This is a genomic window from Pseudomonas sp. H1_G08 (assembly GCF_054681355.1).
Genome location: NZ_CP162822.1, coordinates 5,435,110 through 5,550,452 on the forward strand (window position 1 = coordinate 5,435,110; position 115,343 = coordinate 5,550,452).

Sequence of the window (115,343 nt, forward strand, 5' to 3'; positions counted from 1 at the left end):
CATGTGCCTGCGTTAGTCTGACCGTTCCCTGCTGTCTGCCGAGCTTTCCATGCCTGACCTGCTAGACCGCTACCCGCTGACCGCGGGCACCTATCACGAACTGCTCGACGGCAGCGGCGCGGTGCGCTCGCATTGGCAGCGCCTGTTCGATCAGTTGCAGCGCAGCAGTCCGGCGCAACTGGTGCAGCGCCAAGCCTTGCTGGCGCGGCAGATTCAGGAAAACGGCGTCACCTACAACGTCTATGCCGATCCCAAGGGCGCTGACCGGCCGTGGGAGCTGGATCTGCTGCCCCATGTGATCGCGGCAGATGAATGGCAGCAATTGTCCGCCGGCATCGCTCAGCGTGCGCGCTTGCTCAATGCAGTGCTGGCGGATCTGTACGGTCCGCAGCGGTTGATCAGCGAAGGCCTGCTGCCCGCCGAGCTGGTATTCGGACACAACAATTTTCTCTGGCCCTGTCAGGGCATTGCCCCGCCCGAATCAGCCTTTTTGCATTTGTATGCCGTGGATCTGGCGCGCACACCGGATGGTCGCTGGTGGGTCACTGCCGATCGCACCCAGGCGCCATCCGGGGCCGGCTATGCGCTGGAAAACCGCACCATCGTCTCCCGCGCCTTTCCCGATTTGTACCGGGATCTTAAGGTCCAGCATCTGGCCGGTTTCTTCCGCACCTTGCAGGAAACTTTGGCCCGTCAGGCACCGGAGGGCGATGACGCACCGCTGGTGGTGCTGCTGACACCGGGGCGGTTCAATGAAAGTTATTTCGAACATCTGTACCTGGCGCGCCAGCTCGGCTATCCGCTGGTCGAGGGCGGCGATCTGACGGTGCGCAATGCCACCGTTTACCTGAAAACCCTCAGTGGCCTGCGCCGGGTGCACGCGATCATGCGTCGCCTCGACGATGATTTCTGCGACCCGCTGGAACTGCGTACCGACTCGGCGCTTGGCGTCCCCGGTCTGCTTGAGGCGGTGCGGCAGGGGCGGGTGCTGGTGGCCAATGCGCTCGGCAGCGGCGTGCTGGAATCGCCGGGCCTGCTGGGTTTTTTGCCGAAGATCAATCAGTTCCTGTTCGGCGAGGAACTGATCCTGCCGTCGATCGCCACCTGGTGGTGCGGTGAAGCGCCGGTGCTGGCGCAGGCGCTGGAAAAACTTCCGGAGCTGTTGATCAAACCGGCGTTCCCGTCGCAGAGCTTCGCGCCTGTTTTCGGCCGTGATTTGAGTGAAAGCCAGCGCCTCGAGCTGGCGCAGCGTATGCAGGCACGGCCTTATGCCTACGTCGCGCAAGAGCTTGCGCAACTGTCGCAGGCGCCGGTGTGGCAAGCCGAAGACGGTCATCTGCAACCCCGCGCGATCGGCATGCGCATGTATGCGGTGGCCAGCCACGACGGCTACCGCGTGTTGCCGGGCGGTCTGACCCGAGTGGCGGCCGAGGCTGATGCCGAAGTGGTGTCGATGCAGCGCGGCGGGGCGAGCAAGGACACCTGGGTGCTCAGCGACCGTGCGCCGAGTGGCGAGCAGTGGAAGGCGCAGCGCAATGTCGGCGTGCACGATCTGGTGCGGCGCGATCCTTACCTGCCATCGCGGGTAGTGGAGAATCTGTTCTGGTTCGGCCGCTACTGCGAACGCTGCGACGACAGCGCGCGGCTGCTGCGCATCATGCTCACGCGTTACGTCGATGGCGATGATCCGCAGGCGTTGCAGGCGGCGGTCGATCTCGGCGAGCGGCTGGCGCTGTTGCCCGATGAAGGCGAACTGCCGGAGCGCCTGCTCGCTGCGCTGCTGGGCGAGGACTGGTCGTTCAGCCTGCGTTCCAACTTGCAGCGCTTGCAGTGGGCTGCGTCGCAAGTGCGCGGCAAGCTGTCCCGGGAAAACTGGCAGGCGCTGGTCGAGTTGCAGCGCGAGGCGCTGGAGCTGGAAGTCGATGAACCGGACTTCGGCGAACTGCTGGATTTCCTCAACCGTCTGGTGATGTCGCTGGCAGCGCTGTCGGGGTTTGCGCTGGATGACATGACCCGTGACGAAGGCTGGCGCTTTCTGATGATTGGCCGGCGCATCGAACGCCTGCAATTTCTCAGCAGCAGCCTCGCCGCGTTTCTGCGCGGTGCGGGTGCGTTCGATCAGGCGGGGCTTGAGTGGTTGCTGGAGTTGGGTAACAGCAGCATCACCTACCGCTCGCGCTATCTGGCAGTGGCGCAACTGATTCCGGTGCTCGATCTGCTGTTGCTGGATGAGCAGAACCCCCACGCGGTGCTGTTTCAGCTGAAACTGGTCACCCGCACGCTGAAACGCTTGAACGACGACTTCGGCGCACCTCGCGAAACCGCGCTGCCGCAGCTGGTCGAACGCCTCTCGCGGTTTGATCTCGGTTGTCTGGAGAACCCGCTGTTCGGCAAATCCAGCGTACGTGCCGCGCTGGATGGTCTGGCCGATCTGTTGCAGGAAATCGCCGAAGCCAGCGGCCAGGTATCGGATCGTCTGGCCCTGCGCCATTTCGCCCATGTCGATGATGTCAGCCAGCGAACGGTGTCCGTGTGATGAGCGCTCAGTACCAGATCTTTCACGACACCTGTTATCACTACGACAGCCCGGTCTCCCTCGCGCAGCAACTGGCGCACCTGTGGCCGCGCGAATGCAGCTGGCAGCGCTGCACCGAGCAGCAGTTGCTGATCAGCCCCGAACCGACCATGCGCCGGGATGAGCTGGATGTTTTCGGCAATCCGCTGACGCGGTTGGCCTTTGAGCGGCCCCATGACCAATTGCAGGTCAACGCCCGGCTGACGGTCGAAGTGCTGGCGCGGCCGGCGCTGGATTTCAACCAGTCGCCAGCGTGGGAGCAGACCCGCGATGCGCTGACCTACAGCAGTCAGCCGTTGTCCGCCGACTTGCTCGAAGCCTGTCGCTACCGGTTCCAGTCACCTTATGTGCATTTGAAGCGCAGCTTCGTCGAGTTCTCGCAAAGCTGTTTTCCGCCAGGGCGACCGTTGCTGCTCGGCGTGCAGGCGCTGATGCAGAAGATCTTCAGCGAATTCACCTTCGATGCCGAAGCCACCCAGGTGGCGACACCGCTGGTGGAAGTGCTGGAGCGTCGACGCGGCGTGTGTCAGGACTTCGCTCATCTGATGCTGGCCTGTGTGCGCTCGCGCGGTCTGGCGGCGCGTTATGTCAGCGGCTACCTGCTGACCCAGCCGCCGCCGGGACAGCCACGCCTGATCGGCGCCGACGCCTCGCATGCGTGGGTATCGGTGTTCTGTCCGGTATCGGGCTGGGTGGATTTCGATCCGACCAACAATGTGCGGCCGGCGCTGGAACACATCACGTTGGCGTGGGGAAGGGATTTCTCCGATGTGTCGCCGTTGCGCGGAGTGATTCTCGGTGGCGGTAATCACGACCCGGAAGTGCGAGTTACGGTGATGCCTCAGAATTGATGAGTCTTCAAATGTGGGAGCGAGCCTGCTCGCGAAAGCGTCAGGTCAGCCAATAGATTTGTAACAGATATATCGCATTCGCGAGCAGGCTCGCTCCCACAGGGGATTTTGGTGTTTCAGGGAAAGCAGGGCTGTGAGGGCCGGCAGCAGAACTGCCAGCCCCGTCACAAATCCGCAGGGTCTGATTCGATCATCAAACCCGGTGGGGCTCAGGCGTCGGGCGTCTGATCTTTCGGTGCATCGGATGCATCAACATCATCATCGGTCGCCACTTCACCGTCAGGGTTCAGTGCCGCTTCTTCAGCGGTTTGCTTCTTGCGCTGAAGCTTTTCCTCTTTCTTCTGTTCCTTTGCCAGGTCTCGTTGACGTTTGGCGAAGGAGTAATTGGGTTTGGCCATGGGCGATCCTCTGGGGTCGAAGGTGAGGTTGAGCGGCGCGTATTCTGCCCTGTATCGGTGTCCGGGGGTTAACCGGGTTTTTGGTCGACCCACTTGGGTGTGACGGTCGGCTGCCACTGATCGAGGGCGTCGAGCAGGGAATCTGGCGATTCGCTCACTTGCAGCATGTCACGGTGTGGCGCGCGAACGAAGCCTTCGCCGACGATATGATCGAGAAAAGCCGTGAGTTTGCTGTAGAAACCGTTCACTTCCAGCAGCCCCAAAGGCTTGCCGTGGTAGCCGAGCTGGCCCCAGGTCCAGACTTCGAACAGCTCCTCCAGCGTGCCGAGGCCGCCGGGCAGGGCAATGAATGCATCGCTGAGTTCGGCCATCCGCGCCTTGCGCGCATGCATGCCGTCGACCACTTCCAGGCGCGTCAGGCTCTTGTGGCCGATCTCTTTGTCCATCAGGCTTTGCGGAATGATGCCGATCACTTCGCCGCCAGCGGCCAGCGCGGCATCAGCCACAATGCCCATCAAGCCGACCGCGCCGCCGCCGTAGACCAGCGTCAGATTTCGCTCGGCCAATGCCCGGCCAAGGGCCACGGCAGCTTCGGTGTAAGCCGGCACGGTACCGGCGTTGGCACCGCAAAACACACAAACGGATTTCAGCGACATGCGTTACTCCTGAGTCGATCAGGCGCACAGGGTAACGGCTGGCACGCTGCGCTCCAAGGACTAGACTTCGCGTTCAGGTGATTCAAAAGTACCGCTGGCGCCACAGGCGTAGGCGGCGAGCAAGCTGCACAACAGACCGTTAAAGAACATGACTTGCACTCCGTTTCAGTAGGTGGGCCGATCATAGGGCTGGCCGTACGAAATGGCCGTTAGATTGTGTCGATGAGTGTCATAGCCTGAAAGTTGTATACAATTTTTGACTCAAGTCATATGAACTTGCGATGATTTCAGGCAGTCTTTCCACCACTAGTGTTTTTGTTAACCCTGCCTTGGAGATTCACCATGTTTTCCAAAGTTGTTGCGGTATCCCTGCTGGCGCTGGCCAGCAGCCAATTGATGGCTGCCGAGTGCAAAACCACCGTTGATTCCACCGATCAGATGACCTTCAACACCAAGGAAATCGTGATCGACAAGAGCTGCAAGACCTTCACCGTCGAACTGACCCACTCCGGCAGCCTGCCGAAGAACGTCATGGGCCATAACCTGGTGATCAGCAAAAAAGCTGACATGCAGCCAATCGCTACCGACGGCCTGGCAGCCGGTATCGACAAGAACTACCTGAAGGATGGCGACGCCCGCATCATCGCGCACACCAAGATCATCGGCGCCAAGGAAACCGATTCGGTGACCTTCGATGTGGCCAAGGTAGCTGACGGTGACTACGGCTTCTTCTGCTCGTTCCCTGGGCACATCTCGATGATGAAAGGCACTATCGTCGTCAAGTAATCAGGGCCAATGTGGGAGCGAGCCTGCTCGCGAAGAGGCCATCTGCTTCACCGAAAGACTGATGGCCAAAGAAAAAGCCCGCTTAGGATCACTCCTCAGCGGGCTTTTTCATGCCTTTGAAAAATCAAGGCGCAAACGGCATGACCCGCTTGTGATGAGTCTTGTTGTACGTGTCGACAATGATCTTCGCCGCCTCGTCCCGCACCGCTTCACCGTGCAGAAACGCATCGATCTCGGCATAGGTCACGCCGTGCGCCGCTTCGTCCGGCTTGCCCGGCGACAAGTCTTCGAGGTCAGCCGTCGGCACTTTCTCGACCAGCGATTCCGGCGCACCAAAGCTGCGGGCAATCGCACGCACCTGATTTTTCACCAGGCCGCTGAGCGGGGCGAGGTCGCAGGCGCCGTCGCCGAATTTGGTGAAGAAGCCCATCACCGCTTCTGCCGCATGGTCGGTGCCAATCACCAGACCGCCCGCCACTCCGGCAATCGTGTACTGCGCCACCATGCGCATCCGCGCCTTGGTATTACCCAGCACGAAGTCCACCGACGCCGCCGGTTTGCCTTCGAACGCCGACACCTGAGCCGCCAGCGCCTTGACCGCCGGGCCGATGTTCACGGTGTGGATTTCGTCAGGGGCGATGCAGTCGAGCGAAGCCTTGGCGTCGTGCTCGTCGAACTGGGTTTCATACGGCAGGCGCACGGCGATGAATTTGTAGCGGTCGTCGCCGGTTTTTTCGCGCAGTTCACGTACCGCGCGCTGGGCCAGGAGGCCGGCGGTCAGTGAGTCGACGCCGCCGCTGATGCCCAGCACCAGGGTCTTGAGCCCGGAATTGACCAGACATTCCTGGATGAACGTCAGGCGCCGGGCGATTTCCGCCTGCAGGGCCTGATCGTCGGCGAACGGTGGTTGCACCTTGAGCTGCTCAGCAATCTCACGCTGTACGGCTTGCATGAATTCACTCCTTGCTAGATAGACTGGATTCGGCAGGAACCTTGAACACATGTCGCAAATAGGCGACGAAATTCGGATCTTTGCAGTGGGTCTTGCCAGGCTCGTCGGAGATCTTCGCCACCGGCTGGCCGTTGCAGGCGGTCATTTTAAGCACGATGCTCATCGGTTCGACACCCGGGATATCACAAGTGAGGTTGGTACCGATGCCGAAGCTCACATTGATGCGACCGTGCAGCGCGCGGAAAATCTCCAGCGATTTGGGCAGGGTCAGACTGTCGGAAAACACCAGGGTCTTGCTCATCGGGTCGATGCCGAGCTTGTGATAGTGCGCGATGCACTTTTCACCCCACGCCACCGGGTCCCCGGAATCGTGGCGCAGACCGTCGAAGAGCTTGGCGAAGAACAGATCGAAATCGCCAAGAAACGCATCGGTGGTAATGCAGTCGGTGAGGGCGATACCGAGCAGGCCACGGTATTCGCGAACCCAGCAATCGAGCGCGGCGATCTGGCTGTCGATCAGGCGCGGGCCGAGTTGCTGATGGGCCATGATCCACTCGTGAGCCATGGTGCCCAGCGGTTTCATGTCCAGCTCGCGGGACAGGTGCACATTGCTGGTACCGACGAAACGCCCGGGGAAATCATGCTTGAGCACGTTGACCACTTCGGCCTGCACGCCAAAGGAAAAGCGCCGACGCGTGCCGAAATCGGCGACCTGCAATTGCGACAGCTCATCGGCCGAAGCATTGGCGGTCAGCCAGTCGAACTTGCGATACAGCTGTTCGCGTGCCTGCTCCAGCGAAGTCTCCCGGTAGCGATAGCGATTGCGCACTTCGCTGACGATCGCCAGCAGCGGCACTTCGTAGAGGATCACATGCAGCCATGGCCCGCGCAGACGGATGAACAACTCTCCGTTCTCGATGCCGGTGTGCAGGTAACGCAGGTTAAAGCGGAACAGACCGAGGAAACGCAGGAAGTCCGGTTTCAGGAAGGTGATGCGCTCGAGAAAACTCAACTGATCGGCACTCAGGCTCAGCTCGGCCAGTCGCTCGATCTGGTGGCGGATCTCGGCCAGATACGGGCGCAGATCCTCGGCGTTGCGGCAGCGGAACTCCCATTCGACTTCGACGTTGGGGTAGTTGTGCAGCACCGCCTGCATCATCGTCAGCTTGTAGAAGTCGGTGTCGAGCAGGTTCTGCACGATGCGATCGGCAAACACACTCTCGCTCATAAACGGGTCTCCAGTTGCGCCGCGCCTGGCGCGGTCTATATCGATGGCGCTAGTGGCGCATATCGGCGGTGGGGATTGCCAGCATTTTTTCAGAGCGCCGCAGATCCACTTTGGGAGCGAGCCTGCTCGCGAATGCGGTGTGTCAGTTAAAGATGATGTGGCTGACCCGACGCTTTCGCGAGCAGGCTCGCTCCCACAGGGATCCCGGTTGACCTCACACCGGGCTATCGATTTGTTCAAGCATCCATTTCACAAAATCCCGCACCTTCGGCACTTCCGCCGCGTGCTCCGGGTAGGCCAGGTAATAGGCATCGCTGCTGGGCATCGCATGCTGCCAGGGTATGACCAGTTTGCCTTCGGCCAATTCCTCTTCCACCAGAAACCGTGGCAGCAGCGCCACGCCACATCCGACCTGGGCGGCGCGGATGCACATATAAAAGGTTTCGAAACGCGGCCCGTGGTAGCTGTGTTCGGTGTGGTAGCCCTGACTGTCGAACCAGTCGTGCCAGGCCTGCGGTCGCGAGGCATTTTGCAGCAGTACCAGGTCGGTGAGTTGCGTCGGGTCAGTGAATGGCGTGTCCGGCAGGCTGCCCGGGGCGCAGACCGGCACCAGTTGTTCGCCGAACAATTTCAGGCATTCGGTACCCGGTCGCGAAGCCTGGCCGAAATAGAAGGCCAGATCGCTGCGCCCCTGCAACAGATCATCGGCTTCCTGCTCGTTGCACAGATCCAGATGAATCGACGGATGGCGCAGGCGCCAGCCTTTCAGGCGCGGCACCAGCCAACGGGCGCCGAAGGTGGAAGGGGTAGAGACTCGCAGGACTTCGGTCTCGCCGCCGTAGGAACGCAGGTAATGCGTCGACATCTCCACTTGGCTGAGGATTTTTCTGACCTCGACCAGATACAAATCCCCGGCCGGCGTCATCTGCAAGCGCCGACGCACGCGGCGGAACAGCAAGTGCTGCAACAGTTCTTCAAGCTGTGCGACCTGTTTGCTCACCGCACTCTGGGTCAGGTTCAGCTCTTCGGCGGCGCGGGTAAAACTCAGGTGCCGGGTCACGGCCTCGAAGCATTGCAGCGCGGTGATCGAGGGCAAGTGGCGTCTGTTCAGCATGGCCAGTCCTTTTTCTTGTCTTTCGCTAGGCAGCATGAATAAACGGAATGATATCTGGCGTAAAGGTCGTTTGTTGCATCGCCGCAGTGAGGCTACAACTAAAGGCCTGCCCGGCCATGCAAAGGATGGCCGCACACATTCTGTTTTTGCTTGAGGAGAGACCGATGGTAGCCGCATTGCTTGATCGTCTGGGAGTCAACCCGGCCCTGTACCAGAACGGCAAGGTGCCGGTGCATTCGCCCATCGATGGCGGTGAAATTGCCTCGGTGAACTGGGAGGGCGCTGCCGAAGTCGAGCAACACATCAGTCGCGCAGATCATGCATTCGAGCACTGGCGCAAGGTGCCGGCGCCGCGTCGCGGCGAACTGGTGCGCCAGTTCGGCGAAGTGTTGCGCGAGTACAAGGCCGACCTCGGCGAGCTGGTGTCGTGGGAGGCTGGCAAGATCACTCAGGAAGGTCTGGGTGAAGTGCAGGAGATGATCGACATCTGCGACTTCGCCGTCGGCCTGTCGCGCCAGTTGTACGGTCTGACCATCGCCTCCGAGCGCCCGGGCCACCATATGCGTGAAACCTGGCATCCGCTCGGCGTGGTCGGCGTCATCAGCGCGTTCAACTTCCCGGTCGCAGTGTGGGCGTGGAACACCACCCTGGCGCTGGTCTGCGGCAACCCGGTGGTGTGGAAGCCATCAGAGAAAACCCCGCTGACCGCGCTGGCCTGTCAGGCGCTGTTTGATCGCGTAGTGAAGAATTTCAGCGATGCCCCGGCGAGCCTGTGCCAGGTGGTGATCGGCGGTCGCGATGCCGGCGAAGCGCTGGTCGATGATCCGCGTGTTGCGCTGATCAGCGCCACCGGCAGCACGCGCATGGGCCGCGAAGTGGCGCCGAAAGTCGCCGCGCGTTTCGCCCGCAGCATTCTTGAACTGGGTGGCAACAACGCGATGATCCTCGGCCCGAGCGCCGATCTGGACATGGCAGTGCGCGCGATTCTGTTCAGCGCCGTCGGCACCGCTGGGCAACGCTGCACGACTTTGCGCCGTCTGATTGCCCATGAGTCGGTCAAGGAAGAAATCGTCACCCGCCTCAAGGCTGCCTATTCGAAAGTACGCATCGGCCATCCGCTGCAAGGCAATCTGGTCGGCCCGCTGATCGACAAGCACAGCTTCGAAAACATGCAGGATGCGCTGGAACAGGCGCTGAGCGAAGGCGGCCGGGTGTTCGGTGGCAAGCGCCAACTGGAAGAGCAATTCCCCAATGCTTATTACGTGTCGCCGGCCATCGTGGAAATGCCCGAGCAGAGCGATGTGGTCTGCAGCGAAACCTTCGCGCCGATTCTCTACGTGGTCGGCTACAGCGATTTCGAGGAAGCGCTGCGCCTGAACAATGCCGTGCCGCAAGGCCTGTCATCGTGCATTTTCACCACCGATGTGCGTGAGGCCGAGCGGTTCATGTCGGCGGTCGGCAGTGACTGCGGCATCGCCAACGTCAACATCGGCCCGAGCGGCGCGGAAATCGGCGGCGCCTTTGGTGGCGAGAAAGAAACCGGCGGCGGCCGTGAGTCCGGCTCCGATGCCTGGCGCGCGTACATGCGGCGGCAGACCAATACCGTCAACTACTCGCTGGAATTGCCGTTGGCGCAGGGCATTACATTCGACTGACAGGTGGAGATCCTCTGTAGGAGTGAGCACTGTGGCGAGGGGATTTATCCCCGTTCGGCTGCGAAGCAGTCGTCGCTTTTGAAATTTTGGGGCCGCTCCGCGACCCAGCGGGGCGGTGCGACGTTTCGCTAAATCCCCTCGCCACAGGGGGCTCACTCAGGTTTGTGTGTTTGTTGGGTTTCTGTTGGAGTCTGGCAATGCCGTTACGCGAAGAATGTCTGTGGGAAACGCTCACGCCACAACGCCCGGATAACACCGCGCTCAAGGGCGAGGTCAAGGTCGATGTCTGTGTGATCGGCGCCGGGTTCACCGGGTTGTCAGCGGCGCTGCATCTGTTGGAAAAAGGCAAAAGCGTCTGCGTGCTGGAAGCGCATCGCGCAGGGCACGGTGGCTCCGGGCGCAATGTCGGGCTGGTCAACGCCGGCATGTGGATTCCTCCGGACGAGATCGAAGCGGGGTTCGGCGAGGCGGTCGGCAGTCAGCTCAACCGCATGCTCGGTGCGGCGCCGGCGCTGGTGTTCAGCCTTGTGGATAAATACGCTATCGATTGCCAATTGCGCCGCGAAGGCACTTTGCACATGGCGCATAACGCCAAGGGCGAGGCGGATCTGCGCAGTCGCGAGCAGCAATGGAAACGTCGTGGCGCGCCGGTCGAACTGCTCACCGGCAAGGCCTGCGAGCAAGCCACCGGCACGCAGAAAATCGCCGCCGCGTTGCTTGACCGCCGCGCCGGCACGCTCAATCCGATGGCCTATGTCACCGGGCTGGCCAATGCCGTGCGCGGGCTCGGCGGGCAGATGTTCGATCATTCGCCGGTGACTCGCCTCGAGCGCATCGGGCAGAACTGGTCGGTGCAAACCGCCCAGGGTTCGGTACTCGCTGAACAAGTGGTCATCGCCTCCAATGCCTATACCGAAGGCGACTGGACCGAACTCAAGCGCAATTTCTTTCCCGGTTATTACTACCAGGTCGCCTCGGTGCCACTTACCGAAGACGCTGCGCAAGAAATTCTCCCGGGCGGGCAGGGCTCGTGGGACACCCGTCAGGTATTGAGCAGCATCCGCCGTGACAAGGACGGGCGCCTGTTGCTCGGCAGCCTCGGCAATGGCAATCAGAAACCGACTTGGTTTCTCAAGGCCTGGGCCGATCGGGTGCAGCGGCATTATTTCCCCAATCTGAAGCCGGTCGAGTGGCAATGCACCTGGACCGGGCGCATCGCGTTTACCCCTGATCACCTGATGCGCCTGTTCGAACCGGCGCCGGGACTGGTGGCCGTCACCGGTTATAACGGTCGCGGCGTGACCACCGGCACGGTGGTCGGCAAAGCTTTCGCCGATTACCTGTGCAACGGCGATCCGCAGGCACTGCCGATTCCCTTCGCACCCATGCAGCCCCTGGCCGGTGTGGGCTTGCGCAGTTGCCTGTACGAGGCCGGGTTTTCCCTGTATCACGCGGGCCAGTGCCTGCGCATCGTTATTTGAGTGTTGAAATTTGTTGCCGCAAGCGGCGCTTTTGCATCCAGCGACTAGCCTGTAATGGTGCGGGTTGTAGCAGTCCCGCACCAGCAGTGTGCAGTTCGGTGACGCGGGCTGTTACAGGCTGGTTGCACGTCGTTTGTCGCTGCGGTTGCAATGATGGCGCGTGCGGGTTGCGCCTGAAAAAACAAATGGTTTCACCTTCCGCGGTTTAGACGGTTGCACGCCCAATGAAAATGGGACCGAAACAGTCGAAATAACAACAATGCAGCGACTTTTTGAAGAATAAAAAACCGATGGCACGGGCCTTGCTCTGAGCTTTGAGTGAAGTGAAGTCGCAGTGCCAACTAAAAAAAACCTTGGAGCACCACCTCATGTCCCAGACGTTTTACAAGAAAGGCTTTCTGGCCCTCGCAGTCGCTACTGCGCTGGGTGTTTCTGCGTTTGCTCAAGCTGATATCAAGATCGGTGTAGCGGGTCCTATGACCGGTGCCAACGCGGCATTCGGCGAGCAGTACATGAAGGGTGCACAGGCGGCGGCCGATGCGGTCAACGCGGCGGGTGGCGTCAACGGGGAAAAAATCGTCCTGGTCAAAGGCGACGACGCCTGCGAACCGAAGCAGGCAGTGACGGTCGCCAAGGACCTCACCAACCAGAAAGTCGCCGGCGTGGTCGGTCACTTCTGCTCCTCTTCGACCATTCCAGCGTCGGAAATCTACGACGAAGCCGGGATCATCGCGATCACTCCGGGCTCGACCAACCCGCAAGTGACCGAACGCGGCCTCAGCGCCATGTTCCGTATGTGCGGACGTGACGACCAGCAAGGCATCGTTGCCGGCGACTACATCGTCGACATGCTCAAGGGCAAGAAAGTCGTTGTGCTGCACGACAAGGACACCTACGGCCAAGGCCTGGCTGACGCCACCAAGGCTCAGCTGGAAAAACGCGGCGTCAAGCCTGTGCTGTACGAAGGCCTGACCCGTGGCGAGAAAGACTTCAGCACCATCGTCACCAAGATCCGTGGCGCCGGCGCCGATGTCGTCTATTTCGGCGGCCTGCACCCGGAAGCCGGTCCGCTGGTTCGTCAGCTGCGTGAACAAGGTCTGAAAGACGTCAAGTTCATGTCCGACGACGGCATCGTGACCGACGAACTGGTGACCACCGCTGGCGGCCCGCAATTCACCGATGGCGTGCTGATGACTTTCGGCGCCGACCCGCGCCTGTTGCCGGAAAGCAAGACCGTAGTAGACGCGTTCCGCAAGGCCGGCACCGAGCCTGAAGGCTACACCCTGTACGCTTACGCCTCGGTTCAGACCCTGGCGGCAGCGTTCAATGGCGCGAAGAAAAACGACGGCGAAGCCGCTGCCAAGTGGCTGAAGGCCAACCCGGTGAAAACCGTGATGGGCGAGAAGACCTGGGACGCCAAAGGCGACCTGAAAGTCTCCGACTACGTGGTTTACCAGTGGGACAAGGACGGCAAATACCACCAGCTGGAAAAGCAGAAGTAAGGGCTGAAGCGATCACTCGGCTCACTTGAAACCCTGTGGGAGCGGGCTTGCCCGCGATGGCGTCAGGTCAATCGACACACAAGTTGGCTGATCCACCGCTATCGCTGGCAAGCCAGCTCCCACAGGATTCAGTGGCGATCGGGCTGATCACGCTCCGACATTGCTCCGACGTACATCTGTATTTTTCCTAGAAGAACCGCGCGTCATGGGCGCGCAGGTTCTCACTGCGTGAGATTGCGTTATGGATGGTATTTTCCTGCAGCAACTGGTCAATGGCCTGACCCTCGGGTCGGTCTATGGCCTGATCGCCATCGGCTACACAATGGTCTACGGCATCATCGGCATGATCAACTTCGCCCACGGCGAGGTTTACATGATTTCCGCTTACCTGGCGGCAATCAGTCTGGCTCTGCTGGCTTACTTCGGTATCGAATCCTTCCCGCTGCTGATGCTCGGTACGCTGATCTTCACCATCGTCGTCACGGCGGTATATGGCTGGGTCATCGAGCGTGTTGCCTACAAACCCCTGCGTAACTCGACCCGCCTGGCGCCGTTGATCAGCGCTATCGGTATTTCGCTGATTCTGCAGAACTACGCACAGATCGCCCAGGGCGCCAAACAACAGGGCGTGCCTACGCTGCTGACCGGTGCCTGGCGTGTTGAAGTCGGCACCGGCTTCGTGCAACTGACCTACACCAAAGTCTTCATCCTGATCGCCGCGTTTGTCGGCATGGGGCTGCTGACCTACATCATCAAATACACCAAGCTCGGCCGCATGTGCCGTGCGACCCAGCAAGACCGCAAGATGGCCTCGATCCTGGGGATCAACACCGACCGGGTGATTTCGTACGTGTTCATCATCGGTGCAGCCATGGCGGCACTGGCCGGTGTGCTGATCACCATGAACTACGGCACGTTCGACTTCTATGCCGGCTTCATCATCGGCATCAAGGCGTTCACCGCAGCGGTTCTGGGCGGCATCGGTTCACTACCCGGCGCGATGCTCGGCGGGATCATCCTCGGCATCTCCGAGTCGCTGTTCTCCGGTCTGGTCAACTCCGACTACAAAGACGTGTTCAGTTTCTCGCTGCTCGTCCTCGTACTGGTCTTCCGGCCGCAGGGCCTGTTGGGCCGTCCTCTTGTGTCGAAGGTGTAAGCGATGTCTGCAACCACTGAAAAATCCATCGATATCAAAAAAAGTCTGGTCGAGGCGATTCTTGCCGGCCTGATTGCGCTGATCGTGTTCGGGCCGATTGTCGGCGTGGTCCTCGACGGCTACAGCTTCAACCTCGAAGCAACCCGTGTGGCGTGGATCATTGCCATCGTCATGGCCGGTCGCTTTGCCCTCAGCCTGTTCCTGCAAACCCCCAAGGGCCTGAAGATCCTCGACGGGTTCGAGAGCAGCGGTTCCGGTGTGCACGTGCTGCCGGCGGACTACAAATCGCGGCTGCGCTGGATCATTCCGCTGATCATTGTGCTGGCGATCATCGTGCCGTTTGTCTCCAACTCCTATCTGCTGGGGGTGGTCATCCTTGGTTTGATCTACGTGCTGCTGGGGCTGGGGCTGAACATTGTGGTCGGTCTGGCCGGGCTGCTCGATCTCGGTTACGTGGCGTTCTACGCCATCGGCGCCTACGGTCTGGCATTGGGTTACCAGTATCTCGGTCTGGGTTTCTGGACCGTGCTGCCGCTGGCGGCAATCACCGCAGGCCTGGCTGGCTGCATTCTCGGTTTCCCGGTGTTGCGTCTGCACGGTGACTATCTGGCGATCGTGACCCTGGGTTTTGGTGAAATCATTCGTCTGGTGCTGAACAACTGGCTGTCCCTGACCGGCGGCCCGAACGGCATGCCGGCGCCATTGCCGACGTTCTTCGGTCTGGAGTTCGGCAAGCGGGCGAAGGATGGCGGGGTGCCGTTTCATGAGTTCTTCGGCCTGACCTACAACCCCGACGTGAAGTATTACTTCATCTACGCGGTGCTGTTCCTGGTGGTGCTGGCGGTGTTGTACGTCAAGCATCGGCTGGTGAAGATGCCGGTCGGTCGCGCCTGGGAAGCCCTGCGTGAAGATGAAATCGCCTGCCGCTCGATGGGCCTCAACCACGTACTGGTCAAGCTCTCGGCGTTCACCATCGGTGCGTCGACGGCGGGTCTGGCCGGGGTGTTCTTCGCCACCTATCAAGGCTTCGTCAACCCGACCTCGTTCACCTTCTTCGAATCGGCGCTGATCCTCGCCATCGTCGTGCTCGGCGGCATGGGTTCGACCATCGGCGTGGTCATCGCCGCATTCGTGCTCACCGTCGCCCCGGAACTGCTGCGTGGCTTCGCTGAATACCGCGTGCTGCTGTTCGGCATCCTGATGGTGTTGATGATGATCTGGCGACCACGCGGGCTGATCCGCATCAGCCGCACCGGGGTCAAACCACGCAAAGGTGCCATTCACTACGAGAGGACTGCGCCATGAGTGAAGTCGTACTCTCTGTTGAAAAACTGATGATGCATTTCGGTGGCATCAAGGCTTTGAGCGATGTCAGCCTGAAGGTCAAACGCAATTCGATCTTCGCCCTGATCGGCCCCAATGGCGCCGGCAAGACCACGGTGTTCAACTGCCTGACCGGTTTCTACAAGGCCACGGGCGGCAAGGTCGAACTCAATGTGCGCGGCCAGCAGACCAACGTCATCCAGTTGCTGGGCGAGTCGTTCAAACCGACCGATTTCGTTTCGCCGAAATCCTTCCTCAGCCGCATGTACTACAAAATGTTCGGCGGTACTCACCTGGTGAACCGTGCCGGTCTCGCCCGTACGTTCCAGAACATTCGCCTGTTCAAGGAAATGTCGGTGCTGGAAAACCTGCTGGTGGCGCAGCACATGTGGGTCAACCGCAACATGCTCGCCGGCATCCTCAACACCAAGGGCTATCGCAAGGCCGAGAGCGATGCGCTGGATGTCGCGTTCTACTGGCTCGAAGTGGTCGATCTGGTGGACTGCGCCAACCGTCTGGCCGGTGAGCTGTCCTACGGCCAACAACGGCGTCTGGAAATTGCCCGGGCCATGTGCACGCGGCCGCAGATCATCTGCCTCGACGAACCGGCCGCCGGCCTCAATCCTCAGGAAACCGAAGCGCTCAGCGCGATGATCCGGCTGCTGCGCGACGAGCACGATCTGACCGTGGTGCTGATCGAACACGACATGGGCATGGTTATGAGCATTTCCGACCACATCGTGGTGCTGGACCACGGCATCGTCATCGCTGAGGGCGGGCCTGAAGCGATCCGTAACGATCCAAAAGTGATCGCGGCCTACCTGGGCGCCGATGAAGAGGAGCTGGTATGAGCCAACCGATCCTCGAACTGCGCAATCTGGACGTGTTCTACGGCCCGATTCAGGCGCTCAAAGGCGTTTCTCTGCAAATCAACGAAGGCGAGACCGTCAGCCTGATCGGCTCAAACGGCGCCGGCAAGTCGACCTTGCTGATGTCGATCTTCGGCCAGCCGAGAGCGGCGGGTGGGCAGATTCTTTATCAGGGCGTCGACATCACGCAGAAGTCTTCGCACTACATCGCCTCCAACGGTATCGCGCAGTCGCCGGAAGGGCGGCGGGTTTTCCCCGACATGACCGTCGAGGAAAACCTGCTGATGGGCACCATCCCGATTGGCGACAAGTACGCCAAAGAGGACATGCAGCGCATGTTCGAGCTGTTTCCACGGCTTGAGGAGCGGCGCAATCAGCGGGCGATGACCATGTCTGGCGGTGAACAGCAGATGCTCGCCATCGCCCGTGCGCTGATGAGCCGGCCGAAGCTGTTGCTGCTCGATGAACCGAGCCTGGGTCTGGCGCCGATCGTGGTGAAGCAGATCTTCGCCACGCTGCGTGAGTTGGCAAAAACCGGGATGACGATTTTCCTCGTCGAGCAGAACGCCAACCATGCGCTGAAGCTGTCGGACCGGGCATATGTGATGGTCAACGGCGAAATCCGTCTGACCGGCACCGGCAAAGAGCTTTTGGTGAATGAGGAGGTGCGTAACGCCTATCTGGGCGGGCACTGATTTTCTCGCGGTTGCACACAGCCCCGGCGACGAGAGTCCCGGGGCTTTTTTATTTTTTGGAATCCACCACAGGTAAATTGGGTAATTCCCAAAATTGTGGAAAACAAATTCCCCAAGCTGCCAAAGCGCGACATATAGACGCTGCAAATGGCTGTTTTTCCACAGTTTTGACTTGTCCCCGGTTACTGTGGAGCTGGCTGTGAATAACGTGGGTGTATCTGGCTGCAAGCCTTATGAAACGTGGCTTGCAGGGATGTGTTTGTTTTTTGATCAGGCATTTTTGCTGGAGCGCGCGGCGTCGTTGTCAACCTTTTTCTGGGGGGCAGAGACATGGCAATTCCCTGTGCGCAAGCCTGTGGATAAGTCTGTGACTAAACTCTGGAAAGACCTCGCGGAGCGCCGTAATTGCTGGCCTCGCGCAATCACCCGGTGACACCGCCCGTCGTGCAAAATGCCCTGTCCCGCACATCCCCCGCATCACGGTCAAGCAAAAAACTTTCCATTTCGCCCGCAAAGCCTTGTGTGGCGCGGCTTTGCGCGTTTGCACTTGCCCCCGGAAACTGTGGAGCAGACTGTGGATAACATGCGTGCACATGGCTACAGGCCACGCTGGCTGTGGTCTTGGCAGGTCTGGTTGTTTTTTGTACAGCTGGCAAGTGTTGCCCGTATTCGCGAGGGCGGGCATGCTGCCTGCTGATTTTCTATTCCAAGGGCTGCCGTGGCGGCCGAAGCAAGGAGAACACGATGTCCGACACCCTGTTTATCACCGGCGCGACGTCCGGTTTTGGTGAAGCCTGTGCCCGGCGTTTTGCCGAGGCTGGCTGGAAGCTGGTCCTGACCGGCCGTCGTGAAGAACGCCTCAATGCCCTGTGCGCCGAACTGTCGAAGCAGACCGAAGTGCATGGTCTGGTTCTCGATGTGCGCGATCGCAAAGCGATGGAGGAGGCTATCGCCAACCTGCCGCCGTCGTTCGCCAAACTCCGTGGCCTGATCAACAACGCCGGCCTGGCGCTCGGCGTCGATCCGGCGCCCAAGTGCGATCTGGATGACTGGGACACCATGGTCGACACCAACGTCAAAGGCCTGATGTACGCCACTCGCCTGCTGCTGCCACGGCTGATTGCCCACGGCCGTGGCGCCGGTATCGTCAACCTCGGTTCCATCGCCGGTAACTACCCGTACCCGGGCAGCCACGTGTACGGCGCGAGCAAAGCCTTCGTCAAACAGTTCTCGCTGAACCTGCGTTGCGACCTGCAGGGTACTGGCGTGCGGGTCAGCAACATCGAACCCGGCCTGTGCGAAAGCGAGTTCTCGCTGGTACGTTTTGCCGGTGACCAGGAACGCTACAACGCCACTTACGCCGGCGCCGAGCCGATCCAGCCGCAGGACATCGCCGAGACGATTTTCTGGGTGATGAACACCCCGGCTCATATCAACATCAATAGCCTGGAGCTGATGCCGGTGAGCCAGACCTGGGCCGGGTTTGCCATCGAGCGTAACAAGGCTTGATACCGCGCTGAGGCCATTCGCGAGCAGGCTCGCTCCCACAGGAGAATGCATTCCAAGATGTGGGAGCGAGCCTGCTCGCGATAGCAATTGTTCGGTCAGCGAAGATACGCAGCCAAACCGTGGTAGCAAGTCGCCAAATGATAAGGCGTGGTCGAAGGCATGTCCTTGCGGCTGACCTCTCCATTCTCATCGCGACACTCATGCCAGCCGCCGGCATGCAGAAACCGCTGCTGCAACGCCTGCAACTGGCGCAGCACCACCGCTTCGCTGTCCGCCCGCAAGGTCAGCGCGCGCAGGTATTCGGCTTGAGCCCAGATCCGTTGGGTCGAATCCCTTGGCCGTCCATTGTTTTCCAGATCAAGCATCGCCCGCACCGCGCCGCAGGACTCCAGCACGCCGTACTGCTCGGTAAAAACAAACGCCCGATCCAGCGCCCGGTGCAGTTTCGAATCGCGCAACAGTGCCGACGATTCGAGCAGGAAATACCATTCGAACTGGTGCCCCGGCTCGTACCAGTTATCCACAGCGCCCAGCGGCTTCTCCATCAACACGCCATATTGCGGATCGACGAATTGCTTGTGCATGGCTGTGCATAACTCAAGCAGGGCCTTCTGCGTTTGCGGGTCTTCACGCACGGCGAGGGTGGCCAGAAAAGCTTCGGCCAAGTGCATCAGCGGATTTTGCAGTGGCCCGGTTTGCAGGGTGAGCCAGTCACGCTCCAGGCAGGCTTCGTATAAACCGTCGCCGGTGGCGAATCGGCGGCCGATGATTTCCAGCGCGGCGTTCAATGTCGACTCGGCCAGCGAATCCCGGGACTTGTCCCAGTAATGCGCGCAGGCGAACAGGATGAAGGCGTGGGTGTAGAGATCCTTGCGCTGGTCCAGCGGCTTGCCTTGCGCATCGATGCTGTAGAACCAGCCGCCGTGCTCGGCATCATGGAAATGGCGTTGCAGCGAACGGAACAACGCGGCGGCGCGGACTTCGGCGTTATCCACAATCCCGATCAGGCTGGAGAACAGATACAGCTGCCGTGCGCAGGCCATCGCCCGATAGCGCTGCACTGGCAGCGGTTGATGCGCGGCGTCCAGCGCCTCGTACGGCAACGCCATGTCGGCATTCCAGCCCGGGCCTTGCCACAGCGGCACGATCACGTCGAGGAAGTGCTGCTGCACTTGGCCAAACAGGGCGGTCAATTCGGGCAGGGCGGTGGAGCGGGAAGCGTGGGGCATGGGCGGGCGTCGTCACGGGCTGGGGCGATTGCGCGACATGGTAGCAGAGAGGCAGCCTTTAAAGGTTTGGTGTCTGATCGGCCGTCATCGCTGGCAAGCCAGCTCCCACAAGGAAATTGAGTGTTCACACAATTGTGGACTTACCCAATAACCTGTGGGAGCTGGCTTGCCAGCGATGAGGCCGGCTCAGGCGATAGAGATTAGCCTGCGAGCAACCACACCCCAGTCGCCGCCGAAGCCGCACCCGCCAACCGCACCAGCGGCGCCGCTGCCTGCGGAAGAACTCGCACCACGCCATAACCGAGCGCATGCAAAACTGCTGTCGCCGCGACAAACCCGGCCGCATACGCCCACGGGCTGCTCATTTCCGGCAGCTCCAGCCCATGCGCCACGCCATGGAACAGCGCAAACAGCGCCGTCGCTGCCACCGCCATCACCAGCGGCGGACGCACGGCCAGTGCCACGGCCAGGCCCAGCGCCAATACCGAAGCAGCAATCCCGCTTTCCAGCGCCGGCAACTCCAGCCCTTCAAAACCGAGCAGGCCGCCCAGCAGCATGGTGCCGACAAACGTGCACGGCAGCGCCCAGCGCGCCGCGCCTTGTTGCTGCGCCGCCCACAAACCGACGGCGAGCATTGCCAGCAAGTGGTCGAGCCCGCCGATCGGGTGGCTGATGCCCGCGACGAGGCCGCTGTCGCCATGCCCAGGGTGCGCGAAGGCCAGTGCCGGTGTCAGCAGCAGCGCCACGGCGCCAAGAATGCGTTTGAGTGTCATGGATAAGCTTCCTTGTTGATAAGTGGTTCAGGCGGCGGTCAGCAGGCCCTGGCGTTCGATGAAGGCGATGATTTCTTCAAGGCCCTGACCGGTTTTCTGGTTGCTGAAAACGAACGGCTTGCCGTTGCGCATGCGTTTGGTGTCGCTGTCCATCATTTCCAGCGAGGCGCCCACCAGTGGCGCGAGGTCGATCTTGTTGATCACCAGCAGGTCGGACTTGCAGATCCCCGGGCCGCCCTTGCGCGGCAGCTTGTCGCCGGCGGAGACGTCGATCACGTAGATGGTCAGGTCCGACAGCTCCGGGCTGAAGGTCGCCGAGAGGTTGTCGCCGCCGGACTCCACCAGAATCAGATCCAGCCCGGGAAAGCGCCGGTTCAGTTGATCGACCGCTTCGAGGTTGATCGAGGCGTCTTCGCGGATCGCCGTGTGCGGGCAGCCGCCGGTTTCCACGCCGATGATCCGCTCCGGCGCGAGGGCTTCGTTGCGCACCAGGAAATCGGCGTCTTCGCGGGTGTAGATGTCGTTGGTGACCACGGCGAGGTTGTAGCGCTCGCGCAGGGCCAGGCACAGGGCCAGGGTCAGCGCGGTCTTGCCGGAACCGACCGGGCCGCCGATGCCGACGCGCAGAGGTTGTGTATCCATTTCATTCTCCAAAATAAACAGCCCTAAGAGCGGAAGAGACGGCTGTACTGGCGCTCGTGGGCCATGCACGCCAGAGACAGGCCAAACGCGGCGCTGCCGATGTGTTCGGGGTTGAGGTGGGTCGCGTCGTGCTGCGCCTGTTGCAGCAGCGGCAGCAGTTCGCTGGTCAGGCGCTGCGCGGCTTGCTGGCCCAGCGGCAGGGTTTTCATCAATACGGCGAGCTGGTTTTCCAGCCAGCTCCACAGCCACGCGGCAAGAGCATCCTGCGGGCTGATGCCCCAGGCGCGTGCCGCCAGTGCCCAGCACAGGGCCAGATGCGGTTCTGTGGTCTGGTCAAGAAAGTCGCGGGCGGGCGCGTCGAGTTCCGGCAAACCGTTCAACAACTGCTGCAAGGAGTAACCCATCTGCCGGCTCTCCAGATGCAACTCGCGGGTTTCGCGACTGGCGCGGTGGCTCTCGCACAGTTGTCGTAATTCGGCCCAGTTTTCATCTGCTGCGGCTTGGCAATGCGCCAACAGCAGCGGCGCTTCGAAGCGCGCGAGGTTGAGCAGCAGTTGATCGCTGATCCAGCGGCGGGCGGCGTCAGGGTTGTGGACCCGGCCGTTATCCACCGCCATTTCCAGGCCCTGGGAATAGCTGTAGCCGCCAATCGGCAATTGCGGACTGGCCAGACGCAGCAGCGCCCAGGCAGGATTCACAGGCGCACGCCGAACTGATGAAGTTTTGGCGCGTAGTTGAAGTCTTCGTCACCGTGCCGGGAATGATGATGGCCGCCGCCGTAAGCGCCGTGTTCCGGCTGGAACGGCGCTTCGATAGCCTCGACCTGCGCGCCGAGCTGTTCGAGCATCGCCTTGAGCACGTAATCGTCGAGCAGGCGCAGCCAGCCACCGCCGACTTGCAGGGCGACATGGCGGTTGCCGAGGTGATAGGCCGCGCGGGTCAGTTCGAACGCATTGGCGCAAGTGACATGGAGCAGTTGTTCAGGGCGGGCGCAGACGCGCACGACACGGCCGTCTTCAGCCTGCAGGCATTCGCCGTCATACAGCGGTGGCTGGCCGCGCTCCAAAAACAACCCGACGTCTTCGCCTTCGGCACTGAAACAGCGCAAACGGCTTTTGCTGCGCGCTTCGAAGGTCAGGTGCAGCTCGGCGGCCCAGACGGGTTGAGGGTCGATTCTGCGATGAATCACCAGCATCGGAAAGCTTCCAGCAATGAACGTTGAATGGGCTAGAGCAAGCGCCGCGCCAATCGGGTGATCTGTAGGAAATAGCTGTCGGCGCTTGCCTGATCTTTCAACAGGCGCGGCGATTCTGGAAGGTTTTGGTGCATGAAGGATTTGTCATGCACCAATTCGATGCCGTGACGGATGTTCAATGTGGGAGCGAGCCTGCTTGCGAATGCGCCGTGTCAGACAGATGTATTCAGCTGACCCAGCGCTTTCGCGAGCAGGCTCGCTCCCACAGAGGCTTTGCGCTGTGTCAGATAGAGAAGGGGATTACTCGGTACTGCCCAGCCCTTGCCAGTGCTTGAGGCCGATAAAGATGAAGCGCAGTTGCTGGGTGATCTTCGCCTGCGGCGTCAGATGCTCCGGCAAGGCCTCGGCGGGCGGGTCGATGATGTCGGGGAGGGTGGCGAACACCGATTTGACGATCAGGTCGGCGATCACGCTCAGACCGGCGATGTCCAGATGTTGCAGCTTGGGCATCAGCGCCAGGTCCGCCGCGAGGTCGGCGCTGATGTTCTCCCGCAGGCGTCCGATCGCCTGGCGTACCGGCAGCGAGCCGCCGTATTGTTCGCGGGCGAGAAACAGGAATTGCGAGCGGTTGGCGTTGACCACATCAAGGAAGATGCGCACCGAAGCGTCGATGATGCCGCCCATGACGAATTCATTGTGCCGCACCAGGCGGATGGTCTCGCGGAAGGTCTGGCCGACTTCGCTGACCAGCACCAGCCCCAACTCGTCCATATCGGCGAAGTGCCGGTAGAAACCGGTGGGCACGATGCCGGCGGTCTTGCTCACTTCGCGCAGGCTCAGGCTGCCGAATCCTCGGCCGCTTTCCATCAGGTGGCGGGCAGCGTCCATCAAGGCGTTGCGGGTCTGTTGTTTCTGTTCGGCGCGGGGCAGCATCGCAGGGTGTGTTCTTCGGCAGGACAAGCGCCGCACTCTAGCAAATCGGCTTTGTCGGCGTCGAACGGGGAGTCATGCAGCGAGGGATTCACAGAAGCTGAAAAGTCAAAAGCCCAATCCGCTGATTGGGCTTTTTCGCTGGGCCGTCATAGGCTCAGCTCACGGCGCTGTTGCGTTCGATTACACGATCACCACCACCTTCGGCGAGGGCTTGACCTTGGGGAGTCTTGTCGTAGCCGTCTTCCACCAGACCTTTTTCTTCGAGACGATTGCGGCCGTTTTCAGCCAGGGTCTGGCCCTGTGGGGTTTTGTCATAGCCGTCTTCAGCCAGAGTCTGACCTTGAGGGGTCTTGTCATAGCCGTCTTCAGCCAGAGTCTGGCCTTGTGGGGTTTTGTCGTAGCCGTCTTCAGCGAGCGTCTGGCTGAACACCGAGTGGCTGTCTTTGACTTGCGGAGTGGCCTGATCGGCAGCGGGCAGGGCAAAAGCAGTGCTGGCTAGCATCGACAGGGTAAGGCTGAGCAGTAATTGGCGTTTCATGATAGTGGCTCCTTGGGAGGGCGATAAAGTGGGTACGAGGGCAATGCTACTCTCGATATGTCGATATAAAAGTTCATAAACGCAATGGTAATAATCAACAGAATTGATTGTTCGGCGCGAAGGCTCTAGATCGGGCCTTTGCGGGCGACGGTTTTGCACCGTCGTGGGTATTTTCGACTCACTCGTGCCTCGCAAAAGTGCGGGTCGCGGTAACACTGCTCGACCGATCGGTCAGTTTTGCTGCGCTTTTTATGGCTTAAACTGCCTTTCGATTAAACCTGCGGGCCTTTCGCCAGTCACAGACTGCATAGGGGCCGCTTAGGTCTGCCGTTTCAGCTGTGCGTCGGGTAATCGGCGTGCGGTCGTGATCAGGAGCTTTGTGCATGACGCGCACTGGAAAAATCTTCAGCTGGATCTTCGCCATTCTCGTGCTGCTGCTGGCAGCCTTGATTCTGATCATCGTGTTCTTCGACTGGAACCGGATCAAACCGACCATCAATGCCAAAGTCTCGGAAGAACTGCACCGGGCGTTTGCCATCAATGGCAACCTCGCGGTGATCTGGCAGCGCGAGCCGGAAGAGGGCGGCTGGCGCTCTTGGGTGCCTTGGCCGCACGTGGTCGCCGAGGATCTGAGCCTGGGTAATCCTGACTGGTCGAAGCAGCCGCAGATGGTCACGCTCAAACGCGTTGAACTGCGCATTTCGCCGCTGGCCCTGCTGGCCCAGCGCGTGGTGATTCCGCGCATCGACCTGACCGAGCCGAATGCCGAGCTGCAACGTCTGGCCGATGGCCGCGCCAACTGGACGTTCAAATTCGATCCCAAGGACCCGAACGCCGAGCCTTCGAGCTGGGTGGTCGACATCGGCGCGATCGGTTTCGACAAGGGCCACGTGACCCTCGACGATCAGACCCTGAAAACCAATCTCGATGTGTTGATCGACCCGCTCGGCAAGCCGATTCCATTCAGCGAGATCGTCGGCGACAAAGCGGCGAAAACTGCTCAGGACAAGGGCGGCGCACCGCAGGATTACGCCTTTGCGCTCAAGGTCAAAGGCCAGTACCACGGGCAGAACCTCACCGGGCAGGGCAAGATCGGCGGGTTGCTGGCGTTGCAGGACGCGAGCAAGCCGTTCCCGTTGCAGGCCCAGGCGAAGATCGGCGACACCCGTATCGAACTGGCCGGCACCTTGACTGACCCGCTGAATCTCGGCGCCCTTGATCTGCGCCTGAAGCTCGCTGGCGACAGCCTCGGCAATCTTTACCCGCTGACCGGCGTGACCCTGCCGGACACGCCACCGTATTCCACCGACGGCCACCTGATCGCCAGGCTGCATGACGAAGCCGGGGCGAAATTCACTTATGAAAAATTCAACGGCAAGATCGGCGACAGCGACATTCACGGCGACCTGACCTATGTTGCCAGCCAGCCACGGCCGAAACTCAGCGGTGCGCTGCTCTCCAATCAATTGCTGTTTGCCGATCTCGCGCCACTGATCGGCGCCGACTCCAACACCGAGCAAAAGGCCCGTGGCGGCGCGAGCAAGCAACCGGCGGACAAAGTCCTGCCGGTCGAAGAATTCAAAACCGATCGCTGGCGGGCCATGGACGCCGATGTCGAGTTCACCGGCAAACGCATCGTCCACAGCGAGAAGCTGCCGTTCAACGACCTCTATACCCATCTGAAACTCAACGATGGCGAGCTCAGCCTGGAGCCGCTGCGCTTTGGCGTTGCCGGCGGCACGCTGGATGCGCTGATTCGCCTGAATGGCCGCACCGAGCCGCTGGAAGGCCGGGCGCGTTTGACCGCACGCAAATTCAAACTCAAAGAGCTGTTCCCGACCTTCGAACCGATGAAAACCAGTTTCGGTGAGCTCAATGGCGACGCCGACATCAGTGGCCGGGGCAACTCCGTGGCCAAGCTGCTCGGTGGTGCCAACGGTAATCTGAAGATGCTGATCAACGACGGTGCAATCAGCCGTGAGTTGATGGAGCTGGCCGGGCTCAACGTCGGTAACTACGTGGTCGGCAAGATCTTTGGCGACAAGGAAGTGAAGATCAACTGCGCGGCGGCGGACTTCGACATCAAGACCGGCCTGGCCACGACACGGCTGTTTGTCTTCGATACCGAGAACGCAATCATCTACATCGATGGCACGGCGAACATGGCCACCGAACAACTCGATCTGACCGTGACCCCGGAATCCAAGGGCTGGCGTCTGATCTCGCTGCGCTCGCCGCTGTATGTGCGCGGCAAGTTCATCAAACCGGATGCCGGCGTCAAAGCCGTACCGTTGATGCTGCGCGGGGCGGGGATGGTTGCGCTGGGCGTGATCGCCGCACCGGCGGCGGGGTTGCTGGCACTGGTGGCGCCGAGCGGTGGCGAGCCGAATCAATGTGCACCGTTGCTGGAGCAGATGAAGCAGGGCAAGGCGCCGGTAACCGTTAAACCCAGCAAGTAATGCGGCGTCTCTGAAGGCGCCTTCGCGAGCAGGCTCGCTCCCACATTCGAACGCATTCCTTCAATTGAAATGCGATCCGGTGGGAGCGAGCCTGCTCGCGAATGCGGCCTGACTGTGATTACAGGTCGTTGAGGATATCCGCCATGTCGTCGGCGTGTTCTTCTTCCTGGGCGAGGATGTCTTCGAAGATGCGGCGGGTGGTCGGGTCTTTGTCACCGATGTACTGGATGATTTCGCGATAGCTGTCGATAGCAATGCGCTCGGCCACCAGATCTTCGTAAACCATTTCCTTGAGCGTGTTGCCGGCCACGTATTGCGCGTGGGACATCTTGCTCAGCAGGTCAGGGTTGAACTCAGGCTCACCGCCCAGTTGCACGATCCGCTCGGCGAGGCGATCGGCGTGCTCGGCTTCCTGGTTGGCGTGTTCGAGGAATTCGTCGGCGGCGACGTTGGCTTTCAGGCCGCTGGCCATGAAGTAGTGGCGCTTGTAGCGCAAGGTGCACACCAGTTCGGTGGCCAGCGACTCGTTGAGCAAACGCAGTATTTCTTCACGGTTGGCGTTGTAGCCCTCGGTGACCGCGCCGTTTTCCACGTGTTGCCGCGCGCGTTCGCGCAGGGTTTGAACATCAGACAAATGCACGTCACTCATTTCATTCTCCTGGAGGCTAATCCGATAGGCGCCACGTTCTGAAGACGCGGTCGCTACCCAGGTTGTGAGTCTTGAGCGAAGCGAAAAGTTTTATGCGATTTACGCCGGACGCGCTGCAGGAACTGCTGAAGACTGCTATGTCGGGAGGGCCTGACGCTGGTCAATCCGGTTTCGGTGGAGCGGATCGTGGCGGGCTGAAGTAGGCTCATCGTTCAGTTGTCATCGTCACGTTGGATGCTTGGCGGGCGTCTTGCAGGTCCGGCATCCACTCACCGCGCACAAGGATGTAATCCATGTCGACACGTTATCCACTGGTGCTGGTGCCGGGCATGCTCGGCTTTATCCGGCTGGTGCTTTACCCGTATTGGTTCGGCATCATCAAGGCCTTGCGCCGTGGTGGTGCGACGGTGGTCGCGGTGCAGGTCTCGCCGCTCAACTCTACTGAAGTGCGCGGCGAGCAGTTGCTGGCGCGGATCGAGGAAATACTGCGCGATAGCGGGGCGCAAAAGGTCAATCTGTTCGGCCACAGCCAAGGCGCGTTGACCGCACGATATGCGGCAGCGAAGCGTCCGGATCTGGTCGCCTCGGTGACTTCGGTGGCCGGGCCGAATCATGGTTCCGAGCTGGCTGATTATCTGGAAAAGCACTATCCCGGTAGCAGTGCCAAGGGCCGCTTGCTCGAAGCGTTGCTGCGCTTGATCGGCTGGGTCATGGCATTGCTCGACACGGGTTATCACGGTCCGAAACTGCCGGTGGATATCCACGCTTCCCACCAATCGCTAACGACGGCGGGCGTTGCATTATTCAATCAGCGTTATCCACAAGGGCTGCCGGAAGTCTGGGGCGGCCAGGGGCCGGAAGAGGTCAACGGTGTGCGCTATTACTCTTGGTCAGGGACGCTGCAACCGGGCAAAACCGATCGTGGCGGCAATCTTTTTGACGGCACCAACCGAAGTTGTCGCTTGTTTGCCAAGACCTTCGTCCGTGAGCCGGGGCAGTGCGATGGCATGGTCGGCCGTTACAGCTCGCATCTGGGCACGGTGATCGGTGATGACTATCCGCTGGATCATTTCGACATCGTCAATCAGTCACTGGGACTGGTGGGCAAGGGCGCGGATCCGGTAAGGCTGTTTGTCGAGCATGCGGCGCGGCTGGAGGCTGCAGGGTTATAGCCAAACAGACCGCGTCATCGTTCTTCGCGAGCAGGCTCGCTCCCACAGGTGTCTGCATTTCAATGTGGGAGCGAGCCTGCTCGCGAAGGGGCCTTATCAGGCAACGCTGACCCGGCGGCCCAACACGGTGGTCCAGCGCTCCGACAAAACCACCCCGCCCAAGGTCAGCAATCCGCCCACCAGGTGATACATCGCCAACTGTTCCTTCAACACCAGCGCCGCAATCAACGCAGTAATCAATGGCAGCAGATTGAAGAACAACGTCGTCCGGCTCGGCCCCAGTCGCTGCACCGCCTGCATCCACGCCAGCGGCGCGACCATCGAAGCCAGCAGGCATGCATAGAGCACCAGCGGCACGTTCTGCAGATTCAAACCGGTCTTCGGCGAAACAGCGAACAGCGGAAACAACACCACAATCGCCACCAGCACCTGCAAGTACAGCAGGACCAGCGGCGGCAGGCGCAGTTGCCACTTTTTCAGCAGCGTGCTGTAAACCGCGTAGGCCAGCGTGGCGATCAGCATCATCGCATCGCCCAGATTGACCCCGTGTTGCAGCAGCGCTCCGAGGCTGCCGGATGACACCACCACCAGCACGCCAGCGAACGACAGCACCGCACCGACCAGCGCACCAGCGGTCAGGCGCTGGCCGAGGCTGATGATCGCCATGGCCAGCGACATCAATGGCATCAGCGACAGGATGATGCCCATGTTGGTCGCGGTGGTCAGTGTTGCGGCGAAATAGGCGAGGCTCTGATACACCGCCATGCCGAGCACGCCGAGGACGAAAATCCGCCTCAGGTTCGGCCGAATCTGCGGCCAGTGTGCGATCACTTTCGAGAGCATGAATGGCGTGAACAGCACGCCGGCCAGCAGCCAGCGATAGAAACCGATCTCGGCGGGGAAGATCGCGCCGACCGCCAGTTTGTTGATCACGGTGTTGCCGGCCCAGATGAAAATCGCCAGCAGGGGAAACGCGTATTGCATGGGACAAAACCAGAACGTTGATGAAGCGCGATTATCGCCTGTCTGGATGCAGGCCTATACTGCGATCCAGACAACCTGCCTCTGCATCCGGACAGCATGAACAGCAAACACATCGATCTGCTCGATTTCAGCGAACTGCCGTCAGCGGTGTATTTCCGCTACGCCGATTTCAATGCCCACGAATATGCCGCGCCACACCGGCATCCTTGGGGCACGCTGGAATACGCGGCCCATGGCGTGCTGCACATGGATGTCGACGGCAGCCGCTTCATGTCGCCGCCACAGTACGCGGTGTGGGTGCCGCCCGAGGTCGAGCACAGTTTCTACAGCCATCAACCGGTCAACTACCGCGCGGTGTGTCTTGATCCCGACGTCTGCGCGCGATTGCCGGCGCGGGCCTGCACGCTGGCAATCAGCGACATTCTCAAGGCCATCCTCAAAGACTTCGCCGCCCGCGATGTGAAGATCCCCGAGCAGGAGGCCGATCAGCGTCTGGCTCAGGTATTGGTTGACCAACTGCAACAGGCACCGGTGCAGGAATGTTATCTGCCGTACGCGAGCAGCCCGGGCTTGCTGACGATTCTCGACGCCTTGCAGGCCGCGCCGGGCGACAACCAACCGTTGGCGCATTGGGCCGCGCAAGTGCATGTCAGCGAGCGCACGCTGGCGCGGCAGTTTGTCCGCGAGCTGGGCATGAGCTTTGGCGAGTGGCGTCAGCGCTTGCGTTATCTGGCGGCGATCGAGGCGCTGGAAACCTCGCGTTCGGTGCAGGAAATCGCTTTCGACCTCGGCTACAGCAGCGGCTCGGCATTCATCGCCATGTTCGCCCGCCAGGCCGGGTGCACGCCGGAGCAGTATCGGCGCAGCCACCTCGAGGGCAGGAAGGTGTAACAAGCTTTGACTACACTGCGACAGAGGCCGCATCCATCGGTGCGGCAACAAGGAGAAAACTCCATGAAGATGTTGCGTGTGCCGTTGTTGATGATCGGGCTGCTTGTGTGTTCCCAGGGTTTCGCCGCCACGGCGCAACAGAACAAGATGACCACCTGCAATGCCGATGCGACCGCCAAGAGTTTGAAGGGCGATGAGCGCAAGGCGTTCATGAGCACCTGCCTGAAAGCGGCGCCAGCGGCCAACGATGGCAAGGAGCTGACCCCGCAGCAGCAGAAGATGACCACCTGTAATGCCGATGCGAAAACCAAGGCACTGACCGGCGATGCGCGCAAGGCGTTCATGAGTGAGTGTCTGAAGAAAAAATAAGGGGGCGCCATGGGTGTCCGATTGACTCGGTCGGCTTGAGATTTTCCCTCACCCTAACCCTCTCCCGGAGGGAGAGGGGACCGACCGCATTGATGCCGACAGGAACTGGGGTCTGAAATACCGGGTCGATTGCGGATTCGGCACTGCACGTTCAGGTCGGAAAATTTTTCGAGCAACCCCCAATCGGTCCCCTCTCCCTCTGGGAGAGGGCTAGGGTGAGGGGGAAATTCGCAAGCCTTGCACGAAAATCCGAAACCCCGCATATCCCTAGTGCTAACCCAGGATCGCTGGCAGACTGCCCATCCTTTCACGCCGTTCGTTTTGAGGCTGTATGCCAACGTTTTCTCAGCGTCATGTTGTGTTCTGGGTCAGTTGCATCATCATTTTTGGCGGTCTGCTGCTGGTGCTGCCGCTGCGCTTGTTGCCCAGTCTTTTGGCCGGGTTGCTGGTGTTCGAGCTGGTCAACATGCTCACCCCGCAACTGCAACGGCTGATCGAAGGGCGGCGTGCCCGCTGGTTGGCGGTGGCGCTGCTCGGCACGCTGGTAGTAAGTGCGCTGGCGCTGATTTTCGCCGGGGCTATCAGTTTCCTCCTGCATGAAGCGGAAAACCCCGGCGCTTCACTCGACAAATTCATGGGCGTAGTCGATCGCGCGCGCGGGCAGTTGCCGCCGTTCATCGATGCCTATCTGCCGGCGAGTGCGGCGGAATTTCGCGTGGCGATCGGCGAGTGGGCGAGCAAGCATCTGGCCGACCTGCAACTGGTCGGCAAGGACGCCGCGCACATGTTCGTCACCCTGCTGATCGGCATGGTGCTCGGCGCGATCATCGCCCTGCAGCGCATCCCCGACGTGACCAAGCGCAAGCCGCTGGCCGCCGCTTTGTTCGACCGTTTGCATCTGCTGGTGCAGGCGTTCCGCAATATCGTCTTCGCGCAGATCAAGATTTCCCTGCTCAACACCGTGTTCACCGGGATCTTCCTCGCGGTGATCCTGCCGATGTTCGGCATCAAGCTGCCGCTGACCAAAACCCTGATCGTGCTGACCTTCCTGCTCGGCCTGCTGCCGGTGATCGGCAACCTGATGTCGAACACGCTGATCACCATCGTCGGTCTGTCGCTGTCGATCTGGGTGGCGATCGCCGCGCTGGGCTATCTGATCGTTATTCACAAGCTCGAATACTTCCTCAACGCGCGCATCGTTGGTGGGCAGATCAGTGCCAAGTCGTGGGAGTTGCTCCTGGCGATGCTGGTGTTCGAAGCCGCGTTCGGTTTGCCGGGGGTGGTGGCGGGGCCGATTTATTACGCGTATCTAAAGAGTGAGCTGAAGCTGGGCGGGATGGTCTAAGGCCAAGCAACTGAATTGAATGCATCTGTGGCGAGGGGATTTATCCCCGTTGGCCTGCGCAGCAGGCCCCTGCTTTCAAGCTCAGGAGCGGGGCCGCTTCGCGGCCCAACGGGGATAAATCCCCTCGCCACAGGATAAATCCCCTCTCCACAAAGGCTCTTCGCCACAGATTGTGATCAGGCCATCGAACCGTAACGCTTCATCGCTTCAATCGCCAAACCGCTACCAATGCTGCCAAAGATGTTGCCTTCGACATGCCGGGCGTTCGGCAGCATTGCCGAGACGCTGTTGCGCAGGGCCGGGATGCCGCTCGAACCACCAGTGAAGAACACCGTGTCGACCTGATCGACCGCCACGCCGGCATCATTGAGCAATTGCGTAACGCTGCCGCGCACGCGCTCGAGCAAGGCTTCGATCGCCGATTCGAACAGCGCGCGGCTCAGCTCTACGCTCAGCCCGGCTTCGATGCGGTCCAGCGGCACGTGGCGGCTGTCGGCGTGGGTCAGCTGGATCTTGGTTTCTTCCACTTCCATCGCCAGCCAGTGCCCGGCGCGCTGTTCGATCAGCTTGAACAGGCGATCGATGCCGCCGGTGTCTTCGATGTCGTAGCGCATGCTGCCCAGCGCCAGCGTGGATTTCTGCGAGTACACCGAGTTGATCGTGTGCCAGGTCGCCAGGTTCATGTGGTGGCTGGTCGGCATGTAGGCGCCGCTCTTCATGCGGCTGCCGTAGCCGAACAGCGGCATCAGGCCTTGCAGACTCAGCTGTTTGTCGAAGTCGGTACCACCGATGTGCACACCGCCGGTGGCGAGGATGTCATCGTGACGGTTGTCGACACCGCGACGCTCGGGCGACAGGCGCACCAGCGAGAAGTCGGAGGTACCACCGCCGATGTCGACGATCAGTACCAGCTCTTCTTTCTCGATGGTCGACTCGTAGTCGAACGCTGCCGCGATCGGCTCGTACTGGAACGACACGTCCTTGAAGCCGATTTTGCGCGCCACTTCGACCAGGGTGTCTTCGGCCTCCTGGTCAGCCAGCGGATCGTCGTCGACGAAGAACACCGGGCGACCCAGCACCACTTGCTCGAATTCCCGACCGGCGGCGGTTTCGGCGCGGCTCTTGAGCTGGCCGATGAACAGCCCGAGCAGATCCTTGAACGGCATCGCCGTGCCGAGGACGCTGGTGTCGTGCTTGATCAGCTTGGAGCCGAGCAGGCTTTTCAACGAGCGCATCAGCCGGCCTTCGTAGCCTTCCAGATACTCGTGCAGGGCCAGGCGACCGTAGACCGGGCGACGTTCCTCGATGTTGAAGAAGACCACCGACGGCAGGGTGATCTTGTCGTCTTCCAGCGCAATCATGGTGTCCATGCCGGGGCGCAGCCAGCCGACGGTGGAGTTGGACGTGCCGAAGTCGATGCCGCAGGCACGGGCTGGAGAGGCGTCTTTCATGTCTTTCGGTTTCCGGTCAAAAAAACGGCCGCGCAGTGTATGTCAGTGCGCGGCAGATTCGAAGGCCGGTCATCCGCTATTTCGCCCCCAGACAGTTGAAAACCACCGCATCGCCCCAAACTTGCTGGCATGGGCCGGCAGACACACCGGCGGTCGCAAGAACCGTCGTCCACTGCCGATAAACTTCTGCGGCGCCACCCGGTCACAAACTTGAGATCGGTCAACCCGGCACGTGCCAATCGGCGCATGCTGGTCTCGGCGCGAAATCGATAACGGATGGTGATCCTTCCATGGACTTCAAAGACTATTACAAGATACTCGGCGTGGAGCCGACAGCTGACGACAAGGCCATCAAGGCGGCCTATCGCAAGCTGGCGCGCAAATACCACCCCGATGTCAGCAAGGAAAAAGACGCCGAGGCCAAGTTCAAGGATGCCTCGGAAGCCTATGAAGCGCTGAAAAGCGCCGACAAGCGCGCCGAATACGACGAACTGCGCCGTTATGGCCAGCACGGTCAGCCGTTTCAGGGCCCACCGGGCTGGCAGAGCCGTGGCGGCTTCGGTGGCGGCGGTGGCGACACGGGCGACTTCTCGGACTTCTTCAGTTCGATCTTCGGTAATCGCGGCCCCGGTTTCGGTGGCGCCGAGAGCCGCCAATCACGCGGACGCCGAGGGCAAGACGTGGAAATGGAACTGCCGGTCTTCCTCGAAGAAACCCTGTCGAACGAATCGAAGAAAGTCACCTTTCAGGTGCCGCAATACAACGCGCACGGCCAGCATGTCAGCAACACCAGCAAGAGCCTGAACGTGAAGATTCCGGCCGGCGTGACCGATGGCGAGCGAATTCGCCTGAAGGGCCAGGGCGCACCGGGCATCGGTGGCGGGGCGAATGGCGACCTGTACCTGACCATTCGTTTTGCGCCGCACCCGAAATTCGATGTCGAAGGCGAAAACCTGATCATCACCTTGCCCCTGGCTCCGTGGGAATTGGCATTGGGCACTGAAGTGGCCGTGCCGACCCTGACCGGCAAGATCAACCTCAAGGTGCCGGCCGGCAGCCAGAATGGCCAGCGCATGCGCGCCAAGGGCCATGGCCTGCTGAACAAGGCCGGCGAACGCGGTTATCTGTTCGTGCAGCTCAAGGCCGTGATGCCCAAAGCCTCCGACGATGAGGTCAAGGCGCTGTGGCAGGAACTGGCGAAGAAAGCCGCCTTCAATCCGCGAGAGAACTTCTGAACCCGACGACGGAGTAGCCCATCATGAGCAGCCCCCTGATCGTTCAACTGGACCTGGCAGAATTCTGTGAGGCGGCCGATTTGTCGGACGTCTACGTGATCGAAATCGTCGAGCACGGCATCCTCGAACCTCAGGGCGCACAGCCCCGGGAATGGCGCTTCACCGATTACGAATTGGCCTTGGCCAAGCGTGCGGCGAAGCTGCGCCGTGATCTGGAACTGGAGTGGGAAGGCGTGGCGCTGGCGCTGGATCTGCTGGACGAGGTGAAGCAGTTGCGTGCCGAGAACCGCATGTTGCGCCAGCGTTTGGGGCGGTTGGTGGTCGAATAAATTGTTTGAGGCCGTGAGGTCCTAGCTGGCCTCATCGCGTGCCGGCCCGCTCCCGCCTGATTAATGTTTGCGGGTGTTTCGTCCGGTATGAACCGGCAGGATGGTCTGATAGTTTTCCGGGCACATGTTGGCAATGGATGCCGACGGTCGTAGCGCCAGCCAGACTGGCCAGCGCTGCGCAATCTTTGCAAGGAAGCCTGTCAATGCCAGTCAGACCCAAGCCGCCCAAGCCGCCCAAGCCGGGCGCAGTCGATATCACCACCCCTGGGCGCACATCCCGGGATCCCGCCGCGCACGGGATCGAGTCGTCGCACCTGACCCCCGGTCCGTTCATTCGCAAGACCCCGCCCGATGCCAGTGAGCCCGGCAGCAACACGCAGCAAATGGAAACTGCAGTTGCCCCGCACAGCGTGCACGTCGACCCGACGCCGTCTACATCTGGTCCCGTCCCGAAGCTTAAAACCTCGGCTCTGGAGCGTTACCTGATTGCCTCGACAGCCCCTCTACCGCAAGCGGACGTTGACGGGTTTCGCGTATTCAAAGGACGCCAATACGCGGACCTGCAGGGCGGTGGTACGGTGCTGATCGGCGTCGATGCCGAGACCGGTCTGCATCGGGCCAGATTGTCCAGCGAGCTGCAGCCGTCCGGCCCTGTGCTTGCCTACGATCCGTTGACCAAGCACTGGTACGCGCTTGAAGAGTCCGGCGCGTCGCCGGACGCTGCCGCTGTCCCGGGTAAAAGCCGCAGGGTGGCGCGCCAGAGCGATGAAGACTATGAGTCTGCCGTTGAGGAGCTGCCCGACGATGGCGGTGCAACGCAGGAACATTTTTATCTGGCGTCCGAGTCGATGCCCGTCAAACCCTTCACCGCTGACGAATTGCGTGCGATGCGCAGCGAAACGCGGTTTTCGTTCCTTGCCAATCGGCCCGGGATCTACGACCGTGCTAATAACGGCAAATACCCTTTCCGGGACATGGCCGGCCGGCCTGTCAGGATAAAGAAGCTCCAGACCCTGGCGCGTTTCGAAGACGGCAGCCGTTATACCTCCGAGCAGATCAAGCCCTACATCAAGTTTGGCGCCTACGAGCATGTCGCGCGGTTGTATGAAGAAAAGCTGCAATGGCGATTGTTCACCGAGGCCGACATGACGGTGCCCGGAGAGCAGGCCCTGGTCGGCCAGTCAATGGTGGTCGCCAACCGGCGCATCACCCGAGGCGAGGTGGTCGGTGTCTATGCTGGCGCGATCATGCCGGGACGTCTTGTGCCGCTGCCCCAGCAGTCATACACCATGAAGGTCGGCGTCCGTTATCAACCAGGGCCTGGATATTTGATCCCCTACGAATTCGCGCTGGTCGGTGACACGATCATTTCCCGGATCAACACGCGCTTTTGGTATGACGCCACGGGCAAACCAGTTCGTCAGGCTACGGAGGGTTACAACGTCGAGTTCGTCCCGTTCGATGTCGAAGCGCAACAGTGGATAGGCAAGGAACTGGTCACCCGAGACTTCATTCTCAACGCCATCTTCGCTACCGAAGACATTCCGGCGGGAACCGAGTTACGCATCGATTACAACTACAGCGATGCGGACATCGCGAAACTGTTCCCGTGATTGCCTGAGCGATCGCGACTGAATACGGACCTGCGCGTCCGTATTCAGCGCACGCCTTCATCAGAACAGAAAATAGCGCTGCGCCATCGGCAGCGTTTCCGCCGGTTCGCACCACAGCAACACGCCATCGGCCTTGACCTGATAGGTCTGTGGATCGACATCGATGTTCGGCAGATAGTCGTTGTGGATCAGGTCGGTTTTCTGCACGTCTCGGCAGCCCTTCACCACAGCGATCTGCTTCTTCAATCCCAAGGCTTCTGGCAATCCGGCCTCCTGCGCCGCCTGGCTGATAAAGGTCAGGCTGGTGGCGTGCAGCGAGCCGCCGTAGCTGGCAAACATCGGGCGGTAATGCACCGGTTGCGGTGTTGGAATCGAAGCGTTGGCGTCGCCCATCAGGCTGGCGGCAATCGCGCCGCCCTTGAGGATCAGCGTCGGCTTCACACCAAAGAACGCCGGGCGCCAGAGCACCAGATCGGCCCACTTGCCGACTTCGATCGAGCCGACTTCATGGCTGATGCCATGAGTGATTGCCGGGTTGATCGTGTACTTGGCGATGTAACGCTTGGCGCGGAAGTTGTCGTTGCCTGCGCCGTCCTGTGGCAGCGGGCCGCGCTGTTTTTTCATCTTGTCGGCGGTCTGCCAGGTGCGCGTGATGACTTCACCGACGCGGCCCATGGCCTGACTGTCGGAGCTGATCATCGAGAACGCGCCGAGGTCGTGGAGGATGTCTTCGGCGGCAATGGTTTCGCGGCGGATGCGGCTTTCGGCGAAGGCGACGTCTTCGGCAATGCTCGGGTCGAGGTGATGGCAGACCATCAGCATGTCGAGGTGTTCGTCGATGGTGTTGCGGGTGAACGGCCGGGTCGGGTTGGTCGAGCTTGGCAGCACGTTGGCAAAGCCGCAGGCCTTGATGATGTCTGGCGCGTGGCCGCCACCGGCACCTTCGGTGTGATAGGTGTGGATGGTGCGGCCCTTGAACGCGCCAAGGGTGGTTTCGACGAAGCCGGATTCGTTGAGGGTATCGGTGTGGATCGCCACCTGCACATCGTACTGGTCGGCGACGTTGAGGCAGTTGTCGATGCTCGCCGGAGTGGTGCCCCAGTCCTCGTGCAGCTTGAGACCGATGGCACCGGCCTTGACCTGTTCGATCAACGGCTCCGGCAGGCTGGCGTTGCCCTTGCCGGTCAGACCGATGTTCATCGGGAAAGCATCGGCGGCCTGGAGCATGCGCGCCAGATGCCACGGGCCGGAGGTGCAGGTGGTGGCGTTGGTGCCGGTGGCAGGCCCGGTGCCGCCGCCGATCATGGTGGTGACGCCGCTCATCAGCGCTTCTTCGATCTGCTGCGGGCAGATGAAGTGGATATGCGTGTCGATGCCGCCAGCGGTGAGGATCATGCCTTCGCCGGCAATCACTTCGGTGCCGGCGCCGATGGCAATGGTCACGTTGGGCTGCACGTCGGGGTTGCCGGCCTTGCCGATTGCGGCGATGCGCCCGTCCTTGAGGCCGACGTCGGCCTTGACGATGCCCCAGTGGTCGATGATCAGCGCGTTGGTGATCAGCGTGTCGACCACTTCGGCGGCGAGCAATTGGCTCTGGCCCTGGCCATCGCGGATGACTTTGCCGCCACCGAATTTCACTTCCTCGCCGTAGGTGGTGAAGTCCTTTTCGACTTCGATCCACAGCTCGGTGTCGGCCAGGCGCACCTTGTCGCCGACGGTGGGGCCGAACATGTCGGCGTAGGCTTGTCTGGAGATTTTCATGGGCATGCCTTGAGATTCAATTGGGTCTGAAATCGCTCGCATTACTCGCTTTCGCGAGCAGGCTCGCTCCCACATTTGATCGCGTTCTCATGTGGGAGCGAGCCTGCTCGCGAAGGGGCCAGAGCGGGCACCGTGTTGTTTAGAGATCACCCATGATGCGGCCGGCAAAGCCGAACACCCGGCGATGCCCGGCGTAATCCACCAGCTCGACTTCACGACTCTGGCCCGGCTCGAAGCGCACCGCCGTGCCGGCGGGAATATTCAGGCGCATGCCGCGACTGGCGGCGCGATCGAAGGTCAGCGCGTCGTTGGTTTCAAAAAAGTGGAAATGCGAGCCGACCTGAATCGGCCGGTCGCCGCTGTTGGCGACTTTCAGGCTGAGGGTGCGACGGCCGACGTTGAGTTCGATGTCGCCGGGCTGGATCTGGTATTGGCCAGGAATCATCGCTGGGCTCCTTGCAGGACTTTGTAATAGAGCGCGGTCGGGCGATAGGTGCCGTTGGGGTCGCAGGCGTAATCAGGGATTTCGCCGGCGCGCACGTAGCCCAGCGCCTTGTAGAAATCTTCCGCCGGCGAGCCGGCCTCGGTGTCGAGATAGAGCATGCCGCGCTTGTGCTTGGGCGCCTCGAGTTCCAGCGCCTGCATCAGTTGCTGACCGAGGCCGCGCCGCCGGGCGTCTTCGCGTACCAGCAGCTTCTGCACTTCGGCGCGGTTCAGACCGTTGGCCTTTTGGCACAGACCCAATTGCACACTGGCCAGCACCTGCTCGTCCTTGACCACCACCCAGAGCAGCGTGCTGCCCTTGTTGATGTTGTCCTGCACCTCATCGAAATATGCGCGCGCCTGCACCTCATCGAGGTCGGCCATGAAACCGACGCTGGCGCCGTAACCGACGGCGTCGAGCAGCAGATCGATCAGGCCCTGGCGATAGTGGGCAAAGCTTTCAGCGTTGACGCGGCGCAACTGGGCGGCGTTCATCGACATCACTCCTTGTGAGTATCCGGCGGCTGTGCGCCGGGATTGAGGGTCAACTGCATGAAGGTCAGATCGAGCCAGCGGCCGAACTTGGTGCCCACTTGCGGCATCTGCCCGGTGACGCTGAAACCGGCGCGCTGGTGCAGGCGAATCGACGCGGCGTTGCCACTCTCGATGGCAGCGACCATGACGTGTTTACCGCAGGCGCGGGCGCGTTCGATCAACGCGGTCATCAGTTGCGGGCCGAGGCCGTTGCCGCGTTGATCGCTGCGCACGTACACCGAGTGTTCGACGGTGTGGCGGAAACCGTCGAACGGCCGCCAATCGCCGAACGAGGCGTAACCCAGCACCGCGTTGTGGCTGTCGACGATCACCAGAATCGGGTACGCCTGCAACTGACGCGCGTCGAACCATGCCTGGCGATTGCCGAGGTCGACCGCTTGTTCATTCCAGATCGCCGTGGTGTTGAGCACGGCGTCGTTGTAGATGTCGCGGATCGCCGGCAGGTCGGCCCGGCTTGCATCGCGAATGGCGTAAGTCATGGCGCGGCCTCAGACGATCGGCTGGTGAACGGTGACCAGTTTGGTGCCGTCGGGGAACGTCGCCTCGACCTGGATTTCCGGGATCATTTCCGGGATGCCTTCCATCACTTGTTCGCGGCTGAGCAGGGTGGTGCCGTAGTGCATCAGCTCGGCCACGGTCTGGCCGTCGCGGGCACCCTCCAGCAGCGCGGCGGAGATGTAGGCCATGGCTTCCGGGTAGTTGAGTTTCACGCCACGGGCCAGCCGCCGCTCGGCGACGAGGCCGGCGGTGAAGATCAGCAGCTTGTCTTTTTCGCGTGGGGTCAGGTCCATGGTTCGGGTTCCATCAGGGCAGATTCGGGTGGCTCTCGAGAAGTGTGGGGTGCCAGTTGGAGCAGCCCCTCACCCTAGCCCTCTCCCGAGGGAGAGGGGACTGATCTTGGTTGTTTTCAATGGCCAATTCAGTCAGCAATATTCGTTCAGGCAGATAAATTTATTTCAGACGACTCGGTCAGGCTCCCTCTCCCTCCGGGAGAGGGCGGGGGGTGAGGGTCGGGGTTTCAGGTGCTCCATATTCTTGGCGCGATAGCCTCGCGCCCCAGCAGCGCAGGCCTTAGCAGTCGCCATAAATCAATCAGCCAGGCGCGGGCGAGCAACGCCTCACTGGCCAGGCACCGTGCCACCAGCAACCCCGGCAACTGAGTCAAATCCCCGCGTACCCCATGCCCCAGCGAGCGGCAGCGCTCCAGCAACCCGGCGTCTATCTCACCGGTCACCAGCATCGTTGCGAACACCGGATTGCCATCCAGGCCGATCGGCGAATCGAGTAAACCGTCTGCACCGACAATGCGCTGCCGTTCGTGCCAGAGCAACCGACCGTCGCGGCGGATGTCCAGGTGCGCCTGAAAATGCCCGAGGTCAAAACGCTCGCCGCTGGCCGGGCGGCCCAGCGCCACCACGTCCCAGTAGAACAGCCGCGCATCGCCTTCAAGCTCGATCGTTGTGGTCAACTCGGCTTGCGCGGCGCTGTAGACGATGGTTTCCTGCGGCAGCCATTCCAGAGTCGCACCGGCAGCGACTTGCAAGTCGAGCTGTTGATACGCCGGCCCACCCGCGCGATACCACTTGGCGGCGCCGGGGCTGGTGATTTGCGCCCAGGCGTTGTGTTCGACGCGGGCGCTGATATCGAGCCGATCACCACCGGCAATTCCGCCCGGCGGATGGACGATGATGTGCTGGCAGACTTGCGGGCCTTCGGCGTACAGATGCTTTTGCACGCGCAGCGGGCCGAGGTGACGGCGCATGACCGGACGCGTGCAATCGCCGAAACGCGCGTACGCCAGTTCCAGCTCGGCGTGCCAGCTCGGGGTAAACAGGGCAGGTGCAACAATCGAATTCATGGTTTGTGATTATCGTTAGGAAGCTACAGATTAGACCGGCGCGTTAGATCGTGACCAGCCCGCGTACACCCTCGGCCTCCATATTTTCACCGCGACCCTGCTGAACGATCTCGCCCCGCGACATCACCAGGTATTGATCGGCCAGTTCTGCAGCAAAGTCGTAGAACTGCTCGACCAGCAGAATCGCCATGTCACCGCGCGCCGCGAGCTGCTTGATCACCGCGCCGATTTCCTTGATCACCGACGGTTGAATGCCTTCGGTGGGCTCATCAAGAATCAGCAGGCGCGGGCGGCTGGCCAGCGCCCGGCCGATTGCCAGTTGCTGTTGCTGACCGCCGGACAGATCACCGCCACGGCGCTGCTTCATTTGTAGCAGCACCGGGAACAATTCGTAGATGAAACCCGGGACTTCTTTGGCTTCTGAGCCTGGAAAACGCGACAGGCCCATCAGCAGATTCTCTTCCACCGTCAGGCGCCCGAAGATCTCACGGCCCTGCGGCACGTAGGCGATACCAGCATGCACGCGCTGATGCGGTTTGAACGTGGTGATCGGTTTGCCTTCCCAGTTCACCGCGCCTTCCTTGGCCGGCAGCAGGCCCATCAGGCATTTGAGCAACGTGGTCTTGCCGACGCCGTTGCGGCCGAGCAGGCAGGTGACTTCGCCGACTTTCACGTCGAACGAGAGGCCGCGCAGGATGTGGCTACCGCCGTAGTACTGGTGCAGCTTGTCGACTTGCAGCATGTTCGAATTCCTTCTGTTGCACACAGAACCCTGTGGGAGCGAGCCTGCTCGCGAATGCGGTGTGACATTCAGCATGTTCATCGCCTGATGCACCGCTTTCGCGAGCAGGCTCGCTCCCACAGGTTTTGTATTCGCAATGTTCAGCGGCCGAGGTAGACCTCGATCACCCGCTCGTTGTCCTGCACTTGCTCAAGCGAGCCTTCCGCCAGAACGCTGCCCTGATGTAGCACCGTGACGTGGTCGGCAATCGAGCCGACGAAGCCCATGTCGTGCTCGACCACCATCAACGAATGCTTGCCCGCCAGCGATTTGAACAGCTCGGCAGTGAACTCGGTTTCGGCGTCGGTCATGCCCGCCACCGGTTCGTCGAGCAGGAGCAGTTGTGGGTCCTGCATCAGCAGCATGCCGATCTCGAGGAACTGCTTCTGGCCGTGGGACAGTAAGCCCGCCTGGCGATTGACCGAGGTGGTCAGGCGAATCGTCTCGAGCACTTCGCTGATGCGGTCCTTCTGTTCGCCGCTCAGGCGTGCACGCAAACTGGCCCACACCGACTTATCGGTCTTCTGCGCCAGCTCAAGGTTTTCGAACACGCTCAAGGCTTCGAACACCGTTGGCTTCTGAAACTTGCGGCCGATGCCGGACTGGGCAATCTGCACTTCGCTCATCTGCGTCAGGTCCAGGGTTTCGCCGAACCAGGCCTTGCCATGGCTGGGCCGGGTCTTGCCGGTGATCACGTCCATCAGCGTGGTTTTGCCCGCGCCGTTGGGGCCGATGATGCAGCGCAGTTCGCCGACGCCGATGTACAGGTTGAGATTGTTCAACGCACGGAAGCCGTCGAAGCTGACGCTGATGTCCTCCAGGGTGAGGATCGTGCCGTGACGCGTATCGAGGCCCGGGCCGACGCGCTGGCCGAGGCCGATCGAGTCGCGGCTGGTGCCTTCGTCCTTGTTCGGTTCCACGGGGAAAAACGCCGGCTCCAGCATGAATTCAGCACTCGCTGTGACTCTCATTGTTCACCTCGTTTCTTCAGCAGACCGATCACGCCCTTGGGCAGGTACAACGTCACGACGATGAACAGCGCACCGAGGAAGAACAGCCAGTATTCCGGGAAGGCCACGGTGAACCAGCTCTTCATGCCGTTGACCACGCCGGCGCCGAGCAGCGGCCCGATCAGCGTGCCGCGCCCGCCAAGGGCGACCCACACCGCCGCTTCGATCGAGTTGGTCGGCGACATTTCGCTGGGGTTGATGATGCCGACTTGTGGCACGTACAGCGCTCCGGCGAGACCGCACAGCACCGCACTCAGCACCCAGACGAACAGCTTGAAACCGCGCGGGTCGTAGCCGCAGAACATCAAACGGTTTTCCGCATCACGCAGCGCTGTCAGCACGCGACCGAACTTGCTTTGCGCCAGGCGCCAGCCGATGAACAGGCTCGCCACCAGCAGCAACACCGTGGCCAGAAACAGCACCGCGCGGGTGCCCGGTTCGGTGATGCCGAAACCGAGGATCGTGCGGAAATTGGTGAAGCCGTTATTGCCACCGAAACCGGTCTCGTTGCGGAAAAACAGGAGCATGCCGGCGAAGGTCAGGGCCTGGGTCATGATCGAGAAATACACGCCTTTGATCCGCGAACGGAAGGCGAAGAAGCCGAACACCAGCGCCAGCAACCCCGGCGCCAGCACCACCAGACACATGGCCCAGAGGAAGCTGCTGGTGCCGGTCCAGTACCACGGCAATTCGCTCCACGACAGGAAAGTCATGAACGCTGGCAAGCCATCGCCGGCCGCCTGACGCATCAGGTACATGCCCATCGCGTACCCGCCGAGGGCGAAGAACAGGCCGTGGCCCAGCGAAAGCAGGCCGGCATAGCCCCAGACCAGATCCAGCGCCAGAGCGACGATGGCGTAGCAGAGGATTTTGCCGACCAGGGTCAGCGTGTAGGCCGAGACGTGCAGGGCATTGTCCGGCGACAACAACGAGAGCAGCGGCAGAACGATCAGCAGCGCGAGGATCACCCCGCCGACCGCGAGCGTGACTTTCGGCCCGGCCTTTTGTGTGGCCGTGACTAACAGAGGCTGGTTCATCAGTCGATCACCCGTCCTTTCAGTGCGAAGAGGCCTTGCGGACGTTTCTGAATGAACAGAATGATCAGCGCGAGGATCAGGATCTTGCCGAGCACCGCACCGATCTGCGGTTCGAGAATCTTGTTGGCGATCCCTAAGCCAAATGCGGCGAGCACGCTACCGGCCAATTGGCCGACGCCGCCGAGCACCACCACCAGGAACGAGTCGATGATGTAGCTCTGGCCAAGGTCGGGACCGACGTTGCCGATCTGGCTCAGCGCCACGCCGCCCAACCCGGCGATGCCCGAGCCGAGACCAAAGGCGAGCATGTCCACGCGCCCGGTCGGCACGCCGCAGCAGGCGGCCATGTTGCGGTTCTGGGTGACGGCGCGGACGTTGAGGCCGAGGCGGGTCTTGTTCAGCAGCAGCCAGGTCAGCACCACCACGAACAATGCGAAAGCGATGATGACGATGCGGTTGTACGGCAGCACCAGATTGGGCAGCACTTGAATGCCGCCGGACAGCCATGCCGGATTTGCTACTTCTACGTTCTGCGCGCCGAACACCAACCGTACGAGCTGGATCAGCATCAGGCTGATGCCCCAGGTCGCGAGCAGGGTTTCCAGTGGCCGACCGTAAAGGTGGCGGATGACCGTGCGCTCCAGCGCCATGCCGATGGCGGCGGTGACGAAAAACGCTACCGGCAGCGCGATCAGCGGATAGAACTCGATGGCTTGCGGCGCGTAACGCTGGAACATCAACTGCACGACGTAGGTCGAGTAGGCACCGAGCATCAGCATCTCGCCGTGCGCCATGTTGATCACCCCGAGCAGGCCGAAGGTGATCGCCAGGCCGAGGGCCGCGAGCAGCAGAATCGAGCCCAGCGACATGCCGCTGAAGGCCTGGCCGAGCACTTCGCCGATCAGCAGCTTGCGCTTGACCTGAGCGAGGCTGGTTTCGGCGGCGGTGAGCACGCCGGCATCGCTTTCCACGCCGGGCTCGAGCAGGCCTTCGAGGCGTGTGCGTGCCAGCGGGTCGCCGGTTTCACCGAGCAGACGTACCGCCGCGAGGCGCACCGCCGGGTCGCTGTCGACCAGTTGCAGATTGGCCAGCGCCAGGCTCAGGGCGGCATGCACGCTTTCATCTTTTTCCCCAGCGAGCTGCCGGTCGAGAAATTTCAGCTGCGCGGGTTTCGCGCTTTTCTGCAATTGCTGCGCGGCGCCCAGACGGATCTTGCTGTCAGCGGCGAGCAATTGATGGCTGGCCATTGCGGTGTCGATCAGACCCCGCAGGCGATTGTTCAGGCGCAGGGTTTTCGCTTGGCCGTCGATCGTCAGTTCGCCTTGTTGCAGGGCGTTGAGCAATTCGATACGCGCCGGATCGGGCTGCGCGGCCCAGGCTTCCAGCAGTTTGGCCTGTTGCATCGGGTTGGCCGCGACAAAGTCTTCGGCGTCGCCGGCGTGGGCCAGGAGTGGCAGCAACAGTGCTATGGCGAGAAGTACGCGGTGTATGGCAGTGGGCATTAGTGGTGTCCTGTTCAACCGCCCCTCACCCTAACCCTCTCCCGGAGGGAGAGGGGACTGACCGAGGTGTCTGGACGATGTGCTGCGACCTGCGAACTCGAGTCGAACTCAGGGTCTGAAGAGCATGAAGATCGGCTCCCTTTCCCCCTCTCCCTGAGGGAGAGGGCTGGGGTGAGGGGGAAGTCTCATGCTCGCCTCAAAAACTGAATTCGCCTCAGTTGCTCTTCACCGCATAATCCGGCTTCTTGTCGTTGCCCTGAATGAACGGGCTCCATGGTTGCGCGCGGATCGGGCCTTCGGTCTGCCACACGACGTTGAACTGCCCGTCGCTCTGGATTTCGCCGATCATCACGGGCTTGTGCAGGTGGTGATTGGTCTTGTCCATGGTCAACGTGTAACCGGACGGCGCAGCAAAGGTCTGCCCGGCCAGTGCTTCACGAACCTTGTCGACGTCAGTGGATTTGGCTTTCTCGACCGCCTGCGCCCACATGTGGATACCGACGTAGGTGGCTTCCATCGGGTCGTTGGTCACGGCTTTATCGGCGCCCGGCAGGTTGTGTTTCTTCGCATAGGCTTTCCAGTCCGCGACGAATTTCTTGTTCGCAGGATTCTCCACCGACTCGAAGTAGTTCCACGCCGCGAGGTTGCCCACCAGCGGTTTGGTGTCGATGCCGCGCAGTTCTTCTTCGCCGACCGAGAACGCCACCACCGGTACGTCGGTAGCCTTCAGGCCCTGGTTGGCCAGCTCTTTGTAGAACGGCACGTTGGAGTCGCCGTTGACGGTCGAGATGACGGCAGTCTTGCCACCGGCGGAGAATTTTTTGATGTTGGCAACGATGGTCTGGTAATCGCTGTGACCGAACGGCGTGTAGACCTCTTCGATGTCCTTGTCGGCCACGCCTTTGGAGTGCAGGAACGCGCGCAGGATCTTGTTGGTGGTGCGCGGGTAGACGTAGTCGGTGCCGAGCAGGAAGTAGCGCTTGGCGCTGCCGCCTTCTTCACTCATCAGGTATTCAACGGCGGGGATCGCTTGCTGATTCGGCGCGGCGCCGGTGTAGAAGACGTTCGGCGACATCTCTTCGCCTTCGTACTGCACCGGGTAGAACAGCAGGCCGTTGAGCTCTTCGAACACCGGCAATACCGATTTGCGCGATACCGAGGTCCAGCAGCCGAACACCACCGCGACCTTGTCCTGGGTCAGCAGCTGTCGGCCCTTTTCAGCGAACAGCGGCCAGTTGGAAGCGGGGTCGACCACCACCGGCTCGAGCATCTTGCCGTTCACACCGCCCTTGGCGTTGATCTCGTCGATGGTCATCAGTGCCATGTCCTTGAGCGACGTTTCGGAGATCGCCATGGTCCCGGACAACGAATGCAGAATCCCGACCTTGATGGTCTCGGCGGCCTGGACAGTCCAGGTCATGCCCATCGCGGCAATGGATGCCGTGAGTGTGAAAGCCTTGATCAAACTGCGACGCTTCATTGTGCGATCTCCATGAACATTCGATTTTTTCTGGTTGGCAGATGCGGACGACTGAAGCTGTGTTTTGCAAAGGCTGTGCCCGGTCGCGTTCAGGCAAGAAAATGTCGTGCCAGAGCGCTTGCGCGCTGAAACCGTGCACCAGGAGGGGACGGCAGGCGGGCGATGGTGCGTCGAGTTGCGCCAGATTGGGGCGCCCGCTGGCACTCAGATGCGGATACAAAAGCGATAACCCTGTACCACAGCTCGAGAAAACCGAAGGGCCACACTCAGTTGCTCATCCGATTCTCAGCGCAGGTTTTTATGAGTCATGTCTCAGGCCGATCCGGTCGTACCGCAAGTTCTTCAGCAACGTTCAAGCTGCCCCCACTGAGCCCGGCTTTTCTGACTGAAGAAGACGCCGCCTATTGGGTGCACACAAGAATTCCACTCAACCCGGACAAAGAGTACGGCAGCGTGGTCCTGCTGCGACCGGACGGGAAATTCCTCGCCACCTCTCCCATCGCAGGTGAAGCCACGCGCTTCGACTTCGGCACGATTGTGCAGACCGATGCCCTTGGCGGCATGCTCCATCCCTTGGGCTACCGATGTATCGCCAGCGTACACAGCCATCCGCCGCTACATGACCAGTTCCGCAATGGCAATCGGCGTCAGGATGAAACCCTGCTCAGGTTGTTCATGAGCTTCTATTCAGGCGGCGATTTCATTGGCGATGTGTCGGCGCGGGGTTTTTTCCGCAGCGCTTACCTTTCAGGCCCGGATGGCAGCTTGCTCAAATACGTCTCGAGCGGCTCGCCCGAGGAACGCGACTACTTCCTCTGGCAGCAGTCCGGCGGGCCGTCGGGCCATCCGGCGGGGGCCTATGACGTGATGGCGGTGATCAACAAGCTGGCGACCGTGGGTGAACTCAAAGTCATTGTTTCGAATGCCGACTGGGGCTACTCGGTGGGGCGCGTACCTGCGGACTGGAAGGCCGGCGCGTCGTTCTCCACGGGTGTGGTCACCGAACTGCCGCTGATGACCCGGGTATGCGTCAATGCCGAACGCGCCGTGCTTGCCGCCTTGAAATCCAGAGGCGCACAGACGACGGGCCTGATATTGAAAAAATTGATTGGCGAGGAGTATGTCGCCACCCATGCGCGCCCGGCCGGACTGGCTGCATGGGATCCTGAGCGAATATTTCCGGTTGATGCCCAAGGGCAATTGCAGCTGCCGAGGGGGTATTTGCTGGAGGGCTTCTACTTCGCCTCGCGGCCCGACCCTGCGCAGTTTCCACCCGCTCAGCCGTGGCTCTACGAGAACTTCTTCACGCCCCGGGAGATCGCCGTCGCTATCGAAGCGAATGCCCGCAGCAAACATCTGGCGAAAGCGGGACATGCGTTGTCGCTGTACATGCGGGCGCAGGATCATGCGATGTTGAAGTACCGCTTCAGCGGCGATTCGATCGAAGCGGCACTGAGCGTTACGCAGTCGGACGGCACGGTCAGTGACAATGGTCTGCAGGCAAGGCTGTTGGCCGGCACACTGGATACCCGCGCATTTGTCTCGATGCTGGTACTGGCTGGCACCCTGGAGGTCGTGCGCGGCAGTGCGCTGTGGGCGCATCTGGGGCCGGTGGATCTGCAATGGCAACCCTTCGCGAACTTCCCCTGGCCGCGATTGAGCGGCGCTTTTCTGTGCGCCGATGATGCCGCTCGTCATGCCCATGAACTCGCCGGCCTGCGCCGTGACAAACCGTACGCCGGGTATGTTTTTCAGCGCAGCGACAAGCGTTTCGTGGTGACCGAACCGTTGCCGGGAGATATCGACACGCTCAGTCAGGGCAGGCTTTATCCGATGGACAATCATGGGCGTCCGGTCTTTCCCGACGACCATGCGCTGCACGCCCGTTACGTCTCTCACATTGCCATGTCGCAACTTTTGCCGGTGGATACGGAGCTTTTTGGCTGGGCGTATCAGGAAGCGGCTGTGAGCTTGCAGATGTTGAGTGTGGCGGAGGTCAGGCAAGTCCTGCTCGACGAGATTGCCTTGTATGTCAGCGCGGCGCCGGACAGCCTCGTCAGGTATGAGGTCATCGGATCTGCGGGCTCCACGGAATTGGCCCGGCGCCTGGGCACGCGCCAGCATCCGGGCGCCCTGGCGCTGGAACTGGACAGCGGCCGTAAACGCCCGCAGGACTTCATACGTGAACAGGCAGCGGCCGGACGTTTAACGGTTCTGATCGATAATGAACTGTGGGGCTATCGCGGGCGGGTGCCGGCTACCTGGTCGCTGCGTACAACGCCCGCGCCTTCGCCCGCGCCGCAGTTGCCGGTGGTGCAACTGCCGCCGCTTCTGTATCCCCAGCCGGACAGAGACAAGCCGATCCTGCCCAAACCCACGCCACTCCCGCAGCCGCAAATACCGTTGCCGCCGCTGACGTTGCCTTTGCCCTGGAAACGCCTGGAAGGTGTGGCATTCGGCGCGATTTTCCCCTCGGCGGATGAGGCTGCACGGGACCGATGCATGGGGGACTTTCGTCCACAGGGCGAAACGCGCGCGTACTTCGGCTTCATTCTCAGGCACAAGAGCCGGCCAGAGTATGTGGCTACCGAGCTGGTGCCAGTCAGTGATCAAGGCAAGAATCTGTTCAGGCTCGATTCGGTTTTCGCCGACCTGCCCTCAGAGCCCTGGCATGCGTTGCCCGAGGGCTTCGAACTGCACGGCAATTTTTATGCGTCGCAACGAGCCGGTGATCCGACGAAAAGCCCGGATGAATGGCTGGCGCATTACTTCATCTCGCCGGACCACCTGACAGCCTCGATGTATTACGGCGGCCGGCGCCCGGTCATGGTGTCGGACGCTCCCGCAGCGCTTTATATCGCCGTGCGCGATGGTGCTTTGCTCAAATATGTGTGGAGCAAGTCCAGCAAACTGTTTCATGACGCCTCGTCCCAGCGCACGCTTGAACAGATCAAAAGCGATCTGGCCGCTGGCAACCGTCTACCGACCGACTTTATCCATGAGGTCGCCAGCAGCGGCGAGCTGTCCGTCATGCGCACCGGTCTGTGCTGGGACCGGGCGGGGCTGGTGCCAGCCACCTGGCAACCGTACGCAAATCTCGAACGGCGCCGGCTCGGTCCGGTCTTTCTGACGGCTGACGACGCGGCCGTCCACGCCAGGACACTCGTGCCTCTGGTGACCGACAGGGTGCATGGCGGGCTGATTCTGGAGACGGTCGATAAGCGCTACGTCGCCACAGTGCCTGTTGAAGTCAGCCATGAGGATTTTGATTTCACCGATATCTGCCCTGAGGAAAGTCGCGCCGCCGGATTGTTTCCTGCGGGTTGTCGCATCGTGGCGCGGTACCGCTCGCGCGTCGCCCAAGAGGTGTCGTTGGTCTTGGCGCCTGTGCAAAAGCAGGTGTACCAGAACGTGTTTTCGGTCGAGGTGCTGGAGTCGGCATTCAACAAGCGCGGCATGAAAGAGGAATACCGGGTGGCGGCGGACGGTTCCCTGGTTCGCTATACACCCGCCCCACGGGATGAATACCTGTTCTGTCCGGATGGCGCGGTGATTGGCTATCGGCCGCAAGCCGAACTGCTTTCGCAGCTGCTTGATCAGGGCGAGCGGCTGTCCGTCGTCGATGCAAAAGCGATAAGACAGCGCTTGCGCGATCGGCAATTGAAACCCGTCGAATGGGTGAACGATCTGGCCAGGGCCGGGCGTCTGTGGGTGGTCGCCGCAAGCGCGATCTGGGGGCAACCGCGCCAGATAGTCCAGTGGGCACCGTACTCCGGGGATCTGTTGCCGGCCGCAGATTATGACAAGGCGTTGATCCGCCCGGTCGGCAGCCCGCTGTTCATCCAGGCAGACGCTGCCGCGCGTTACGCTCATCAACTGTCGTTGAGCAGGGATACGCAGACCTTCGGCTACGTTTTGAACGGCCCTGAAGACCTGTTGGTGTCCACTCTGCCAGTTGCGGTGCAGCGTTCGGGGTTGGCGCTGGATCGGGTTTTCGAACAGGGCAAGCTGCCGTCAGGTTTCAGTCTGAGCGCCATTTATTTGCGAGCAGCCCTGCCACCTCTGGGCGCGCGGCCGGACGATATGCGACACTTTTTTCTGCTGCCCAACGATGTCCAGGCAGCCTGCGCATGGGCCAACACGCCCCAGGGGTACCGGCCGATCTACTTCTCCTGCGCCGATGGCGCGTTGTTGAAATTGCAACTGCATGCATTCGAGCCCGGCACTTTCTACGATGAGTTCGGGCAAGTGCAACTGCGCCCCAATGCCTTTGTGTCGAAGGTGGAAGCGGCGGTCGATGAGCGGGGCACTGCCAGCGGTACGTTCAGATTTGTCGACTATGTCCAACGGATGGCTCATGCCGGTCGACTTGAGGTGATTGAAACCAGTGAATACTGGTCGCGGCATGGTCAGGTGGATGAACACTGGCAGCCACGGCTGACCGAGGTGTCCAGTGAGCAACGCTGGCGCGAGCATCCGGCGCCAGCGCTGGGACCTGTCTTTCATCATCCCGATGATGCCGCCTGCCATGTTCATGGGCGGGTAGCCGGCCAGGCGGTAATAGGCACCGGTTATGAGAGTGCGATTCTGGCGAACCCGTCCAGCCTTCGCTTCGTTCCGCTTGAGCCGATCGTGTATTTGGCCAACGAGGACAATCCGCTGTTGCGCATACTGCGTACCGCTGCAGATCCTGCTGTCAGTTGGCGCGATCCGGCGCCGCGTTACCCCGAGGGTTACTCGGTGATGGCCACCCATCAATTGCATGTCTCGGGCAACACCACGCTGGCGGCGGACGTGGATCAGGTCTATGCCAATTACGCTGCGCCTTCGCTGGTGCATGCGCACACCCATGCACCCACGGAAAAAGGCCTGCATATCCTGCACTACTACTATTCAACGCCGCACGATGTGCTGCTCAAGTACACACCTGTGTATTCAAGGGCGGAAAGAGATCTGTTGCTGACCCGCTCAGCCACTTTCGAGGGCGGACGCTGGATCAGCCGGCTGAGCCCTGGAGAGTTTCTTTCGCGGCTTATGGCGCTGGGTGAGTTTCGGGTGCTGATCGGCGGTTATTACTGGCGCCAGACCGGCCGCATGAACACTACTTGGCGAAGCCGTCGTCAGCAGACCCCGACACCCGGAACCGTGCGCTTGCGCGACGAGTTGTAAGTGAAATGAATGAACAGGCGTGGGCCGCCGCAACGGCCCGCGCCCGTCACATCAACGCTGCACCTGCGCGGAACGCTCGCCAAGTCGGGGCACGAGAAACCGGTCGAGCAACCAGACCACCACCAGCGACGCCCCCACCAGCGGAAACACCACCGCCAGCACCAGCATGATCGCCACGCCGGTTTTCCACTTCGGCAGGTCATGGCGCAGCGGCGGCACACCGAATTTGCCTTCAGGCCGACGCTTCCACCAGATCACCACGCCGCTGACGGCGCTGAGCAGAATCATCAGGCAGATCAGCAGCACGACAATCTGGTTGAAGGTGCCGAACATCTTGCCTTCGTGCAGCATCACGCCAATTTCCGTGGCGCGCGCGACGGTGCCGTAGTGCTCGAAGCGCACATCGGCGAGGACCTTGCCGGTGTACTGATCGACGTGCAGGGTGGCGTCGTTGCGTGGGTCATCGGCGAACACGGCAATGGTGAACACGCCGGTGGCGGTGGTCGGCAGGGTGATGCTGTAGCCCGGTTCAACCTTGCGTTCACTGGCGATGTTCTGCACGTCCTGCAGGCTGATGGCGGGTGCTGCGGGGCCGGCATGGGCATTGCCGTGATTCATGTGTTCGGCGTGGTCGCCGGACATCGGCATCGGCGTATTTTCCATCGCCCATGGCACGGTCTGGCGGGTGGCGCTGTTGAGGCTGCGTGCCTCGATGTCGGAGGTCGGTACGTTGTCCCACATCGCTGCCGGAAACACATTCCACACTTGCGCGTATTGCTTGCCCCAGAAACCGGTCCAGGTCATGCCACTGAGCAACATCACCAGCAACAATGTCGCGCCCCAGAAACCGGTGACCGCATGCAGGTCGCGCCACAACACCCGACCGCGACGGCTCAGGCGCGGCCACAGAATGCCCGCCGCCTGACCGCGCGGCCACCACAGAAACAGCCCCGACACCACCAGCACCACGCCCCAGCCAGCGGCCATTTCGATCAGGCGATCGCCGACTGTGCCGATCATCAATTCGCCGTGGATCGCACGGGCGATGGCTTGCAGGTTCTGCTTGGCATCCTGCTCGCCGAGGATGTCACCGTGGTACGGATCGACGAACACGTTGAGTTCATGACCGGCGTTCTTCACCACGAATTGCGCGCTGCGCTCGGCATTCACCGGCGGCAGATACTGAGTGACCTGACCTTGCGGGTAAGCGCTTGTCACCCGTTGCAGCAAGTCATCGGCCGGCACCGTGTGGTGCCCGGCCGGTACTTCGAGCAGGCTGCTGTACATCAGCGAATCGAGCTGCGGTTTGAACAGATAAATGATCCCGGTCAGGGCCAGCATCACCATGAACGGCGCGACGAACAGCCCGGCATAGAAATGCCAGCGCCAGGCCAGGTTGTAGAAATTGGATTGAGGCTTTTGCATCACGTGTGCTCCGCTTGGCTTGGTTCTTTTCGTTGTCTGTTTACCTGTGGGAGCGAGCCTGCTCGCGAAGCGGTTGTTCAGTCGATATCAATGCCGACCGTGGCGCCGTCTTCGCGAGCAGGCTCGCTCCTACATGGGTGGGTGTCAGAAACTCATATCCACTTTGGTCCAGAGCGTGCGCCCCGGTTCATTGAGCGCTTGCGGGTCGTTGGCCGGATAGCCGAACCCGGCATTGCCGGCCAGGTTCAGGTGTTCGGCGTAGGCTTTGCCGAACAGGTTGTCGACGCCGCTGCTGACCTTCCAGTGCTGGTTGATGCGGTACGCGCCGTTGAGCGAGAACACGCCGAAGCCGGAGCTCTGGGCGTAATCCTTGCCGACCACGTTGCCCTTGTTCGCGTCGATGCGGTGCTGCGCGGCGACCACTCGCCACAATGCGCCGGCGCTCCACTTGGCCTCGCTGTAGGTCAGGCCGAAGCGCGCATCCAGCGGCGGCATCTGCGGTAATGCCGAGCCGTCGCTGCTGTTCTTGCCCCAGGCATAGGCCAGGGTCGCATCGGCTTTCCAGTTGTCGGTCAGGTTGTAGGCAGCTCCGAGTTCGCCACCCATGATCCGCGCGTCGATGTTCTCGGCGCGCGAGGTGCTCATGCCCATCATTCCCGGCGTGTAGTCGAACAGGATGTAATCGCGTACCACACCGATGTAACCCGAGGCCCAGGCTTCGAGGTCGGCGCTCTTGTAGTTCACGCCGAAGTCGAACTGCGTGGTCTTTTCCGGTTTGATCGAGTCGAGCGCATTGACCGATCCTGCCGGGCCGGACTTGGGCGAAAACAACTCCCAGTAATCCGGGAAGCGTTGCGCGTGGCCGAGGCCTGCATAAAGCGTGGTCGGGCTGTCGGTCAGATCGTGTTCATAGCGCACGAAGCCACTGGGCAGCGTGTCGGCGCGGGTGTCGTCGGCGGTCGGGTTGGGGCGGGACATCATCCCCGACCCTGTGGTTTGCCGATAATCCTTCGCCGAGGCGCGATCGACCCGAGCGCCAGTGATCAAGCGATCACGCTCGGCGGCGTACCAGGTCATTTCGCTGAACACACCGTAATTGTGGAAATCGGCGTCCTTGCTGTAAGGCAGGTCCTTGTAGGTATCGATGCCCATTGAGCTGCGCTGACGGTGCTCGTTGGTCTGTGCGTCGAGGCCGGTGATCAGCTGAACATCAGCCCAGCGCCAGGTTGCTTTGATCCGTGCACCGAGGGTACGACGGTCGACGTTGGACGCCATCGGTCCCGCCATCATGCCGGTGCCGGACGGGGTGCGCAGGGTGTAGTTGTCCATCACATGGTCGGCGTAGTTGTAGTAGACCTGTGCCTCGAGTTTTTCCAGCACCTCGCTGATGTTGGATTTTTCCAAGCGCAGACCGAGGCTCTCGCGCAGGAATTGCGAACCGTCCATGCCGCGCCCGGCATACCGTGCCTGGCCATCGCCCTTGCCGGCGGTGAGTTCGATCAGGGTGTCGGCATCCGGCGTCCAGCCCAGCGCGATATCGCCGTTCCACTTGTCGTAACGCGAGGCGACGATGTCGTTGTTGCCGTCGCGATAGTCATCGGAATGCGCAGTGTTGCCGATCACCCTCACGTAACCCAGAGGACCGCCGGCAGCGGCGTCTACAACCTTGTCGAAACGTCCATGCGAGCCAGCCAGGAGGCTGGCGTTGACGCGCGTGCCGAGTTCGCCGAAGTTCTCCGGATCACGGTCGAACAGCACCGTACCGGCCGATGCGCCGGGACCCCAAAGCACGGTTTGCGGGCCTTTGATCACGGTGAGTTTGTCGTAGGTTTCCGGCGAAATGTACGAGGTCGGCGCGTCCATCCGGCCAGGGCAGGCGCCGAGCATCATGCTGCCGTTGGTGAGGATGTTCAGCCGCGAACCAAACATGCCGCGCAGCACCGGATCGCCGTTGGTGCCGCCATTGCGCACCAGAGCGAAGCCGGGAATGGTCTTCAGGTAATCGCCGCCGTCACTGGCCGGCACCGGTTGGCGCGGATCCTTGGGGTTGGTGACGATCGTCAGTGGCGAGCTCGGGGCGATGGCAGTGATCACCGTCGGGCTCAGTTCATGTTCATGGCCGGCGTGAGCGTCGGCCAGCGCCAGCGGTGTCAGCAGTACGCCGCAAAGGACGGCAATAGCGTGCCTGCAACGAATCGGCGATTCATTCAGGGCAAAGTGCGCGCGGGCAGATTCCGCGCAGGGGACAGCAGTAAACCTGGACATGACAATTTCCATCGAACAGTCGTGAACACCACGGTCGGCAGCCTGGAGCTGTCTTCTCAACCGTGTGCAATCAGAGGTGCGTGTTTACGCGGCGATGGGCGGGGCGCGGGTGCGGGCCCCGGGGAAGAAGGGTTGGCGGGCATGGCCCAGACGCGGGGAGGGTGTGGTGAAGGTGTTGGGTGGCGGGATGTTGAAAGCGACGAAATCGCCGCCGCCGGTCAGCGCCGGGCAATTGAACAGCAGGCTGCAATAGCCGCACTTTTCCCACAGCACGTGATGCGAAGATTGCGGCGGGCAATGCTCGGCAGCAGGCTGGGCGTCATGGCCGCTGTGATCCATGCCGGGCATGTCCATCGACATGTCCATGCTCATTGGCATCGACGTCGAGGCGTGCTGATCCATCGGCATCGACTGAGAAATCAGTGGACCGATGAAGATCATCAACATGGCGAACAGGGCGATCCAGCTGCCACGCGTCAGCGCTTGAGTCTGACGGTGATGCGGGACGGGCCTGGCGCGCAACGGACGCATGGGCGAAGTCAGCCGAAACAGTTACTGAGCGTGCACGTGGCCCTGGGCCGATTCCGGCGGTTTCTTCTGCACGGCTACTTCAACGCTGACGTCACCTGCCTTTTCGAAATGCAGGGTCATCGGGAAACGCTTGCCGTCGCTGAGCAGGCTGCGATCGCTCGGGTTGAGCAGCATCACGTGGTAAGCCATCGGCGCGAAGGTCACGGTGCCGCCGGCGGGGATTTCCACGCTTGGCACTTGCTGCATCTTCATCAGATCGCCCTGCATCACGTGCTCGTGCAACTGCGCTTGTGCAGCGATGGGCGAGTCGACGCTGAGCAGGCGATCGGCGCTTTTGCCGGTGTTGTGGATGATGAAGTAGGCGGCGACGGTCGGCGCATTCGGCGGCAGTTCCTGCGACCACGGATGGGCGATTTCCAGCGCACCCACCTTGTATTCGTGGGCATGGGCAAAGCACGCCGGCAAAAGCAGCGCAGCGAGGACGAAGAGTTTCTTCAACATGGCAGTTCTCCAGAACGATTTGAAACGCGGATTCAGGGCGCGAACCAATCAGACCAGAGGGGAGGCACGGGGATTGAGACTCGGCCATTGCTGGCGCGGCGTCGGGGTTTGCAGGGAGGCGGGCGCAACGCTGCGGTTGCTTTCAAATTGCGCGAAATACAGCTGCGGCGAATGCCCCGGCAGCGCCAGCAATGGCGCCCCGCCTGAGCAACACCAGCAGTGCTGCATGTTCGAATGGTTGTCGTTTTGCGGGGCCTTCTGATCCGTGGCACCGATGTCGATCGCCACCATCTTCATGCCGCTGCCGGTGCAGAAACTGCTCCACAGTATCTGCTCGGCCGGTGAACTGGCCGCCTGCGCCATCGCCCCGCTCAGCGGCATGGCGAGCATGTTGAACAGCACTGCAAAGCAGGCGATCCAGGCAAATGCTAACCGGCGTCGGTTCATGGGACAGGTCCGTTGGGTGGGCGATCAGGCGCGGCCCATTTAGCCTGATCAGGGCCGATAAGTAAAAAAGCGTCGTGCGGTTTGGTGTCGCATTGAGCTGTTAAAGGAGTGTAGCTACTTGAATTTGCAGTGCCAGACCTGACGCCTTCGCGGGCAAGCCCGCTCCCACAAATTTTGTGAGTGTGCACAGATATCAGCAACATCCACGGTTCCTGTGGGAGCGAGCCTGCTCGCGAAAGCGATTTGTCAGGCACTGATGGGCTGCCGGTGCGGACGTCTTCGCGAGCAGGCTCGCTCCCACAAAGGGCCGTGCCGATTCAGTGGGAAAGGGCAGCGAGGACTTCAGCGAATGATCCAAACTCCCGATCAGCCCCCGGCAACTCCGGCCGCTTCAACACCAGCACCGGCACGCCACGCTCGCGCGCCACTTCAAGCTTCGGCTCAGTCGCGGTGCTGCCGCTGTTCTTGCTGATCAGCACATCGATCTGCCTGCGCTCGAACAGCGCGCGCTCGTCTTCCAGCAGAAACGGCCCACGGGCGCCGATCACTTCGCAGCGCGCGTTGCCGGGATAAACGTCGAGGGCGCGCAGGGTCCAGAACTGGTGGGCGGGGATTTCGTCGAGGTGTTGCAGCGGTTCACGGCCGAGGGTGAACAACGGGCGGTGGAACGGTTCCAGGGCGGCGATGAGTTCGGCCCAGTCACTGACCTCGCGCCAGTCATCGCCTGCTTGCGGTTGCCAGGCGGGGCGGCGCAAGGCCCAGCAGGGAATGCCGGCGAGCTGTGCCGCGCGGGCGGCGTTGGCGCTGATTTGTGCGGCGTACGGATGCGTGGCGTCGAGCAGCAGATCGACGCCTTCATCGGCGATGAACTGCGCCAGACCCTCAGCGCCGCCATAGCCGCCGACCCGAACCTGGCAGCGCAAATCGCTCGGCACCCGGCCAACGCCAGCGAGGCTGTAGATATGTTGTGGGCCGAGCGTGCGGGCAATCGCCAGCGCTTCAGTCACGCCGCCGAGCAACAAGATCCGCTTCATACAAAACCTCCGGCATGCCCGACAATCCCGCCCTGACGATCAATGGCAAACACCTCGACCTGGACCTGTGCCGGTACCACGCTGCGGGCGAAATTCAATGCGTGGCGACACACCTCATCCCCTAAAGCGATGCCCGCCGCACTGGCTATGGCCAAGGCTTGTTGGCTGGTATTGGCTTCGCGAATGCCTTGTTGCAATGCCGCATCCGCGCCAATCGCCGCCGCCCACTCGGCCAGTTGCGGCAAATCGATGCTCGAATGCCGTGAGTGCAGATCCATATGCCCGGCGGCGAGTTTACTGATCTTGCCGAAGCCGCCGCACAGGCTGAGTTTATCCACAGGTACTTTGCGCAAATGCTTGAGCACCGCACCGACGAAATCACCCATCTCGATCAGGGCGATTTCCGGCAGGTCATAAACCCGGCGCATGGTGTCTTCGCTGGCGTTGCCGGTGCACGCGGCGATGTGCAGATAACCGTTGGTTTTCGCTACGTCGATGCCCTGATGAATCGAGGCGATGTAAGCGGCGCAGGAAAATGGCCGGACGATGCCGCTGGTGCCGAGAATCGACAGGCCGCCAAGAATGCCCAGCCGTGGATTCATGGTTTTCAGCGCCAGTTCTGCGCCGCCCTCGACATTGACTGTGACTTCGAAGCCGCCGCCATAACCGGTTTCGGCGGCGAGCAAGGCCAGGTGATCGCTGATCATCTTGCGCGGCACCGGATTGATCGCCGGCTCGCCGACGGCCAATACCAGGCCGGGTCGGGTCACCGTGCCGACGCCGACACCGGCGTTGAAGTGGATTCCCGGTTCGGCGGACAGTCGCACCTGTGAATAGAGCAGGGCGCCGTGAGTGACGTCAGGGTCATCTCCGGCATCCTTGATCGTACCGGCCTCGGCGCCGCCCTCGCTCAGGCGGCAGAACTCCAGGCGCATCTGCACCTGTTTGCCCTTGGGCAGCGTGATCTGCACCGCGTCGGCGCTGACGCCGGTGAGCAACAGGCGCGCGGCGGCGAGGCTGGTGGCGGTGGCGCAGCTGCCGGTGGTGAGGCCGCTGCGCAGGGGCGCGGGCTGTTCGGCGGTTTCGTCACGCATCGAGGGGTTTGACCAGTTCCAGCAGGGTGATCGGCAAGGCCTGACGCCAGGTGTCGAACTCGCCGAGCGGTTGCGCCTGGGCGACATGAATGCGCGTCAGCTCACCGCCGTATTGTTCGCGCCAGTGCATCAGGGTGACCTCGCTTTGCAGGGTCACGGCGTTGGCCACCAATCGGCCGCCGGGCTTGAGCTGGTCCCAGCAGGTCTCGAATACACCCTCACGGGTGACGCCGCCGCCGATGAAAACAGCGTCTGGACGTTCAAGGCCATTGAGCGCTTGCGGCGCCTTGCCGCGAATCAGCTGCAAGCCGGGTACGCCCAGTGCATCGCAGTTGTGTTCGATCAATTGCTGACGGCCCTCGTCGGCCTCGACCGCCATGGCACGACAGCTCGGGTGCGCACGCATCCACTCGATGCCGATCGAGCCGCTGCCGGCGCCGACATCCCAGAGCAGTTCGCCGGGCTTCGGCGCCAGGCGGGCGAGGGTGATGGCGCGCACGTCGCGCTTGGTCAGCTGGCCGTCGTGACGGAACGCCGAATCGGGCAGACCGGCGAGGCGTGACAGGCCGGTAACACCGGGTTCGGCCAGACACTCGACAGCGATAACGTTGAGATCGGCAATCGGCGCATTTTCCCAGTCACTGGCGCGGCGCTCGATACGCCGTTCGGCGTCGCCGCCCAAATGCTCCAGAACAGTCATGCGACTTGGGCCGAAACCACGTTCGCAGAGCAATTGCGCAACGGCGGCCGGGCTGCTGCCGTCATTGCTCAGCAACAACAGACGCACGCCGCTGAACAGATGCGCATTGAGCGCCGCCAGCGGACGCGCCACCAGCGACACAATCGTCACCTCCTGCAACGGCCAGCCCAGGCGCGCCGCCGCCAGTGCGCAGGACGAAGGAGCGGGAATGATCGCCATCTCGGCGCTCGGCACCTGACGCGCCAGGCTGGCACCGACGCCGTAGAACATCGGATCACCGCTGGCCAGCACGCAGACCGGCGCGCCACGCGACTCGAGCACCGGCGCTAGGGAAAACGGACTCGGCCACAATTGCCGCTCGCCGCCGATGCACGGCGGCAGCAGATCCAGCTGACGCTGGCCGCCGACGATCCGCGAAGCGCCCATCAGAGCACGCCGGGCGTTCTTGCCCAGGCCTTTGAAGCCGTCTTCACCAATACCCACAACGGTCAGCCAATCGCCCATTTCATACTCCAGATCCTGCGTCCAGCGAAGCGGGCGACATGATAACGCGACAATCGATAACTGGCTGCTGTCCTTTTTTTGAGGATCGCCGACATTCAATGTTTACATTGTCTTTTGTGATTTTTCGAGTTCTTCGCAAGTATTGAATTGGCGTTCCGCTGGAAGTGCTTGTGGCTATCCGGAAGGTACTTTTTTAGTAAATTGAACAATCGAATGGATAATTGAAATGAGCGATGTTTTGAACAGTATCTCAGCACTGCCCGACCAAGGCAGTGCGACGGTGATGGGGAATAATCTGTTGTCCTACTTTTCCGGGTTGACTGCGGAAGACAAACGATTCGTCAAAGACAGTATGCGCTGGGCAGAATATAGAGCCGATTTGCGTCATAACAGAAACAGTGAGCCAGCTGCTTGGTTCGAATATTATTCCGGGGTGCTTTGGTCTGTCGGCTGGAGCCTGGAGCAAGCTCCGGTAATCCATGTTGACAAGAACTTTACCGGCAATGCGCTGGACGTCTGGGCGCGATCCTTGTCGCAACAACTAAGTCGGGAGAAAGTCGCGCTAATGAAGGAAGCGTTCCATATGCTTGAGACACATTCGGACGCCATAGACGTATTTAGAGGCAGCGCTCGGGAATGGAGCGATTTTCGTTTTTCTCCTGCTCAGTACAATTTCAATAGGGAGTTGGAGATTGTCGTCAGTAATGTTCGCTTGCTTGATGCGAAGTGGTCCTCTACCTATTTGTTCTGGACTATTCAGCATACGGGTTCGGAGCTTGATATCCGCTCCAGGCGCTTTTTGATCAGGTCTGCCGCGATAAATGAAAATCGCCTTCAGTTGGCTGCTGCAGTGCTTGATATGCGCACGCGTGAAATTGAGTTGGCTCGGGGCGCTTGATGTTAGTTGTTCAGCTTTGTTTGATGGTTTGTATGACGGTCTGAAATTAAATGCATGGATTTTCGATTTGATTAACTCCGGTGCTGTGGTTAGTTTGTTTTCCACACCAAGTCGGTGTTTTAACCAAGAAAGGAATCCATTTATGACTGAGCTGAATAAAGATGTAATCTCCGCTGTTGAACGGTTTAGTTTGATTGCACAAACCAATGAGTTTATCGCTGCGCAGCCAGTGCTGCGCTCGCGTTCGGCAAGTGTTGGCAGTAGCTTGCCGATTGATAAAGATGAACTGAATGCTGCAATCATGGGCTCGGGTATTGCAGGCTTTGATGCAAGCATGTCCAAGCGCAGCAAGCGAATCGTTAAAAACACCTACATGTATGCCGATCTGGTTGCCTTGCTCAAATATCCGGCGTCCAACCAAAAGGAACAGCGCTATAACGAGTTTATGCGATTGATGAAACTGGCTGGCTGGTTTGCTTTCAGCCAGCCTTATAATCGATATACCGCTACTTCGCAAAAATTGACCATGGATAATGTTGTCCTGTCTGTTCTGCATACCGCTGTTGGTGCAGCAGTAGGACAGGGCCAGGCAGCCCTTAAAGTATTGTCCTCTGTGGCAGATGCGACCATGGATGCACTGAAAAATGAACCACAGGCCCTGACGCTGTTCGAGAACAACTCGAAGAAAGCCGAAGGTGGCAACTTTTGCATGAGTGCGGCTTCGCAGGATGATGAGGGTGGTATCACCCTGGCAATCGCTGCTGTGCAATATCTGGCTTCGGCTCAACCTACCAAAGTACTGTTTGTAGAATGGGCTACATCTGCTGTGGAGATTTATAACGCCGGCGCCACTATGTATATGGATGAGGAAGACTATGCAATGGTTGAACCGTTGATTGTCAAGGCTCTGACGGAGCAGCGTGAGAAAGCGCTCAGCTACGAATTTGGCCAATCGGTCTGAAAGTGATTAATGCCAGAGGCGCAAGCCTCTGGTTTTTTTGTGGGAGATGCAAATGTTCGCGATTTCGAAGGTTTTCGTATGCGCAGGGGCATTAGTGCTGGTGAGTAAAGAGCTGTCGGCATCTGACATTGACGACAGTCTCGATGCGCTGCTTTATTCACAAACGGTCGCCTCGCATAAAGTTCCCGGTGCTGTTGAATGCGATGCATGGAATGACGCCAATAAAACGGCTTTGAAAGTCACCGGTGCTTTGTTTTTCGACGATCCGGTTATCAGCGCGCCGGTCACTACGCCCGATACTTTTACTCTGCTGGAGTTGGCACAAGAACTCTTGCAAGGTTGGGCGCCGGCAGTTTTTAACCAACAGGTAATTGCCAATCTGACCTCGCAACTGGAGAGCAACGGTGCGGCCCTTGAGTTGCTTCAGCGAAATATTCTGCAAGAGGGCAAGTCGATTCGCTTCATGCTTGGCAGCGTATCTGCGGAATCAACGATTACGATGGTCGTCATTTCGTTTGCCGTCAAAGAGCCTGTTCCGGGCAATGTGCTTGAGCGACGCTTCAATGCTGAGCAGATAGTGGGCAACCTTGCTGTTGATTGCTACAAGGCTCTTATAGATGCCGATGATTACTGTTTCTCGAGAGCCAGGATTATTGCGTTATTGGGTGAGCGGCGCGAAAAGCAGATTATCGCCCTGACCTGAGCGCGCGGCAGAGGCAACAACTGAAGCCTGCCTGCCCCACCGGTCGAGACAGAGGGCAGACTTTTCATACCGGTGGGCAAAGCAGGCATAATACTGCGCCTTCGCCCGCGAAGCGCTTCTGCCACACAACCGGTCAGCCCCTTGAACGAACGCCCGATGTCCACTGCCTTACGCCCCTCGGCCTGCCCGGGGTTGCTGCGTATCGTCCAGGCACTGGACGGCGGTATCTGTCGGATCAAGCTTGATGGCGGTTCGATCAGTGCCGATCAGGCCGATGCGGTGGCCGCTGCCGCCGAAGCGTTTGCGAGCGGAGCGATCGAAGCGACCAATCGCGGCAACCTGCAGATTCGCGGCATCGGTGCGCAATCGGCAGCGCTGATCGAGTGTTTGCTGGCCGCCGGCCTTGGGCCGAAGCACGCCGCCGGCGACGATGTGCGCAATCTGATGCTCAGCCCGGCTGCCGGCATCGATCGGCAGATGCTGTTCGACACGCGCCCGCTCGCAGGGCAAATCCTCGACACCTTGCAAAGTCATCCGCGCTTCCATGAGTTGAGCGCCAAGTTCGCCGTGCAGCTCGATGGCGGCGAAGCCCTGGTGATGCTCGAACATCCGCATGATCTGTGGCTGTCGGCATTCGAGCGTGACGGCGAAATCCTCTGGGCATTCGGTCTGGCCGGTTGCCCGACCGATCGCCCTCTCGGCGCTGTGAGCCTGGACAATGCTCACGCACTGGTGGTCGCCGCGCTGGAGTTGTTCCTCGACCTGGCCCGGCCAGAGCAAACACGGATGCGCCATCTGCTCGACGAGTTGCCCAGGCTCGCGTTCCTTGAGTCGTTGCGCGAGCGCGTATCGCTCAAGGCGATCAGCAATTGGCAGCGCCCGACGTCGGCAGACGCGCTGCACATCGGCGCTCATCAGCAAATCACGCAAGGTCGCTGCTACGTCGGCGCGGTGCCGCCACTGGGCCGACTTGATCCGGCGATGCTGCGTGGCGCGGCACAACTGGCCCGTCAATTTGGCGATGGCAGTCTGCGCTTCACGCCGTGGCAGAGCCTGCTGCTGCCGAACGTGAAAGCCACTGATACCGACAACGTACTTGAGCAGTTACGGGCGTTGGGCCTGTTGACGACCGAGGCCGAACCACTGGCTCGACTGATCGCCTGCACCGGCGCCGATGGCTGCGGCAAAGGCCTGGCCGACACCAAACAGGATGCCCGGCAACTTGCACCTCTGCTGCCCGCAGGCCTCAGCGTGCACCTGTCGGGTTGCTCGCGCTCCTGCGCCGCCGCCCACTGCGCGCCAGCCACGCTGCTGGCCGTTGCCCCCGGTCATTACGACCTCTATTTTCGCGATGCAGCACAGCCCGGATTCGGCACGCTGCACGCCTGCAATCTTACTATTGAAGCGGCCGCGACCCTGCTCGACGCCCGCTCCCGGAGCCCCCTTGATGCTTGATTACATCCGCGACGGTCAGGAGATCTATCGCAACTCCTTCGCGATCATTCGCCGCGAGGCCAATCTGGCGCGCATTCCCGCCGATCTGGAAAAACTTGCGGTGCGAGTGATCCACGCCTGCGGCATGGTCGAGGCCATCGACGGTCTGCAATTCTCCGAGGGCGCGGGCAAGGCCGGGCGCGATGCACTGGCGGCCGGTGCGCCGATTCTCTGCGACGCGCGGATGGTCTCCGAAGGCGTGACCCGCACGCGCCTGCCGGCCAATAACCAAGTGATCTGCACTTTGCGCGACGACAGCGTGCCGGAGCTCGCCCGCGAGTTGGGCAACACCCGCTCGGCCGCCGCGCTGGAGCTGTGGCGCCCGCACCTCGAAGGCAGTGTGGTGGTGATCGGCAACGCACCGACCGCGCTGTTCTACTTGCTGGAAATGCTCGACGCCGGCGCGCCAAAACCGGCACTGATCCTCGGCTTCCCGGTCGGCTTCGTCGGCGCTGCCGAATCGAAAGCGGCGCTGGCCGCCGACAGTCGCGGCGTGCCGTTCGTGATCATGCAAGGCCGGCTGGGCGGCAGCGCCATGGCCGCCGCCGCCGTCAATGCCCTCGCCACGGAGATCGAATGATGCAGGCCAAAGGACGTCTGATCGGCCTCGGTGTCGGCCCCGGTGATCCGGAACTGATCACTGTCAAAGCCTTGCGCCTGCTGCGCGAATCGCCGGTGGTCGCGTATTTCGTGGCCAAGGGCAAGAAGGGCAATGCGTTCGGCATCATCGAGGCGCATCTGGTCGAGGCGCAGAACCTGCTGCCGCTGGTCTATCCGGTGACCACCGAGGCGTTGCCGGCGCCGCTGTCGTATGAGCAGGTCATCAGCGATTTCTACGACGAAGCCGCTGTGGCGGTCGCCGAGCATCTGGACGCCGGCCGCGACGTGGCGGTGATCTGCGAAGGCGACCCGTTCTTCTACGGCTCCTACATGTATTTGCATGATCGTCTCGCCAGCCGTTACGAGGCCGAAGTCGTGCCCGGGGTGTGCTCGATGCTCGGCGGCGCTTCGGTGCTCGGCGCGCCGCTGGTGTATCGCAATCAGAGCCTGTCGGTGCTTTCCGGCGTGCTGCCCCACGAAGAACTGAAACGGCGTCTGGCCGATGCCGATGCGGCGGTGATCATGAAACTGGGGCGCAACTTTCCCAAGGTCCGTCAGGTGCTGGAAGAACTCGGCCTCGCCGAGCGTGCGTTGTATGTCGAGCGCGCGACCATGGCCAACCAGAAGATCGTGCCGATGGATCAGGTCGAGCCGATGTCCTCGCCGTACTTCTCGCTGATCATCGTCCCGGGCGAACGGTGGCAAGGTTGATGAGCCAAGCGACTCCCGCCATCGTCATTCTCGGCCAGGGCAGCCTCGCGACGGCGCGGCGCATTCAACAGGTCTATCCGGCGGCGCAGGTTCATGGCCTTGCCGGACGGGTTGAAGGCGCCGACAGCAGCTATCAGGAATTCGGCGCGACCCTGCGCGCGTTGTATCAACAGGACACGCCGATCATTGCCCTGTGCGCGGCCGGCATTGTCATTCGCACCTTGGCGCCGCTGTTGCTGGAGAAAGGCGCCGAACCGGCGGTGCTGGCGGTGGCCGAAGACGGCAGCGCGGTGGTGCCATTGCTGGGTGGACTCGGTGGGGTCAACGTCATGGCCCGGGACATCGCGGCGGCGTTGCAAGTGGCGCCGGCGATCACCACCAGCGGCGAATTGCGCTTTGGTACCTGCCTGCTCAATCCGCCAAGCGGCTACGCACTGGCGGATCTGGAATCGGGCAAACGATTCGTTTCCGACCTGCTCGCCGGGCACAGCGTGCGCATCGAAGGCGCGGCGCCATGGCTCGATCAGGCGCAGTTGCCGCAGGATCCGCAGGCGCAGCGGTCGATTCATGTGAGCAGTGTGCAGCGGGTGGCCAGCGCCGATGAATTGCTGATTTACCCGCGCAGTGTGGCGGTGGCAGTGAGCGCTGACGTGGCAGATCTGCCGAACGCCATTCGCGCTGCGTTGCAACAGGCCAGCGTCGCCGTGCCGGCACTGGCGTGTCTTGTGGCAGCAGACGCTGAAATGGCCTCATCGAGTTTGCGCGAGGCTGCGCTCGAGTTGGGCGTGCCACTGCGCTTCGTGGCAGCACAAAGCGATCTTCAGACGTTGGCCCGCGTGGCAGTGCCTGCGGCGAAGGTGATCAGCGCAGAACATCTGGCGATCGCGATTGCCGAGCAACCCCTGGACGTCGCGCAGATCGGCCGCCCGCGTGGTCGCCTCGCGGTCATTGGTCTTGGCCCCGGCGCCGCCGAACTGATGGTGCCAGCGGTGAAAACCGAACTGGCCCGCGCCACCGATGTGCTGGGCTACGAAACCTACGTGCGCATGGCCGGCCCGTTCCGCGACGATCAGGTGCAGCACTGCACCGACAATCGTGAAGAAATGCAGCGTGCCCGCCATGCCTTCAGGCTCGCCGCCGAAGGCCGCTCGGTGATCGTGGTTTCCTCGGGCGACCCGGGCGTATTCGCCATGGCCGCTGCGGTGCTCGAAGCCCTGCACGAATCGGACGATCCGGCGTGGCACAGCGTTGATCTGGAAATCCTCCCCGGCGTCTCCGCCTCGCTGGCCACTGCGGCTCAGGCCGGTGCGCCGCTGGGCCACGACTTCTGCGTGATGTCCCTGTCGGATAACCTCAAGCCCTGGGCGATCATCGAGAAACGTCTGGATCTGGCCGCCCAAGCGGATCTGGCCCTGGCGTTCTACAATCCGATTTCCCGGGCGCGCCCGTGGCAACTGGGCCGGGCGCTGGAGATTGTTGCGCAGCACCGCTCGCCTGAAACACCGGTGGTGCTCGGTCGGGACATCGGCCGGCCGGGGCAGACGCTGCGCACCACGACCCTGGGCGCATTGACACCGGAACAGGTGGACATGCGCACCATGGTGCTGATCGGTTCTTCGACCACCTGCACCTTCGCCCGTGCCGGAGGCGGTGAGTGGGTTTACACGCCGCGTTGGTATGGTGAAAAACCGCTGTCCTGAAAAACCCTCCGCTCATTCAATATTCAGCTTTGGGAAAGTTTGAGCGGTTGTAAGTCCGATCGAAGTTTCAATTGTTTTCCACCAGCAATAAACAATGGTCATGCCCCACAGGGCAGGGCCATTTTTTTTGTCCGACGGTCGCGCCGGTCCGCTAATTATTTCGCAGCCGTTACAGCATAGTGCTTCGGTGTTATCAGATATTGCCGGGGACAAGCTTTGTATTCCTTGTTGTTTGTGTGGCGCGTATTCGCCCACTAGGGTGCTGTGTTCATAGCACTTGTCGAGTGTCGTTCAATCAATTTACCGCTCTGCAGCGGCGCAAGAGTGCGCGCGTCAATGGGCCATTAAATAAACAAGGAGTGTGTGATGGCTTTAAAAAACGATTACTCGTTCGGGCGAGCATTCATTTCTGCGCAAGAGTATTCCGTACTTTCAAAAGCATTGCGGGAGCTTTCTGCCACCCCCCAATATCAAGCGCTGAACGACTATTACCAGCAAGCCGGTCAAACGACCGACCCGGTGTCGTTCTTGACCCTGGCGAGCCTGTTTCAAGAGCAACTTGCAGCGTTGTTGAAACGCAATAAAACCCCTGTTCCGGTGGCTGTCGATGACATTGCGCGAGGGCTGCAACGTTATCTGTCACGGCTTTTGACGACCGTGGAAATGTTGTCGGGGCCGACCCGGCCGGTGCCGAAAGTCATCCATTTCGTCTGGGTTGGCGGCAGCGAAGTCGGTGTCAATCAGCGCGATTACATGAATATCTGGCGCCAGGTGATGGCGGCGCAGGGTTACCGCTTCAATCTCTGGTACGACAGCGATGCGTTACTGGCTTTCGAGATGAACCGGATCATTCTCGACAGCGCCAGGGCTGATGCGATGGCATCCGGTGGTGCAGCCCTCAAGCATGCCGGGCAACTGGCGACGATGATTGAAGAGCGTGCACGGGTGTTGAAACAGCAGATGTTCGACTACCTCAGCCAGCCGAGGTGGAAGGGGCGGACCGATGAAGCACGCATCGATCTGATGGTGCGTGCTTATGGCAAGGACCGCGCGAGGCTGCAGGATTTTCGTCAGCGCTGCCTCGACAGCCATCTGGCGATGGTGGGGCCGGATCTGCAATTGCGCGATGTCACTCACGTCTTTGCCGATGACTTGTTGGCGGACGTCTACCGCCGCGAAGTGTCGATGCGCGGCAACTTCGCCGCAGCGAGCGATGTGGTGCGCTTGCAGGCGGAATTTCGTGAAGGCGGGCGTTATACCGACATGGATTATCTGCCGCCACTGCTCGATAAGTTGGGCGGTGTCGATATCAGCGATTACAGCCAGACGCAGAAAATCGCGGTTCTGCAACTTCTGTTGAACAACAATCCGCAGTTGATGCCGGGGCGCGATCCGCAGCATTACCCCGACAGGACCGACAGTCTTCCAGAGCAACATAAACAACTTCTCGAGGATTTTGCTCGCAGTAAACCGGACGTCCTTGAACTGTTCATACCGCCAAAAGCCGTCGAAGCTGCGGAGAACGGCTTTCGCATGGGGCTGCAAATCAATGAAGAAATGAATGCTCATTTCATCGCGCAGCCGGGCAGCGGCATGACGATGTCGATCATGCAAGTCATTCGGCTCAATTACGACGTGCTCGCTGAAGTTGAAAAGCGCATGGCCAACTCGGCATCCGGTTGGGCCGACGGTGAAAACCTGACCACGGTCGCGGCGACAGTCATTGAAGAGATCTTGGTCAGGTCGAACTTCACCAGCTGGAATGAAGCTTATGCCTACCAATTGCTTAAAGCGGTTGTCACCTATTATCGGGACGGTATCCGCAATGACGCGGCGGGTACGGTAACGCTCACCGGCCCGGGCGCGGCACTCGCTGGATTACATGAATATATCGAAGCCAATTGCGATCCGTTTTTCACTCGTCAGGTGCTGGCGCAACAGCGTCTGCGCGAGGGCTACAACGTCAATACCGAAGAGGAAACCATTTCCGGCTGGATCGTCAGGGGCACGGAAAAAGACTGGCTGGAGAAGGAACACGCCCGGTGGGCCGAGGGAAAGCTCAAGTCTCGTTATGCCGGACGCTTGTCCAACCTGCTCAGCGATCGAAGCCTGACCTTCGAGCGCGGCTGGCCCGTTGTCGAGGGCAAACCGGTGCTGTTGACCTCAGTGCTGCAACGCTTGATGGATGATCTGGGCGAGCCGTTCATTCGAGCGATGCGAGACAAGTTGAGCGGGGAGGTCAATTTCGCTCAAGCCGTGGTCATCGACTTCGACGCCCGTCAGCAAGTGCTGGCGCAAGGACCTGTGGTTGTGCCGACCTCCCATGGTGCGGAATCGGTCAGCCATCTCAACGAACTGTTCAGCCGGATCGCCCACGGTACGCTGCCGCTGGAACAACTGAGCCCCGCGATGCGAGTCGTGCTCGGGGGGATTTTCGGCGCAACGAGCGTGGACGATGTCGGGTTCGCCGATACCTGGCAACAGGTGCGCGACCTGGCCATCGCCACCGACCGTGACGGCACTTTCGCGCGCTACGATGCGATTGAAAAAGCCGTGCGCCAGCGCCGCTCGGCGGCGTTCGAGAACGGACTGGAACGCGACCTGCCGACGGCCACATCGACGACCCGCGAGCTCAAGGTTCAAGCCATGTCCGAGCCGCTGACGCTGCGCCAGTGGGGCGAACGTATCGGCCAGATCAAGCACAGCGCGCAGCGGGAGTTTCGCACGCAGATCCTGCAGCGCAGCGGACAAGTGCGTGACATCTTTTTCAAGGCCGGCGCGGTGTCGGTCAAGCAGTTGCCGCAGGATCTGTTGCAGCGCAACGCGGGCGACCCGGGGCGCCGCTGTTATCCGCTGGCGCTGCTGATGGGCGCCGCAGTGGCAGCCGGCGAGCCGGCGGAACGGGCGTTGGTCGGGCATGTCGCCAGCGCCAGCGTGAGTCCCGACGAACTTGGCTCGCGGGCGTTGCGCAGTGCGCTGGACGAACTGCGCGCCTTGCCCACCGGCGAGGTCGGCAGCGCTCGCGGCGTGCAACGCCTGGACAGCATCATCGCCGCGCTGGACGCCAGTGCGGCGCCTGCGGTGCTGCTGCTCGACACTGGCGACCACGCCCTGCTGCTGGCCAAAGTGCGAACCGGTGAGCACGCGGCCTATCGCTTCTACGATCCCAACTTCGCCCTCTACGGATTTGCCGATGGCGCGCAGTTGCAACGTGGCGTAGAGCGTTATCTGAGCGCAGACGATAACGCGCTGGCGAAGCTTTATGGTCTGGGTGAGATGGCCACGGCGCAGTTCACCGTCACTGAGCTGGACACTGCGGCGATCGCCGAACGCAAGCTGTCATCGGCTCTGCGTGTGGACAGTTTTCTGCACAACGTTGCGCTGGCCGATCCGCAGGGAGCCTCGATCTGGCACAAACAAGCGCTGGCCCGTACCCGATCTCTTGGGGAAAACGCTCGACTGGGCACCAGCCTGGCGCAACTGGATGCGCGCTACTGGGCCAGCGAGCTTGAGCAGGCGACCGAGCGTTTGCGCCGTGAGCACAACCTGGCGCGTGATTACGTGCCGTTGCTCGATACCCACAGCAAAAACGCCGACGGCGGCCACAGCATTACGCTGATGGATCTGCGCAATGCGCAAAATGCCCGGACGGTCAGCACCCGGGATTCGCGCTTTCAGAGAATCAGGCAATACGTCGAACGACTCGTGCAGGGCGGTGCGGCCAGGCCCGGTCAGACGGCTGATCACGACGGTGGCAGCCGACTCAGTTTCGCCTTTGCGATCCAGACGCTGATCAGTGAAATGCGCCAGCGCGAGTACCGCGCTGGCGATACAGCGCCGACACTGACCGTCGCCCTGCAACTTCAGGTGTACGTCAGTTATGCACAGCTGGGCTTTGGTGTGGCCAGCGATGCAGTGCAGGTCATCCAGTTGGTGCGCCATTTAGCGGTGGCCGAGCGGGCGTTGCAGCAGGCCTCGTTCTCCGCACGTCTGGCCGGGCAGGCCGCCACGGGCGTCGGGGTGGCATTTTCCGTGGCCAATATCGGCTTCGACATCTACAACCTGACGCAGGCAGAGAATCATGAGCAGCGAGCGCGATTCTCCACGTCCCTGGCGTTCAATACGGCGGCCCTGGGTCTGGATATTGTCGCCCTGGCGGCGGGCGGAACGGTGGGCGCGTTCGCCGCAGCGCTGTCCGTGCCGCTACTGGGCGTCGGTATCGGGGTGACCGCGATTGCCAGCAATCTCGGGCAGATCATGGACAAGGCTGCGGCCATCGGCGAGCACCTCTCGCAGATTCACGACGCTTATCAGCAGTCTTACGAAAGCGTTGGTGCGGTCTTGCAGTTCCCCGCACTGGCAGTGATTACTGAGGTGGATCTGCACAGCAGAAGGGTGGCGTTCGAAGGGCAGAAGTTTTACCCCTGGAAGGGCAGTGCACTGGAATTGCCGCAATACGACGATGATCCTGCCACGCGGCATGCTGCGATCAACATCCCCATAGCCTTTCAACGTCCTGCTGTCGGCAGCGTCTGGGGTACTTTGCCCACGATGGTGGTGCTGCCTTGTTCGCCAATCTGTTACTACGGCTATGAATATCAACTCGGCAGCGCCGGGACCGTGCCCTTTTCAACAACCCGCTACCCGCGGTTGCACGACCGCCTGGCACATCAGCTGGAATATGACGCGCTCGGTAACCGGGTGTTTTACCTGTTCAGTACGCCATTAGCGCCGCACATACTCTACAAGCTGCATCCGGTATTCATGGCCACGACGATCAAGCTGCAGTTGAGCGCAGAGGTCAGTCAGCTGTTGGTTCCGGACCTGCCGCCAGAGTGGCGCGAGAAGATTGCCTACCGGATCACCGCACCGCAGGGGCAATTCCGGATTCGGTTGGTGCCAGGCCTGCTGGCGGTGAATTTCGAACAAGCACAGGGCTGGGAACGGGTGACCTGGACGGTGCAAGCGTCCTGGGCCCGGGTCGAACAGGTCAGCTTTCGTGCAAAACCACGGGACAGCATCGACAGCGCACCTGACATGCTGGTCGATGGCCTCGTGTTGAATCGTTTTGACGGCGTCATCGAGCTGGCCGAGGGGCTGTTCCGGATCGACTGGACGGGCCGCAGCCTGCATCTGATCGCCGTTGTCCTCGACTACGAAAACAACGCTGCGACTCAACTGCGTAGCGCAACCATGACCGCCAGCGGCATCCCGGCGCCGGTGCAGCGTTATTTGCGCGCTCAGGTCGCAAGCGGGCAACTGACCGCAGCCTATTTGCCGTTGCGTAACTTCAGAGTGCCGTTCGATTCGCCGAACCGGCCAGTGGTGACTACCGGCTATTACGACACTGCGCGGGATCGGGTGCTGTTCGCGCGTAACCTGCCGCTGGAGGTGAACGAGGGTGTGGTTCTGGCAGGCGTCAACGCCGGCCATGCGTGGTTCTACCATCCCGATCATCCATCGGTATGGCGGGTCGATGTGCTGACCGGCACTGTCCAGCATCGCTACCGTCTGAAAAATCCACGTACAGGTTCGACCATCATCGGCTGCCGACAACAAGCCGATGGAGCGCTGCGGATTGCGCAGAAGCTGACGGCAGAAGCGTTGCATGGCACCACCACGGTCGAGTACCGGATTAGCGGGCAGCATGTAGAACTGACCGCTTGCCAGATCGCTTTTGCCGCCGAGGACTATCGGTTCGAGCCGCGTGAAGCGCTTCGACAAACCGATGCCCCGGACATGAGCGTCTCGTCAGACATGGCCGCCAGCAGCAGTGATTGGTCTTGTGCTCCGTTCATTGTTGTCGAGGGCTATGCCGGGTCGCAGTTGCGCGACAGGGCTTGGCTGAACAAGACGACGGGCAAGTGCATTCAGGCCAGGCAAGACCTGTCCTGGCCCGAAGACTTGTTGATGCTGATGCCGTCCAGCCCTGAAAACAACGCGGTGCTGTTCTATAGCCAGCAGGAGCGGACGATCAGCCGCGGCATCGAACCCCGTGTCGGTCATTGGCAGAATGTGGTGATCGAACACGATGTGGTCGAAATCAACCTGGCGGACCAGCGCTACCTTGCGACCAAGGATGACGGCCGTCTGTTCGAGGTCGATATCGTCGACGCGCCGGCAGCGGCAGCGATCGACGACGTGATTGTGTTTCAGTACGGGGTACCTTCCCTTGCGCACAGAAGCGATGAGGCATGGCTCGATCAGGCCGATAAACCCTCGATTCTCCGGTTCGCCGGCGTTGGGCAGCGCTGGCTGCAGCGAAATCCCGATTGGTTGAGCGCATTGCCCTCGCTGGCCACGGTCGCAGCGTTGCTGCCGTTCCCGGTCTTCGGTTTACGAGATGGGGCAGGTCAGGCGTTCCTGACTGTGTGGTGTGTCGATGGCAAAGTCGCTGTGGCCGATATCGGTCAGGGCAAGGAGCTGGCGCTGCTCGGTCTGACCCCGGATCAAAGCGCTGTCTGGTTGCTTGAGGTCAGCGCCGGACAACTTTACCGCCAGCCGCTGATGGCGATCGAAGCACTGCGGGGAGTGTTTGCCGCTGACCATCGTTTGCTGAAACCGGAGGTGCTCGACAGGCCTGAAAAGGTCTGGACGTCATGGACTTTTGCTGAGGTGCGGCGCCAGGGTGAAGGGCTGATTGCGCAGACCCTCGACGGGGTGCATCTGCAATTGCTGGATAACCAGCCGGCAATGATCGTAGGCGTGGAAAATCGCTGGTCTCATGTGCCGGGGCAGAGCGATGAACAGTTACGTGCACGCCTGCGAGCATTGTTGCACGGGCATGCCCACGCGCCTGTCATACAAGTGGCAAGTGCAACCGGACGCTATCTGTATTACCTGCCGCAACTTGATCGGCTGTTTGATCTGTCCGGGCGCAGTGACGGACAGTGGTCGGCATTCCTCGGTACGCGCGGGTCGAAGCAGCCGATGCTGTTCGACCCGGTCGACCAACTGATTTTCAGCGCCGGCCCGAACGACGGCGTCTGGCTGCCCGACAGTTATGCCCATCGCGACGCCGAGGTCATGGTGCTTGAGGTAGGTGATGAAATCACAGAGATCGAAACATTGTTGCCCGATGGCGTCACCAGGCTGCTGCTGACTTACGGTGCGCAGACCTCGGGTTATCGGCTGGCGCAAGCGTCCTTCCAGCGGTTGGACTGCATCGTGGTCGATGGACGACAGGCTTCGGATGCTGAAACGGCAGAACCTTGCCTGCTGGATCTGGATCTGGACGAGTGCGGGCATTGGTGGATGTCACGGGTCGATGACGGTGTGGTACTGACCGATCCGGACTCCGGGCACAGTCTGATCTTGCGTAATTTCGACGGACAACGCCCACTGCTACTGATGCTGCCCATTGCCGGGCGGCCACACACGTTCACGCTGGCTCAAGGGCTGGAAGCGTTTGCCACTGTGCGCGGCGCAGAGGCCACGGTCAGCCTGACAGCGGTGATCGCAGCGCTGCGCTGAGGTCGCTCCGCACAGCAAAACGCCGCGAACGGTGACCGTACGCGGCGTTTCGTTGTGGCGGTTGCGCCGCAACAACACTCAAGGCACCAGATAGCCTTTCACACCGGTAAAGATGATTTGCGCGGCCAGTGCGCAAACAAACAATCCCATCAAGCGGCTGACAATCTGCAAGCCCTGATCGCCGAGAATCCGCTCGATGCGATTGGACAGATACAGCACCACTCCGACAGTAAAACTGGCCAGGGCGATGCTCATGATTGCAGTGAGCTTGTCGTCCCAGTGCGGCTGGCTGACGCCCATTACCAGCAAGGCGCCGATGGTGCCGGGGCCGACCGTCAGCGGAATGGTCAGCGGCACGATGGTCACGTCCTGCTGCACATTGTCGGCCTGCACCGCCGGTTTGCCCTGAGCCATGCCCAGCGCGGAAATGAACAACACGCTGCCGGCACCGATGCGGAAGGCGTCCACGGTGATGCCGAAGACATCGAAAATCACCCGCCCGAATAAATAGAGCAGCACACTGGAAATCAGCGTCGCGAGGGCGACCTTCCACGCCAGACGCCGCTGTTCCTTGCGCGAATAGCCACGGGTCAGGCTGATAAAGCAGGACAACACGAAGAACGGGCTGTAGAGCACCAGCATCTTCAGATAAACGCTGAACAACACATGGAGCATGATGCAAGCTCACTGGCGATGGAGTCGGGGGGAGTCTATCAGGCACCGCAGATTCTGTCGGTTTACGACGGCTGGGTCGTGGCCCGGTTCTGCTGATCGCGCTGGGCAACCCAGTGTTCGATCAACTCGCGCAACTGGGAGAGCTCGACCGGTTTGGACATGTGCCCGTCCATGCCGGCCTGCCGGGCGCGCTCCTTGTGTTCGGCGAGGATGTGCGCGGTGAGGGCTACAACCGGTGTGCGGATGCGCTGATTGCTGACTTCCCAGGCGCGCAGTTGCTGAGTGGCGGAGAAGCCATCAAGGATCGGCATTTCGCAGTCCATCAGCACCAGGTCGTAACGCTGGGCCTTCATCGCTTGCAGCGCTTCTTCACCATTGCTCGCGGTGTCCGGTTGCAGGTTGAGCTTGCCGAGCATGCCACGGATCACTTTGGTCGAAATGGTGTTGTCTTCGGCGACGAGGATGCGGAAGTCGCTCGGCACTTTGGCCGCTGTGGCCGCCGTAACGACCTGCGGCTGGAACGCGACCTGGCCCTTGTTGCGTTGATTGAGCTCGTCAGCCAGCGTGGTCTTGAGCGTATAGCCGGCCACCGGTTTGGCGAGTATTCGTTTGATCCCCGAATTGCGCGCAATGATCTTGCTCGGCGCGTTGCTGATGCCGGTGAGCATGATCAGCAGAATGTCGTGGTTCAGGCTCGGGTCTTCCTTGATCTTCGCTGCCAGTTGCATGCCGGTCATGCCGGGCATGTTCTGGTCGAGCAGAACCACGTCGAAGTAATCGCGCAGATGCGCCTTGGTGCGCAGCAGCGCCAGCGCTTCCTTGCCCGACGGCACGGCGCTGACATTCAGGCCCCAGGCGCTGCACTGCTGCACCAGCACTTTGCGGCAAGTGTCGTTGTCGTCGACCACCAATACCCGCGCGCCTTGCAGCGGGCTGTCGAGGTCGGAGGTCGGATGTTCGAGGCGATCCGGGTCCAGCGGCAGGGTCAGCCACAAAGTGCTGCCCTGGGTGGCGCCGCTCTTGATGCCGAACTCGCCTTGCATCAGGCGGATCAGTTGGCGCGCAATCACCAGGCCGAGATTGCCGCCCAGGCGATTGGCCGAGAGGAAGTGCTTGCTGTGCAATTCGGCGTGCAACAGTGCTTCGCGCTCTTCCGGCTCCATCGGCACGCCGCTGTCCTGCACGGCAATGCGCAGGCGCGGCTTGCTGCTGCGCTCATCCAGTGCAACGACGATCAGCACTTCGCCTTCTTCGGTTTTCTTCAGGGCATTTTCCAGCAGGCTCAGCAAGGTCTGGCGCAGGCGCGTCGGATCGCCGCTGATTACCCGTGGCACTTGCGGCTGGATGAAGCTGATCAGCTCGACGTTCTGTTGCTCGGCCTTGGCCCGGTAGATGCTCAGGCAATCGTCGATCAGCGCGTTGAGGTCGAACTGCACGTCATCAAGTTCGATCTGCCCGGATTCGAGCTTGGAGATGTCGAGGATCTCGTTGATCAGCGTCAGCAGTTCGTTGCCGGCGCTGTGGATGGTTTGCACGTAATCGCGTTGCTTGACCGACAGCGGCGTGCCCAGCAGCAGCTCGGTCATGCCCAGTACGCCGTTCATCGGTGTGCGGATTTCGTGGCTGATCTTGGCGAGGAATTCGGCTTTGGCGTTGATTTCGGCGTTGCTTGCCGCCAGGTCGCGGCTGATGCTGAAACGACTTTCAGTGATGCTGCGCTGTCGCTCGCCCAAGGCGACGCTCATCAGCAGACCGCTGATGCAGATGAACACCATCAGCGTCATGATCAGGCCTTGCGGCGTGACCAGGGTCAGCCCCAGTAGCGCCGGCAGGATAACCAGGGTGCCGATGTTGAACACGATCATGGCGGCGACGAACAGACACGCCGGGCGATAGCCCTTCTGCCAGTGATAGAAACCCACCAGCAACATGCTCAGACCGGCCAATGCGACCAATGCGTAGGTGATGATGTTCAGCGGCAAGGTGTTGACGAACAGCAGCAACAGGCTGCACGTGACGATCAACAGAATGTCGCCCCACAGCAGTTTGTTCAGCGGATGCTGGCCCAGTGGTGCAAAGAAGCGCAGGGCGTACATCAATCCGGCTGGAGCCGTCAGCAGCAATGCCAGATAAGCGCCCGGCGTCTGAATGGCTTGCCAGTTCGGCAACCACGGACCGGCGAGATTGAGCAACAGGAACAGACTCAGTCCGAGCAGGCCTTCACAGATCGCCAGCCACAGACTGCTGCGCGAGCGCGAGTAGGCGTAGCGCACCAGGTTGTGCAGCAGGAGCATGGCGAGGCAGCCGAACAGCAGGCCGAAAATCAGCGTCTGCTTCTGATCGGCTGCGCCCTCGATTGCCGCTTGCAGGGTGATGTGCGGGCGTAGCTGATGGCCGGAGACCATGCGTACGTAGACGTCCAGCGGCTTGTCGGCCTGGGGCAGGGGCAGCATGAAATCGCTGCTTGGCAAAGGATGTTCGGCCTGCGGCCGTTCGTTGCCGGTATTGCGTTGCTCGATCAGCCGGTCGCCGTCGAGCACGTAGAGATTGAGTTGTGACAGGTCGGGGGCAAAGATGCGCAGCACTTGTTCGTGCTTGCCCGGCGCCAGTTTGAAGCGCAGCCACAGGGCGCCCTCGGGTTCGGCCGCGGTCAGACGGTCAAGCTCGATGGGGCTGAATTGATTGGTGTAGCGAGCGGAGCGGATGTCGCTCAGTTGCAGGATGCCCTGATCGTCAAGCAATACCGACCAGCCACTGCCTTGCGCGGCCTGGGCCGGGAGCATGCAGAGCAAGGTCATCAGCGTGACGGTGAAGCTTATGGCAATCCTGAGCCAGCGCACGGCGAAATCCCTTCGTAGGTTGATGCCAGAATATAACGATGCGCGACGACCGAACAGCCCGGCGAGGAATGGCATCCCGCGCCGGGCCTGATGGATCGCTTACTCCTGGGTTTCGCCGCGTTCACGGGCAATGGCGCGGTAGCCGATGTCCTTGCGGTAGAAGCAGCCTTCCCAGTCGATGGCAGCGGCCAGTTTGTAGGCCTGCTGCTGAGCTTCACCCACGGTGGCGCCCATGGCAGTGGCACACAGTACACGACCACCGGCAGTAACGACCTGACCGTCCTTTAACGCGGTGCCGGCGTGGAAGACTTTGCCTTCCAGACCTGACGCTGCGTCCAGACCGTTGATCGCTGCGCCTTTGGCGTAGTCGCCCGGGTAGCCGCCAGCAGCCAGAACGATGCCAACGCTCGGACGCGGATCCCACTGTGCTTCAATTTTGTCCAGTGCCTGCGCCAATGCGGCTTCAACCAGCAGCACCAGGCTCGATTGCAGACGCAGCATCACCGGTTGGGTTTCCGGATCGCCGAAGCGGCAGTTGAACTCGATGACTTTCGGGTTACCGGCCTTGTCGATCATCAGACCGGCATAAAGGAAGCCAGTGTAGACGTTGCCTTCCTCGGCCATGCCGCGCACGGTCGGCCAGATCACCTGATCCATCACGCGCTGGTGCACGTCGGCGGTGACCACCGGGGCAGGGGAATAAGCACCCATGCCGCCAGTGTTCGGGCCGCTGTCGCCGTCGCCGACGCGTTTGTGATCCTGGCTGGTGGCCATCGGCAGCACGTTCTTGCCGTCGACCATGACGATGAACGAAGCTTCTTCGCCGTCGAGGAATTCTTCGATCACCACGCGTGAACCGGCGTCGCCAAACGAGTTGCCAGCGAGCATGTCACGCACGGCGTCTTCGGCTTCGGCCAGGGTCATGGCGACGATCACGCCTTTGCCGGCAGCCAGGCCATCGGCCTTGATCACGATCGGCGCGCCTTTCTCACGCAGATAAGCCAGGGCCGGCTCGATCTCGGTGAAATTCTGGTAATCGGCGGTCGGGATCTTGTGGCGGGCGAGGAAATCCTTGGTGAAGGCTTTCGAGCCTTCCAGTTGCGCAGCACCGGCAGTCGGACCGAAGCAGTCCAGGCCACGGGAGCGGAACAGATCGACCACGCCGGCCACCAGCGGCACTTCCGGGCCGACGATGGTCAGGGAAACGTTCTTTTCCGCGAAATCGGCCAGTTGCTCCAGCGCCAACACGTCGATGGCAACGTTTTCACATTTGGCTTCAATGGCGGTGCCAGCGTTGCCCGGTGCAACGAAAACCTTCTGCACACGCGGATCCTGAGCCACTTTCCAGGCCAGAGCGTGTTCACGGCCACCGCTGCCAATGATCAAAACATTCATTTCAAAAACCTCAAAAATCTGTCAGGCGCTGCTGGAGCGCTTTATGTGGGAGCGAGCCTGCTCGCGAAAGCGGTGTGTCAGTCAACGTCAACGTCGCTGGCAGATTGCATTCGCGAGCAGGCTCGCTCCCACATTTGAATCGGTGTATCAGTGACGGAAGTGGCGCATGCCGGTGAAGACCATTGCGATGCCGGCTTCATCAGCAGCAGCAATCACTTCGTTGTCACGCATCGAGCCGCCCGGCTGGATCACCGCAGTGATGCCGACCTTGGCCGCATTGTCCAGACCGTCGCGGAACGGGAAAAACGCGTCGGACGCCATGACCGAACCGGCCACCTGCAAACCGGCGTGCTCAGCCTTGATCGCGGCGATGCGTGCCGAGTTGACGCGGCTCATCTGGCCGGCGCCGACACCGATGGTCTGGCGGTTCTTGGCGTAGACGATGGCGTTGGATTTGACGTATTTGGCGACTTTCCAAGCGAAGATCAGATCGTGGATTTCCTGTTCGGTCGGCGCGCGTTTGGTCACCACTTTCAGGTCATCGGCGCTGATCATGCCGATATCACGGCTCTGCACCAGCAGGCCACCGTTGACGCGCTTGTAATCCCAGGCAGCGGCGCGCTCAGCCGACCACTCGCCGCAGGCCAGCAGGCGTACGTTGGCTTTGGCCGCGACGATGGCGCGGGCTTCTTCGCTGACCGATGGGGCGATGATCACTTCAACGAACTGGCGCTCGACGATCGCTTTGGCGGTCTCGGCATCCAGTTCACGGTTGAAGGCGATGATGCCGCCGAACGCCGACTCGGTGTCGGTGGCGTAGGCCAGTTCGTAAGCCTGACGAATGCCGCCCTCAGCGTCCGGGCTGACCGCCACGCCGCACGGGTTGGCGTGCTTGACGATCACGCAGGCTGGCTTGACGAAACTCTTCACGCATTCCAGCGCAGCGTCGGTGTCGGCGACGTTGTTGTACGACAGTTCTTTGCCTTGCAGCTGGGTCGCGGTGGCGATGCCGACTTCGGCAGGCCTGGCTTCCACGTAGAACGCCGCGCTCTGGTGCGGGTTCTCGCCGTAGCGCATTTCCTGAGCCTTGATGAACTGGCTGTTGAAGGTGCGCGGGAATTCGCTGCGACCTTCAGTGCTCAAGGTTTCAGCGGCCTGGTTCACGGTGCCCATGTAGTTGGCGATCATGCCGTCGTAGGCGGCGGTGTGTTCGAAGGCCTTGAGCATCAGGTCGAAACGCTGAGCGTAGGTCAGGCCGCCGGCCTTGAGATTTTCCAGAACGTTGGCGTAATCGCTGGCATTCACCACGATGGCCACGTCTTTGTGGTTTTTCGCTGCCGAACGGACCATGGTCGGGCCGCCGATATCGATGTTCTCGATGGCGGTCGGCAGGTCGCAGCCTGGCTTGTTGATGGTCGCTTCGAACGGGTACAGGTTGACCGCTACCAGATCGATCGGCTTGATGCCGTGCTCGTTCATGATCGCGTCGTCAGTACCGCGACGACCGAGGATGCCGCCGTGGATTTTCGGGTGCAGGGTTTTCACCCGACCGTCCATCATCTCGGCGAAACCGGTGTAATCCGCGACTTCCACTGCGGCAACGCCGTTGTCACGCAGCAGCTTGAACGTTCCGCCGGTGGAGAGGATCTCGACGCCCAGAGCTTCGAGCTCCTTGGCGAATTCGAGGATCCCGGTCTTGTCGGAAACGCTGATCAAGGCGCGGCGGATCGGCAGGCGGGTAGTCTGGTCGGTCATCTCAATTTCCATCAAAAGCAAAGGAAGTCAGCAAAAAAGGCGACCGTTTTTTACGCGGGCGCCTTTCTGGTTTGATTGAATGCTTACAGCAGATCGTACTGCTTGAGTTTCTTGCGCAGCGTGCCGCGGTTCAGTCCCAGCAGCTCACTGGCCTTGGTCTGGTTGCCCTTGACGTAGTTCATCACGCTTTCGAGCAGGGGCGCCTCGACTTCGGACAGCACCAGGTTGTACACATCCGTGACGGACGCGCCCTCAAGGTGGGCGAAATAATTGTGCAGCGCCTTCTCGACACTCCCGCGAAGGGTCTGGCCTTCTTCGCTCGGCGTGTTGAGGTGCTGTTTCAAATTCACGTTGTCGCTCACGGGTGTTGTTCCACTCACTAAAGTCTCGGTCATCATCGTCATGCGGCCACCCCTTCTTCGTCCCCTGTCAGGCTCTTGTAACGCTCGGCGAAGAACTCCCGAACGTCGGCGCATTGTGTTTCCGTACCATCCAAACGATTGAAACGGGCGCGAAACTCCCTGGCGCCCGGCAAGGTTGCGAGATACCAGCCCACATGCTTGCGGGCAATGCGCACGCCCATCACGTCACCATAAAAGGCGTGAAGGGCAGCCAGATGCTCCAGCAGGATGCGTTCCACTTCGCTCAGTTCCGGCGCCGGCAATTTCTCGCCGGTGCGCAGGAAGTGTTCGATCTCGCGAAAAATCCATGGCCGCCCTTGAGCGGCACGGCCTATCAGCAGGCCATCGGCACCGGTCGCATCAAGCACGTATCGGGCCTTTTCCGGCGAATCGATATCGCCGTTGGCAAACACCGGGATCGACACGGCCTGCTTGATCGCGGCAATCGTGTCGTACTCGGCTTCCCCTGTGTACAGATCGGCGCGGGTGCGGCCATGCACGGCCAGCGCTGTGATCCCGGCCTGTTCGGCGATCTTCGCCACGTTCAGACCGTTCTTGTTTTCGCGATCCCAGCCGGTGCGGATCTTCAGGGTGACCGGCACATCAACCGCGGCCACTACGGCCTGCAGGATCTCGGTCACCAGTGCTTCGTCTTTCAGCAACGCGGAGCCGGCGGCCTTGTTGCAGACCTTCTTTGCCGGGCAACCCATGTTGATATCGATAATCTGTGCGCCCAGTTCGACGTTGGCCCGTGCCGCATCGGCCAGCATCTGCGCGTCGCCACCGGCGATCTGCACCGAGCGCGGCTCGGGATCGCCTTCGTGGATCATGCGCATGCGCGACTTGCGGGTATTCCACAGGCTCATGTCACTGGTGACCATTTCCGAGACTACAAGCCCTGCGCCCAGACGCTTGCACAGCTGACGAAAGGGCTGGTCGGTGACGCCCGCCATCGGGGCGAGAATCAAACCGTTTTGCAATGTATATGGGCCGATGCGTACCGCCGACATAGGACTTCCCTGAAGTGGGGCCGGATCATGAGAGTTCGAAAAAGGGTGGGCATGATACCCGCTCTCGATGACTGGTTAAAGGCTGAATTGAACAAAATCTGAACAGTTATTCTGTTATCGCCAACGGTTTGGTTGGCCGCGATCCAGTCAGAAAAATGCCGTCAATCCGGAAACGCTGAAGCGGTTCATTCCGGTGAGTGGAAGTTCAGGCTGTAATTCACCGCTTTCGGCCCCGGATCGAGAATATCCAGGGCGATGTGGATCGGCGTCTGCGGCGGCATTTCCGCCAGGCCTTCGAGATCGCCGCTCAGATACTCGCCGGGTTTGAAGCGACGACTGGCGATCAGGTGACCGTTGAGGTCGGCAAAACGCAGTTCGAGCAACGGGAACGGCTGGGAAAACGTCGCCCGGTTGTAAATGATCGCATCGACCACCAGCGCCCCGCTGAACTCGGGATGGCTGCGCACCACCAGGTTGCTGCTCTTGATTTTGCCGATATCGACTTTCGACGGCACGGTGCAGCCGATCTGCGGGCAGATCTGCTGGAACCACGGTCGGTATTGATCCTGCCGCGCCAGTTCCTCGAAGTGATAGGCGATGTACTGGGCGGCAAGGCCGCCGGCCGCCAACACCACCAGCACCAGCCAGAGCAGGCGCCGGCCCCAGGGCGAGCGGCGCTGCTGCCAGTCCAGTTGCAGCGGGTCGTCGGTCAGATCCTGCAGGACCTCGGCGCGCACGCCGGGCTCGGCCCGTTCGCGTTTTTTGCGCGGCGAAGTGATCAATGGCAGATCGTCGTCATCGTTGTCGTCGCTGGCTGACAGGCGTTCGCGGCGGGCGTTGGGATCGATCGGATCGTGCAGGCGCAGTTGCGGGATCGGCGGCTCGTCATCCAGATCCACCGGCTCCAGCGACAGCGAAGGTTCGGTGCGCTCGGGTTCGAGGGTTTCGATGCCGTCGATATCCGGCTCGATATCCGGCGCTACGCTGCGCTCATCCGCAGGCTCGCTGAACAGGCTGTCGGGCCATGTGCCTTCGTCCGGCTCCGGGCTGTCGCGTCGGGCGCTCAAGGATTCTTCGCGGGTACGGCCGAATTCGGCGGCCGGCTGGATTTCGCGCTGTTCGAGGCGGGCGAGTTCTTCGTCCAGATCGAGGCTGTCCAGATCCAGTTCCGACGCGCTCCATTGCTTCTGGCTGATGGCGCGCGGTGCGGGGATCTGTTCGACGACCGCAGAATCGCTGACAGGCGCGGGCGCTTCAGGCAGCGCTGGTGCGAGCGGCGTCACCGTGTCCTTGCCGGAATGTTGCTTGAGCAGCTGCTTGGCGGCATTGAACACTTGCAGGCAGGAGCCGCAACGAACCACCCCGCGCGCCACGCTCAATTGAGCATGGTTGACGCGGAAACTGGTCTGGCAATGCGGGCATTGGGTGACGAAACTGTCGGTCATGCGGCGATCCGGTTCAGGCAAGCGGTCATTTTAGCGCCGACGCCCGGTGATGCGCACCCAGCCGTCGCGATTGGCGATCGGGTCGAGCTCGAAGTCCTGCGCATAAGCTGCCGCTACTTCTTCGCCCTGCTCGGCGAGAATGCCCGACAGCGCCAGGCGCCCGCCGCTCTTGACCAGACCGGACAGTTGCGGCGCCAGCGACACCAGCGGGCCGGCGAGAATGTTGGCGACCAGCACGTCGGCCTGAACTTGCGGCAGATCCTCGGGCAGGTACAGCGGGAACAGCTCATCGGCAATATTGTTGCGCCCAGCGTTGTCGCGCGAGGCTTCCAGTGCCTGTACGTCGATGTCGGTGCCCACAGCTTGTTTGGCGCCGAGCAGCAGGGCGGCAATCGCCAGAATCCCCGAGCCACAGCCGAAGTCGAGCACGTGGCAGCCTTTCAGATCCTGACCGTCGAGCCATTCCAGGCACAGTGCGGTGGTCGGGTGGGTGCCGGTGCCGAACGCCAGGCCCGGGTCCAGCAGCAGGTTGACCGCGCCAGGCTCGGGCGCGGCGTGCCAGCTCGGCACGATCCACAGACGCTGGCCGAAACGCATCGGCTCGAAACCGTCCATCCAGCTGCGTTCCCAGTCCTGGTCTTCGATGACTTCGCTGTGATGTTCGGGCAACGGGCTGCCGGTCAGCAATTCCAGATGGGCCAGAACCGGCTCCGGTTCGGTACCGCCTTCGAACAGCGCCAGCAAGTGGGTGTGCGACCACAGCGGCGTGGTGTTGAGTTCCGGTTCGAAGATCGGCTGGTCTTCGGCGTCCATGAAAGTCACCGACACGGCGCCGACTTCGAGGAATGCGTCCTCGTAGGTTTCGGCTTGTTCCGGGGTGATGGCGAGACGGACTTGCAGCCAAGGCATGGCGGGCACCTTTGAAAATCTGTGGGGCAGCCCGAAGCTGCAAAAGCGCGCAGTTTACGCCAGGTCGCCGGCAAAGTGGACACACCGCTTGGCTGTTACACATTCGCGGCCGCGATATACATATGTATGGCCTGAGCACTTTTGTCGGCAAATAGAGTGAGCGCTCATCTCTACGCAACAAAAGGCTGGACGACATGGCGGATCAACAAGGGACTGTAGAAGAAAAACCACCGATAGCCGCTGCGTCTACGGGGTCGGTGCAGGAGATCCTCCTGCGCATCACGCGCTGGCAGGTGATGATCGACAAGCGCTTGAACAGCCAGATGACGTTGCTCGAGGCGCTGGAGCATTTCGCTTTGACTGAACTGCGCAGGCATTACCCGGACGGCCATTTCGCCCCGGGCTTTGTGGTTGCGCTGCTTGACGCCATTCTGCAAAAGCTTATCGACGGCCGGCCAGTCATGTTCCTGGCGCTCCAGGACGCGCCATTTCGCTGGCCTGGGGGCGCTGACACCGGTTTACCGTCCAGCCGTCATGAGCATGTGATCCGGACGGTGGATAGCGTTTCGCTGCACTTCCTCGACCAGTACAAAAAATACCTGCGAGAACATTGGGCGACAAAAGGGCAGGAAGCGCTGTTTGATCGCCTGATCAAGCGCAAGCTGCGGCGCTATATCAAGGACATCGAGTTGCTGTTGCGCCGTGACCAACTGGCGGGCCTGACACTGGATCAATTGCGCAGCAAAATTGACCGGGTTCAGGCTCGCAGCACGCGTCGGTACCGATTGACCGCCCTGGCAACCGGCGCAGAGAAAAAGATTCTCGAGGCGCATTCCTTCGCGCAACTGCCGTCATGGATGAAGGCGCTGAAGGAGCCGGATCGCGCCTTGTTGCGCGATTATCAGGAGCAGACGTCACTGGCGCAGGCAGCTCTCGATGACCTGCTGCAGGGCCACGGCTCGTTGCGCGACTTTGCCCGCCAGCAGGCCATCGAATACATTCAGCTCAAGCTCGACATGGCGGTTGAACCAGACCGAATCGACGTGCGGCTCAGATGGCGCTCGGCGGTCGGTGAGCCGACCCACAATCGCAGCCTCAGTGACCTGCTGGCATGCGGGCCGATCGGTCAGGACTTCGCAGCGGTATTGGAGATCACCAGTCCTGCGCCATTGCGCAACCAGTCACTCAAGCCGGCATTCATTGCCGACATGCTGGCGGAACAGGATTATCCGGCGGACTACCTGCGCGCCCTCGCCGAGCAGTACCAGCGCACCGACGTGCAAAAGGCACTCATCGACTGGTTCACCGTACGGCTCAGGCAGAGCGCATTCGTCGCGCGCTGCGCAGCTCATCTGGCGGATTCCGACCATGAGCGTCTCGAGCAGATGTGGTCTGGGCGAGCGGCAATGAAACCGTTGCAAGTGGCCGCTTTGACGCTGCCCAACGGCATGCAATGCGCCGATCTTCTGGTGTTCTACCAGGCAGAGACTGAGCAAGCGGTGAATAACCTGGTGCTGTACGCGCCCAACAAACCCGACGGTCAGGAGTGGGTTCGGTTGCCTTCGATTGCGGCGTTGACCGGCGAAGTATGGAGCTGGACGCAGAGCGAATCCGGTCGCGAGTATCTGTTGCAGCAGCTTTCGCCGGCTGCACATCACCCGGCACGTGATTATCTTGTGGCTGCGGCGGCCAGTCCTGCTCTCTGGGGCATGCAGAGTGACCTTCGACGAACGCCCTTGTCGTTCGACGAGTGCGTCGAAGCCGCTGCAAAAATGGCCCTGGCAAACAACCTGCAGCGGGTCGAGCAGGACAACTCGCTGCGCTGGTACACGACGCTCGCGCTCGAGGCTCGCCGGCGCATCAGCAGTCTGAATCAGGAACTGATCGTTCATCAGCAGGTTTTCAACGAGCTGCTGGGCGGTTTCGAGGTTTTTGTCGATTTCGCCAGGCGCTCGGTTGCCGCAGCGATCACGCCCTATATGCGCAGCAAGAACGTGCCGGAACCGGTCGATCCGGCCACTGTGTTGATCGATTACAACCCTGGCGTCGCCGACCGCAGGAAGCAGCAGGTGGCCACGCTGCTCGACCTGGCCATTCACGGCTACGATGACAATTCCGGCATCGAACATCCGAAAAAAGGCGTGCGATCGTCGGTTGGCCAGGATCTGAGCCAGGTGCGCAGCGCCGATCTGGCGCTGTATCTGCGCCGGGCGTGGCTGGGTGAAAAATACGCCAGCGAGATCCGTGGCAAATATCTCGCCCCGCGTGATGCTGCCTACGAACCGCGTCGCTTTGCCTACCGCAACGTACTGCTGTCAAAGATGGACCGGGATTTACGCGTGGCCAGAAGTCAGGCGCGATTGAGCGACGCGGTGTATTCGGCGCTGGTCCGTCAGGTCTCTCTGTTGAGCGAGGTGCCAGCACCGGGTACGCATTTTCCGGGCGCCAGCATGGTTGAAAGTGACGGCGTGTTCAGGTTCACCGTGCGTCATCACGTCGTGCTCGGGGTGTATGTGCTGACCTCGTTCGACCCCGAGCCGTCCTGGTGGCTGTACACGCCTGATGCCCCCGACGGTATTGTGGTGCGTGCATATCAATCACTGTTCGGCGACATCGCCGGCGCTTTGCATGACTACTTGATGGCGCGTACGCCGGTTGCTGCGCGCAGCATCGTGTCGCGCACCCTGTATGCGATTGCGGCCAAAAAACAACGCGTCGATACGCTGCACGAAGCGCAGCGCCTGACTGACGCGCGCAGCGAGTTCAACGCGTACATCGAGCGCGCGGTCACGGATGTGCAGGACATCACCACCAGCCGCGCGCAAATGATCGAACGCCAAGTGGTCAAGGGGCTGATGTTTGCAGCTGCACCGTTTTGTATGGTGTTTCCTCCGTTTGCCTTGCTGCTTGATGTCGTGTTCATTGCCGTCAGCGCTGGTCAGGCGGTCGCGGCGCATCTGGAGGGCGACATCGATGGCGCGCTCGGCCACTGGCTGGAGGCGTCGTGGGGGGCGCTGTTTGCCATGGTCGGCGCAGGCAGTGCGATCAAGTGGCTGGGCGGTGCGGCCAGAAGTCTGAAGCACACGATGAGGCCTGTCTCGTTGTTGTCAGAGCGTCTGAATACCGTGGCTCCGCTACGCAGGGACGCGCTGCCGGCGATCCGGGAGGTACGCTTTCATGCCAGGCAGGCCGTCAGCAAGACGCCCGAACATTTGCAAAGGGTGAGCGAAGAAGGCGTCTTTTTCGGCACCTGGCGCAGCCCGCCCAGCGCTGCACAGCCGCAACCGGCCTATTACATTCGCAACAGAGGCAAGTACTTTCTGGTCAGGGAAAATCCGCATTTCGGTGGCCTGAGCCTGGTCGATGCCCGTCGCCCGACCGCCATCTATCAGCAACCGATTCAGCTTGCTCCGGGGGGCAAGTGGACACACGCCAGGGTCGGACTCACAGGAGGCAACGTGCGCAACCTTGGGCGCGTGAACAATTTGAATGATGCTTTTCCTGGAGGTGTCGAGCCCGTGCTGAACCGCGGCGCGCTGCAGGGCGAAGCCGTGGTGGCGGCTTTCCGTCCCGGATCGCAGGATAACTACCTGTTTTCGTTGAATGCGCAGAGTTGCGTCATCGCCTCGCTGTATAACCCGACGACAAGAGTGGGGGCGGTCATTCATTTTGATCACAATATTCGCCCGTTGATCGAGCGAAGTGTCACGCAGGTGCTGGAGCGTCTGGGGGGAACACCGCAGAACATTCGCGCCACGCTGGTGGGTGGCGACTGGCTGTCGGCGGGTGCTGACATCGGCGGTCCGGTCAGGCGAGTGTTGCGCGAACAGGGCCTGCAGCCGACCTGGGATTACTGGTCATACTCGTCGTGCCTGGGCAACAGCTATGGCGTGGTGCTGAATCTGAACAATGGAGTCTCTAGAGTGTTCAAGCATTCCTCTGGTCAGATTGGCAGGCTGTACAACCCGCTTATCGCCAGATCGAGTTATGCCACGGACGGGCTCTCGATACGTGCCCGAAACTTTACGAGGCGGTTCACCCGCAGACCGTTACATGAAAACGCAGCAGGAGCGGTGGTCGATGAGGCTGGCCTGGGGGCATCTGCCGCAATGGTCGAGCAGCAGGCCTTCTCCACGGTAATGGTCTGATGGGTTTGTTGCAGGCATAAAAAAACCCGATCCGCAGGGATCGGGTTTTTCATGCCGCTTCAGCCTTACGACTGTTTGGCCAGCTTGTGCTCGAGGTAGTGAATGTTCACACCGCCCTTGCAGAAGCCTTCGTCACGAACCAGATCACGGTGCAGCGGGATGTTGGTCTTGATCCCGTCGACCACGATTTCGTCCAGGGCATTGCGCATGCGTGCCATGGCTTCGTCGCGGGTTGCGCCGTAAGTGATCAGCTTGCCGATCAGCGAGTCGTAGTTCGGTGGCACGGCATAACCGCTGTACAGGTGCGAGTCGACGCGAACGCCGTTGCCGCCTGGGGCGTGGAAATGCTTGACCGTGCCCGGGCTCGGCATGAAGGTCTTCGGATCTTCAGCGTTGATCCGGCACTCCAGCGAGTGACCGCGGATGACCACGTCATCCTGAGTGAACGACAGCTTGTTGCCAGCGGCGATGCTGAGCATCTCCTTGACGATGTCGATACCGGTGACCATCTCCGAAACCGGGTGCTCCACCTGAACACGGGTGTTCATTTCGATGAAGTAGAAACGACCGTTCTCGTAGAGGAACTCGAAAGTACCGGCGCCACGGTAGCCGATGTCGATGCACGCCTTGACGCAGCGAGCCAATACTTCCTGGCGCGCTTTCTCGTCGATGCCCGGTGCCGGTGCTTCTTCGAGAACCTTCTGGTGACGACGCTGCAGCGAGCAGTCGCGGTCGCCCAGGTGGATGGCGTGGCCCTGGCCGTCGGACAGTACCTGCACTTCGACGTGGCGCGGGTTGGTGAGGAATTTTTCCAGATAGACCATCGGGTTGCCGAACGCCGCGCCTGCTTCGGAGCGGGTCAGTTTTGCCGAGGCGATCAGGTCTTCTTCCTTGTGCACCACGCGCATGCCGCGACCACCACCGCCACCGGCGGCCTTGATGATCACCGGGTAGCCGACTTCACGACCGATGCGCAGCGCCGTTTCTTCGTCTTCCGGCAGCGGGCCGTCAGAGCCAGGAACGGTCGGTACGCCGGCTTCGATCATCGCGTGCTTGGCCGATACCTTGTCGCCCATCAGGCGGATGGTGTCGGCTTTCGGGCCGATGAAGGCGAAGCCGGAGTTCTCGACCTGCTCGGCAAAATCGGCGTTTTCCGCGAGGAAACCGTAGCCTGGGTGAATGGCGGTAGCGCCGGTCACTTCAGCGGCAGCGATGATGGCCGGAATGTGCAGGTAAGACTGAGCGGCGGACGCCGGGCCGATGCAGACGGATTCGTCTGCCAGACCCAGGTGCATCAGCTCTTTGTCGGCCTTGGAGTAAACGGCGACGGTCTTGATGCCCATCTCTTTGCAGGCACGCAGAATCCGCAGGGCGATCTCACCGCGGTTAGCGATCAGAACTTTTTCCAACTTCGCAGTCATCAAAGGCTCTCCGCGGTTCAAACGATGGTGAACAGCGGTTGGTCGTACTCAACCGGCTGGCCGTCTTCGACGAGGATGGATTCGATCACACCGCTGGTTTCAGCTTCGATGTGGTTCATCATCTTCATGGCTTCGACGATGCACAGGGTGTCGCCTTTCTTCACGGTCTGGCCGACTTCAACGAAGGCTGGCGAGGTTGGCGAAGATTTGCGGTAGAAGGTGCCGACCATCGGCGAACGGGCCACGGTGCCGTTCAGCGCGGGTGCAGCAGCGGCAGCCGGAGCAGCGGCAGCGACTGGCGCGGCAGCAGGGGCAGCGGCCGGAGCCTGCATCGGGGCTGGCGCGTAGTACTGCTGCGCCGGGGTCTTGCTGTGGCGGCTGATGCGTACGGACTCTTCGCCTTCCTTGATCTCGAGCTCGTCGATGCCGGACTCTTCCAGCAATTCGATCAGTTTCTTAACTTTACGGATATCCATGAATCATCAACTCCCAAGGGTCGGTCAGGGGCGTATAGCTTGGTGTTCAAGCTGCTCTAGTGCGGCCTCCAGGGCCAGTCGGTAACCGCTGGCGCCAAGGCCGCAGATCACTCCTACCGCTACATCGGAGAAGTAGGAGTGATGGCGGAAAGGTTCGCGCTTGTGCACGTTGGACAAATGCACTTCGATGAATGGGATGCTCACTCCCAGCAGCGCGTCACGTAATGCGACACTTGTGTGCGTAAAAGCCGCCGGATTGATCAGAATGAAGTCCACGCCTTCACCGCGTGCAGCGTGGATGCGATCGATCAATTCGTACTCGGCGTTGCTTTGCAGGTGCAGCAGATGATGGCCGGCTTCACGGGCGCGCCGCTCCAGATCCTGATTGATCTGCGCCAGGGTCGTCGACCCGTAGGTCCCCGGTTCCCGGGTGCCGAGCAGGTTCAGGTTGGGGCCGTGCAGCACCAGTAGCGTTGCCATCTGCGTTGTCCTTGTTATCAATGAGCAGTCGTCAGAACCCGGCGACTATGCCGCAAAGCCTTTGTGACTGTCCAGTTCCATGCAATAGGCGGCACGATGGGCGATGTTTGCGCGAAATTTGTGACCGAGGATCAGGATCCGGTCACTTGTAATGACAGGGCCGCCGCCTTCGCGAGCAGGCTCGCTCCCACAGGGGTATGCATTCCAATGTGGGAGCGAGCCTGCTCGCGAAGGCGGTGTGTCAGACGCGAAAGGCTTGAACGGCAGTATGCAGTTGGCCGCCGAGAACCAACAAATTCTCGCCCTGTTCGCGCCCTTGGCCGATGCGCAGCAGGTTATCCCCACCCAATTGATGAATGCGCTCGCTGTGATCGCGGATTTCGCTGACCGCGCCACTTTGCTGCGCGGTGACATCGGCGATGCGCACAGCGGTGTCGGCGATGGTCTGTATCGCGCCAACGATTTTGTCCAGTGCACCGTCCGCCGCTTGCGCCTGACTGGCCGTGGCTTCGGCGTGTTCGACCTGCGCGCGCATGCCTTCGACCGATTGCCGCGCGGCGGTCTGCAGGCCGGCGATCAGTGTCTGGATTTCCGCCGTGGCCCCGGCGGTGCGTTGTGCCAGCGAGCGCACTTCCTCGGCGACCACGGCAAAACCACGACCCATCTCCCCGGCGCGGGCGGCCTCGATCGCGGCGTTCAGGGCGAGCAGATTGGTCTGGTCAGCAATCGAACGAATCACTGTCAGCACGCCGCCGATGGTTGCTGATTCTTCTGCCAGATGTTCGATCATCTGCGCATTGCCTTGAACCTCACCGACCAGCGCATGCAGTCCGGTCAGGCTCTGGCCGATTACAGCCTGCCCATGCTCGACGGCGAGACCGGCATGACGACTGGCGTCGGCAGCCTGACGGGCATCGCCGGCCACTTGCTGAATGGTCGCCTCGAGTTCTCCCAGCGAATCGCGAATCAGCGCAGTATCGCCGGCCTGATGTTCGGCGCCGCTGTGCAGGTCATTGCTCAGTTCGGCGAGGGTGCGGCTGCTGCCCGCGACCTGCTCGGCGTTGCCGCGAATGGTGCCGACCAGATCCACCAGATAGGCGCGCAAGCGGTTGAGCGACGCTTCGATGTCATGCAATTCGCGATTGGTCTTGCCCAGTTGGATGTCGCGACTGAAATCGCCCTCGGCCCACGTCGACAGCGCCGGGGCGAGGTTGGTCAGAGTGCGGGCCAGGCGCCGCTGCAAGGTATCGATGAGCAGGGCGATCAGCAGAATCAGGCCTATCATCACGCCTTGCATCAGCCGCACTTCGCCCTGGATCTGCCCATGTTGCGCGCGTACCACCGGTTCGAGGCCGGCGATGGCGTGTTGCACGCTGGCGATTTTATCGTGGGTCGCGGCGCTGAGCTCGGCGCGTTTCTGGATCTGCTCGCGGGTGCGCGCCAGTTCCGCCGGATAGCGGCCGAGCAAGCTGTTGAGTTCGCGTTTGAGGCCGACACCGGCATCTTCAGCGGCGGCTTCGTCGGTGGTTTCGATGCCCATCAACGCGGCGAAATCGTCACTGCTCGATTCGTTGCTGGCGACCACGCCGAGCAAGGGCAGGGCATCGATGGCCTCGGCCTGGGCGCGCATGTTGCTCACTTCGCGCTCGACATCGGCAGCCAGTTCACTGCGCCCGCTGCTGACCAGTTTGTCCCGCGCCAGCGACAGTCTGCCCAGATGCTGCGATGCGGCGAGCAGTGGTGCGAGGTAGGCGGCGTTGCCATTGGCGTAGGTGTTGAGCTGGTCGAGGCTGGCGCTGAGTTCGCGTTCGGCCTGCAACAGCAGCGCCTGCGGATCGCCAGCCAGTTTGCCGGCGGCGAGCAGGTCGGTTTTGCTGAATTCATCAAGGCTCGACAGACTTGGCTGCACGGTGTCGGCCAGCGTCGGGGGCAGGTCACCCAGTTGCTTTTGCACGCTGTCGATAGCCTGGGCGGCACTGCTCAGGCGCAGCGCGTCACCGCTGGCCAGATAATCCTCGACGTTGCGCGCCACTTCATTCTGAAATTGTTGCGACAGCCCCAGGTAACGCTCCATCAACAGATAGGGGCGTTCGAGGGCTTTTTGCGACCACCACAGCGTGGCGCCAAGGGCCACGCAGACGGCGACCAGCAGCAGAGTGTTGAGATTGGTGAGCAACTTCAGGCGCATGACGGCTACCAACGGCAGGAATGGTAAGCGCCTGAATTTATTGCGGTTCTATTACAAGGTTATGACCGAATCAGTGGATTCCGATGAAAAAGTGGCACTTTGCTTTGACTGGCGCGCGGTCTGCACCCGATTGCGTCCTGCACCCTTGGCGCGATACAGCGCCTCATCGGCCTGGCTGGCCATCATCAGGCTGTCGGAGTCATCGCACATTTCTACTACGCCGGCGCTGAACGTGCACCAGAGGTCCTGCGGCTGCGCCGGGTAATGAATCTCGGCGAAGCGCTGGCGAATCTCGTCGAGGACTTTGTGCGCCGCGTCGATATCGGTGTCGGGCATGACGATGGCGAACTCTTCGCCGCCGTATCGGCCAATGAAATCGGTCTTGCGCAACCGCTGCTTGAGAAACAGCGCGAGGCTCTTGATCACCCGGTCGCCCATCGGGTGGCCGTGGCTGTCGTTGACCCGCTTGAAGTGATCGATGTCGAGCATGGCAAAGCTCAGCGGTTTGTTTTCGCGGCGCGCGCGGAACGAGCAGTCTTCGAGCAATTGCAGGATGTGCGTGTGGTTGTACAGGCCGGTGAGGCTGTCGCGAACCATCCGTGCTTTGAGGTTGCGCGCGCGGGCGGCGCGGTTGCGCACAGTGGTGATCAGGTGCCGCGGTTTGATCGGCTTGGTCAGGAAGTCATCGCCGCCCTCGCTCATGGCGTCGAGCTGCTTGTCCAGATCGTCCTCGGCCGACAGGTAAATGATTGGCACGCTGACATAGCGGTCGTTGTGGCGGATGACCTTGGCCAGCTCGGTGCCGGTGCAGGCCGGCATGTACATGTCGAGGATGATCAGGTCCGGCTGGAAATCCGCCAGCTCGGCCATTGCCTGAATCGGTTCGATCAGGGTGCGTGTGACAATCCCGGCACTGTTGAGCAGACGCTCGGTGTGCAGGGCCTGGGCGCGCGAGTCGTCAATGATCAGCACTTTATAAGGCTCGTACTGGGCGACGCAGGTCAGCACTTCGATTTTTTCCAGCAGGCTCGATGCTTCAAGGGTGCCGGTGAGGAATTCCTGGCCACCGGCGCGCACGGCGGCGAGGCGGGTCGGGGTGTCGGTTTCGTGCAGGCTGAAGAACAGCAGCGGCAGGGGTTCTTCGAGGCCGACCTGAGCTTCGGCGGCGAGTTTCAGGCCGATGCCGGGGCCACTGAAATCCACGTCCATGACAATCGCCGCGGGCAAGCGCTCGACCATCGACGAACGAAACGCGGCCACGCTGTCCAGTGCCTGCGCGCTCAAGCCGAAAAATTCCAGTTGCTTGGCCAGGCGTTCAGCGCGGTCGTGATCCTGCAACATCACGTAGATCGGCTTGCGCAGCGGCGGCAGGAACGTCTGGTCGAGCTGATCGCCATGGCGCAGGCCAGTGCGCGACAGGCGCTGCATCAAACGATTGAGATCGGTGATCAGGCCGCTGCTGAGGCGTCCACGATTGGCATCCACCGCTTGCAGCGACTGGCTGATGTGATGCGCCAACTGAGTGTGTTCCGGCTGTTCGAAGCGCTCGGCAAAACGCAGCAGACGCAGATTCGCCTCGCTCAGTTCGGCAAGATCGACGGTGGACCACTCACTGCGTTGCAGGCGCTGCCATATCTCAAGAATCTGACGTGCCTGATGAATTACCCGCTGGGCAAAGTGGTGCTTGAGACGCTCACGGCTGGGGTCTTCTGGCTCGGTCATATCCTGACTACTAGTTAGGGTGCATGCTGAGATCGACTGGTGGCTCTATGCTAGCACCTCTTTTCCCTTAGACGAGTGTCGTACGTCAATAATCTGCTGGACGACACGATTCAGTTTCTGACCGGATGGTTTTGTTTTTGTATCCGATTTTGGCCAAGTGCCCGCATGCTGGGGTTTTGCGAGAAATCCTGCCAGCGCTGTCGACATTTCACCGGCCTTGATGGGCGGCGTCTGACAGCGCTTTCTGATTTTTCTTCTGCGCGCTTTCACCGGCCCGGTTGGCTGGTACGGTTCAGGGATTCCCCTAGTTGCCGTCCATCCGCCATGAGCCAATGTTTCACCGAACTCGCCAGTGATGCCCAGCGCCTCAACCACAACATCACGCCCATCGACGACTGCGCCTGCGGCGAAGAGTTGTTGTATGGCGAGCGGGTGCAGGTGACAGAGGTGCCAGTGCTGACCTGCACTGGTCTATGGCGTATCTATCAGCGCGAAGCCGAAAATATCGTTGCGCCAGACGGCGTTCTGATTGCCGATCCTGTGGAGCGTAATCAGGTAATTAATGCGGCCTATGCCCGATTGTGGTTGCAGGATTCTCGTTTTCAATGGGCAGGTTTAGCGGCGTTTGCCTCAAAACAGGTCGGTTGTGGATTGCTGCATGCTTCAAACACTGTCGATCTCATAGGGCAGCAGCGGGACGCCAGAGCTCAATTACGTGGTATTCGCCGAGAGACCGGATTGCTGACGCCGGGTCGGCTTGAAGAACAAGCGAAAGCGTTGAAGGATTACAAGGCCGCGAATGCGCGTAATCCGGTTTCCGCACTGGATCTGCACCTGGGCGGCGAGTTGACGCTCGTGCAGCAGCAATTTCGCCACGTGCACGAAATGATGGCTTTGGGGAACACCACCCTGTTTTTGGATATTTTTCCACTTCATGTGTTTTACGCCAATCGGGGACTGAAAGAATTTAGTACCTGTCTGAAGGCGCGAGAGGGGATTTACGGACATCCCATGTTTCCGGTGCTATGGCCCGTTGGGCAAAAGCAACTGAAGTTTGGACAGTACTTCGAAATATTACTGCAGGCATTTCAAGCCATTGAAGAAGGGGATATCGCGCGTAGCGTGAAGCATCTTGCGGAACATGAGCAGCGTCACATACTTCAACCGACTATTTATGAAGACACGCGCCTCATCGCTTTGCTTAGAAGCAATCACGCCTCCTTCGTCACAGGTTTTCCCTCCGGAGTAGCTCAGGCCATCGAACTCACTTTGGCCAATCAGTGCCGTTCGCTCGACGACGGACGCACGATCGGCTTTGACGACAATCCATTCGCCAATCTCGCTGACATCGAACAGCGCATGGAATTTGTGCTTCGGGCTGCGCGGCGTTTTGATGATTTGCTAAGTGGCATCCATCGCTCCGCTCTTGAAGAGTCAATAAGAGATATAGCGGCTGGAACTGTGGCGCGATGAAGCTGCGTCGATGGGTTGATGGCTGGCGATTTGTTCTGCTTGCGATCATAGCGGTCGCGTTACTGCGCTGGTCAATTGAAATCATGCAGGACGATTTCGAGATCGCTCTAACGATCAACGAGCCTTGGGAGCAGATGCGTCAACGCTCATTTGCCGCCGTCGGACCGGTGCCATCCAGTGCTGTTTGGATCAGCAAGTCCAGATCGGGTGTGCGTTTGCGCTTCATCGATCCAGAATTCGGTTTTGTAACTCCTTTAGCTCGCGAATTCAGGATCAATGCCAAGTCAGTACAGTGGGTAGGGCGTGTTCGTCTTTCACCGCAAATGAAGCCGCTTTCACTTGATGAGGCACTCATCGTCGTCTCGGATTTGCATGCCCAACTGCGCAAAAAATGCTGGGTGGAGGCAAAAGTGATGAATGACCCTCCAATAGCGGACACGTTGCAATGGCGCACATGGTTTCACTCCCGTACGGAATATGCGACGTCGTTTTGGCTGGCAGCTGACAAGTATCAGTTGGCGATTGATTTAGAGCCATGGGGGATGAGGACTCACAAAACAGATCCGCTTTATCGAATTGTATTGACAGTTGATGAGCCCTATTTGCCGTTTGCCAATTCAGCATCTGCGAATGGTTGCGTTCGCAAAGACAGTAAAACTTCATAACTAAGGAGCTATCCCATGCCCATCCCAGCCTTCATGACCATCCACGGCAGCCGCCAGGGCCTGATCACCGCCGGCGCTTTCACCGAGGCGTCGGTCGGTAACGGCTACCAGAGCGGGCGCGAAGACAAGATCATGGTTCAGGCCCTCAGTCATGGCATGTACATACCCAAGGATCAGGGCGCCGGGCGGCGGATGCACAGGCCCTTGATCATCACCAAAACCCTCGACAAGGCTTCGCCCTTGCTGAATATGGCGCTGTCCAGCGGCGAGTTGCTGAGCGAATGCCGCGTGGAGTTTTATCGCACGTCGGCCAGCGGCGTGCAGGAGCACTTCTACACGGTGGAGCTGGAGGATGCGTTGGTCGTCGGCAGCGAACTATTGATGCCGAACTGTCTCGACACGGCCACGTCGCATCTCACCCAGCTGGAGAAAGTCCACTTCAGCTATCGGCGCATCTACTGGCGCCACGAAATCAGCCGGACGATGGGTTCGGACGAGTGGCAAGGCGAGGGACTTCGGTGAGGCTGGTCCGTGAACTGAGCCTGACCGACCACGAGCGCCAGCATGTCTGTTGCGTGGAAGAGGCGCTGGAGCACGTCAGCAGTCTGTTGAGCATGCGCCAACCGCTCGAAGGTCTGGATCAACTGCGGGCCGGTTTGATGATCAATCTGGACAGCGAAGTCCTGGCGCAGATCAAACAGGGTGAATGGTGCCTGATCAAAGCCGAAGCCGACTATGGCTACTGGCAGGGCGCCGAAGCGGTGTTCCAACAGGCCGTGCTCGAGCTTATGAACAACCCTCCCGAGCAGCCAACCCGCACCGCGCGAATCTTTCGTCTGGTCGACAGTGTGACTGGTGAGCCTTTGCCTGCGCAGGCCTACATCGCCACGATTGATGGAATACCCAGTCAGCGCCGAACTGACGCCCAAGGCATTGCACATCTGTTTACCGACGACCAAGTGCGGCAGCTTTCGCTGCGCATCTTCAACGTCTGAAAGCTGCGTCTATCCTTTCGTTCGCGACGTCCTTCGCTTGTTTTGCGCCAGTGCCGCGATAGCGGGTGCTAGGCCTTGGCACGTTGTTGTATGGTTGTGGTCGAACCGTTGAACCCAAGTGATTGAAAGGATATCGCCATGCTGGACTGGAAAAACCGCGCGGGCAGCGCGCCTGAACGTGCCGCCGAGCCCAAGTCGGCCACCCGCAGCTATATCGGCGGGCTGCTGTTCAGCCGGGCGCTGGCCACAGTGATCGGTCTGTATTTGCTGGTCACCATCGCGCTGGGCTGGTACTGGAGCCAGGAGCCGGAACTGTTTCCGGTGGCGCAGAACGCCCAGGTCGCTGCCGAGAAAGAAGGCAAGCAAATGGTGGTCGGCTACACCACGGTCGAAACCCTGAAGACCGTTGCCGGCACCTTGCTCAACAAGCCGGGCGGTTACATTTCCAATGACCGTTTCCCGCCGGGCCTGTGGATGGACAACACGCCGAGCTGGGAATACGGCGTGCTGGTGCAGGTGCGTGACCTGACCCGCGCCCTGCGCAAGGATTTCGCCCGTTCGCAATCGCAGTCGGCCGAAGACGCCGATCTGGCCAAGGCCGAACCACGCTTCAACTTCGATAACAAGAGCTGGGTGCTGCCGTCCAGCGAGTCGGAATACCAGGAAGGCATCAACTCCCTGAGCCGTTATCAGTCGCGCTTGTCTGATCCGAATCAGAAAAACGCGCTGTTCTACGCCCGCGCCGACAACCTCAACAACTGGCTGGGCGATGTCGGTACCCGTCTCGGTTCGCTGTCGCAACGCCTGTCGGCCAGTGTCGGCCGGGTCAAGCTCAACACTGCCCTGAAGACCGAAGTTCCGGCAGTCGGCGAAGTGCCGCAGGTTGACGAAGAAGTCGTGGAAACCCCGTGGATGCAGATCGACAACGTGTTCTACGAAGCACGCGGCCAGGCCTGGGCGCTGTCGCATCTGCTGCGCGCCATCGAAGTCGATTTCGCCGACGTGCTGGCGAAGAAGAACGCCACCGTCAGCGTGCGCCAGATCATCCGTGAGCTGGAGGCTTCGCAAGAGCCGGTGTGGAGCCCGATGATTCTCAACGGCAGCGGTTTCGGCGTGTTGGCCAACCACTCGCTGGTCATGGCCAACTATATTTCCCGGGCCAACGCTGCGGTGATCGATTTGCGTCAACTGCTCAATCAGGGCTGATACGTGAGCCAGACTACAAGAGAGGCGGCCCATCGCGCCGCCTCGGACGCTGAACAGATCGCCTGGGTCGACGAGCAGGACAACCTGCTCGGCGCTCTGGTGCGCTCCGATTTGCGTGAGCGCGGGCTGATTGGCCGTGGCACATACATCATGCTGTTCAACTCCGCCGGTGAGCTGTGCGTGCACCGGCGTACGTTGAGCAAGGCGATTTATCCCGGTTATTGGGATGTTGCCGCAGGCGGCATGGTCCAGGCCGACGAAAGTTATGCCGAGTCGGCGGCGCGCGAGCTGGAAGAAGAGCTGGGCGTCAGCGGCGTCGAACTCACCGCTCACGATCACTTCTATTTCGAAGACACCGGCAACCGTCTGTGGTGTTCGGCGTTTTCCGCTGTATGGGACGGGCCGCTGAAACTGCAGCCGGAAGAAGTCCTCGAAGCGCGATTCATCCCTGTCGAACAGGTCATGCGCGAAATCAGCGAAAAGCCTTATTGCCCGGACTCTCTGGCCGCGTTAAGGCGCTATCTCAAGGCGCAGCAAAGCAACGTCGCAAAGAACACATGAATTGGCGCCGATTGGCACTTAGCAATCGCGATTTTTGCCGTTACACTGCGCGACCTTTTCAAGCTGCACCGGATAGCTTGAGGTTGGCCTGCAGATTTACCGTAGGAGCTGCCGAAGGCTGCGATCTTTTGATCTTGCCGTTAAAGATCAGGATCAAAAGATCGCAGCCTCGTTGCACTCGTCAGCTCCTACAGATTCAGTCCAGCGTCCAAAGTTTTCCGATGCAGTAGCGCTGCCCCTGCCTGAGTGGGGCTTCGCGGTCGCTGACCTTGCCCAAGGTTGCGATCAGTCTTTGTCCTCCCGAGAGGATTGCCGGTGGCCAAGAAAGCCGCATCCTTCGCCGCCCTGGGCGGCCTGGTATTTTCCACCGACGCAGGTCGTCATTGCCCGGAATGCAGCAAGCCGGTGGACGCCTGTATCTGCAAACAAACCGTGATTCCGGCCGGTGACGGCATTGCCCGCGTGCGTCGCGAAAGCAAAGGGCGTGGCGGCAAGACGGTGACCACCATCACCGGCGTGCCTCTGGCCGAAGACGCGCTCAAGGAGCTGGCGACGACGTTGAAGAAACGTTGTGGCACCGGCGGGGCGTTGAAGGACGGCATCATCGAAATCCAGGGCGATCACGTCGAGCTACTCTTGGCAGAGCTGATCAAGCACGGTTTCAAAGCGAAGAAATCCGGCGGCTAGCAGCCTCTGTGAAACCCTCCGGCGGCTTGATCCGGCTTCGAGTGTTCTCGGATCCGGCGTCGTCGCCATGGTTTTCACAGAGCCTGTTCATGACCGGTTTCTAAACTCCACGCAGTCAGTGCGGTCTACCGCCGCACTGACGAACCGTCATTTTCATTCTTTAGACTGCGCCGGCCTGCACTTCAGGCGACGCACTCTGACTTCTTTATAGGGGACTTCGATGTCCGTACGACGCACACGTAAAGACGATGGCAGCCAATGGACAGTTGCGGACAGCCGCAGCGTTTACGGGATTCGCCATTGGGGGGCCGGGTATTTCGCGATCAATGAAGCCGGTCGCGTCGAAGTACGTCCGAACGGCCCGAGCAGCTCGCCTATCGATCTGTTCGAGCAAGTCGACCAACTGCGCAAGAGCGGTTTGTCCTTGCCGCTGCTGGTGCGGTTCCCCGACATCCTGCAAGACCGTGTCCGTCAGTTGACCGGTGCTTTCGATTCGAACATCGAGCGCCTGGAATACCAGAGCAAATACACTGCGCTGTACCCGATCAAGGTCAACCAGCAGGAAGCGGTGATCGAGAACATCATCGCCACCCAGAACGTTTCCATCGGTCTGGAAGCCGGCTCCAAGCCTGAACTGCTGGCCGTGCTGGCGCTGGCGCCGAAGGGCGGCACCATCGTCTGCAACGGTTACAAGGACCGCGAGTTCATCCGTCTGGCGCTGATGGGCCAGAAGCTCGGCCACAACGTGTTCATCGTCATCGAGAAAGAATCCGAAGTCGGCCTGGTGATCGAAGAAGCCGCCTCGCTGAAGGTCAAGCCGCAGGTGGGTCTGCGCGTGCGCCTGTCGTCGCTGGCCTCGTCGAAATGGGCGGACACCGGTGGCGAAAAATCCAAATTCGGTCTGTCGGCGGCGCAACTGCTGTCGGTGGTCGAGCGCTTCCGTGGCGCCGGTCTGGATCAGGGCATCCGCCTGCTGCACTTCCACATGGGTTCGCAGATTGCCAACCTCGCTGACTATCAGCACGGCTTCAAGGAAGCGATCCGTTATTACGGCGAATTGCGCAACCTCGGTCTGCCGGTCGATCACATCGACGTCGGCGGCGGCCTCGGTGTCGACTACGACGGCACGCATTCGCGCAACGCCAGTTCGATCAACTACGACATGGACGATTACGCCGGTGTGGTGGTCGGCATGCTCAAGGAATTCTGCGACGCGCAGAGCCTGCCGCATCCGCACATCTTCTCCGAGAGTGGCCGTTCGCTGACCGCGCACCACGCAATGCTGGTTGTGCAGGTCACCGACGTCGAGAAACACAACGACGAAATCCCGCTGATCGAAAACAAGGAAAGCCTGCCGGAAACCGTGCAGTGGCTGGTCGATCTGCTCGGCCCGACCGACATCGAAATGGTCACCGAAACTTACTGGCGCGCCACCCACTACATGAGCGACGTGGCCGCGCAGTATGCCGACGGCAAGCTGACCCTGGCGGAAAAAGCCCTCGCCGAGCAGTGCTACTTCGCCGTATGCCGTCGCTTGCACAACTCGCTGAAAGCGCGTCAGCGTTCCCACCGTCAGGTGCTCGATGAACTCAATGACAAGCTGGCCGACAAGTACATCTGCAACTTCTCGGTGTTCCAGAGCCTGCCGGACACCTGGGCGATCGATCAGGTGTTGCCGATCATCCCGCTGCATCGCCTCGACGAAGAGCCGCTGCGCCGCGCGGTGCTGCAGGATCTGACCTGCGACTCCGATGGCAAGATCAACCAGTACGTCGACGAGCAGAGCATCGAAACCAGCCTGCCGGTGCACGCGTTGAATGAAGGCGAAGATTACCTGCTGGGCGTGTTCCTGGTCGGCGCCTATCAGGAAATCCTCGGCGACATGCACAACCTGTTCGGTGACACCGACTCGGTGAACATCTACCAGAACGCCGATGGCAGCGTGTACCACGCTGGTATCGAGACCCACGACACCATCGAAGACATGCTGCGTTACGTGCACTTGTCGCCGGAAGAACTGATGACCCACTACCGCGACAAATGCGCCAGTGCCCGCATCAGTGCCAGCGAGCGCACGCAGTTCCTCGATGCCTTGCGTCTGGGCCTGACGCGCTCCTCCTATCTGTCTTCCTGAGACCCGATAGCGTTCCGCCCGGGTTGTCCGATTTTTTTCCGCAAGCTGTGGAAAATTCGGATAACCCGGTGGGACATCTCCTGATTTTTTCACGAAAACCTGTGCGATCACGGTCAGCAAACTCATCTGGTCTGCTTTTCGCGTAGGTCATTTCCTAAGTTGTACTTCGCCTCTCTACTCGGCCATGCCTCTCGGCGAGAATCCCCGGCCGCCCCTCCTGTAGAGATCCGCCCATGTTCGATCCAGTCAACGAGCCGTCGTTTCGTCTCGATGTAGCGGGCCTGTCCGACCCCTTCGAAGTTCTCGCCTTTACCGGAAGGGAAGCGCTCAGCGAACCCTTTGCCTTCGAGATCGATGTGGTGATCGACGATCCGCATCTGGATCTTGCCAGCCTGCTGCATCGTTCTGCGTTCCTGTGCTTCGGCTCGCCCGGCCAGGGTGTGCACGGGCAGTTGCACAGCCTTGTCCAGCACGAGCATGGCCATGGCTTGCGCTTGTCTCGAGTGCGTCTCGGACCGAGGCTCGACTGCCTCGACCTGCGCTTGAGCCAGCGCATTTTCAGCGGCCGCTGCGTGCCGCAGATCATCGAACAGGTTCTGCGCGAGCATGGCATCGTCGGCTTGCAACGACGTTTTGACCTGCATAGCGACTACCCGACCCGCACCTTCTGCACGCAATACCGCGAATCCGATCTGCAACTGCTCCAGCGCCTGTGCGCAGAGGCGCGCATTCACTATTACTTCGAGCATCACCGCGACAGGCACTGCCTGGTGTTCGGCGACGATCCGACGCGAATGCCCCATGCAGACGTCGCGCCCTATCAGGGCGAGCATGACCAGCGTGGCGTCGCTCCAGCCGTCCGCCAATGGCAACTGCACGAAGACTCGCAGGCCAGCCAGCGAGGCCCCAGTGCCGAAGGCCACAGCGATCTGCCCGCCTTGCGCAGCGGTCAGTGGTTGCCCCTGGACGACCATCCTTTCATCGAATGCAACCGCCCATGGTTGCTGACCCGCATCGAGCACCGTGCCGATCAGTCTCTCGAACCGCCCTATTGCAATCGCCTGTTCGCGGCCGCGCGGGCACCCGTCTGTGCGCCCGCCGCTGCGCAGTCCAAGCAGCGCATGCACAGCCTGCAGCGAGCCTGGGTGGTCACCGTCGATGAGCCGCAGCCGGATTGCTCGCGGCCTGTGGCGGTGCAATTCGACTGGCTTTATCAGGGCGAAGGGGCTTCGCCGAGTCATTGCTGGCTGCCCCTCGCGCCTGACTTGAACGAGCTGCCCTCGGCGGCACTCGCTGATGGTGTGGAAGTGGTGGTGAGTTTTCTTGAGGGCGACCCCGATCAGCCGGTGGTCAGTGGCGTGCTCCAGCCATCGGTGTTGCCAGAGGCTGCGGTCGAGGACGATGAACCGGTATCGCTCCCAGAACTGCTGGTGAGCGATGGGTTGCAGCAACTGTTGCAGTCTGGCGAGCCGTTGCTGCTGCTGTGCCTGATGCCGGGCGGTGGCAGCTTCAACCACTGCGCCGAGTCCGTGTGCAGTTGCCGGCTGCTCACCGCGCTCGATCAGAGCAGCGCACGATGAGCGGCGCGGCGCTTGAGCCCATGGCGCAATGGCTGTTGCTCGACACCCCGGACGCGGCACGCGCCCTGCTGACCTTGCGCCAGGGCTTTGCCGATGTGCAGCGGCACCGCTTGTTCGACGGCACCGAATTTCAGCCGGTCAGTGAGCACGGTCCGATTCTCGTCGATTTGCGCGAGAGTCCGGCATTGACCGCCTTGTGCCTGCGCGATCCGGACACCTGGCGTGGCCTGTTGCTGAGCTGCGAGATACCGGCGCAGCAGCTGCTCAGCCACTTGCAGCGCATGCTTACCGTCTCGTTCGGTTTGAATCACCGGGCCTTGCTCAGCTATTACAACCGTCAGACCGCCAGCTACTTCTTCGACGCCTGCGACGCCGCGCAACTGAGTCGCTGGCTCGGGCCAATCCGCCAGTTGCGCTGGTTTGGCGGCACCTGGGCCGACCGCGCCATCGGCAGTCAGGGATGGCAACAGCTGCGCAATCCCGGCCTGCTCGTCGAACCTTTGGGCATCGAAGAAAGCCTGACCCGGCGCCAGCGCGAGCGCTTGCAAACCTGTCTGCTGGAGCAGCACATCTGGCGCTGGTGCCAGTCTCTGAGCGTTGATTACCAGACGATCGCTGTGCATGTGCAACAAGGTCTGGCGCTGGGTTTCAGCGATCGTGCTGTGCTGGATGGCTGGCTGTGGCTGCGCCTGCTCAATCCGCGCGCCGTGCTGGTTGTGCCGCCGGCCGGATTGACGCAGCCGGAACGGCTCGATTTTTTGCGTCGGCAGTGGGGCGCGGCGGACTGACTTTTCTGATCAGTGAGCCTTGCCGCTGAACCAGCCATCGCGGCGTTTCAGCCACAGGGCTTGCGCGCCAAGGGTCACGCTGCGCAAGACCATGAACAGCAGAAAAGATATCCACAGGCCGTGATTGCCCAACGCTTGCAAGAGCCAGGCGAACGGCAGGAGCAACAACACCGTCAGCAGCATGCCGTTGCGCATTTCCCGCGCGCGGGTAGCGCCGATGAACAGGCCGTCGAGCAGGTAACTCCACACCGCAATCAACGGCAGCACGGCGAGGTAGGGCAGGTAGACGAACGCCGTCTCGCGCACGCTCTGAATATCGGTCTGCATCTCGATGAACAGGTGCCCCGCCAGCAGAAACAGCACAGCGAATCCGAGGCTGGCGATCAGCGACCAGCCGCCGGCCACCACCAGCGATCGACGCAATGCCAGGCGATCCCGTGCGCCAATGGCATGGCCGCACAAGGCTTCGACCGCGTGGGCCAGGCCATCCAGTGCGTGGGCCGTCAGCAGCAGGCCGTTGAGCAGCAGCGCGTTGGCCGCTACGGTCGCATCGCCGAGCCGTGCGCCCTGCACGGTGATCAGGAAAAACACCGATTGCAGGGCGAGGCTGCGGATGAAAATGTCACGGTTGACAGCCAGCAGCGGCCGCCAGCTCTGCCAGACTCTCAGCGCCGACCAGATGATCTGCCCCGGATAGGCGCGCAATGCCGTGCGCGTCAGCCACAGGCCGAGCAGGGCGCCGCTCCATTCGGCGATTACCGAAGCCCGCGCCGAGCCGACCACGCCCCAGTCCAGGCCAATCACAAACCACAGGTTGAGCACGATGTTGATCAGGTTGGTGCTCAGCAGAATCGCCAGCGGCGCTCGGGCGTTCTGCGTGCCGAGGAACCAGCCGACCAGTGCATACGTCGCCAGCGCTGCGGGCAGGCCATACAAGCGCGTGTGGAAAAACTCCCGGGTCAGTTGCTCCAGCTCCGCCGACGGCTGCATGAAGTGCAGCGCGACGCCGCTGAGCGGCACGCCAAGAGTGCCGAGCACGACGGCCAGCCCCATCGCCAGCAGCAGGCCCTGCAAGAGAATCTGCCGCAACGCCGCGCCATCGCTGCGCCCGGCAGCCTGGGCGGCAAAACCGGTGGTGCCCATGCGCAGAAAACCCATCGCCCAGGCGAGAAACGTGTACAGACTGGCGCCGACCGCCACCGCGCCCAATTGATGGGCATGGGGCAAGTGACCAATGACAGTGCTGTCGACCAGCGCCACCAGCGGCACGGAAATATTGGAAAGAATCATCGGCGCGGCGAGCGCCCAGACCTTGCGGTGAGTCGGGCGGTCGCGCCAGTCGGTAATCAGTGAGGACATGCAGGCTCCTTGGGGGAGCGGGGATTGTAGCGGCAGAAACACCCTCACCCCAGCCCTCTCCCAGAGGGAGAGGGGGCCGATCTTCGTCGCTCTCAAGCGTGAGTTCGACTCGATATTGCAGGTCGGTGGAGAATTTCAAAGCAACGCGGTCAGCTCCCTCTCTCTCCGGGAATGGGAGAGGGGGCCGATCTTCGTCGCTCTCAAGCGTGAGTTCGACTCGATATTGCAGGTCGGTGGAGAATTTCAAAGCAACGCGGTCAGCTCCCTCTCCCTCTGGGAGAGGGCTGGGGTGAGGGGCTTTTGAAGCGCTAGTGAATAATCCAGCTCAACAACCACAACCCCAGCAACAACCAGATGATCCCGGCAATGATCGACGCGTTCATGAACGCCCGGATCGCCGACCACAGCAGCATCAGGCCTACGATCAGGGCGATGATGCTGATGATCGAGGTGTCCATCCCCAGCGTCTGCGCCAGGCCGTCGACAAAGTTGCCGCCGGCGTTGCTGAGCATATTGAACAGGCCACTGAGGCCGTCGACGATAAAGCGGATGATCGAACCGAGTGCCTGGCCGAGCCATTCGAAAAAGCTTTCTACACGCATGTGTGCATCCCTGATGAAAGAGCTGAGCCTTGGGCCACGCCGAGGGCGGCCGAGTTCCCTGCATGATAGAAGGTTTGCCCGGATCATGTGTGGGAGCGAGCCTGCTCGCGAAGGGGGCGTGTCAGGCAAATCCGGTCTGGATGATCCATCGCTTTCGCGAGCAGGCTCGCTCCCACAATAGATCATCTGCGCTGCTTGCCTTCAGCCCGCATCCCCCCGAAGCTATGCGTCTTCAGGAGAGCCCGATGAACCTTGTTGAACTGACCGAACGCCTGCATGCCATTCGCGACCGCAATGACTGGCGGCAATTTCACAGCCCGAAAAACCTCGCCATGGCCACCAGCGTGGAAATGGCCGAGCTGGTGGAAATCTTCCAGTGGCTGACAGAAGACCAGTCGCGCCAGTTGCCGGCGGACAAGCTCGCCCACGCCGGGCAGGAAGTCGGCGATATCGTCCTGTATCTGTTGCTGCTGTGCAGCGAACTGGGTCTGGACATGAATGAAGTGGTGCGCGCCAAGCTCGCCGACAGCGAACGGCGGTTCAGCTGATGAGCGACCGTCATTTCGACCAGTTGGCCACGCGCTTCGCGGAAAAAATCTACGGCGGCGCCAAAGGCGCGATTCGCCTCGCGGTATTGCAGGCCGATCTGACCGAGGCTTTGCCGGATCGTCCGCTGCGCGTGCTGGATATCGGCGGTGGCCTTGGGCACATGTCGCTGTGGCTGGCCGAGCGCGGCCATGACGTCACCTTCACCGAGCCGGCTGAGCCGATGCTCGAGGGTGCGCGCCAGCGTTTTGCCGAAGCCGGACACACCGCGACATTCATACAGGCGCCGTGGCAGGAACTGCCCGGTCAGCTCACCGAGCCCTACGATCTGGTGATCTGCCACGCCGTGCTGGAATGGCTCGCCGAACCCCACGCGATCCTGCCGGTGCTGCATCAGTTGACCAACCCTGGCGGCTGGCTGTCGCTGGCGTTCTACAACCGTGATGCGCTGATTTATCGCAATCTGCTCAAGGGCCATTTCAAGAAAATGCGCAAGAACGTCATGGCCGGCGAGAAGCAGAGCCTAACCCCGCAGCAGCCTCTCGACCCACGGGAATTGGCAACGCAACTCGCCGGTATGTGGCAGGTCGAAAGTCAGAGCGGCGTACGGGTATTTCACGATTACATGCCGGTGGAATTCCAGGCCCGCGCCGAACTGGCGGACTTGCTGGAAATGGAACTCGCGCACCGTCGTCACCCAGGCTTCGCCGGGCTTGGGCGTTACTTGCACTGGATCTGCCGGCCGATCTGAGCGGAGCGCGACATGAAAGCTCAATGCGGGTTATTGCTGATAAGTCTGGGGTTGGCCGCTTGCCAAGGCAGCAACCCCTACGTGGCGCAGTCGCGGCCGTTGCCGCCGGCACCGCCGCAAGCCGCCACCACCTTCGACCGCAGCGCCTACCCGGCGCCGCCGCGTGATTACGGGCGCTACCGCAATTGGGCCTGGCGCGACGGGCAGTTGCCGCCGGGCACGGCGTGGGCTGACTCGGCGCAGGTGGCCGAGGCGGTCAGCAACGCCCTCGACCAGCGCGGCTTGCGGCCGATGCGCGACAACCGCCCGGCGGACCTGCTGGTCAGCGCCGATCTGCGTCTGGAAACCCGTTTGCGCCAGGTTCGCGACGACTACGGCTACTACGGCGGATACGGCGGCTATGATCGTTATGGTCGCGGTTACGGCATGTACAACAGCGTGCCGATCGTGCGCACCTATCAAGAGCAGGTCGTAGTGGTGCGGGTCGATCTGTTCGATGCCGGCAATGGTCAGCCAGTGTGGAGCGCCAGCGCCGAGACCGGCACCCAGGGCAATCAGATCGAACGCGCCGATGCGATCCGCGAGGCTGTGGAAAAAGCCATGGCGGCGTATCCTCCCAGCTGACGTCGTGTCAGCAGGTTCATGTCTTCACCCGGAGAAAAATCATGTTCCGCCGTCTCGCTCTACTCGCTGTTGCTGCGCTGCTCAGTGCCTGCGCCGCCAATCAGGTCAATCACGATTTCGACGCCAGCCGCGACTTTGCCGCTTATCGCAGCTGGAGCTGGAAAGACCCGGCCCTGCAATATCGCCCTGATGATCCGCGCATCAAAAGCGACCTGACCGAACAGCGCATCCGCCAGGCGGTGTCCGATCAACTCGATCAGCGCGGTTTGCGTCCGGCTGCCGGCGGCGGCAAGGGTGATCTGAGCGTGCAGACTTACCTGATCGTCGAGGATCGACAGCAGCAGGTGACGACCAATTACGGCGGCGGTTGGGGCGGCCCGTGGAATGGCTACTGGGGCGCACCGATGTACAACGAAACGCGCAACATCACCTACAAGGTCGCGACCATTCAGATCGACCTGCTCGACGGCAAGGACGGCAAACTGGTCTGGCGTGGCAGCGATGAGCAAATGCTCAGCAACCGCCCGAATCCGGCTGACCGCAGCAATGCCATTCGCGAGACCGTCACACGGATCCTGGCCAACTATCCACCGCGTTGAACCGCTCTGAACCGTCCCTGTGGGAGCGAGCCTGCTCGCGAAGGCGGTGTGTCATTCAGCATTGAATCTTCTGGCACGACGCTTTCGCGAGCAGGCTCGCTCCCACCGTGGCGGTGGTGACAGGAATGGCGCCACGCCAGCACTCTCGACCGACCGCGTCTACACTCTTTTTCATTAACGGAGGTAGCGCTCGGCACTGCGCCGGCAAAGGAGTGCGCCATGTCGCGAGGATCGCAAGGCAACGGCCCGGCCCGGCAACGCGGGGCGATCGGCTTGATGGCAGCCGCCACCCTGAGTCTGGCGCTGGTGATGATGTTGCTGGTGGTCGACAGCGGTCGCTTGTACATGGAACAGCGCAAATTGCAGCGGGTGGTCGATACCGCCGCCCTCGAAGCGGTCAGTCGCGGCGGCAATTGCCTGCCTGGGCTGAGCGCCGCCAGTTATGCCGGGCAAAGTGCGCTGCGCAATGGTTACGTGGTGGACGCCGCCAATACGCTCGTCACCACTTGCGGCACGCTGGCCACCGCTGCCAGCGGTTTGCGCAGTTTCACCGTCGATGCCACGCAATCAAGCGCAGTCAAAGTCGCCGCCAGTCGTACGGTCACCAGCAGTTTTGCTGGTGGTGTGCAGGCGCTGTTCAGCGCCACGCCGGTCAGCCTCAATACCACCCTCAATGCATCGGCAGTCGCGGCCAAACCGCAGCCGACCATCGCCCAACTGAATATCCGCAGCACCCTCGCCAGCATCGACACGGCGCAGTCGAACATCCTCAATCCGCTGTTTTCCGGGTTGCTCGGCGGCAACGTCAACCTCACGGCGTTGGGCTGGGACGGTTTGCTGCACACCGATATCAACCTGCTCAAATACCTCGATCAACTGGCGATCGACCTCAACGTCGGCGCCGGCAATTACACGCAGTTGCTCAATACCCAAGCGACCGTGACGCAACTGATTCAGGCAGCGGCGACGGTGGTGCAGCTCAACGGCGCAACCGCGCAAGTGGTCACCGCGCTGGGCCAGTTGCAGGTCGCCGCGATCAACGCGGCGCCGGTCAGACTCGGCGAGATCCTGCAACTGCAGACCGGCACTACGGCGGCGGGGCTGGATGCCAATCTGCAATTGCTGCAACTGGTGCAGGGCGTGGTGCAACTGGCCAACAGCAAGAGCGCGGTGGCGGCGACCTTGCCGGTCAACGTGCTGGGGCTGGCCGGTGTCACGGTGCGGGTGAAGGTGATCGAGCCGCCGCAGTTCTCGGCGATTGGCGACCCTGCGCGGGCCAAGGCCGATCCGTTGGGGCCGGACCGGATTTATGTGCGCACGGCGCAGGTGCGCACGTTGTTGTCGGTGAATCTGCCGGTGCTCTCGGGGGTGACGGGGCTGACCAATGCGGTGCTGGGCCTGGTCGGTACGCTGACGCCGACGCTCAATGCGCTGTTGAGCCTGAATCTGGTGGACACGCTCAATTCAGTGTTCTGCCTGTTGGGTGCCGGCTGCCAACAGCTCGATCCGAAGCTGCTGCCCTCACCGCAGATCGACATCGCGCTGGATGCCGGCGGGGCGAAAAGCTATGTCACCGATTACCGCTGCCCGACCGGCGATACCGACAGCAAAAGCCTGACTGCCGCCACCACGACTTCTCTGGCTGATCTCAAACTCGGCAAGATCGATCCCGTCGCCGCGTTCTCTTCAGTCGCCGAACCAACCGTGACGCCGTTGCCGCTGGTCGATCTCGGCATCATCACCTGCCACAAGATTCTCGGCATCGGCAGTTGCGATGCCGCCTCCCACGTGCAATACGGCGCGGGCGGCATCGCCCTCAAACTCGACACCAGCGTCGCGCAGACCACGCAGAATCTGCTGTTTTCCAGCACCACTCCCTTCGCCACCCCGGCCAATCTGAAACTGCCGCCGAGCCTGCTGCCGGCCGCGCCGACCAGCAACATCGTCGGCAGCCTGGCAAACACGCTGTCCGGCATCAACCTGATCGTCTACAAACCCGTGGGCAGCAATCCGCTGGGCGCCATCGTCACCGGTGTGGCTTCACTGATCAGCGATGTCAGCAACCGCTTGTTGCCGGTGGTCACCGGTTTGATCAGCCCATTGCTTGATCCGCTGTTGAACAATCTGCTCAAGGGTCTGGGCATCAATCTGATGAACACCGAGGTGGGCGCCAACATGACCTGCGGGCAGACCGGCAAGGCCTATCTGGTGATCTGATCGTCGCTGGCGATCGGCAATTCGATGCAGAACCGTGCGCCCTCCGTGGAGTTGCGCACGCTCAACTGGCCGCCCATGTTGGCGATGATGCCGTAGCTCACCGACAGGCCCAGGCCGGTGCCGACGCCAATCGGCTTGGTGGTGAAGAACGGCTCGAAGATCCGCTCCAGCAAACGCGGATCGATGCCGCCGCCATTGTCCTCGACCCACAAGCGCACGCTTTCCTCGTCACGTTCGGCGTAGATTGAAATCCACGGTTTGAATGCCGGGTCGTGCTCGCGCTTGCCGAGCAGGGCGTCACGGGCGTTGACCATCAGGTTGATCAGCACCTGCTCCAGTTGATCGACGTAGCCGCGCACCTGCGCCTCGAAGCCGGTCTCGCTGATGCGCAGATCGACACCTTTGCCGCGCATGCCCTCGGCCAGCAGTGACAAGGTGCCTTCGATGGCTTGGGCCGGATTGAACAACTGTTGTTCGATTTCCGAGCGGCGACCGAACACACGCATGTGGTCGACCACCTTCGCTGCGCGTTGAACCTGAGCGTCGATACGGTTGAGTTTGTCGGTCAGGTAATCGACCTGCACATCACCGTTGCCGAGGCGTTTGAGCACGTTGACGATGGCCATGCGCATCACGTTCAGCGGCTGATTGATTTCGTGGGCGAGGCCGGTGGCCATTTCGCCGAGGGTGGCCATTTTCGCGCTTTGGGTGAGTTGCTGTTGCGAGCGGCGCACCTCGGTGTTGTCGCGGCCCACCGCTTGCACTTCGATCAACTGCCCATGCTCATCGAACACGCCGCGATCCGACCAGACCCACCAGGCGTGTTCGCGTCCGGGCAATTGCAGGCTGATTTCGGCGGTGCTCACTGGCTGTTGGGGCGTCAGTTGGCTCAAGCGCTGAACGAACGCTGCGCGCTGTTCTTCGGACATCCAGCCACCCAGATCAACGCCGGGCAGTTGTTCCGGGGTGCATTCCAGATAAGTCGCCAAGGGTCGGTTGCCAAAGATCAGCGTCAGGTCCGGGCGATAACGGCAGATCATCGCCGGCGAATCCTCTACCAGAATCCGGTAGCGCTCCTCGCTCTGCCGCACCTGCTCGGCGGCAAGCGTCGCGTCGGTGACATCCAGCCACAGGCCCACCGCCTCGACCGGCAGCCCGAGATCATTGCGCAGCAGTTTTGCCTCATCGAGCAGCCAGTGATACTCGCCACGGTTGTCGCGCAGGCGATAACGCGCACGCACCGAGCCTTCACGCAGCAACTGGCGGTTGCGCTGGAAATACAGTTCGCGGTCGTCGGGGTGCACGCGCTCGACCAGCGCTGTCGTGTCGCAATCTTCCAGCGTCCAGCCCAGCAAGGGTTGCAGGCTGGCGCTGAAAAACGCCGGGATCAACGCGCCTTCTGCGTAGCGCTGCACGTAGATCACCGCCGGTGAACTGGCAATCAGATTGTCCAGCCGCGCATGGGCGGCAGCAGCCCGTTGTTGTTGATTCTGGATATCGCTGATATCGAGCATGAACCCGACCAGACGCCGATGCTCACCGGTGCCGCTGACCTGGCCCTGAATCCGATACCACGTCGCCGCTGCGCCGACCTCCGCGCGGTGCAGACGCACGCTCAGGGTCAGCGCTTCTCCTTGCAGTTGCAGGGCGCGCAAACGGCTGCGCAATTCGTCGCGATCGGCGGGATGAAACAGCGACAGCCAGTCTTCTACCGGCAGCAGGCGATCGCTGAGATTCAGTGCCGAGGCCAGCGTCGGCGCCAGCGCAATCTGCTCTTCGGCAGTGATTTCCCACCAGCCAGTGCCGAGCAGGTTTTGCAGGGAATCAAGACGCTCCATCGATTGCACATGGCGCTGCTCGCGCAAGCGGCTGAGCAGCGGTCCGGCCAGCGCACCGGCCAAGGTCAGCCAGTCGCGATCGGTCAGCCATGGCGCCACGTTGTCGACCGTGTAAAACCCGCAAAGCAGCCATGCGACCACGCCTTGATCATTGCTGTAGGGCACAGCGAACCCGTTGGCGTTGCCGAACGTGGCCTGCAATCGCGAATGTTCATAGCGGCCCTGCGGGCCGGCGAGGCGTTGCGGTGCGCTGCCGTTGAGGCTGTCCAGCGGCGTGCCCAATGGCTGGCCGTCCTCCCACAATTGTGGAGCGTCATGGCCACGAAACTGTTGATGAATCTGCCAGCCCTGGGCCTGTTCATCGAGCAGCGCCACGGCGAGGCAGGGGATGTGCCAGCGCTGGGCGATGGCCTGCAATTGTTCGCCAAGCACCGTCGGCAGACGCGTCAGGCTGCACGTGCGCAGACGATCGCTGACCTGCGCGGCGAGGGTCTGGCAGGCGTCGCGGTCGCGCGCTTGCTGACGTTCGAGCAACAGGTCGGCGATGTCGAGCATCTGCAGTTGCCAGCCATCGTTTAGTGGCTGCACCCAGCCGCGCAGGTGCAGCGGCTGATCATTC

At 61.1% G+C, this 115,343-nt stretch carries 94 protein-coding genes (1 of these 94 running past the window's edge); 44 read left to right on the forward strand and 50 right to left on the reverse strand.

Going from position 1 to position 115,343, the window contains the following annotated elements; all coding sequences use genetic code 11:
* Positions 1-49: 49 nt before the first annotated feature.
* Both AB4N85_RS24570 and AB4N85_RS24575 read left to right on the forward strand, forming a co-directional pair.
* On the forward strand, positions 50-2,536 hold the full coding sequence (locus AB4N85_RS24570; protein ID WP_150741657.1) for a circularly permuted type 2 ATP-grasp protein: 2,487 nt from the start codon (positions 50-52) through the stop codon (positions 2,534-2,536).
* Positions 2,536-3,426 carry a transglutaminase family protein gene (locus AB4N85_RS24575; RefSeq protein ID WP_110602754.1) on the forward strand — a complete coding sequence of 297 codons (891 nt, stop codon included), beginning with the start codon at positions 2,536-2,538 and terminating at the stop codon, positions 3,424-3,426. The genes AB4N85_RS24570 and AB4N85_RS24575 overlap by 1 nt, the downstream gene beginning before the upstream one ends.
* 209 nt (positions 3,427-3,635) lie before the next feature.
* Here AB4N85_RS24575 and AB4N85_RS24580 read toward each other — a convergent pair whose 3' ends face one another.
* Positions 3,636-3,824 (reverse strand): hypothetical protein, encoded by a 189-nt coding sequence (locus AB4N85_RS24580; protein WP_016771927.1) that lies wholly within the window; start codon positions 3,822-3,824, stop codon positions 3,636-3,638.
* A gap of 68 nt (positions 3,825-3,892) precedes the next feature.
* Positions 3,893-4,480 carry an LOG family protein gene (locus AB4N85_RS24585; protein ID WP_024011379.1) on the reverse strand — a complete coding sequence of 196 codons (588 nt, stop codon included), beginning with the start codon at positions 4,478-4,480 and terminating at the stop codon, positions 3,893-3,895.
* Positions 4,481-4,822: 342 nt separating this feature from the next.
* Between AB4N85_RS24585 and azu the strand changes: the two genes are divergently transcribed.
* Positions 4,823-5,266, forward strand: a complete 444-nt coding sequence (gene azu / locus AB4N85_RS24590; protein ID WP_095180948.1) for an azurin — start codon at positions 4,823-4,825, stop codon at positions 5,264-5,266.
* 124 nt (positions 5,267-5,390) lie between these two features.
* Here azu and nadE read toward each other — a convergent pair whose 3' ends face one another.
* The 3 genes from nadE to AB4N85_RS24605 all read right to left on the reverse strand — a co-directional run bounded on the left by nadE (position 5,391) and on the right by AB4N85_RS24605 (position 8,560).
* The gene (gene nadE, locus AB4N85_RS24595; RefSeq protein WP_252868713.1) at positions 5,391-6,218 is read right to left on the reverse strand and encodes an ammonia-dependent NAD(+) synthetase; all 828 of its coding nucleotides are present in this window, start codon (positions 6,216-6,218) and stop codon (positions 5,391-5,393) included.
* A gap of 4 nt (positions 6,219-6,222) precedes the next feature.
* A complete protein-coding gene (pncB, locus tag AB4N85_RS24600; RefSeq protein ID WP_076565435.1) occupies positions 6,223-7,446 on the reverse strand; it encodes a nicotinate phosphoribosyltransferase in 1,224 nt (407 codons plus the stop codon).
* Positions 7,447-7,660: 214 nt separating this feature from the next.
* Positions 7,661-8,560, reverse strand: coding sequence for a LysR family transcriptional regulator (locus AB4N85_RS24605; protein ID WP_041480716.1), 900 nt, complete (start codon positions 8,558-8,560; stop codon positions 7,661-7,663).
* A gap of 164 nt (positions 8,561-8,724) precedes the next feature.
* On the opposite strand from AB4N85_RS24605, the gene amaB reads away from it, so the two are divergent.
* From amaB to AB4N85_RS24645, 8 genes are all read left to right on the forward strand, one after another.
* A complete protein-coding gene (gene amaB / locus AB4N85_RS24610; protein WP_306274159.1) occupies positions 8,725-10,215 on the forward strand; it encodes an L-piperidine-6-carboxylate dehydrogenase in 1,491 nt (496 codons plus the stop codon).
* A gap of 197 nt (positions 10,216-10,412) precedes the next feature.
* Positions 10,413-11,696: an L-pipecolate oxidase gene (gene amaA, locus AB4N85_RS24615; protein WP_460066236.1), complete on the forward strand. Its 1,284-nt coding sequence runs from the start codon at positions 10,413-10,415 to the stop codon at positions 11,694-11,696.
* Between the two features lie 368 nt (positions 11,697-12,064).
* Complete coding sequence (locus tag AB4N85_RS24620; RefSeq protein ID WP_041480713.1) at positions 12,065-13,198, forward strand: ABC transporter substrate-binding protein; 1,134 nt, start codon at positions 12,065-12,067, stop codon at positions 13,196-13,198.
* 241 nt (positions 13,199-13,439) lie between these two features.
* The gene (locus AB4N85_RS24625) at positions 13,440-14,354 is read left to right on the forward strand and encodes an ABC transporter permease subunit (RefSeq protein WP_041480712.1); all 915 of its coding nucleotides are present in this window, start codon (positions 13,440-13,442) and stop codon (positions 14,352-14,354) included.
* 3 nt (positions 14,355-14,357) lie between these two features.
* On the forward strand, positions 14,358-15,659 hold the full coding sequence (livM, locus tag AB4N85_RS24630; RefSeq protein WP_016771917.1) for a high-affinity branched-chain amino acid ABC transporter permease LivM: 1,302 nt from the start codon (positions 14,358-14,360) through the stop codon (positions 15,657-15,659).
* Positions 15,656-16,528 (forward strand): ABC transporter ATP-binding protein, encoded by an 873-nt coding sequence (locus AB4N85_RS24635; protein WP_460066238.1) that lies wholly within the window; start codon positions 15,656-15,658, stop codon positions 16,526-16,528. The genes livM and AB4N85_RS24635 overlap by 4 nt, the downstream gene beginning before the upstream one ends.
* A complete protein-coding gene (locus tag AB4N85_RS24640) occupies positions 16,525-17,241 on the forward strand; it encodes an ABC transporter ATP-binding protein (protein ID WP_016771915.1) in 717 nt (238 codons plus the stop codon). Before AB4N85_RS24635 ends, AB4N85_RS24640 begins: the two co-directional genes overlap by 4 nt.
* Before the next feature lie 744 nt (positions 17,242-17,985).
* On the forward strand, positions 17,986-18,750 hold the full coding sequence (locus AB4N85_RS24645; protein WP_016771914.1) for an SDR family oxidoreductase: 765 nt from the start codon (positions 17,986-17,988) through the stop codon (positions 18,748-18,750).
* 95 nt (positions 18,751-18,845) lie between these two features.
* On the opposite strand, the gene AB4N85_RS24650 is transcribed toward AB4N85_RS24645, so the two are convergent.
* From AB4N85_RS24650 to AB4N85_RS24680, 7 genes are all read right to left on the reverse strand, one after another.
* Positions 18,846-19,979, reverse strand: a complete 1,134-nt coding sequence (locus AB4N85_RS24650) for an AGE family epimerase/isomerase (RefSeq protein ID WP_460066241.1) — start codon at positions 19,977-19,979, stop codon at positions 18,846-18,848.
* 200 nt (positions 19,980-20,179) lie between these two features.
* Positions 20,180-20,752 (reverse strand): HupE/UreJ family protein, encoded by a 573-nt coding sequence (locus tag AB4N85_RS24655; protein ID WP_041480708.1) that lies wholly within the window; start codon positions 20,750-20,752, stop codon positions 20,180-20,182.
* A gap of 27 nt (positions 20,753-20,779) precedes the next feature.
* Positions 20,780-21,394 carry an urease accessory protein UreG gene (gene ureG, locus AB4N85_RS24660; RefSeq protein WP_016771910.1) on the reverse strand — a complete coding sequence of 205 codons (615 nt, stop codon included), beginning with the start codon at positions 21,392-21,394 and terminating at the stop codon, positions 20,780-20,782.
* A 23-nt stretch (positions 21,395-21,417) separates the two neighbouring features.
* A complete protein-coding gene (locus AB4N85_RS24665; RefSeq protein WP_130929370.1) occupies positions 21,418-22,092 on the reverse strand; it encodes an urease accessory protein UreF in 675 nt (224 codons plus the stop codon).
* The gene (gene ureE / locus AB4N85_RS24670; protein WP_056787607.1) at positions 22,089-22,589 is read right to left on the reverse strand and encodes an urease accessory protein UreE; all 501 of its coding nucleotides are present in this window, start codon (positions 22,587-22,589) and stop codon (positions 22,089-22,091) included. The genes AB4N85_RS24665 and ureE overlap by 4 nt, the downstream gene beginning before the upstream one ends.
* Before the next feature lie 300 nt (positions 22,590-22,889).
* Complete coding sequence (locus AB4N85_RS24675) at positions 22,890-23,522, reverse strand: TetR family transcriptional regulator (RefSeq protein WP_056787610.1); 633 nt, start codon at positions 23,520-23,522, stop codon at positions 22,890-22,892.
* A 154-nt stretch (positions 23,523-23,676) separates the two neighbouring features.
* Complete coding sequence (locus AB4N85_RS24680; protein WP_041480705.1) at positions 23,677-24,060, reverse strand: hypothetical protein; 384 nt, start codon at positions 24,058-24,060, stop codon at positions 23,677-23,679.
* Between the two features lie 383 nt (positions 24,061-24,443).
* Here AB4N85_RS24680 and AB4N85_RS24685 point away from each other — a divergent pair, with 383 nt between their 5' ends.
* Complete coding sequence (locus tag AB4N85_RS24685; RefSeq protein WP_315435382.1) at positions 24,444-26,519, forward strand: AsmA family protein; 2,076 nt, start codon at positions 24,444-24,446, stop codon at positions 26,517-26,519.
* 118 nt (positions 26,520-26,637) lie between these two features.
* Here AB4N85_RS24685 and AB4N85_RS24690 read toward each other — a convergent pair whose 3' ends face one another.
* Positions 26,638-27,168 (reverse strand): ferritin-like domain-containing protein, encoded by a 531-nt coding sequence (locus AB4N85_RS24690; protein WP_041480703.1) that lies wholly within the window; start codon positions 27,166-27,168, stop codon positions 26,638-26,640.
* A gap of 293 nt (positions 27,169-27,461) precedes the next feature.
* On the opposite strand from AB4N85_RS24690, the gene AB4N85_RS24695 reads away from it, so the two are divergent.
* Entirely contained in the window at positions 27,462-28,340 is an 879-nt protein-coding gene (locus AB4N85_RS24695; RefSeq protein WP_252883092.1) for an esterase/lipase family protein, read from the forward strand.
* A 96-nt stretch (positions 28,341-28,436) separates the two neighbouring features.
* On the opposite strand, the gene AB4N85_RS24700 is transcribed toward AB4N85_RS24695, so the two are convergent.
* Positions 28,437-29,324: a DMT family transporter gene (locus AB4N85_RS24700; protein WP_460066249.1), complete on the reverse strand. Its 888-nt coding sequence runs from the start codon at positions 29,322-29,324 to the stop codon at positions 28,437-28,439.
* 96 nt (positions 29,325-29,420) lie between these two features.
* Between AB4N85_RS24700 and AB4N85_RS24705 the strand changes: the two genes are divergently transcribed.
* From AB4N85_RS24705 to AB4N85_RS24715, 3 genes are all read left to right on the forward strand, one after another.
* A complete protein-coding gene (locus tag AB4N85_RS24705; protein ID WP_406228146.1) occupies positions 29,421-30,215 on the forward strand; it encodes an AraC family transcriptional regulator in 795 nt (264 codons plus the stop codon).
* Positions 30,216-30,278: 63 nt separating this feature from the next.
* Positions 30,279-30,584 carry a PsiF family protein gene (locus tag AB4N85_RS24710; RefSeq protein WP_016771900.1) on the forward strand — a complete coding sequence of 102 codons (306 nt, stop codon included), beginning with the start codon at positions 30,279-30,281 and terminating at the stop codon, positions 30,582-30,584.
* Between the two features lie 331 nt (positions 30,585-30,915).
* On the forward strand, positions 30,916-31,929 hold the full coding sequence (locus AB4N85_RS24715; protein WP_016771899.1) for an AI-2E family transporter: 1,014 nt from the start codon (positions 30,916-30,918) through the stop codon (positions 31,927-31,929).
* A 176-nt stretch (positions 31,930-32,105) separates the two neighbouring features.
* On the opposite strand, the gene AB4N85_RS24720 is transcribed toward AB4N85_RS24715, so the two are convergent.
* Positions 32,106-33,380, reverse strand: a complete 1,275-nt coding sequence (locus tag AB4N85_RS24720) for an Hsp70 family protein (RefSeq protein ID WP_130929365.1) — start codon at positions 33,378-33,380, stop codon at positions 32,106-32,108.
* 290 nt (positions 33,381-33,670) lie between these two features.
* Between AB4N85_RS24720 and AB4N85_RS24725 the strand changes: the two genes are divergently transcribed.
* From AB4N85_RS24725 to AB4N85_RS24735, 3 genes are all read left to right on the forward strand, one after another.
* Positions 33,671-34,615: a DnaJ C-terminal domain-containing protein gene (locus AB4N85_RS24725; protein ID WP_024011397.1), complete on the forward strand. Its 945-nt coding sequence runs from the start codon at positions 33,671-33,673 to the stop codon at positions 34,613-34,615.
* A gap of 23 nt (positions 34,616-34,638) precedes the next feature.
* The gene (locus tag AB4N85_RS24730; RefSeq protein ID WP_016771896.1) at positions 34,639-34,944 is read left to right on the forward strand and encodes a chaperone modulator CbpM; all 306 of its coding nucleotides are present in this window, start codon (positions 34,639-34,641) and stop codon (positions 34,942-34,944) included.
* A 203-nt stretch (positions 34,945-35,147) separates the two neighbouring features.
* The gene (locus AB4N85_RS24735; protein WP_460066255.1) at positions 35,148-36,557 is read left to right on the forward strand and encodes a hypothetical protein; all 1,410 of its coding nucleotides are present in this window, start codon (positions 35,148-35,150) and stop codon (positions 36,555-36,557) included.
* A 60-nt stretch (positions 36,558-36,617) separates the two neighbouring features.
* Here AB4N85_RS24735 and ureC read toward each other — a convergent pair whose 3' ends face one another.
* The 11 genes from ureC to urtA all read right to left on the reverse strand — a co-directional run bounded on the left by ureC (position 36,618) and on the right by urtA (position 47,024).
* Positions 36,618-38,318, reverse strand: coding sequence for an urease subunit alpha (gene ureC, locus AB4N85_RS24740; RefSeq protein ID WP_041480696.1), 1,701 nt, complete (start codon positions 38,316-38,318; stop codon positions 36,618-36,620).
* A 139-nt stretch (positions 38,319-38,457) separates the two neighbouring features.
* Complete coding sequence (locus tag AB4N85_RS24745; RefSeq protein ID WP_095180936.1) at positions 38,458-38,763, reverse strand: urease subunit beta; 306 nt, start codon at positions 38,761-38,763, stop codon at positions 38,458-38,460.
* Entirely contained in the window at positions 38,760-39,296 is a 537-nt protein-coding gene (locus AB4N85_RS24750) for a GNAT family N-acetyltransferase (protein WP_236169796.1), read from the reverse strand. The genes AB4N85_RS24745 and AB4N85_RS24750 overlap by 4 nt, the downstream gene beginning before the upstream one ends.
* Positions 39,297-39,301: 5 nt before the next feature.
* A complete protein-coding gene (locus AB4N85_RS24755) occupies positions 39,302-39,835 on the reverse strand; it encodes a GNAT family N-acetyltransferase (RefSeq protein WP_353188087.1) in 534 nt (177 codons plus the stop codon).
* Between the two features lie 9 nt (positions 39,836-39,844).
* Positions 39,845-40,147, reverse strand: a complete 303-nt coding sequence (gene ureA, locus AB4N85_RS24760; RefSeq protein WP_003221215.1) for an urease subunit gamma — start codon at positions 40,145-40,147, stop codon at positions 39,845-39,847.
* Positions 40,148-40,374: 227 nt separating this feature from the next.
* Positions 40,375-41,214: an urease accessory protein UreD gene (locus AB4N85_RS24765; protein ID WP_315435377.1), complete on the reverse strand. Its 840-nt coding sequence runs from the start codon at positions 41,212-41,214 to the stop codon at positions 40,375-40,377.
* Between the two features lie 43 nt (positions 41,215-41,257).
* Entirely contained in the window at positions 41,258-41,956 is a 699-nt protein-coding gene (urtE, locus tag AB4N85_RS24770; RefSeq protein WP_016771889.1) for an urea ABC transporter ATP-binding subunit UrtE, read from the reverse strand.
* Between the two features lie 140 nt (positions 41,957-42,096).
* Positions 42,097-42,966: an urea ABC transporter ATP-binding protein UrtD gene (gene urtD / locus AB4N85_RS24775; RefSeq protein ID WP_370695112.1), complete on the reverse strand. Its 870-nt coding sequence runs from the start codon at positions 42,964-42,966 to the stop codon at positions 42,097-42,099.
* Positions 42,963-44,042, reverse strand: coding sequence for an urea ABC transporter permease subunit UrtC (gene urtC, locus AB4N85_RS24780; protein WP_056787639.1), 1,080 nt, complete (start codon positions 44,040-44,042; stop codon positions 42,963-42,965). Before urtC ends, urtD begins: the two co-directional genes overlap by 4 nt.
* Positions 44,042-45,544, reverse strand: a complete 1,503-nt coding sequence (urtB, locus tag AB4N85_RS24785; RefSeq protein ID WP_315435376.1) for an urea ABC transporter permease subunit UrtB — start codon at positions 45,542-45,544, stop codon at positions 44,042-44,044. The genes urtC and urtB overlap by 1 nt, the downstream gene beginning before the upstream one ends.
* A 214-nt stretch (positions 45,545-45,758) precedes the next feature.
* On the reverse strand, positions 45,759-47,024 hold the full coding sequence (urtA, locus tag AB4N85_RS24790) for an urea ABC transporter substrate-binding protein (protein ID WP_056787644.1): 1,266 nt from the start codon (positions 47,022-47,024) through the stop codon (positions 45,759-45,761).
* Between the two features lie 162 nt (positions 47,025-47,186).
* Between urtA and AB4N85_RS24795 the strand changes: the two genes are divergently transcribed.
* On the forward strand, positions 47,187-52,193 hold the full coding sequence (locus AB4N85_RS24795) for a DUF4329 domain-containing protein (protein WP_460066262.1): 5,007 nt from the start codon (positions 47,187-47,189) through the stop codon (positions 52,191-52,193).
* Between the two features lie 51 nt (positions 52,194-52,244).
* Here the strand turns inward: AB4N85_RS24795 and AB4N85_RS24800 are convergent, their stop codons facing one another.
* The 8 genes from AB4N85_RS24800 to cbiE all read right to left on the reverse strand — a co-directional run bounded on the left by AB4N85_RS24800 (position 52,245) and on the right by cbiE (position 60,694).
* Positions 52,245-53,618: a PepSY-associated TM helix domain-containing protein gene (locus AB4N85_RS24800; RefSeq protein WP_310219155.1), complete on the reverse strand. Its 1,374-nt coding sequence runs from the start codon at positions 53,616-53,618 to the stop codon at positions 52,245-52,247.
* Positions 53,619-53,762: 144 nt separating this feature from the next.
* A complete protein-coding gene (locus tag AB4N85_RS24805) occupies positions 53,763-55,883 on the reverse strand; it encodes a TonB-dependent copper receptor (protein WP_460066266.1) in 2,121 nt (706 codons plus the stop codon).
* Between the two features lie 84 nt (positions 55,884-55,967).
* On the reverse strand, positions 55,968-56,414 hold the full coding sequence (locus AB4N85_RS24810) for a DUF2946 domain-containing protein (RefSeq protein WP_150741639.1): 447 nt from the start codon (positions 56,412-56,414) through the stop codon (positions 55,968-55,970).
* Positions 56,415-56,435: 21 nt separating this feature from the next.
* Positions 56,436-56,915, reverse strand: coding sequence for a copper chaperone PCu(A)C (locus AB4N85_RS24815; RefSeq protein WP_041480685.1), 480 nt, complete (start codon positions 56,913-56,915; stop codon positions 56,436-56,438).
* Positions 56,916-56,963: 48 nt separating this feature from the next.
* Entirely contained in the window at positions 56,964-57,362 is a 399-nt protein-coding gene (locus AB4N85_RS24820; RefSeq protein WP_041480684.1) for a DUF2946 domain-containing protein, read from the reverse strand.
* 317 nt (positions 57,363-57,679) lie between these two features.
* Positions 57,680-58,396 (reverse strand): cobalt-precorrin-6A reductase, encoded by a 717-nt coding sequence (locus AB4N85_RS24825; protein ID WP_236169630.1) that lies wholly within the window; start codon positions 58,394-58,396, stop codon positions 57,680-57,682.
* The gene (locus AB4N85_RS24830; protein ID WP_236169631.1) at positions 58,393-59,490 is read right to left on the reverse strand and encodes a cobalt-precorrin-5B (C(1))-methyltransferase; all 1,098 of its coding nucleotides are present in this window, start codon (positions 59,488-59,490) and stop codon (positions 58,393-58,395) included. The genes AB4N85_RS24825 and AB4N85_RS24830 overlap by 4 nt, the downstream gene beginning before the upstream one ends.
* Positions 59,483-60,694 (reverse strand): precorrin-6y C5,15-methyltransferase (decarboxylating) subunit CbiE, encoded by a 1,212-nt coding sequence (gene cbiE, locus AB4N85_RS24835; RefSeq protein ID WP_236169632.1) that lies wholly within the window; start codon positions 60,692-60,694, stop codon positions 59,483-59,485. The genes AB4N85_RS24830 and cbiE overlap by 8 nt, the downstream gene beginning before the upstream one ends.
* Before the next feature lie 226 nt (positions 60,695-60,920).
* Between cbiE and AB4N85_RS24840 the strand changes: the two genes are divergently transcribed.
* The 8 genes from AB4N85_RS24840 to AB4N85_RS24875 all read left to right on the forward strand — a co-directional run bounded on the left by AB4N85_RS24840 (position 60,921) and on the right by AB4N85_RS24875 (position 75,234).
* On the forward strand, positions 60,921-61,592 hold the full coding sequence (locus AB4N85_RS24840; protein ID WP_150638214.1) for a hypothetical protein: 672 nt from the start codon (positions 60,921-60,923) through the stop codon (positions 61,590-61,592).
* Positions 61,516-62,553 carry a hypothetical protein gene (locus AB4N85_RS24845; protein ID WP_460066271.1) on the forward strand — a complete coding sequence of 346 codons (1,038 nt, stop codon included), beginning with the start codon at positions 61,516-61,518 and terminating at the stop codon, positions 62,551-62,553. The genes AB4N85_RS24840 and AB4N85_RS24845 overlap by 77 nt, the downstream gene beginning before the upstream one ends.
* A 52-nt stretch (positions 62,554-62,605) precedes the next feature.
* Complete coding sequence (locus AB4N85_RS24850; protein ID WP_236169634.1) at positions 62,606-63,256, forward strand: hypothetical protein; 651 nt, start codon at positions 62,606-62,608, stop codon at positions 63,254-63,256.
* A 156-nt stretch (positions 63,257-63,412) separates the two neighbouring features.
* A complete protein-coding gene (gene cobG / locus AB4N85_RS24855) occupies positions 63,413-64,711 on the forward strand; it encodes a precorrin-3B synthase (protein WP_276574744.1) in 1,299 nt (432 codons plus the stop codon).
* Entirely contained in the window at positions 64,704-65,330 is a 627-nt protein-coding gene (locus AB4N85_RS24860; protein ID WP_056787678.1) for a precorrin-8X methylmutase, read from the forward strand. Before cobG ends, AB4N85_RS24860 begins: the two co-directional genes overlap by 8 nt.
* Complete coding sequence (locus AB4N85_RS24865; RefSeq protein WP_370695113.1) at positions 65,327-66,061, forward strand: precorrin-2 C(20)-methyltransferase; 735 nt, start codon at positions 65,327-65,329, stop codon at positions 66,059-66,061. The genes AB4N85_RS24860 and AB4N85_RS24865 overlap by 4 nt, the downstream gene beginning before the upstream one ends.
* The gene (cobJ, locus tag AB4N85_RS24870; protein WP_236169635.1) at positions 66,061-67,761 is read left to right on the forward strand and encodes a precorrin-3B C(17)-methyltransferase; all 1,701 of its coding nucleotides are present in this window, start codon (positions 66,061-66,063) and stop codon (positions 67,759-67,761) included. Before AB4N85_RS24865 ends, cobJ begins: the two co-directional genes overlap by 1 nt.
* A 366-nt stretch (positions 67,762-68,127) precedes the next feature.
* Positions 68,128-75,234, forward strand: coding sequence for a TcdA/TcdB pore-forming domain-containing protein (locus AB4N85_RS24875; protein ID WP_460066276.1), 7,107 nt, complete (start codon positions 68,128-68,130; stop codon positions 75,232-75,234).
* Between the two features lie 78 nt (positions 75,235-75,312).
* On the opposite strand, the gene AB4N85_RS24880 is transcribed toward AB4N85_RS24875, so the two are convergent.
* The 8 genes from AB4N85_RS24880 to prmA form a co-directional block, all read right to left on the reverse strand.
* Positions 75,313-75,909: a MarC family protein gene (locus AB4N85_RS24880; protein WP_016771870.1), complete on the reverse strand. Its 597-nt coding sequence runs from the start codon at positions 75,907-75,909 to the stop codon at positions 75,313-75,315.
* Positions 75,910-75,971: 62 nt separating this feature from the next.
* On the reverse strand, positions 75,972-78,749 hold the full coding sequence (locus AB4N85_RS24885; RefSeq protein ID WP_236169638.1) for a hybrid sensor histidine kinase/response regulator: 2,778 nt from the start codon (positions 78,747-78,749) through the stop codon (positions 75,972-75,974).
* Between the two features lie 99 nt (positions 78,750-78,848).
* On the reverse strand, positions 78,849-80,144 hold the full coding sequence (gene purD / locus AB4N85_RS24890) for a phosphoribosylamine--glycine ligase (RefSeq protein WP_041480674.1): 1,296 nt from the start codon (positions 80,142-80,144) through the stop codon (positions 78,849-78,851).
* A 147-nt stretch (positions 80,145-80,291) separates the two neighbouring features.
* Positions 80,292-81,899 carry a bifunctional phosphoribosylaminoimidazolecarboxamide formyltransferase/IMP cyclohydrolase gene (purH, locus tag AB4N85_RS24895; RefSeq protein ID WP_095180917.1) on the reverse strand — a complete coding sequence of 536 codons (1,608 nt, stop codon included), beginning with the start codon at positions 81,897-81,899 and terminating at the stop codon, positions 80,292-80,294.
* Positions 81,900-81,982: 83 nt separating this feature from the next.
* Complete coding sequence (gene fis / locus AB4N85_RS24900; protein ID WP_002555375.1) at positions 81,983-82,303, reverse strand: DNA-binding transcriptional regulator Fis; 321 nt, start codon at positions 82,301-82,303, stop codon at positions 81,983-81,985.
* Complete coding sequence (dusB, locus tag AB4N85_RS24905) at positions 82,300-83,310, reverse strand: tRNA dihydrouridine synthase DusB (RefSeq protein WP_041480672.1); 1,011 nt, start codon at positions 83,308-83,310, stop codon at positions 82,300-82,302. The genes fis and dusB overlap by 4 nt, the downstream gene beginning before the upstream one ends.
* Positions 83,311-83,495: 185 nt before the next feature.
* Positions 83,496-84,755, reverse strand: a complete 1,260-nt coding sequence (locus tag AB4N85_RS24910; protein ID WP_460066281.1) for a DUF3426 domain-containing protein — start codon at positions 84,753-84,755, stop codon at positions 83,496-83,498.
* Positions 84,756-84,785: 30 nt separating this feature from the next.
* Positions 84,786-85,664 (reverse strand): 50S ribosomal protein L11 methyltransferase, encoded by an 879-nt coding sequence (prmA, locus tag AB4N85_RS24915; RefSeq protein WP_095180914.1) that lies wholly within the window; start codon positions 85,662-85,664, stop codon positions 84,786-84,788.
* Between the two features lie 194 nt (positions 85,665-85,858).
* Here prmA and AB4N85_RS24920 point away from each other — a divergent pair, with 194 nt between their 5' ends.
* Positions 85,859-89,812 (forward strand): type III effector 1, encoded by a 3,954-nt coding sequence (locus AB4N85_RS24920; RefSeq protein ID WP_460066284.1) that lies wholly within the window; start codon positions 85,859-85,861, stop codon positions 89,810-89,812.
* A gap of 65 nt (positions 89,813-89,877) precedes the next feature.
* On the opposite strand, the gene accC is transcribed toward AB4N85_RS24920, so the two are convergent.
* From accC to gcbA, 5 genes are all read right to left on the reverse strand, one after another.
* On the reverse strand, positions 89,878-91,233 hold the full coding sequence (gene accC, locus AB4N85_RS24925; protein ID WP_024011424.1) for an acetyl-CoA carboxylase biotin carboxylase subunit: 1,356 nt from the start codon (positions 91,231-91,233) through the stop codon (positions 89,878-89,880).
* 17 nt (positions 91,234-91,250) lie between these two features.
* The gene (gene accB, locus AB4N85_RS24930) at positions 91,251-91,709 is read right to left on the reverse strand and encodes an acetyl-CoA carboxylase biotin carboxyl carrier protein (RefSeq protein ID WP_016771862.1); all 459 of its coding nucleotides are present in this window, start codon (positions 91,707-91,709) and stop codon (positions 91,251-91,253) included.
* 24 nt (positions 91,710-91,733) lie between these two features.
* Complete coding sequence (aroQ, locus tag AB4N85_RS24935; RefSeq protein ID WP_016771861.1) at positions 91,734-92,189, reverse strand: type II 3-dehydroquinate dehydratase; 456 nt, start codon at positions 92,187-92,189, stop codon at positions 91,734-91,736.
* Positions 92,190-92,430: 241 nt separating this feature from the next.
* Positions 92,431-94,377, reverse strand: a complete 1,947-nt coding sequence (locus AB4N85_RS24940) for a methyl-accepting chemotaxis protein (protein WP_460066288.1) — start codon at positions 94,375-94,377, stop codon at positions 92,431-92,433.
* Between the two features lie 51 nt (positions 94,378-94,428).
* Positions 94,429-96,099, reverse strand: coding sequence for a diguanylate cyclase GcbA (gene gcbA / locus AB4N85_RS24945; RefSeq protein WP_016771860.1), 1,671 nt, complete (start codon positions 96,097-96,099; stop codon positions 94,429-94,431).
* A gap of 324 nt (positions 96,100-96,423) precedes the next feature.
* Between gcbA and AB4N85_RS24950 the strand changes: the two genes are divergently transcribed.
* The 10 genes from AB4N85_RS24950 (at position 96,424) to AB4N85_RS24995 (ending at position 106,188) form a co-directional block, all read left to right on the forward strand.
* Positions 96,424-97,572 (forward strand): DUF2515 family protein, encoded by a 1,149-nt coding sequence (locus AB4N85_RS24950; RefSeq protein ID WP_236169643.1) that lies wholly within the window; start codon positions 96,424-96,426, stop codon positions 97,570-97,572.
* A complete protein-coding gene (locus AB4N85_RS24955) occupies positions 97,569-98,237 on the forward strand; it encodes a hypothetical protein (RefSeq protein ID WP_236169644.1) in 669 nt (222 codons plus the stop codon). The genes AB4N85_RS24950 and AB4N85_RS24955 overlap by 4 nt, the downstream gene beginning before the upstream one ends.
* Positions 98,238-98,252: 15 nt before the next feature.
* Positions 98,253-98,759 (forward strand): Hcp family type VI secretion system effector, encoded by a 507-nt coding sequence (locus AB4N85_RS24960; protein WP_217851265.1) that lies wholly within the window; start codon positions 98,253-98,255, stop codon positions 98,757-98,759.
* Complete coding sequence (locus AB4N85_RS24965; protein ID WP_122601518.1) at positions 98,756-99,232, forward strand: hypothetical protein; 477 nt, start codon at positions 98,756-98,758, stop codon at positions 99,230-99,232. The genes AB4N85_RS24960 and AB4N85_RS24965 overlap by 4 nt, the downstream gene beginning before the upstream one ends.
* A 138-nt stretch (positions 99,233-99,370) precedes the next feature.
* Positions 99,371-100,438 carry a DUF2333 family protein gene (locus AB4N85_RS24970; RefSeq protein ID WP_236169645.1) on the forward strand — a complete coding sequence of 356 codons (1,068 nt, stop codon included), beginning with the start codon at positions 99,371-99,373 and terminating at the stop codon, positions 100,436-100,438.
* A gap of 3 nt (positions 100,439-100,441) precedes the next feature.
* The gene (locus AB4N85_RS24975; protein WP_041480663.1) at positions 100,442-100,999 is read left to right on the forward strand and encodes an NUDIX hydrolase; all 558 of its coding nucleotides are present in this window, start codon (positions 100,442-100,444) and stop codon (positions 100,997-100,999) included.
* 315 nt (positions 101,000-101,314) lie between these two features.
* Positions 101,315-101,686 carry a translation initiation factor Sui1 gene (locus AB4N85_RS24980; protein WP_007914613.1) on the forward strand — a complete coding sequence of 124 codons (372 nt, stop codon included), beginning with the start codon at positions 101,315-101,317 and terminating at the stop codon, positions 101,684-101,686.
* Between the two features lie 220 nt (positions 101,687-101,906).
* The gene (gene speA, locus AB4N85_RS24985; RefSeq protein WP_016771856.1) at positions 101,907-103,820 is read left to right on the forward strand and encodes an arginine decarboxylase; all 1,914 of its coding nucleotides are present in this window, start codon (positions 101,907-101,909) and stop codon (positions 103,818-103,820) included.
* Between the two features lie 233 nt (positions 103,821-104,053).
* Positions 104,054-105,400, forward strand: coding sequence for a type VI secretion system Vgr family protein (locus tag AB4N85_RS24990; RefSeq protein ID WP_236169646.1), 1,347 nt, complete (start codon positions 104,054-104,056; stop codon positions 105,398-105,400).
* Positions 105,397-106,188: a DUF4123 domain-containing protein gene (locus AB4N85_RS24995; RefSeq protein ID WP_095180908.1), complete on the forward strand. Its 792-nt coding sequence runs from the start codon at positions 105,397-105,399 to the stop codon at positions 106,186-106,188. The genes AB4N85_RS24990 and AB4N85_RS24995 overlap by 4 nt, the downstream gene beginning before the upstream one ends.
* A 9-nt stretch (positions 106,189-106,197) precedes the next feature.
* Here the strand turns inward: AB4N85_RS24995 and AB4N85_RS25000 are convergent, their stop codons facing one another.
* Together AB4N85_RS25000 and AB4N85_RS25005 are read right to left on the reverse strand one after the other, a co-directional pair.
* Positions 106,198-107,547: an MATE family efflux transporter gene (locus AB4N85_RS25000; RefSeq protein WP_236169647.1), complete on the reverse strand. Its 1,350-nt coding sequence runs from the start codon at positions 107,545-107,547 to the stop codon at positions 106,198-106,200.
* A gap of 308 nt (positions 107,548-107,855) precedes the next feature.
* Positions 107,856-108,149 carry a hypothetical protein gene (locus AB4N85_RS25005; RefSeq protein WP_073471796.1) on the reverse strand — a complete coding sequence of 98 codons (294 nt, stop codon included), beginning with the start codon at positions 108,147-108,149 and terminating at the stop codon, positions 107,856-107,858.
* 245 nt (positions 108,150-108,394) lie between these two features.
* On the opposite strand from AB4N85_RS25005, the gene AB4N85_RS25010 reads away from it, so the two are divergent.
* From AB4N85_RS25010 to AB4N85_RS25030, 5 genes are all read left to right on the forward strand, one after another.
* A complete protein-coding gene (locus AB4N85_RS25010) occupies positions 108,395-108,697 on the forward strand; it encodes a MazG-like family protein (protein ID WP_236169648.1) in 303 nt (100 codons plus the stop codon).
* Complete coding sequence (locus AB4N85_RS25015) at positions 108,697-109,446, forward strand: methyltransferase (RefSeq protein WP_095180904.1); 750 nt, start codon at positions 108,697-108,699, stop codon at positions 109,444-109,446. The genes AB4N85_RS25010 and AB4N85_RS25015 overlap by 1 nt, the downstream gene beginning before the upstream one ends.
* A 12-nt stretch (positions 109,447-109,458) precedes the next feature.
* The gene (locus tag AB4N85_RS25020; RefSeq protein ID WP_095180903.1) at positions 109,459-110,070 is read left to right on the forward strand and encodes a DUF4136 domain-containing protein; all 612 of its coding nucleotides are present in this window, start codon (positions 109,459-109,461) and stop codon (positions 110,068-110,070) included.
* Positions 110,071-110,111: 41 nt separating this feature from the next.
* A complete protein-coding gene (locus AB4N85_RS25025) occupies positions 110,112-110,669 on the forward strand; it encodes a DUF4136 domain-containing protein (RefSeq protein WP_076565566.1) in 558 nt (185 codons plus the stop codon).
* 219 nt (positions 110,670-110,888) lie between these two features.
* The gene (locus AB4N85_RS25030; protein WP_150741618.1) at positions 110,889-112,886 is read left to right on the forward strand and encodes a pilus assembly protein TadG-related protein; all 1,998 of its coding nucleotides are present in this window, start codon (positions 110,889-110,891) and stop codon (positions 112,884-112,886) included.
* Here the strand turns inward: AB4N85_RS25030 and AB4N85_RS25035 are convergent.
* Positions 112,871-115,343, reverse strand: the 3' portion of a protein-coding gene (locus AB4N85_RS25035) for a PAS domain-containing sensor histidine kinase (RefSeq protein ID WP_236169649.1). It continues 290 nt past the right edge of the window; the window shows 2,473 of its 2,763 coding nt (coding positions 291-2,763); its start codon lies off the right edge, out of view; it ends in the stop codon at positions 112,871-112,873. The genes AB4N85_RS25030 and AB4N85_RS25035 overlap by 16 nt on opposite strands.

Excerpts from the sequence above, each read along its gene's own strand:
- AB4N85_RS24570 (WP_150741657.1), top strand. The coding sequence starts at position 50 with ATGCCTGACCTGCTAGACCGCTACCCGCTGACCGCGGGCACCTATCAC.
- AB4N85_RS24575 (WP_110602754.1), top strand. The coding sequence starts at position 2,536 with ATGAGCGCTCAGTACCAGATCTTTCACGACACCTGTTATCACTACGAC.
- AB4N85_RS24580 (WP_016771927.1), bottom strand. The coding sequence starts at position 3,824 with ATGGCCAAACCCAATTACTCCTTCGCCAAACGTCAACGAGACCTGGCA.
- AB4N85_RS24585 (WP_024011379.1), bottom strand. The coding sequence starts at position 4,480 with ATGTCGCTGAAATCCGTTTGTGTGTTTTGCGGTGCCAACGCCGGTACC.
- azu (WP_095180948.1), top strand. The coding sequence starts at position 4,823 with ATGTTTTCCAAAGTTGTTGCGGTATCCCTGCTGGCGCTGGCCAGCAGC.
- nadE (WP_252868713.1), bottom strand. The coding sequence starts at position 6,218 with ATGCAAGCCGTACAGCGTGAGATTGCTGAGCAGCTCAAGGTGCAACCA.
- pncB (WP_076565435.1), bottom strand. The coding sequence starts at position 7,446 with ATGAGCGAGAGTGTGTTTGCCGATCGCATCGTGCAGAACCTGCTCGAC.
- AB4N85_RS24605 (WP_041480716.1), bottom strand. The coding sequence starts at position 8,560 with ATGCTGAACAGACGCCACTTGCCCTCGATCACCGCGCTGCAATGCTTC.
- amaB (WP_306274159.1), top strand. The coding sequence starts at position 8,725 with ATGGTAGCCGCATTGCTTGATCGTCTGGGAGTCAACCCGGCCCTGTAC.
- amaA (WP_460066236.1), top strand. The coding sequence starts at position 10,413 with ATGCCGTTACGCGAAGAATGTCTGTGGGAAACGCTCACGCCACAACGC.
- AB4N85_RS24620 (WP_041480713.1), top strand. The coding sequence starts at position 12,065 with ATGTCCCAGACGTTTTACAAGAAAGGCTTTCTGGCCCTCGCAGTCGCT.
- AB4N85_RS24625 (WP_041480712.1), top strand. The coding sequence starts at position 13,440 with ATGGATGGTATTTTCCTGCAGCAACTGGTCAATGGCCTGACCCTCGGG.
- livM (WP_016771917.1), top strand. The coding sequence starts at position 14,358 with ATGTCTGCAACCACTGAAAAATCCATCGATATCAAAAAAAGTCTGGTC.
- AB4N85_RS24635 (WP_460066238.1), top strand. The coding sequence starts at position 15,656 with ATGAGTGAAGTCGTACTCTCTGTTGAAAAACTGATGATGCATTTCGGT.
- AB4N85_RS24640 (WP_016771915.1), top strand. The coding sequence starts at position 16,525 with ATGAGCCAACCGATCCTCGAACTGCGCAATCTGGACGTGTTCTACGGC.
- AB4N85_RS24645 (WP_016771914.1), top strand. The coding sequence starts at position 17,986 with ATGTCCGACACCCTGTTTATCACCGGCGCGACGTCCGGTTTTGGTGAA.
- AB4N85_RS24650 (WP_460066241.1), bottom strand. The coding sequence starts at position 19,979 with ATGCCCCACGCTTCCCGCTCCACCGCCCTGCCCGAATTGACCGCCCTG.
- AB4N85_RS24655 (WP_041480708.1), bottom strand. The coding sequence starts at position 20,752 with ATGACACTCAAACGCATTCTTGGCGCCGTGGCGCTGCTGCTGACACCG.
- ureG (WP_016771910.1), bottom strand. The coding sequence starts at position 21,394 with ATGGATACACAACCTCTGCGCGTCGGCATCGGCGGCCCGGTCGGTTCC.
- ureE (WP_056787607.1), bottom strand. The coding sequence starts at position 22,589 with ATGCTGGTGATTCATCGCAGAATCGACCCTCAACCCGTCTGGGCCGCC.
- AB4N85_RS24675 (WP_056787610.1), bottom strand. The coding sequence starts at position 23,522 with ATGCTGCCCCGCGCCGAACAGAAACAACAGACCCGCAACGCCTTGATG.
- AB4N85_RS24680 (WP_041480705.1), bottom strand. The coding sequence starts at position 24,060 with ATGAAACGCCAATTACTGCTCAGCCTTACCCTGTCGATGCTAGCCAGC.
- AB4N85_RS24685 (WP_315435382.1), top strand. The coding sequence starts at position 24,444 with ATGACGCGCACTGGAAAAATCTTCAGCTGGATCTTCGCCATTCTCGTG.
- AB4N85_RS24690 (WP_041480703.1), bottom strand. The coding sequence starts at position 27,168 with ATGAGTGACGTGCATTTGTCTGATGTTCAAACCCTGCGCGAACGCGCG.
- AB4N85_RS24695 (WP_252883092.1), top strand. The coding sequence starts at position 27,462 with ATGTCGACACGTTATCCACTGGTGCTGGTGCCGGGCATGCTCGGCTTT.
- AB4N85_RS24700 (WP_460066249.1), bottom strand. The coding sequence starts at position 29,324 with ATGCAATACGCGTTTCCCCTGCTGGCGATTTTCATCTGGGCCGGCAAC.
- AB4N85_RS24705 (WP_406228146.1), top strand. The coding sequence starts at position 29,421 with ATGAACAGCAAACACATCGATCTGCTCGATTTCAGCGAACTGCCGTCA.
- AB4N85_RS24710 (WP_016771900.1), top strand. The coding sequence starts at position 30,279 with ATGAAGATGTTGCGTGTGCCGTTGTTGATGATCGGGCTGCTTGTGTGT.
- AB4N85_RS24715 (WP_016771899.1), top strand. The coding sequence starts at position 30,916 with ATGCCAACGTTTTCTCAGCGTCATGTTGTGTTCTGGGTCAGTTGCATC.
- AB4N85_RS24720 (WP_130929365.1), bottom strand. The coding sequence starts at position 33,380 with ATGAAAGACGCCTCTCCAGCCCGTGCCTGCGGCATCGACTTCGGCACG.
- AB4N85_RS24725 (WP_024011397.1), top strand. The coding sequence starts at position 33,671 with ATGGACTTCAAAGACTATTACAAGATACTCGGCGTGGAGCCGACAGCT.
- AB4N85_RS24730 (WP_016771896.1), top strand. The coding sequence starts at position 34,639 with ATGAGCAGCCCCCTGATCGTTCAACTGGACCTGGCAGAATTCTGTGAG.
- AB4N85_RS24735 (WP_460066255.1), top strand. The coding sequence starts at position 35,148 with ATGCCAGTCAGACCCAAGCCGCCCAAGCCGCCCAAGCCGGGCGCAGTC.
- ureC (WP_041480696.1), bottom strand. The coding sequence starts at position 38,318 with ATGAAAATCTCCAGACAAGCCTACGCCGACATGTTCGGCCCCACCGTC.
- AB4N85_RS24745 (WP_095180936.1), bottom strand. The coding sequence starts at position 38,763 with ATGATTCCTGGCCAATACCAGATCCAGCCCGGCGACATCGAACTCAAC.
- AB4N85_RS24750 (WP_236169796.1), bottom strand. The coding sequence starts at position 39,296 with ATGAACGCCGCCCAGTTGCGCCGCGTCAACGCTGAAAGCTTTGCCCAC.
- AB4N85_RS24755 (WP_353188087.1), bottom strand. The coding sequence starts at position 39,835 with ATGACTTACGCCATTCGCGATGCAAGCCGGGCCGACCTGCCGGCGATC.
- ureA (WP_003221215.1), bottom strand. The coding sequence starts at position 40,147 with ATGGACCTGACCCCACGCGAAAAAGACAAGCTGCTGATCTTCACCGCC.
- AB4N85_RS24765 (WP_315435377.1), bottom strand. The coding sequence starts at position 41,214 with ATGAATTCGATTGTTGCACCTGCCCTGTTTACCCCGAGCTGGCACGCC.
- urtE (WP_016771889.1), bottom strand. The coding sequence starts at position 41,956 with ATGCTGCAAGTCGACAAGCTGCACCAGTACTACGGCGGTAGCCACATC.
- urtD (WP_370695112.1), bottom strand. The coding sequence starts at position 42,966 with ATGAGAGTCACAGCGAGTGCTGAATTCATGCTGGAGCCGGCGTTTTTC.
- urtC (WP_056787639.1), bottom strand. The coding sequence starts at position 44,042 with ATGAACCAGCCTCTGTTAGTCACGGCCACACAAAAGGCCGGGCCGAAA.
- urtB (WP_315435376.1), bottom strand. The coding sequence starts at position 45,544 with ATGCCCACTGCCATACACCGCGTACTTCTCGCCATAGCACTGTTGCTG.
- urtA (WP_056787644.1), bottom strand. The coding sequence starts at position 47,024 with ATGAAGCGTCGCAGTTTGATCAAGGCTTTCACACTCACGGCATCCATT.
- AB4N85_RS24795 (WP_460066262.1), top strand. The coding sequence starts at position 47,187 with ATGGTGCGTCGAGTTGCGCCAGATTGGGGCGCCCGCTGGCACTCAGAT.
- AB4N85_RS24800 (WP_310219155.1), bottom strand. The coding sequence starts at position 53,618 with ATGCAAAAGCCTCAATCCAATTTCTACAACCTGGCCTGGCGCTGGCAT.
- AB4N85_RS24805 (WP_460066266.1), bottom strand. The coding sequence starts at position 55,883 with ATGTCCAGGTTTACTGCTGTCCCCTGCGCGGAATCTGCCCGCGCGCAC.
- AB4N85_RS24810 (WP_150741639.1), bottom strand. The coding sequence starts at position 56,414 with ATGCGTCCGTTGCGCGCCAGGCCCGTCCCGCATCACCGTCAGACTCAA.
- AB4N85_RS24815 (WP_041480685.1), bottom strand. The coding sequence starts at position 56,915 with ATGTTGAAGAAACTCTTCGTCCTCGCTGCGCTGCTTTTGCCGGCGTGC.
- AB4N85_RS24820 (WP_041480684.1), bottom strand. The coding sequence starts at position 57,362 with ATGAACCGACGCCGGTTAGCATTTGCCTGGATCGCCTGCTTTGCAGTG.
- AB4N85_RS24825 (WP_236169630.1), bottom strand. The coding sequence starts at position 58,396 with ATGAAGCGGATCTTGTTGCTCGGCGGCGTGACTGAAGCGCTGGCGATT.
- AB4N85_RS24830 (WP_236169631.1), bottom strand. The coding sequence starts at position 59,490 with ATGCGTGACGAAACCGCCGAACAGCCCGCGCCCCTGCGCAGCGGCCTC.
- cbiE (WP_236169632.1), bottom strand. The coding sequence starts at position 60,694 with ATGGGCGATTGGCTGACCGTTGTGGGTATTGGTGAAGACGGCTTCAAA.
- AB4N85_RS24840 (WP_150638214.1), top strand. The coding sequence starts at position 60,921 with ATGAGCGATGTTTTGAACAGTATCTCAGCACTGCCCGACCAAGGCAGT.
- AB4N85_RS24845 (WP_460066271.1), top strand. The coding sequence starts at position 61,516 with ATGAAAATCGCCTTCAGTTGGCTGCTGCAGTGCTTGATATGCGCACGC.
- AB4N85_RS24850 (WP_236169634.1), top strand. The coding sequence starts at position 62,606 with ATGTTCGCGATTTCGAAGGTTTTCGTATGCGCAGGGGCATTAGTGCTG.
- cobG (WP_276574744.1), top strand. The coding sequence starts at position 63,413 with ATGTCCACTGCCTTACGCCCCTCGGCCTGCCCGGGGTTGCTGCGTATC.
- AB4N85_RS24860 (WP_056787678.1), top strand. The coding sequence starts at position 64,704 with ATGCTTGATTACATCCGCGACGGTCAGGAGATCTATCGCAACTCCTTC.
- AB4N85_RS24865 (WP_370695113.1), top strand. The coding sequence starts at position 65,327 with ATGATGCAGGCCAAAGGACGTCTGATCGGCCTCGGTGTCGGCCCCGGT.
- cobJ (WP_236169635.1), top strand. The coding sequence starts at position 66,061 with ATGAGCCAAGCGACTCCCGCCATCGTCATTCTCGGCCAGGGCAGCCTC.
- AB4N85_RS24875 (WP_460066276.1), top strand. The coding sequence starts at position 68,128 with ATGGCTTTAAAAAACGATTACTCGTTCGGGCGAGCATTCATTTCTGCG.
- AB4N85_RS24880 (WP_016771870.1), bottom strand. The coding sequence starts at position 75,909 with ATGCTCCATGTGTTGTTCAGCGTTTATCTGAAGATGCTGGTGCTCTAC.
- purD (WP_041480674.1), bottom strand. The coding sequence starts at position 80,144 with ATGAATGTTTTGATCATTGGCAGCGGTGGCCGTGAACACGCTCTGGCC.
- purH (WP_095180917.1), bottom strand. The coding sequence starts at position 81,899 with ATGACCGACCAGACTACCCGCCTGCCGATCCGCCGCGCCTTGATCAGC.
- fis (WP_002555375.1), bottom strand. The coding sequence starts at position 82,303 with ATGACGATGATGACCGAGACTTTAGTGAGTGGAACAACACCCGTGAGC.
- dusB (WP_041480672.1), bottom strand. The coding sequence starts at position 83,310 with ATGTCGGCGGTACGCATCGGCCCATATACATTGCAAAACGGTTTGATT.
- AB4N85_RS24910 (WP_460066281.1), bottom strand. The coding sequence starts at position 84,755 with ATGACCGACAGTTTCGTCACCCAATGCCCGCATTGCCAGACCAGTTTC.
- prmA (WP_095180914.1), bottom strand. The coding sequence starts at position 85,664 with ATGCCTTGGCTGCAAGTCCGTCTCGCCATCACCCCGGAACAAGCCGAA.
- AB4N85_RS24920 (WP_460066284.1), top strand. The coding sequence starts at position 85,859 with ATGGCGGATCAACAAGGGACTGTAGAAGAAAAACCACCGATAGCCGCT.
- accC (WP_024011424.1), bottom strand. The coding sequence starts at position 91,233 with ATGACTGCGAAGTTGGAAAAAGTTCTGATCGCTAACCGCGGTGAGATC.
- accB (WP_016771862.1), bottom strand. The coding sequence starts at position 91,709 with ATGGATATCCGTAAAGTTAAGAAACTGATCGAATTGCTGGAAGAGTCC.
- aroQ (WP_016771861.1), bottom strand. The coding sequence starts at position 92,189 with ATGGCAACGCTACTGGTGCTGCACGGCCCCAACCTGAACCTGCTCGGC.
- AB4N85_RS24940 (WP_460066288.1), bottom strand. The coding sequence starts at position 94,377 with ATGCGCCTGAAGTTGCTCACCAATCTCAACACTCTGCTGCTGGTCGCC.
- gcbA (WP_016771860.1), bottom strand. The coding sequence starts at position 96,099 with ATGACCGAGCCAGAAGACCCCAGCCGTGAGCGTCTCAAGCACCACTTT.
- AB4N85_RS24950 (WP_236169643.1), top strand. The coding sequence starts at position 96,424 with ATGAGCCAATGTTTCACCGAACTCGCCAGTGATGCCCAGCGCCTCAAC.
- AB4N85_RS24955 (WP_236169644.1), top strand. The coding sequence starts at position 97,569 with ATGAAGCTGCGTCGATGGGTTGATGGCTGGCGATTTGTTCTGCTTGCG.
- AB4N85_RS24960 (WP_217851265.1), top strand. The coding sequence starts at position 98,253 with ATGCCCATCCCAGCCTTCATGACCATCCACGGCAGCCGCCAGGGCCTG.
- AB4N85_RS24970 (WP_236169645.1), top strand. The coding sequence starts at position 99,371 with ATGCTGGACTGGAAAAACCGCGCGGGCAGCGCGCCTGAACGTGCCGCC.
- speA (WP_016771856.1), top strand. The coding sequence starts at position 101,907 with ATGTCCGTACGACGCACACGTAAAGACGATGGCAGCCAATGGACAGTT.
- AB4N85_RS24990 (WP_236169646.1), top strand. The coding sequence starts at position 104,054 with ATGTTCGATCCAGTCAACGAGCCGTCGTTTCGTCTCGATGTAGCGGGC.
- AB4N85_RS24995 (WP_095180908.1), top strand. The coding sequence starts at position 105,397 with ATGAGCGGCGCGGCGCTTGAGCCCATGGCGCAATGGCTGTTGCTCGAC.
- AB4N85_RS25000 (WP_236169647.1), bottom strand. The coding sequence starts at position 107,547 with ATGTCCTCACTGATTACCGACTGGCGCGACCGCCCGACTCACCGCAAG.
- AB4N85_RS25005 (WP_073471796.1), bottom strand. The coding sequence starts at position 108,149 with ATGCGTGTAGAAAGCTTTTTCGAATGGCTCGGCCAGGCACTCGGTTCG.
- AB4N85_RS25010 (WP_236169648.1), top strand. The coding sequence starts at position 108,395 with ATGAACCTTGTTGAACTGACCGAACGCCTGCATGCCATTCGCGACCGC.
- AB4N85_RS25015 (WP_095180904.1), top strand. The coding sequence starts at position 108,697 with ATGAGCGACCGTCATTTCGACCAGTTGGCCACGCGCTTCGCGGAAAAA.
- AB4N85_RS25020 (WP_095180903.1), top strand. The coding sequence starts at position 109,459 with ATGAAAGCTCAATGCGGGTTATTGCTGATAAGTCTGGGGTTGGCCGCT.
- AB4N85_RS25025 (WP_076565566.1), top strand. The coding sequence starts at position 110,112 with ATGTTCCGCCGTCTCGCTCTACTCGCTGTTGCTGCGCTGCTCAGTGCC.
- AB4N85_RS25030 (WP_150741618.1), top strand. The coding sequence starts at position 110,889 with ATGTCGCGAGGATCGCAAGGCAACGGCCCGGCCCGGCAACGCGGGGCG.